This window comes from Streptomyces albiaxialis, assembly GCF_039530985.1.
Classification (GTDB): domain Bacteria; phylum Actinomycetota; class Actinomycetes; order Streptomycetales; family Streptomycetaceae; genus Streptomyces; species Streptomyces albiaxialis.
In genome coordinates, this window is sequence record NZ_BAAAPE010000012.1 from 113,713 (window position 1) to 225,776 (window position 112,064).

Consider the following 112,064-nt stretch of genomic DNA (forward strand, 5'->3'; position numbering starts at 1 on the left):
AGGCGGCGGAGGGCGGGGCCGATCTCGCCGGTGGTGGTGTTGAGGCGGTGTTCGGTGCGGTGTCCGGCCAGGCGTACGGGGTTGGTGCAGCCGCCGAGGCCGGAGAGCTGGCGGAGGATACCGGGCAGGGTGCCGCTGGCGGCGAGGTTCCCGAGTTCGGCGAGCGGTGCCGGGGCTTTGCGGGTGAAGATGGCTGTACTCCTTCTCAGGCTTGTCAGTCGGGAAGGTGGTGGGCTGCCGGGGCGGCGGATACTTGGCGGTGTCGGGCCGCCCCGGGAGCCGTTCAGCGGTTGCGCTGCTGGTTGTTGAAGAGCGAGCGCAGGACGGCGGCCGCGACCGCTACGGAGATCGCCGAGACGGCGACGGCCGCCAGGAGCGCGGTGGCGACGACGCCGCCGACCAGGACGAGAGCCACGGCGCCCGTGCTCACGGACGGCAGCGTTCGGCGGGGAGCCGGGGGCGGCGCCGTGTGCTGGCAGGTGCAGGCCGCCGGTTCGTGGGTTTGTGTCGGTGCGGCCGGGGCGTGCGGGGTGGTGGGCAGTTTCGGTTGGAGCAGCATGGTTCGGTCTCCTCTCAGTCGTGGGTGCCGTTGACGGTCTCGACGCCGTTGCGGGTGCCGTTGTCGATGGCGGGGGCGAGGAAGGTGTCGGCGAGGTAGAAGCCGAAGAGCGCGATCACGACGACGAGCCAGACGCGGACGCCGAGGAACTTCACAGCGCCCCAGACGATCAGGCCCAGGACGACGACCAGGGGCAGGTTCACGGACACGAGCGCGGTCTCCTTCGGGCGGTCAGCGGACGGGGCAGCGGTGGGTGCGGGCGGCCAGCTCGGCGGCGGCGCGTGAGTCGTAGTCGGCGGAGAAGCCGCAGCGCGGGGCCGTACAGGCGGCGGTGTGCTTCTCGCGGCCACGGGCGTCGTAGGCGGTGCCGATCTGGACCGGGCCGATACGGGTCACGGCGCGGAAGCGGCGGTTCGCGGGCATCAGCAGTCCTTCAGTCGCAGGGAGCCGCCGGGGAAGTCGTCCAGGATGCGCGTGGCTTCCTCCGGATCGGTGGTGAGGGCGGCGGCCTCTTCGGCGAGGAGCCGGGCCAGGGTGGGGCGGCCGTTGGCGGCCATCTCGTGGGCCGCGTCGAGGAAGTCGAAGGCGTCGGGGGTACGTCCGGGCATGGCGGGTCCTCCGGTTCGGTCAGGTGAGTTGCGCGGCGATCTGTGCGGCGAGCGGGGCGGGTACACCGAGGCGGGCGCGGAGGGTGTCCGGGTCGATGGGTGAGCCGGTACGGGCGCGGTGCGCGTCGGCGACCTTGCGGGCGTGCTCGACCAGCGCGGCCGGGACAGGAGCGGTGGGCGCGGGCGCGGGAACCTCCGGCGGCTGCTCGGACTGGGCAGGAGCAGAGGCCGGGGCCGGAGCTGCTTCGTCTTCGGTGTGCTCCTCTTCCACCACCGGGGTTGGCTCCCTGGCGGTGTGGGCGAGGAGCGTTCCGCCGAGGAAGGCGAGGGCGGGCCATCCGGCGACGAGGATGCGGAGCCAGTCGGGGACGTCGGCCAGGTCGAGGAGTCCGGCGGTGGCGATGTTGGCGCCGAGCGAGGCGGCGAGGGCGACGAGGAACCAGCACCAGGCCGCCGCCTTGTCCCGCCCCGACCGCAGACGGCGCCAGGCGGCGACCATCAGCAGGTCCACGGATACGGGGTAGGCCCACGCCTTCCAGCCGTCCTGTCCGGCGGCCGAGGCCAGGTCGTGAAGGTGCGCGAAGGACAGCGCGGCGGCGATGACCGCTTGGACGAGCACCGCGTCTACGCGGCCGAGTTGGGCACGCACGGGCGGTCTCCTTCCGGGGTTCGGGCATGACGGGGTAGGGAGCTGGCGCGAGGCGGACGCGCCGGCCGAATCGGGGAAGAGGGGCAGGTCAGTCGGTCACGGGCAGCGGCTTCACGAGCGGCCCCGGACGGTCCACGGGCCGCGCCGGAACAACGGGCCGGAAGGGCGTGAGCGCGGGCAGCTCGGGCACCAGGTGCGCGGCTTCCTGGCAACGGGCGGCGGCATCGGCCAGCGACAGGTACGGCGTACGGATGCGGGACCAGCCGCCGGAGGTATCGCCGACGACGGCGAGGCCGGGACGTTCGGGCGCGATGGTGCAGGCGGCACCGACCGCTTCCGGGGCGATGTCGCCCAGGGCCATCTTCGCGGAGGGCTCATCGTTGACGCGGTGGCAGACGCGGCCGGAGAGCTGGGCGCGCAGCATGGTCGCGCCCTTGCCCAGCTCGGCCCCGAAGCGTTGCCCGCAGACCTCCAGGTAGATCCCGGCGGCCCGCCCGAGCTGGGCGAGGCGGATGAGTTGAGTGACCATCTCGTCGCGCCGTTCCTCGTCCTTCTTCGTGGCCACGAGGAAGAGTTCGGCGACCTCATCCACGACCAGGACCACAGGCACAGGCCGTTCGTCCTCCGGCAGGCCCCACACGTCCGAGGTGATCTCCTCATCCGGCGTCGAGGAGGCGATGCCCTGCCGAGCGCGGATCAGGTCGTACCGCTCCTCCATCTCCCTCACCAGCACCGGCAGCAACTCCGCAGCCTGCCCCGGATCGGTCGCCAGCGCGGAGAGCCGGGCGGCGAAGGGCGCCAGCTCGACGCCCCGCTTGCAGTCGATCCCGACCAGCGCGACCGGCTGTTCGGCGAGCCCGGCGATCAGATGTCGCAGGTACATCGACTTGCCCGACAGCGTGGCGCCGAGGACGAGTTCGTGAGGGACGGCGCGGTAGTCCCGTACGAACGCGGTCGCGTCCTCCCGCAGCGCCACCGGCACCCGCAGCAGCCCGCCCCTGGTCTTGCGCGGCATCCGTACCCGCCGCAGCACATCGAAGCCGACGAGCCGCAGTTCGACCACACCGGGCTTTATGGGCTCGACGTAGGCGGCGTGTACGCCCCAGGCGTGCCGCAGACGTTCCGCCGAGGCGGCGACGTCGGCGGGCTCCTGCCCCGGAGCGAGCCGGAGCCGCACCCGCATACCGGTCGAGGTGGGCCGCAGCAGTCCACGCCGAGGAGGCACGGGCCGTACTTCCTGCCTGGTCGCAGCGTGCACGGCCAGAGCCCGCCAGCGGGACGGCGGGACGGTCAGCCCGCAGGACTCCATGACCGACCTGTACGTGCCCAGCAGCCGCGCGGCGGCCAGCGGGAGCCCGAGGGTGGACCAGTACACCGCCGGATGCCGGGCCCGGAGGTAGGCGGCCCCGCCACCGAACGCGGCGACCGGACCACCCACCTCCATCAGCGTCGTCAGCTCGGACACGGTCAGGCCCCCACGCCCGCCGGAACGGCGCCCGGGGCGACGGCGGCGGCCCGGTAGGCGATGCCGTGCCGCTGCTGCCCGTTGAACACCGACTCCCACGGCCGGGCGACCAGTCCCGGCAGCGAGACGGGAGCTCCCAGCGTCAGCCCTTCCGTGACGCCGCTCTCCGGAACGGTGACGTGGATGAGCGCGGACTCTCCCTCATCGATGTAGACGACGCCGACCTTCATCAGGGACTCGCCGCTCACCGCGTCCTTGGCGATCTCGCCCGTCTGCCGGTCCCGGACCTTGGGCTCCGGTACCTCGGTGAGCAGGACGGTTGCGGCGGAGGTGTCGATACGGATGGTGCGCACAGTCGTTCTCCTCGGGTCGTTCGCCGGGGCCCCATCACAGCTACTCGTCTAGACAAGACGTGCAATGACACCCCGGCGCGCTTCTTTGGGGATGCGGATACTGTGCCACACCTCTTAGCTACTCGTCTATACGAGTAAGGGTGTCGGCGTGTACGAGTCCGCGAGGAACGCCCCGGCACACCGCTGCCAGCCCCACGACCCCTCAGTTGGCAGGCAGTTGGTAGGCGAGCACGTACGCGTCGGCGGCCATCACCGTGTCGCAGACCTCTACCGCACGCCCGTCGGTGTCGTAGGCGGTGCGGATGAGACTGATGACGGGCACGCCGGAGGACAGCCGCAGCATCTTGACCTCAGAAGGGGAAGGCATCCGGGCACGTACCTCTTCATCGAAGTGATCGAGCCGATGACCCAGCTCCTCCAGTCGGGCGTAGATGCCGCCGGGGCCGGGGTTGGGTTCGGCGATCTGCGTACCGCGCGCCAGGTCCAGCGGCAGGTAGGAGACGGCCGCCTCGACCGGGCGCCCGTCCAGCAGATACCGGCGGCGCCGGGCGAGGACCTTGCGGGGCGAGCCGAGCCGAGCGGAGATGTCCGGCGCTGGCTTCTCCTCCCGCACTTCCAGGCTGTCCACCTCGGGCTTGCTCCCCGCGGCTTCCGCCTCGACCGTGAACGCCGACTTCCCCTGTTCGCGGTGACGGCGCGCGAAGCGGTCCGAGGCCAGCCGCCGCACCGGAGGCCGGGGCCGCACGAAGACGCCCTTGCCGTGTTCGGAGGAGACGAGGCCCTCGCTCTGGAGGATGGAGAGCGCGTTGCGGACGGTCATCCGGGAGACCCCGAAGTGCTCGACCAGTTCCGATTCCGACGGGAGCTTGGCGCCCTCCTTGAAGCGGCCCCGGTCGATGGCCTCGCGGATCTGGTCGGCGATCTGCCGGAAGACCGCACGATCACTGGTCGGGTCGAGGTCACCGAGGACGCCGGACGGGAGTGCTGCCATAACGGGTACTCCTTTGGATATCTAGACGAGATGCTGAGTGTCGTTGCTACGGTGGAGAAGCCTAGCCATCTGAGGGGACCCAGGAACGTGAGCACCGTAGAGCGCCCCCATTCCGTGAGCGTCGCTGGCGTCATCGTGGACGACGCGGGCCGCGCGCTGCTCATCCAGCGCCGCGACAACGGCCAGTGGGAACCGCCGGGCGGCGTCGTAGAACCCAGCGAGACCCTCCCGGAGGCCCTCCAGCGCGAGGTGCTGGAAGAGACGGGCATCAAGATCGAACTTCCGGCGACCCTGACCGGTGTCTACAAGAACATGACGGGTCTGATCGTCTCGCTCGTCTTCCGCTGTGAAGCGGTGGACGGTACTCCGACGACCGGGCCCGAGACGTACGCCCTGCGCTGGGCCACCCGCGACGAGGTCGCGGAACTGGCGGACGAGGCGTACGCGATCCGCGTCCTGGACGCCCTCGACGCGGCGGCCCCTCCGGCCATCCGTGCCCACGACGGCGTGAAACTCATCTAGCACTGACCTACTACCCATAGCGGCCACCAGCACAAAGGAACTTGTATGCACGAGTATACGAGCACAGTGCGGATCTGGGAACTCACCTGTCCCGGCCTCCCCGAAGAAGTCGGCCGCGTACGCCGATGGACTCGCGACGTCCTCAGCGGCACCCCGTACGCGGATGACGCCGCCCTGATCGTGAGCGAGCTGGGCTCCAACGCCCTGCTGCACTCGGCCAGCGGCAGCCCGAACGGCAGCTTCCACGTCTCCCTGCACCGCTCATCCGGCGCCCTGGTCCTGGCGGTCACGGACACCGGCGGGGGCGAGACGAAGCCGCACGTCGAGACCCCGGACGGAGACGACACCAACGGCCGCGGCTTGGGCCTGGTGATCGCACTGGCAAGCCGCGTGGAAGTGAGCGGCGACGACTACGGCCGCACGGTCACGGTTGAGATGGCGGGAGAGGCCGACGAGGGAAGGCGGCCGTGATGACCACCCAGCAGCACGCGGCCCGGCTCTACTACTGCGAGTGCTACGTCAACGAACACCGACTCGGCGCCTATGACGCCCACAGCCCTCGCGAGGCCCTGCGCTGGGTCCGCATCAGCCTCATGATGATCGCCATCACCCTGGACGAGGAGCCCTACAGACAGGCCCGCGCCTGGCTCGACGACGGCCAGCCGACAGCGGCCCGCGACCTGGAAGAGGGCAATCCCCACACGCTCACCCTCAAGCAGCGCACCACGGCGGCGACTTGGACGATCAGCCCCATCACCTGACCACGGGCCCACGAGGCGCGTGCGTAACAACTTTCTCTACGACTTCAAGGCGGCCCGCTCACGCGGGCCGCGCGCGGCCCGGCGGGCCCGCGCCGCCGCTCCTGTCTCCGCCCCGCTCCGGCACGCCCCCGCCGCCCCGCGCGACCGCAGGCAGCGGGGACTTGAGGCCAGAGAAGGGGTACGTCGTGGCTGGGGCGGTCGGCTCCACGGCTTTAGGCAGCCACTTTGGCGCGAGCCTCGAAGATCAGGGGGCCGATCGGGCACTACGCGGGCAGGCAGAGGCTGCCCGATCCGCTGGCGAGCGTAAGGCCCCCTGATCTCTCGCGCCAAAGCAGCTCCAGCCCAAAGCCGCTCCACCGACCTCTGGTCCGGAAGCACCTCCACCGGTCAGCACTTCGTCAAACCCGACCTCGGCAGGCTAGGCGCGGAGATTCGCCGTCCCGAGCTCGCTACCAACGCTGCTATGGCCGACCAAGCCCTACAGGAGCACAATGAGCTCATGGAACGCGACATATTCGCCCCCAAAATTCCCGAAGAGAAGATGCATAGCTCCTTTCAGCAAATTAGGTCGGATAAAGAACACACTGCCGCACGTCGACTGATGAACGAAGTTTTTGGGTATTTCCATGACACAGACAAGAATTTCATTCGGGAGTTCCAGTCTAATGGATTCTCGCCGCGCGTATTCGAGCTAGCTCTTTTTGCATACCTTCACGAGCAAGGAATCACCCCTGACAGGGATCACCCAGCACCCGATTTCGTAACTCACGAGGAAAATCCCGTTGCCATTGAGGTCACAACCACTAACCCGCCTCAGGGAATAAAAGAGGAGAACGATCCTGCATGTATCCCAATACTCCCAGAAGATATGCCAGAGGCCAACCGAGCTTTTGTATTCCAACTCGGGAAGGCGTTGAGGCGAAAACTGGAGCACCGTGATGCCTCTGACCGCGCTTATTGGGAGAAGCCTCACGTACAGGGAACTCCTTTTGTGATTGCTGTAGGCGCCTTTCATGACCAGCACGCACAGCTACATAAAATGCACTTGGTGGCCGAGTACTTGTACGGCCATCGGGATATTTTGGGGCACGATGAATCAGGAAATATTACGGTTACCAGGGAAACCATAAAGACACATCTCTGGAGAGATAAGGAAATTCCGAGCGGCTTGTTCAAGCGCCCGGAAGCTGCGAATCTATCCGGCGTTCTATTCAGCAACGCCCACACAGTAGCTATGTTCAACCGCATAGGAACTGAGTTTGGGTACGGGCCTCACGACGTTGCGCTTTGCCGACTAGGTTCCGCATATGATCCGGCCCCGAATGCGTCTGAAGCACAGAAGTTTGGATACGTGGTGGGAGATCGAGCACCAGAAGAAAGGGAGAATTTCTCCGAAGGATTGGTTCTCTTTATCAACCCTTGGGCTGCTACAAAGCTATCGCCTCAAGCATTGCCCGGGATTCCATATTTCGAAATGGGCGATGAAGGTCAAGTTATTTCTATGCTGCCTGCCGGGTTCCTTCCTTTTGACTCGAAGACGATTGCGTTTGAAGGGGAGCATGCTCACGACCTTGCACGCTACTTTCAGCTTGCATACTTGGGTCTTATACCAGACTCCGAGCACTAGTGGAGAGTACCCCAATGGAGATACTTCGGTACCAGGTGTCAGATTCAGAATGGAATTTCGTTCGCAGCTCGGCTAGCCGGTTACACTGCGCCGGGGAGCGGCAATGTGGTAACCACGAAAAGATTCAAAATATCCTCCCTGTCCATGAATAGAATCTGACTTCTCCGGGAAGCGTCCAACTTATTGCCCAGCCAGTTTCGCGCTTGCTTAGTTATTTCTCCTCCTGCCACAATAAATGCATGGTCGACAAGAACCCGCTTCCCGATCTCTGGATCAAAGATTTCATGACCAAGCATCATGAGAACTTGATTGAGGATCTCTGCAACGTTCGCATTTCCACTCTTGCTCATGCCAGATGAATCAAGCTTTCCTTTTTTGGCCTGTATTCCAAAGTACAACACATGTCGCGTCGGCAAGACGTACTTCATCCAGACATCTTTACCATACTCCAAGGATTTATCTTTGTGTCCAGCCGCCGTAATTCGATGGAATCCAAGCTGTCGAAATAGCGGCAACAGAACTTCTTCGATTAGCTCGTCTTCCGTGCATGCCTGAAGATAGACAAGTAGTTGCTCACGTCGTTCCATTTCCGCAGCAGAGAAGGGACGGTGCGGGTTAGGCTGGGATGCCGCAACGGTGTTGGTAGCTACGTGACGGAGATAGCATTTTCTGTCATGCGCATAGAACGCTTCGAAACCTTCCCTGAGTAGGCAAGAATTTAGTTGCGCCAAGGCGCCGGTGCGCGCCTCGTCTTCATTAAGAGCGTCGGCCGGTTCCATGAGCCTATCTATAACGCGGGCGAAAGTTCCTGGAAGAGAACTTGGGGTCGAATCAGGTTCCTCAAGGATCTTCTGCAATGTATCCGCTACCCAGTATTGGCGTGTTGTTCCATCGTGCTCGTAGTTCGTCTCGACATCGGCGAAGAATTCGGTGAGAAATCTACTGCTTCGATAAACAAAAAAGCTTTGCTCGTGTGGGAAATTACCGCAAATTAAGTCTGCAAGCTGCATCAATGTGCGGCGCTTAAAGGACACTGGGATGCCTCTCTAACGAATACCTTCTGGCCGAGTCATGACAGTATGCACCGACGAGCCCGAAGATGGGCGATGCTGTACCAAGTACGGCATCTGACTCAGTCACGACCACAGCGAGGTCGCGGTCAGAGGGTCTGCCCCACGCCAGATCAAGCAGAGAATCACGGGGACGCAGGCGTACGCCGACCCGCCCTGATCCTGAGATTCGCAGTGGCCACACCCGTGCCCGATCCGTGCCCGTAGCCCTGGTGAACCACGGTCAACAGTGGTCCGTCGAGGAGGCCGCTCCGCGAGGCGCGGATGCCTACCGCATGGGCCAACGCCTCAACCGGCTCTACAGCGACTGTGATTCCCAAGCTCAGAGCGCGGGTTCGATTCCCGTCGCCCGCTCAGTGCAGAAGCCTCAGGTCTGAGATCTGGGGCTTCAGTATTGTCCGGACGGCCGGAACGAGGGGGTCACCCTCGGAACTTCCAGAGGTCGGTTGTGCCGTCGCTGTCGCTCGTCATCAGCATGCGGCCGGTCGGGCTGAACGCCACCGATTCGTGCTTCACGTTGCTGTCGGCCTTCGGGGACGGGGGGACCGTGCCGACGTTCTCGCCGTTGGCGACGGAGTACAGCGACATGTCCGAGCCGCTGGAGGAGACGATGGCGACGGTCGTGCCGTCGTGCGACACGGCGACGTTGTCGACGGAGTAGGCCCCGCCGCCGATCGTGCGGATCCGTCGCCGGGTTTTCGTGTTCCAGACGTCCACCGTGGTCGACCCGGTGACCAGGCTCTTGCCGTCGGGGGTGAAGCCGAGTGCGGTGACGTTCTGGTCGTCGGTGGCGTGCAGGGTGGCGATCGGGCGGTGGGTGGACGCGTCCCACAGGCGCGCGGTGCCGTCCTTGCTGCCGGTGGCCACGGTCTTGCCGTCAGGACTGAAGGCGACGGACTGGACCATCTCGGTATGGCCCTTGAGGACGGCGGTGGTACGGCGGCTCGCGAGGTCCCAGAGGCGGGTGGTCTTGTCGTCGGAGGCGGTGGCGAGGGTCTTGCCGTCCGGGCTGAAGGCGATCGCGTTGACGTCCGCGGTGTGTCCGCGGAGGGGGACGGCGGTGGACCGGCCGGTGGTTTCTCTCCACAGATACGCGGTCCCCGAACTGCATCCGGCCGCGAAGGTTTTGCCGTCGGGGCTGAAGGCGACGTCGACGAAGAAGTCGGATCCGCCGATGTTCACGGCGTAGGACCCGGTGCGGCGGCCGATGGCGTGGTCGGTGTCCCACTGCCGGATGCGGTCGAAGGCGGTGACCGCCTTCTTTCCGTCGGGCGCGAAGGCGACCGCGGGGCTGCTGAAATGGTGGCCGCGGGAGGGGCGGAGCTTCTTGACGTGCTCGGCGGTGCCGTAGGTGGGAGCGGCCCTCGGGGTGGCGCTCGGGGCGGCACTCCCCCCGCGCTTTCCGCCGTTGCCCGGGTCGTCGTTCGCCAGCACGGCCGCCGTGGCGCCGCCGCCGACCAGCACCGCGGCGCCCAGGCCGCCGAGGAGGAGGCTGCGGCGGGACGGGGAGGGGCCGGAGGAGGAGGGCGGCGGGCTCGGGTTCGGATTCTGGTTCGGCTGTGCCGCCGGGGGGTTCGGGGGCGGCGACGGCCGTGGGCCCGGCGCGTGAACGGTTCCGGCGGCGTGGAAGCGGAGGCGTGCCGCCGCGTCGTGTGCGTCGTTCGGGCGGTCGGCGGGGTCCTTGTCCAGGAAGGCCAGGACGAGGGCGTCCAGTTCGGCCGGTATGCCGCTGCGGCGCGAACTCGGCGGCGCGGGCGCGTCGTTGAGGTGCTGGTAGAGGATCGCGCCCATACCGGGCTCGCGGTTGACCCACGGGGTACCGGTCAGGAGCTCGTAGAGCACGCAGCCCAGCGCGTACAGGTCGGTGCGGTGGTCGACGGTGCCGCCGTTGATCTGCTCGGGCGCCATGTACAGGGGGGTGCCCGCGAGGGCCCCGGTCGCAGTGATCTTGGTGGCGTCGGCGAGGCGGGCGATGCCGAAGTCGCAGACCTTGATGGTGCCGCCGTCGAGAAGGTAGAGGTTGGCGGGCTTGATGTCCCGGTGTACGACGCCCTGTCGGTGGGCGGCGGCGAGGGCGTCGAGGGTCTGGACCGCCCACGAGGTCACCCGGTCGATCGGCAGGCCCGCGGCGTCCGGCTGCTGTTCGGCGAGAACGGTGGCCAGGTCGCGTCCGTGCATCAACTCCATGACGAGGAAGAGCGACTGCTGCCCGTCGGCCTCGTCCCGGTGCTCCTCGATACCGAACACCGCGGTGATGCCGGGGTGGTCCAGGCTCATGGCGATCTCCGCCTCGCGACGGAAGCGCTTCACCCCGTCGGCCTCCGCGGCGGTCGACATCGGCAAGACCTTGATCGCCACCGGTCGCGAGCCGGGCCCCAGTTCGACGGCCCGCCAGACCTCGCCCATGCCGCCGCGCCCGATCAGCGCCTCCAGCCGGTAGCGCCCGGCCAGCACCGCACCAGCTTGCATGGCCCCTCCCGAGCCCTCCCGACGCAACGGACACAAGCACCCCCCGGAGGTGCGCTGCAGCGCACCCTACCGGGGCGGGTGCTCAAGTCCTCCGCGTGCCCGCACCCTGCCCTCCAGGGCGGTCACCAGGGGCTTGCAGAGGCACGATCCGCCCTCTTCCGGACGCTCCGGTCATTCGCCGACCGTGCCGTCCAGGGATTCGCGGAGAAGGTCGGCGTGGCCGTTGTGGCGGGCGTATTCCTCGATCATGTGGGTGAGGACGAAGCGGAGGGAGATGGTCGCGCCGGCGCAGGTGACGGTGTCGTCGAGGGAGGCGAAGGAGGAGGCGACGGCGCGGGAGCGGGCGCACTCCTCTTGCCAGGCGGCGAAGGCCTCGTCGACGTCGGCGTTCTCGACGTCGAAGTCGGCCTGTGCGCCCCCGGCTTCGCCCGTCCACAGGGTCGGGACGTCCTCGGCGTTCAGGACGAAGCGGAACCAGCTTCGTTCGACGGAGGCCGCGTGGCGGACCAGGCCCAGGAGGGTGAGGGTCGAGGGCGGGACCGCCCTCGACCTCAGTTGGCCGGCGGTCAGGCCTCGGCACTTCAGGGCCAGGGTGGCCCGTTGGCAGTCCAGGAACGAGGTCAGCGACGTACGGTCGTCGGCTTCCATGGAGGGGCGTGTACGCGAGTCGTCGTCCATCATGGCGATGCCAGGCCTCCCAGGGGGTCGGGGCTCGGGCGGGGGTGGGGACGGGAGTGGGAGTGGGAGTGGGAGTGAGAGTGGGTGATGTTGCCTTGGAGTTGCGGGACTTAAGGGATTCCGATGGTTTGGTGTGGGCCGTTGCCTGGTCGGGCGGCACCCTCATGTTCTGGTCCCTCGGCAAAGGTATCGGGGAGCCGATGAGCTGGTACGCGAGCGCTCTGTGCGGTGGGGTCACCGCGCTGTTAGGGGAATTCTCGGAGCGCCGGAAGGGAAACCGGAAGAGGACCCGGAAGAGGAGGAGGGCTTGAGCAGGCGGCGGTATGTGGCTCGGGGCGTGCCGGGCGGTTACCGGATCTGGGACAACCGGGGTCGGCGGTGGTGGGGTGACTTGTACGAGCTGTGCCCCGATGAGCTGCTCGCCGAGTTGAACGGGGACGCCGACAGCGCGCGTATCGCCGTTCTGCTCAAGCGGTACCGGGCGCTGAAGAGGTAGGGCCCGACCGGTCGTCAGGGCGGAATCGCGGGGTACTCCGCGCCGTATGGGCCGGATTCTGGTGGGGACGTGTTCGTGGGCCGATCCGATGCTGGTGCGGAGCGGGTGGTATCCCCCGGGGCGGCGGGGACCCGAGGGTCGGTTGCGGTATTACGCGTCGCGGTTTCCCGTCGTCGAGGTCGATTCCACGTATTACGCGCTGCCGAGGGAGCGGAACAGCCAATTGTGGGTGGAGCGGACGCCGGAGGGGTTCGTCTTCGACGTGAAGGCGTTCTCGTTGCTGACCGGGCATCCGACGCGGTCCGGCGTCATGCCGGACGGGGTGCCGGCCGACGCGGGCGACCCCGGGGTGCTGGACGAGGTGTGGGGACGGTTCGTGGCGGGGATCCGGCCGCTCGCCGCGGGCGGGCGGCTGGGGTGCGTGCTGTTCCAGTTCCCGCCGTGGTTCCGGCCCGGGGCGCGGGCCGAGCGTTTCCTGGAGGGCGTCGCGCGGCGGGGCGAGGGGTGGCCCCTCGCGGTGGAGTTCCGGGATCCGGGGTGGTGGAGGGAGGGGCAGGCGGAGGCGACGCGGGCGCTGCTCGCGGGGTACGGGATGTCGGCCGTCGGCGTCGACATGGCCCGTACGCTGCCGTCCTCCGTGCCGCCCGTCACGTACGTGACCTCGCCGCGGCTGTCCGTCGTACGGTTCCACGGGCGCAGCGCCTCCTGGGGGCGGGGGAGCAAGGAGGAGCGGTTCCGCTACGCGTACGGGGGCGGGGAACTCGCGGAGTGGGTGCCGAGGTTGCGCGCCCTCGGCGAGCGTACGGAGCGGGTGCACGTCCTGTTCAACAACTGTTGCGGCGACGCGGCCGTACGCGCCGCCGAGACCATGGAGCGGCTGCTCGGCGCCTCACGCCCCTGTGTGGGCCAGGGGGTGTGACGACGGGTCCGCGGACGGGGCGGCGGGCTTGCGCCGGGTCCCCGGAAGGGCCAGGAGGGCCAGGACCAGCAGGAGCTGGACGCCCATGATGGAGGCCTGCGTCACCGGTTCCTCGACGCCGAGCAGGACCATGGTCGTGTTCGCGGCGAAGTGGACGGCGATCGAGGCGGCGACGCCCGCGCGTTCGTACGCGTAGCCGGTCAGCATGGCCATCGGGAGGACGCTCGCGGCGAAGAGGGCGCCGCTGAGGGTGTCGATGCCGAGCTTGTTCTGGACGGTGCCGTCGATGAAGAAGAGCGGCAGGTGCCACACCAGCCAGATGGCGCCCAGCACCAGGCCGACGGTGAAGCGGCCCATCGACGCGCGCATCCTCGGGTACGCGGTGCCGCGCCAGCCCGCCTCCTCCGACAGCGGGCCCGTCACCAGCATGCTCACGAAGAACGGTGCCGCGCCGCCCGCCTTCTCGAACAGGCCGTCCGCCTCCGAGAGATCGACGCCCGGGCCGCCCAGCGCGTGCGCCAGGAACGCCGCGCCCACGACGCTCGCCGCCGCCAGCGCCAGCAGGAACGGCGCCCAGAGCAGGGTCGCCGGGCGGAAACGGACGACGTGCTCCGGAAGCGGTTCGCCGCGCCGGCGGCGCCGTATCCGGACGACGAGCGCGCCGATCAGCGGGCCGAACGCGCCGAACACGTACGGGCCGATCGCGGGCGGCTCCGTCGCCGAGCCGTCGAGGTTCATCGCGAGGAACCAGGCGGCCCAGCTCGTCGCGAAGCTGACCGTCATGAAGAGGACGAGGCCGCCGCTGCGGGCGTTCGCTGTAGCCATGTCTTTTGTCTTGTCCTTTGCGTGGTGTGTGTACGGGCGTGCGGGTGCGGGTGCGGGTGCGGGCTTGATGGCAGGGGCATGCCAAGTGCCCGTTACGGGCGTCCCCTCGTCCCCACTCGTCCCCCGTCGCCGTTCGCGCCCCTAGTTGTCGAGCCGGGCTGCCAGCCAGTCCGTGACCCGCGTCAGCACCTCGGGGTCGACCGGCTCGCGCAGCAGGCGGCGGTACGCGGACATCGAGGGGCGCCCGGGGTCGCGGCGCAGTACGTGGGTGAGGTCCGGGATCCGGTGGGCCTCGGCCCCGCCGGGCTCGGGCACCAGGCGGCGGATCGTCTCCAGGTGACCGGGGTCGATCTGGAGATCCTTCTCGCCGGTGAGCGCGAGAACGGGCACGCGCAGCGCGGCCAGGTCCGTACGGGTGTCGTGGCGGAGCATCTCGCGCGTCCAGCGGGCGTTCACCGGGATCCCGGCGACGCGCGAGACGTCCGTCGTACCGGCCGCGAAGCGGCGGAGCTGGCGCCTGCCGAACACGCGGAACGCGGGGCGCAGCAGGCGTACGGGCGCGGGGAGGCTGCCGAGGATCGAACGGGCCTGCCAGCGGAAGGCGTCCTCGCCACGGCACGCGTACCCGGCGAGGAGCACCACGGCGGAGACGTCCGGCCGGGCGCCGAGCGCCATCGCGTGGACCGCGCCCTCACTGTGGCCGACGACGGCGACCGCGTCCGCGCGGATGTCGGGGCGGGCGGCGAGGGAGCGGACGGCGGCGGCGCCGTCGAGCCGGTTGTCGACGAAGCCCGCCGCCCGCCAGTCGCCCGGAGTGCCGCCGACGCCGCGGCGGTCGTAACGGAGCGTGGCGATTCCCTCCGCCGCGAGCGCCTCGGCGAGCGGCGTGGCCAGGCCGACGCGGACCTTCGGGGTGTTGCCCTCGCGGTCCAGCGGGCCGGAGCCGTGCAGCAGGACGACGGCGGGGTGGGGGCCGGAGCCCGGCGGGAGGGTGAGGGTGCCGGCCAGGGGGACGCCGTCGTCCGCGACGACGGTCATGTCGACGTCCCGCACACCGCCACTCCGGCCCCGCCCCTGTGCCTTTCCCTGTGCCTGTGCCTGTGCCTTTTCCTGTCCCTGCGCATGTGCATGCCGCACGGCCGCGCCCCCCTTGCCCATGGCTCATTGGTATCAACTTCGAGAACGTTATCAAGTATGAGATCATAGAGTCATGACGACCGCAAACCTGCTCCTGCATCCGGTGCGATTGCGCATCCTCCAGGCGCTCGTGGGCGCCGGGCCGCTGACCACCGCGCAGCTCCGCGAGCGCCTCCCGGACATCCCGCCCGCGACGATGTACCGGCACGTCGCGGCCCTCGCCAAGGCCGAGGTGCTGGAGGTGGTGGACGAGAGGCGGGTGCGCGGCACGGTCGAGCGCAGTTACCGGATCCGCCAGGACGGGGCCCTCGTCGGCGAGGAGGCCCGTACGTCGATGACGCGCGAGGACCACCGACAGGCGTTCACCGCGTTCTCGGGCGCGCTGATGGGGGACTTCGAGCGCTACCTCTCCCGGGACGACGCGGAACCCGCCGACGACGGCCTCCTCTACCGGCAGGGGTCCGTCTGGCTCACGGACGAGGAGTTCGCGGAGCTGGTCGAGGACCTGGAGAAGGCCGTGACGAGCCGCGCCCGTACGACGCCGGGCGACGGCCGCAAGCGGCACATCGTCAGCCTCGTGGTCGTGCCGGACGGGGAGGGCGGGGCCGACGGGGCCGATAGGGCCGACGGGGCCGATGGAGCCAGCGGGTCCGGCTCAGCCGAGTGAGGCCCGGCACGCTGCCCAGCCAGATGTCCGGTTCCCGCCGGAATCCCGGCGTCCCGCCGCGCACTGTGGTGGGCGTACAGGGGTGAGGGAAGGGGAGTCGTGCACGAGGTCGTGGATCTGAAGGTGCTGTATTTCGGTACGCCGGTCGTACTGCTCGGCACGCGGAACGAGGACGGTTCGCCGAACGTCGCGCCCATGTCGTCCGCCTGGTGGCTGGGCGACTCCTGCATGCTCGGCATGGGGAACAACTCGCAGACGGCGGCGAACCTGCTGCGCGAGCGCGAGTGCGTGCTGAACCTGGCGCCGTCGTCGATGGCCGACGCGGTCGACCGGCTGGCGCTGCTGACGGCGCGGAGCGAGATCCCGGAGTACCGGGTGCGGCAGGGATACCGGTACGAGCGCGACAAGTTCGGGGCCGCCGGGCTGACGGAGCAGGCGGCCGAGCTGGTGGGGGCGCCGCGGGTGGAGGAGTGCCCGGTGCAGTTGGAGTGCGTGGTGACGACGCACCACCCGTTCGGCGACCCGGAGCCGGACGCCACGGCGTTCCAGGCGCGGGTCGTACGGGCCCATGTGGCGAAGGACCTGGTGATTCCGGGCACGCGGTACGTGGATCCGGTGGCGTGGGATCCGCTGATCATGAAGTTCTGCGAGTTCTTCGGGGGCGGCCGCAACGTCCGTCCCTCGCGGCTGGCCGAAGGATGGGGCATGCCCCACGAGTTGGCGGACCGCCGCGGTCAGACGGCCGGCCCGGCCCCTCTGGCCGCCCTCGACTCCTCCCACTCCTCGCCGATCGACCGGAGGAGGGCCGGGTAGACCCCGACGTAGCGGAAGGGCTTGATACCCAGCATGTAGGCGCTGCCCAGGGGGCCGTTCGGCTTGACCAGCACGGTCATCTGGGCACGGTGCACGCCCGTGCCGTCGGGCACCCAGCCGAGGTGCATGGCCCCGTGGACCGTCCGGTTGGCCATCTCGGCCAGCCACTCGTCGTCCGTCTGGAAGACGGACGTGAAGGGCAGCCGGGGGCATTCGGGCCCCCGGGGCCCCTCCCGGAGGTCGTCGGGCAGGCGCTCGCGCAGCGACGCCACGCGCGTACCGACACCGTCGTCGTCCCGGTCCAGGCCGAGCAGGGCGCCGAGCTTCCAGCGGACGGCGAACAGGAACCGGTAGACGGGGTTCCCCGCCTCCGCCGTATCGCCCCCGGCCATCTGCGCGACGAGATCGGGAAACTCCCCGCGCGCCCCCGGCGTCGGCAGCGCCCAGACGTCCTCCACCGTGAAGTCACCGGCAACCTCATGCGCCCGCCACGCACGTGACGTGTAAGCACTACGGGAAAGCCTCACGACCGACCCCTCTCCCTGCCCGACGAGTGCTATACGCCCCCGTATAGAACCAGCGTAACCCCTTCTATACGCCGCCGTACAACCGCATCCGGCACAGCACCGGCGTGGTCCCCTCACCTTTCGAGTACGGCGTCCACGAAGGCGGTTGGAGGGAGGTACGCGTGCGAGGCGACGTAGTGTCCGATCAGTTCGGGAGCCGCGTACGTCACCCCGCGCCCCTCGACCTGGATCTCGGCACTGCCCCGGGGACAGGCCGCCCACGGATCCGCAGAACGGGATCGGCACCAGGGGCAGTGGTGGAAATCGCGCGGACCCTGCCTACCACCAGCGGAATGCGGTCGCTCCACGTCCGTCGGTTTGGTCGGATGGGGGCGAGCGAGGTCAGGTTCGGTCTGGTGTGGAGGAGGACGGTCGTGAGGGTTGTCGTGACGACGCCTACGGGGAATGTGGGGGCCCGGGTCGTGCGGGTGCTGGTGCAGGCCGGGGTGCGGCCTGTGGTGCTGGTGCGGGATCCGGCGCGGCTCGGGGAGGGGGTGCGGGGGTGCGTGGACGCCGTCGTGTGTGATCAGGGGGACGCGGAGGCGGTCGTACGGGCGACCGAGGGGGCCGACGCGTTGTTCTGGGTGGATCCGCCGACGGGGGACGAGGACCCGGCGGCCGGGTATGCGCGGATGGGGGCCAGCGGGGCGCGGGCCGTGCGGGAGAACCGGATCGAGCGGACCGTCTTCCTCAGCAGCGGCGGGGCCGAGTTCCGGTCCGGGGCCGGGGAGATCGACGGGCTCGGGCGGACCGAGGAGCTGCTGGAGGAGGCCGTCGAGGGGCACGGCGGGGCCGTGGTGCATCTGCGGTGCGGGTACTTCTTCTCCAATCTGTTCGGGATGCTCGACGACCTGCGTGCCGGGGTGCTGCGCACCACGCTCCCCCTCGATCACGCAATGCCCTGGGTCGATCCCCGGGACATCGGGGACGTGGCCGCCGCCCGGCTGCTGTCCCGGGAGTGGGAGGGGGTCTCCTCGCAGGGGGTGCACGGGCCCGAGGATCTGTCGTTCGCGGACGCCGCGCGCGTCGTCGGGCGCGCCACCGGGCGCGAGGTGCGGGCCGAGCGGATCTCCGAGGACGCGCTGCGCGAGGCGCTGCGCGGCGCGGGGCTCGGCGACAAGCAGGTCGAGGACGTGGTGGGGATGTCGTCCTGGATGCTGGAGGGGCGGGTGCCCCATGACAGCCGGTCGCTCCTCACCACGACCCCGACCACGCTCGCCGCCTGGGCGTACGGGAATCTGCCGGGCGTGCTCTAGCGGCCCTGCAGGCGCTTCACGTTGTCGCCGAACGTCCAGTTCTTCGAGCCGTCCCAGTTCAGGGACCAGGTCATCAGGCCCTTGAGGGCGCCGTTGTAGTGGTTCCAGGCCTGGGAGACGAGGGAGGGGGGCATGTGGCCGCCGCCCGCGCCGGGCTGGGCGGGGAGGCCGGGGACCTGCTTGTCGTAGGGGACACGGATGGTGGTGCCCTGGACGACGAGGCCCTTGTTCAGGCAGTCGGTCTGGGCGGTGAAGCCCTGGACGGTTCCGGCGGAGTAGGAGTCGCCGCTGCAGCCGTACATGCTGCCGTTGTAGTACTGCATGTTCAGCCACCACAGGCGGCCGTTGTCGGCGTACTTCTTCACGATGGGGAGGTACGCGCCCCAGATCGAGCCGTAGGTCACGCTGCCGCCGGTGACGTACGCGGTCTCGGGGGCCATCGTCAGGCCGAACTCCGGGGGCATCTGGGCGAGGACGCCGTCGATGATGTGAATGAGGTTGGCCTGCGAGGCCGAGAGCTGGCTGATAGTGCCGCTGCCGGTGAGGCCGGTCTCGATGTCGATGTCGATGCCGTCGAAGTTGTACTTCTTCAGGATCGGCACGATGGTCTCGATGAAGCGGTCGGCGACGGCGCGCGAGCCGAGGTCGATGCCCGCCGCCGCGCCGCCGATGGACATCAGCAGGGTCTGCCCCTGGGCCTTGGCCTCGCACATCTCGGCCGGGGTCGCGACCTTGACGGTGTTGTCCATGCCGTCCTCCCACAGGACCGTGCCGTCCGAACGGATCACGGGGAAGGCGGCGTTGAGGACGTTGTAGCCGTGGGCCCTGATGGCGGGGTTGGCGATCGGGGTCCAGCCGAAGGGCGGGTGGACCCCGTTGGCGGCGCCGTCCCAGTTCTCCCAGTAGCCCTGGAGGACCTTGCCGGACGGCTTGCCCTTGAGGGGGCAGGTCTCCGGGGCCTGGGCGGCGCGCCCCGCGTCCGTACGTTCCGCCGCGTTCGGGGCGGCCACGGTGAGGAGTTGGACGACGCACGCCAGTACCACGCCGATCCCCAGGAGGTACCACGGCCGTCGTCGTCTTCGGGTTCCGCTTGCGGTTCCGGTTCGTGTCCGAGTCGTCATGCGGGGAGCGTTCTGCGGTCCAGACCTTCCGTCAATAGGTCTGGACCAAATCACTCCTCGTACGCCCGCAGCACCTCGGCGATCCAGGTCTCGGCGGCGCCCTTGTCCAGCCCGAGGCCCGTCAACGGCCCCGGCACCTCGGCCTCGTGCTCCAGGAGAGCGAGCAGAAGGTGCTCGGTGCCGATGTAGTTGTGCCCGAGGCGGAGGGCCTCGCGGAAGGTGAGTTCGAGGACCTTGCGGGACGCCGCGTCGTACGGGATCACCTCCGGGACCTCGTCGGCGGGCGGGGCCAGCGCCGCCGTGACGGCCTCGCGGACCGCGTCGAGGGTGACGCCCTGCGCGCCGATCGCCTTCGCGGCGAGCGCCTCGGGCTCGTCGAGCAGGCCCAGCGCGAGATGGAGCGGGGCGACTTCGGGGTTACGAGCGGACTGCGCCTCGGTGTGCGCGGCCATCACCACCTTGCGGGTACGGGGCGTGAACCGGTTGAAGCCCTGGCTCGGGTCGGCGGGGTCGAGGGGCGGCAGGTCCTTCGGGACGAACCGCTTCTGGGCGGCCTGCCGGGTGACGCCCATACTCTTCCCGATGTCCGTCCAGGAGGCCCCGGAACGGCGGGCCTGGTCGACGAAGTGGCCGATCAGGTGGTCGGCCACGTCGTCCAGGTGGTCGGCGGCGATGACGGCGTCGGAGAGCTGGTCGAGCGCGTCGGAGTGTGCCTTCTTGATGGCCTCGATGAGGTCGTCGAGGCGGATCTGGGGCTGCCGTGACTGCGTCATACGTCAACCTTAGGTTGACGCATCAGGGAGCGTCAACCCTCGGTTGACACCCCGGGCGAATCGCGGAGGTAGCGGAGCACCGCGAGCACGCGCCGGTGCTCCTGGGCCGTGCGCGGCAGCGCGAACTTGTCGAAGATCGTGGCCACATGCTTCTCCACGGCCCGCTGCGAGATCTCCATCCGCGCGGCGATGGCCGTGTTCGTCAGGCCCGACGCCATCAGCTCCAGCGTCTCCCGCTCGCGCGGCGTGAGCGCGTCCAGGCGCGGGGCCGCGGCACCGGACGCCCGGGCCGCGAAGAGCCGCGCGACCACGTCCGGGTCCAGGGCCGTGCCGCCCGCGACGACGCGGCGCAGCGCGTCCACGAAGTCGTCGACGTCCAGCACGCGGTCCTTGAGCAGATAGCCGATGCCCTCCGCGCCGTCCGCGAGCAGTGTGTCCGCGTAACGGGTCTCGATGTACTGGGAGAAGAGCAGCACGCCCGTGCCCGGGTGGCGGCGCCGGATCTCGGCGGCGGCCCGCAGCCCCTCGTCGCGGTGCGTGGGCGGCATCCGGATGTCGGCGACGACCGCGTCGGGACGGTGCTCGTCGACGGCCGCGAGCAGCGCGTCGGGATCGCCGACGGCGGCCACGACGTCCAGGTCGCGGTCGGTGAGCAGGCCGACGAGCCCCTCGCGTACGACGGCGGCGTCCTCGGCGATCACGATGCGCATCTGTCCTCTTCGGGAACGGGGACGGGTACGGGGACGGGGAGGCGGACGGTGGCGGTGGTCGGGCCGCCGGGCGGGCTGTCGAGGGTCAGCGTGCCGTCGATCGTACGGACGCGTTCCGCGAGACCGGCGAGGCCCGTTCCCCCGGCGGGGGACGCGCCGCCGGTGCCGTCGTCGCGCACGGTGAGGGTGAGCAGGCCGCTGTCCGGGGCGAGTTCGGCGTCGATCTCGACCGTGGCCGCGGAGGCGTGCCGGGCCGCGTTGGTGAGGAGTTCCGCCGCGCAGAAGTACGCAATCGTCTCGACGGCCTCGGGCGGGCGCGGGTGCGGCGGCAGTACGGTGCGCAGCCGCACGCGGGGCGGGGCGTGGACGGAGGCGGCGAGGGAGGCGAGGGCGGCGTCGAGCCCGTTGTCGAGGACGGGCGGGTGGATGCCGCGCACGAGGTCGCGCAGCTCCTCCAGCGCCGTACGGGCGTTCGCGAGGGAGGAGTCGACGAGCGCGCGGGCCTTCTCGGTGTCCGGTCCGTCCGGCTGTCCGGGCGAGAGGGCGGCGCCGGCGCGGGTCAGGCCCATGGCGACGGCCATCAGGCGGGCCTGCGCGCCGTCGTGCAGGTCGCGTTCGATCCGGCGGAGGGTGGCGGCCGCGTCCCGTACGGCCAGGGCGCGGGTCTCCTCCAGGTCGTGGATACGTCCGGCCATCCGCGCGCTCTCGTCGTCCTCGCGGGGACGGCCGAGGAGGGGGCGGGCGGTCACCCGTACGAGCGTGGTCAGGCGCCGTCCCAGCCAGGTCGCCGCCGCGAACAGCGCGGCGCCGCCCGCCGCGACGGCCAGCGCGCGCGGCAGCGTGTCCAGCGGGGCGCCGCCGGGGAGGCCGATGCCGTCGTGCCCGTCCTCGTGGACGGCGCGGAACCAGAGGGGGTAGGCGACGGCGGCCAGCGCGTACAGGCGGACGGGGACCTGGCAGACGAAGAGCAGCACGGTGAGGGGCGCGCTGAGCGCGGCGTACGCGGCCGCGCGCCACGAGGCGCGGTCGGTGACCGTGTCCCGTACGCGCGGGGGTGGGGGCGGCGGTTCGATCCGCTCCCCGAGGAACGTGCGGAGCAGGTGCCGGTGCAGGGCGTACAGGGGCCTTGCCCCTGAGAGGACGAGGGAGAGGAGGGGTGGTCCGACGCGCGTGACGCAAAGGGCGCCGGTGTACGCGAGCAGTGCGGCCAGGGGCAGGCCGAGGAGGGCGGGCACGAGCGCGAGCGGCGCGTAGGCGAGGCGTCTCATCTTCTCCGGCGGCTTTCCGAGTAAGCGACAAGTATCTCGCCCCGCCGCCCCCATTCCCGTACCCGGCATCTGAGCTTGCCCCTCAGGGGCACGACCCTGTGCCCAGCACAACCAAGCGGGGCTTGCCCCTCCAGGGGCGCGGGCTCCCGGGGGGGGAGGGCGAAGCAGGGCGGGCTCTAGGTTCGGTTGGCTCTTCGGAGGAGCAAGGGGGCGGGGGTCAGGGTCGAGGTCAGGATGAGGGCGGTCGTGGCGGCCGTCAGGGCCAGCCACGCTGGGCCGGAGAGCGCCGACAGGGCGAAGGACGTGGCCGTACCCAAGGTGCGGTCCAGCGCGAGAGCGACCAGCGCTCCGGAGCCGAAGCCCGCCACCGTCACCAGTGCCCCCTCCCACAGCAGGGCCCGGAGGATCTGGCCCGGCGACGTTCCCACGGCCCGCAGCAACGCGATCTCGCGGCCCCGTTCAGCCGTCAGCATGACCATCGTGTTGGCGGTGACGAGCGCCGCGAACCCGGCGTAGAGGGCCGTGGCGTAGAGGTCGATCCAGGACGGGTCGCCCGCCTGACCCGCCAGCGCCGCGAACTTGACCAGCGCGAACGCCACCATCAGCGCGACCGGCGCGATCGCCGAGGAGAGGCGGCGGGTGTGGGCACGGGCGTGGGAGACGGCGAGTTCGCCCTCGGCCCGGTCCCCCAGCAACCGCAGCACCAGTCCGCCCGCGCCCGCCGCGAGGCGGCCGAGCGCGGGCCCCGCGAGGCCGACCGCGACGAGGTACGCGAGGAGGACCAGCGGCAGTCGTTCGCCCGCCTCCTCCGCCGGCACCGACGCCGTCGCCGCCGTGAGCGCCGCCGCGCCGCCCAGCGCGAGGACCGCGCCCACCGCCCGTACGGGCCCGAGTCCGGTCCGTCCGCCCGACGCCGCCTCCCCCAGCGCCGCCGACGGCCGGGCGCGGGCCGCGCGGTGGGCCGCGATGACGCCGCCCACCTGCGAGGTCACGACCAGCACCGCCGCCGACACCAGCAGGGGCGGCCAGCCCGCCTCCACCGGGACGCCCCGGGGCAGCAGGCCGTGCCCGGCCATGCCCTCGCACCACACGCCCGCCAGCCCGCGGCCCAGCACGTAGCCGACGGGGAGCGCGGGCAGGGCGGTGAGCAGGGCCTCGACGGCGACCATGCGGCGCAGTTGCCAGGGCAGCGCGCCGACCGCGCGCAACAGGGCGTTCTCGCGCGCCCGTTGGGCCACGGCCAGGCCCATGACCTGGCCGATGACGAAGAACGACAGATAGACGGTGACGATCGTGAAGCCCGCGCCCATGCTCGTCAGCGCCTCGCGCCGCTCCGTGTCCAGCGCGGCGGCCGGTACGGCGGACGCCGTACGCCAGACCGTGACGGACGAGGTGACGACCGTCGAGGAGAGCACGAACACCGCGAAGACCCCGGCGAAGGCGGACGGGCGGGCCCGGACGGACGCGCGGGCGAGGCCGTTCCCCAGCGCGCTCATGCCGCCACCGCCGGGGCCGTCGCGCCGCCCAGGCGGCGCATACGACCGGCGATCTCCTCCACCGCGTCCGCCCCGTGAGGCACCGTCAGTTCGTCCGTGACCAGGCCGTCTTCGAGGAAGAGCACGCGGTCGGCCCATGCCGCGGCCACCGGGTCGTGGGTGACCATCAGCAGCGTCGCGCCCAGCTCCGTGACCGCGCCGCGCAGCAGCGCGAGGACGCCCGCCGCGGTGGCCGGGTCGAGCGCGCCGGTCGGCTCGTCGGCGCACACCACCTCGGGCTCGGTGATCAGCGCGCGGGCGAGCGCCACGCGCTGCTGCTGACCGCCGGAGAGCTGGGAGGGGCGGCTGGCGGCACGGTCGGCGAGGCCGACGCGGTCGAGCGCGGCGTGCGCCCGCGCGCGCAGCTCGCGGCCCCGCCGGGCACCGGCGAGGCGCAGCGGCAGCATGACGTTCTGCTCGGCGGTGAGTGTGGGCAGCAGGTTGAAGGACTGGAAGACGAAGCCGACGCGCGTGCGCCGCAGCCGCGTCAGCCGCCGCTCTCCCATCCGGGCCAGCTCCCGCCCGTCGAGCGCGACACTGCCCGACGTGGGCCGGTCCAGCCCCGCCGCGCACTGGAGCAGGGTGCTCTTGCCCGAGCCCGAGGGGCCCATCACGGCGGTGAACGTGCCGCGCCGCAGCGCCACGTCGATGCCGCGCAGCGCGTGCACGGCGGACGCGCCGCGCCCGTGCTGTCGGGTCACCCGGGTCATCGTGAGGGCCGCGCCGTCCGCGCCCACGCTCTCTGTTCGCATGCCCTCGACGCTACGAACGCGCAGGTCACGCGGCTATGGAGCGACCACCCCTGTCAGGGGTTCGGGTTTTCCGAACCTGGAACCGGGGCCCCGCGTCGCGCGTACGCCCGTACGTTCTCGCTCAGCGCGCCCTCCAGCGCGTCGAGCAGCGCCTCCGTCCGTGCCGCGACCGTCTCCGGGCCGTCGCCCGCCGCCGTACGGGCGCTGATCTCGCGGAGCGTGTGGGCGTGCGCCCAGCCGAGCAGCGAGGCGACGAGGCGCGGGTACGGGTCGTCGGGCGCGGCGTGCGTCTCCTCGGCGAGCCGGACGGCGAGCGCGTCGGTCATCTCGTCGGCCAGCCGCTCCAGCCGGGCGGTGAGGGTGGGCGCGGCGCGGACCATCGCGAGCCAGTTGCCGAAGCCGGGCGTGAGGCCGAGCGCGGGGTCCCTGCGCGCGGTCTCCTCGCGGAGGCGGGCGAAGACGGCGTCGGCGGCCGAGTGCCCGGGGGCGCGGTCGCGCACGATCCCGGCGAGGCGGGCGACGCTCGTCTCATGGGCGGGGAAGCAGAGGTCCTCCTTGGCCGGAAAGTAGTTGTAGACCGTGTTCACGGCGACGTCGGCCTCGCGGGCGACCTCGGCGACGGTCACCTTGTCGAAGCCGCGCTCCATGAAAAGGCGGGTGGCGACGTCCGAGACGTGCCGCCGGGTCTGCCGCTTCTTCCGCTCGCGCCTGCTCTCCTCCTCCACAGCCATGGGTGGAGTGTATCCCGCTCCAAAAATAGAGTGCGTTGCAATATTGCAGTGTGTTCTGCTTTTCTGGAGCGGCACCCGCCCCCACCCCCGTCCGGAGAGGACCCGTCCCCCATGCCCGTGATCAGCACCGTCGGCCTGCGCCGTACGTTCACCACCGCACAGGGCCCCGTCGAGGCCGTGCGCGGCCTCGACCTGACCGTCCGTACGGGCGAGATCCTCGGCTTCCTCGGGCCGAACGGCGCCGGGAAGACGACCACCCTGCGGATGCTCACCACGCTCCTCGCACCCAGCGGCGGGCAGGCCACGGTCGTCGGCCGCGACCTGCTGCGCGACCCCGGGGGCGTCCGGGCGCGGATCGGTTACGTCTCGCAGGCCGGCGGCATGGACCCGGGCTGCTCGGTGCGCGAGGAGCTGGTCACTCAGGGGCGGCTCTACCGGCTGCCGAAGGCCGAGGCGGCCGGGCGCGCCCGCGAGCTGGCCGCCGATCTCGCGCTGACCGAGCTGCTGGACCGGCCGACGGCCGCGCTCTCCGGCGGCCAGCGGCGGCGGCTGGAGATCGCCGCCGGGCTCGTGCACCGGCCCGAGGTGCTGTTCCTGGACGAGCCGACGACCGGGCTCGACCCCGGCAGCCGCGCCGACCTGTGGGACCTGGTGCGGCGCGTACGGGAGGAGCACGGGACGACCGTCTTCCTCACCACGCACTACCTCGACGAGGCCGACGCGCTCGCCGACCGCGTCGTGATCGTCGACCGGGGGGAGGTCGCGGCCGAGGGGACGCCGCGGGAGCTGAAGTCCGCGTACGCGGGCTCGGCGGACGCGAGCCTCCAGGACGCGTTCCTCGCCGTGACCGGGCGCTCCGCGCCCGCTCCGGCCGCGCCCGCCGCCGTCTGACCACCGTCCGGACCTCCAGAAAGCCTTCGCCATGCGTCAGTTCCTCGCCGACACCGCGCTCGTCTTCGGGCGCTGCGCCCGCGCGACCCTCCGCTCGAAGACCAACCTCTTCTTCGGGATGCTCCAGCCCCTGCTCTTCCTGCTCCTCTTCGGCCCGCTGCTGGACGGGCTGCCCACCGCCGAGGGCACCGGCGGCGGCACCTGGGACAGCCTGGTGCCCGGGCTGCTGGTCCAGCTCTCGCTGCTGGGCGGCTCGTACGTGGGCCTCGCGCTGCTCATGGAGCGGCGGCTCGGGGTGCTGGAGCGGCTCCAGGTCACGCCCGTCAGCCGGTTCGCGCTGCTGTTCGGGCGCGTGCTGCGGGACGTCGTCCAGCTCACCGCGCAGTCGGTGCTGCTGGTGCTGCTCGGGCTGGCGTTCGGGCTGCGCGCGCCGCTCGCGGGCGTGCTGCTGGGCCTCGTGTTCGCGGCGCTGCTCTCGGCGGGCCTCTCGGCGCTCTCGTACGGGCTCGGGATGCGGACGGAGAGCATGCCCGCGTTCTCGGCCGTCGCCAACACGACCGTGATGCCCGCGATGCTGCTGTCCGGGGTGCTGCTGCCGATGTCGCTCGCGCCGGGCTGGCTCGACGGGATCTCGCACGCGGTGCCGTTCCGGTACACCGTGGACGCCGTACGGGACGTGTTCGCCGGGCACTACGCGACGGGCGCGGTCGTGGCCGGGGCCGCCGTCTCGCTGGCGCTGGCGGTGCTCGCGCTCGCGGCGGGCACGAGGACCTTCCGGCCGAAGACTTGACTTGAAGTGAAGTTCAAGTACGAGCGTAGGGGACACACGGACGGCGCGGCCCCGGTCGCCCCGTCACCGTCCCATTCTGCCGGGAGGCACCCATGCACGCCGTCGTCCTGCACGCCTTCGGTCCCGCCGAGAACCTCCGTTACGAGACCCTGCCCGACCCCGAGCCCGGCCCCGGCCAGGTGCGGATCGCCGTGCGCGCGGCGGGAGTCCACGCCATCGAGCCGGTGATGCGCGCCGCCGTCGCGGACGCCGAGATGCCGCCGCTCCCCGAGCTGCCCGCCGTCCTCGGCGGCGAGGTCTCCGGCACCGTCGACGCGGTCGGCCCCGGCGTCGATCCCTCGTGGACCGGCCGCGACGTGGTCACCGCGCGCAGCACGCCCGGCGGTTACGCGGAGCTGACCGTCGCCGACGTCGACGGGCTCCACCCGGTGCCGGAAGGGCTGAGCCACGAGGCGGCCGTCGCCATGGTCGTCACCGGGAACACCACGCTCGACGTGCTCGACATCGCCGCGCCCACCGCCGACGACATCGTGCTCGTCAACTCGGCGGCGGGCGGCATCGGCCGCCTCGCCGTGCAGTACGCCACCGCGCTCGGCGCGACCGTGATCGGCGCCGCGGGCGGACCGGAGAAGGCCGCGGCCGTGCGCGGACTGGGCGCCCACCTCGCCGTCGACTACAACGAGCCGGGCTGGGACGGGACCGTCGCCGCGTGGCTGGCGGAGCACGCCGGAGGGCGCAAGGTGACGCTCGTGCTCGACGGCGTGGGCGGCGCGAAGAGCCGCGCGGCGTTCGGGCTGCTGGGCGAGGGCGGGCGGCATGTGACGTACGGCGCCATCTCCCGGGAGAAGTTCGCGCCGGACGAGGAGGAGCAGACGGCGCGCGGCGTGACCTGGACCGACGCCCTGGAGGTCATGTTCTCCCGGCACACCGACGGCACCACGGGCACCGACTTCTCGGCCCTCGCGCTGAAGGAGGCGGCGGCGGGGCGGCTGGTGCCCGCCGTGCAGACGTTCCCGCTGGAGCGGGCCGCCGAGGCGCACGTCGCGCTGGAGCGGCGCGAGACGACGGGCAAGGTCGTACTGGTGCCCCAGGGGTGACTTCGGGCTCCGGCGCCCCGCGCCGTGGTGTCGCGGCGGATTCCCCGGTACGGGCTCCTAGGCTACGGACCGAAGTGGCTTTTCATCGCTTTCGTCCGTTTTCCTGGAAGAAAGGGGGAGACGACAGATGACTGCCGTCTCTTACACCGCCCGCGCCGCCGCCCTCGTCGCGGCCGGTCTGCTGGCCGGCTCCGGCGTCGCCGCCGCCGCGCCCGCCGCGCACTCCGCGGACACCGCCCCGGCCGCCGCCCCCGCGAAGCCGTACGGCGTCGTCACCGCGAGCAGCCTCAACATCCGCCAGTACCCCAGCACGGACTCCTCCGCGAAGGGCGTACTGAAGAAGGGCGCGCAGGTCGGCCTGGACTGCAAGGTCCACGCGCAGTACGTCAGCGGGAACACCTACTGGTACAAGCTGCGCGGCATCGAGCGCTGGGTCTCCGCCCGCTGGGTGGACAACATCGGCTCCGTCCCGCTGTGCAAGGACAAGTTCCCGACCCGCATGAACCACAGCGACGCCTCGCGCAACGCGATGGGCTGACCCCGCCGCCGTCCACGCGCGACAGGGCCCCGGGCACCCCGCCCGGGGCCCTTCCGCGCGCCGGACTCACCCCGCCGGACTCACCCCGCCGGGCTCACCCCGCCGGGGTTCCGGCGATCGGGCTCAGATGGAGCGCGGCGATCTGCCATGCGCCCGTCGCCCGCGTCAGGTACTGGGTCACCCGGAAGTGCCCGTCGACGTCCCGCCCGTCGTACGTGGACTGCTGGCTCTGCACCCCGAGCGCCACCGCCCCGTCCCCGTACCGCCGGAACTCCACGTCCTCCCAGGCGAACGCGTCGTGGACGAGCGCCCCCGAGTCGTAGCGCTCCAGCCACTGCTCCCTGTCGACGAGGAAGCCGCGCGGGCCCACGGCCCGGAAGTCCTCGGCCAGCAGGGCGCCCAGGGCCGCGGTGTCCCGCTCCCGCTCGGCCCTGGCCCACCGCTGTCCGAACTCCACCAGTTCATCCCTTTCGGTGGCCATCTGCGCGCCTCCCCTATGTCGTTGGGCCCCGGCCCGGCCCCCCGGCCCGGCACACCCACTCTCCCGGGAGGCGCTCCCCCGCCGCGTCCGGCGGGAGGAGCACCCGGCGGTACTCCCGGGGGCGCACGCCGCGCCCCGCCTGCTGCGCCGGGCGGAGCTGTGTCGCGTACGCGAGGCCGCGTGGCACACTGACCGCTCAAGTCCGAAGGAGCCCCCACATGCCGTCGGTCCCGGTCGTCCGCAGTCTGCGGCGGGTGGTCCGCGCCCGTGTCCCGCGTCCCGGAGTGGACCTCGCCCACCCCTCCCGTTCCCCCCTCGGCACCTCCGTGGTGCGCTGCGCCGCGTACGAGGACGGGGTGCGCAAACTGGGGGACCGCACGCCGGAGGAGGCCCTGCGGTACGTGCGCGACTCGTCGCACGCCTCCGCCTTCGTCTGGATCGGGCTGCACGAGCCGACGGAGGAGGAGTTCGCGCGGCTCACCGAGCTGTTCGGGCTGCACCCGCTGGCGGTGGAGAACGCGATCGAGGCCCATCAGCGGCCCAAGGTCGAGCGGTTCGAGTCGACGATGTTCGCGGTCTTCAAGACGGTGCGCTACGTCGAGCACGAGGAGCTGACCGCCACCTGCGAGGTCGTGGACACGGGCGAGATCACGGTGTTCGCCGGCACCGACTTCGTGATCACCGTGCGGCACGGCTCCCACGGCTCGCTGGGCCCGCTGCGCGAGACCCTGGAGCGCGACCCCGAGCAGTTGGCGCAGGGCCCGGCGGCGGTGCTGCACGCCATCGCCGACCATGTCGTCGACGACTACCTCGACGTCGTCGACTCCTTCCAGGACGACATCGACCTCCTGGAGAGCGAGGTGTTCTCGCCGAACGAGGAGAACACCCGGATCGGCGAGGTCGATACGGGCCGCATCTACCAGCTCAAGCGGGAACTGCTGGAGCTGAAGCGCGCGGTGGGGCCGCTCGCGCGCCCCCTGGAGGCACTCTCCGCGCAGCCGAACCGGCTGATCGACGCCGAGATCCGCAAGTACTTCCGCGACGTCCACGACCATCTCACCCGCGCCGTCGAGCAGATCGCCGGCTTCGACGCCCTCCTCGACTCCATACTCCAGGCCAACCTCGCCCAGGTGACCGCCGCGCAGAACGACGGGATGCGCAGGGTCAGCGCCTGGGTCGCGATCGTCGCCGTCCCGACGATGGTGTGCGGGGTCTACGGGATGAACTTCGACCACATGCCCGAGCTGCACTGGCCGTTCATGTACCCGGCGGTCCTGGTGACGATCGTGGTGACGTGCGTGCTGATGTACCGCGCGTTCCGCCGCAACGGCTGGCTCTAGGGCTGGCTCTAGGGCTGACCGCCCCTGCCGCTCTGGCCCTCCGCGAGTTCGCGCGCCCGCTCCGGGGTGACGTACGCGTCCGTCGCCTCCATGTCGCGCAGGGTGGCGGGGCGGCGCGAGAGGAAGCCCGTGCGCAGGAAGTCGTCGCCGGTGAGGGCGTTGAGGCCCCAGTTCGCGACCGTACGGAAACGGGCCGTGAACGTGCGCAGGGCCAGCAGGTGGTAGGCCCGGGTCACCGCCTGCGCGGGCAGCCCCGACATCTCGAAGCCCAGCGGGCGCGCCACCGCGTCCGTGCCGCCGAGGTCGACGACGAGCCCGAGGTCCTTGTGCCGGTACGGGGTCGTCGCCATGCCGCGCAGCGCGGCGATCAGGTTCCGCGCGGCGTGCTGGCCCTGCCGGGAGGCGTGCTGCGCGGTGGGCGGGCAGACGGCGCCGTCGCCCTTGGCCAGGTCCGGCACGGCCGCCGCGTCGCCGAGCGCGAGGACGCCCTCGCAACCGGGCACCGTCAGATCGGAGTTGACGATCAGCCGCCCCTTCCACGTCTCCGCGTCGAGCGTGCCGATGAGCGGGCTGGCGGCGACGCCCGCCGTCCAGATGAGTGTGCGGGAGGGCAGCACCCGGTTGTCGGTCAGCGTGATGGTGTCCTCCTCGGCCTTGGCGACCGAGACGCCGAGCGAGACATGCGTGCCCCGCGACTGGAGGATCTTCATCGCGCGCCGCCCGAGCTTGTCGCCCAGCTCCGGCATGAGCTTCGGCGCGACATCGAGCAGATGCCACTTGACCTGCGTCGGGTCGAGGCGCGGATAGCGCTTGGCCGCCGCGTTGGTGAGCCGCTGGAGGCAGGCGACGGTCTCCGTGCCCGCGTAGCCGCCGCCGACGACCACGAACTGGAGCCGTCCCTCGCGCTCCTTCTCGTCGTGGCTGGCGCAGGCGAGGTCGAGCTGGGCGATGACGTGGTCACGGACGTATGCCGCCTCGGCGAGGGTCTTCATGCCGCGCGCGTGCTCGTCGAGCCCCGGGATGTCGAAACTGCGGGTCACGCTGCCGGGGGTGAGGACCAGCTTGTCGTAGCGCCGGTTGACCAGCTCTCCGGAGATCAGCCGGATCACGCAGACCCGGTCGCGGGTGTCGATGCCGACGACCATGCCGGGGACGATGCCGGTTCTGCGCAGCACCCGGCGCAGCGGCGGCGCCACCGACTGCGGCGTGAGGACACCGGCGGCGACCTGGGGGAGCAGCGGCAGATACAGCTCGTAGCTGGCCGGGGTGACCAGCGAGATCTCCGCCTCGTGGGGCTGGAGGCCGCGTTCCAGGCCGCGGGCGCACTCGACGCCCGCGAAGCCGCCGCCCACGATCAGGATCTTGGTCCGTTCCATACGAAAAGGCTCGCACGGGGCATATCACCCCGCCACTGCGCGCTGCGGGCGTCCACGTACGGTGATCCGCTGCTCGCCGCCGCGCGCGACGTGCCGCATCTGGAGCGAGCCGCACCAGCAGCGGGTCCACCGGGTGGCGCCGTCGCCGGTGGGGTGCTCGGAGACGATCTGCGCGGGCTCGTCGTCGGGCCAACCGCAGTACGGGCACGAGGACATGGGGAAGCGCTCCTTCCATCAGAGGGACGGGGGCCGTCCCTGCCAGCGTGGGCGCCGAAACCGTGAATTTCCAGGTTCGCTTTCTGCTCGGAATCGTGCACGATGACTTCATGATTGACCTGCGACGCCTGACCGTGCTCCGGGCCGTCGACCGGTACGGCACCGTGACCGCCGCCGCCGAGGCCGTCCACATGACGCCGTCGGCCGCCTCGCAGCAGGTGCGGCGCCTCTCGGCCGAGCTGGGCGTCGAGCTGCTCGAACCCGTCGGACGGCGCGTCCGCCTCACACCCGCCGCGCGCGGGCTGCTGCGGCACGCCGACCACATCGAGAGCTACTGGCAGCGGGCCGAGGGCGAGCTGCACGCCGCCCAGTCGGCCGCGCCGAGCGGCGTCCTGCGGCTCGCCGGGTTCCCCACGGCGGCCGGCACACTCCTCGCGCCCCTCGCCGCCCGCCTGCACGCCACGTATCCCGAACTCACCGTCGAGATCCGCGAGGCCGAGCCGCCCGACTGCTACGACCTGCTCTTCTCCGGGGACGCGGACCTCGGCGTCGTCGAGTCCACGCCGAGCAACCCCCCGCAGGGCGACGTCCGTTTCGATCACGCGCCGCTCTTCGACGATCCCTACGACGTCCTCACGCACGAGGACCACCCGTGCGCGCACCGGGACACCGTCGCGTTCGGCGACCTCGCCGACGAGGGCTGGATCGTCAGCATGCCGGGCATGTCGGCCCGCCAGCTCGAACTCGCGGCGTGCAGCGCGGCGGGCTTCACGCCGAGGATCGTCCACCAGGCGTGCGACTTCGCCCTCCGCGCCAGCCTCGTCGCCCACGGGCTCGGCATCGCCCTCGTCCCCCGCCTGATCGGCGTCCCCGACAACCTCCCGGTCACCAGAACCCCCCTGGCGGGCACCCCCCGCCCCACCCGCCGCCTCCTCAGCGTCGTCCGCGCGGGCAGCCAGACCCACCCGGCGATCGCCGTGGCCCTGGCGGCCCTGAGCGAGCGGGAGGACCCGACGTGGAGCTGACGGTACGGAGGCGCCGGGGCGTACGGACTGGTACCTCCTGGTCGAGAAGGTGACGGGCACGCTCGCGCGGACCGTCTCGCGCGGCTGAGACCTCTCGCGCGGCTGACACGCGAAACGCGCGCGGTGTCCCGATCCCCACGGCCCCGGCGGATCCGGACGACCACGCGCGTCCCGGCGTACGGGCGCTACGCGCCCACGCGGCCGCCGTCCTTCGGCCAGACCGCGACGACCGACGGGCGCACGTACGTGCCCGGGCCGTCGGGCCAGGTCGAGGCCGGCTTCTCGACGCTCGCGCCGTCGACCTCGCCCGGGTGCTGGACGGCGACCAGCACGCGCCGTTCCTGGACCAGCGGGCCGCAGGTCTCCGCGCCCGTCGGCACCGTCAGGAACTGGCGGACCTGTCCTCGTCGCTTCCCCTCCGTAGCGACGCCGAACAGGCCGTCATGGGAGCCCAGTTCGTTCCCGTCCGTGGAGATCCACAGGTTCCCGTACGGGTCGAAGGTCACATTGTCCGGGCACGAGATCGGGCTGACCTGGTCCTTCGGGAAGCCGCCGAAGTACGTGCCGGGGTCCTCCGGGTCGCCGCAGACCAGGAAGAGCCGCCAGCGGAAGCGCGTCGAACGCCCGTCGTCGCCGTGCTCGGCCAGCTCCAGGACCTGCCCGTGCTTGTTGCCCTTGCGCGGGTTGGCCTCGTCGGGGCCCGCCTTGCCGTCCTTGCCGCGGTCGGTGTTGTTCGTCAGCGCGACGTACACCCGGCCGGTGCGCGGGCTCGGCTCGACGTCCTCGGGGCGGTCCATCTTCGTCGCGCCGACCTTGTCGCCCGCGAGCCGCGTGAAGACGTAGACCTCCTCGGCGGTCATGCCCGGCACGAACGACTTGTCGCCGCTCGCCAGGGGGATCCACTCGCCCCTGCCGTCGAACTCGCCGTCCTCCGGGAGCTTCCCGGTGCCGTCGATCTCGCTCTCGGGGCTGTCGCCGGTCAGCTTCGCGACGTACAGCGTGCCCTCGTCCAGCAGCGACATGTTGTGCTCGCGCGAGGCGGCGCTGTGGCCGCGCATCATCTTTTTCTTCGAGACGAACTTGTAGAAGTAGTCGAAGCGCTCGTCGTCGCCCATGTAGACCACCGCGCGGCCGTCCGGGGTGAGCCGGGCCTGCGCCGCCTCGTGCTTGAAGCGGCCCAGCGCGGTGTGCTTGCGGGGCGTGGAGTGCGGGTCGTACGGGTCGATCTCGACGACCCAGCCGAAGCGGTGCGGCTCGTTCGGCTCCTCGGCCACATCGAAGCGCTCGTCGTACTTCTCCCACTGCCGCTCGCTGGCGCCGCCGGAGAGCCCGTACCGCTTGAGGGTCTTCGCTCGCCCGGGGTCGGTGACCTTCTCGGCGTTGGCGAAGTACTGGTTGAAGTTCTCCTCGCCCGACAGGATCGTGCCCCACGGGGTGGTGCCGCCCGCGCAGTTGTTGAGGGTGCCCAGGACCTTACGGCCGCTCGGGTCCGCCTTCGTGCGCAGCAGCTCACTGCCCGCCACCGGGCCCGTGACGCGGAACGGCGTGGTGGCCGTGATCCGCCGGTTCAGGTGGTGGCGGCGTACGGGCGTGAGCGCGCCCGAGGTCCGCTTCTCCTCGACGGCGACGACCGACAGGCCGTGCGCGGCCCAGGCGATCTCGACCTGCTCGCGGGTCGGCTTCTTCGGGTCGTAGCCCGCGAACATCAGCTCCTCGTTGGTGTACTCGTGATTGGCCACGAGGAGCTGGCGGCCGTGCTCGGAGCGGCCGTGACCGGGGTCGAGCGGCATCAGCATGAGGAAGTCGTTGTTGTAACCGAACTGCCCCGCCTGCGCCTTCGCGCTCTGCTTCGCCGGGTCGAACTCGGGCGCGCCGCGCAGGATGGGCTCGCCCCAGCGGATGACGACGCCCTGCGCGTAGCCCTCGGGCACCGTGACCCTGTCCGTGGTGTTCGGCTCCACGGGCGTGAAGCGGAGGCCCTTCGCGGGCTTCCCGTGCCTGCCGCCGTGCTTCGCGGCCTCCGCCGCGGGCGCGGCGGCGGCGGGCGTCGCGCCGGGGCCGCCGCCGAGCGCGGCGCCCGCGGCCACGGTCGCACCGACGACGGCGCCCGCGCGCAGCACGGAGCGGCGCGAGAGGGCACGGGCGATGACGTCGCCCACGTACTCGTTGTCGCTGGTGTTGGGGACCTCGTGGAAGCACGCGTCACCGCACCGGTAGCGACAGGTCATGGCTGATCTCCCACCGGGGTGCGAGGGCAGCAGGGGCAGCAGTTCAGGCATGGGATGTCCCTCCGGATTCCGAACGTCGGCCGCGAAGCGTGACGCTATGGGCGAAGATCCGCCGCCGGGCGTCGGCGGAGTGAACTACGGGTGAATCCGCGCGCGTGTCACACGCCGACGCGCACCCGGAATGCCCGGAATCGGATATCCCGCGACCATGACCCACCCCTCCCTGCTGCACCTGGCCGCGCCCGGTCTGAAGATCGACTGGACGAAGATGCCCACCTACAACACGCTCATGTCGGTCGCCGCGGGAGCCGGGCTGCTGCTCGTCGTCGCGCTCGGCCGCCAGCTCCTCGCCCGCGAACGCAAGATCGTCCCCGAGAGCTGGGCGCTCGCGTTCGGCGCGCTCGGCTTCACGCTCACCGTCACCGGGCTCCATATGACGCTCACCTGGCCGCTCGCCGGGCAGGGCTTCCCGTTCGACAACATCGTCTTCGGCGAGCCGGCCCTCGCCTTCGGCGTCTTCCTCTCCGCCGCCGCCTTCTTCCTCTGGAAGCGCGGCGACGCCCTCGCCGAGGGCCCCGAACGCCCCGCCCGCGTCGCCCTCCTCGCCGGACCCCTCTCCCTCTTCGTCCTCGGGATGGGCCTCGCCTGCTTCGGCATCGCGGCGGCGGGCTGGAAGTACACGCTGTTCGCCGCGCCGCCGGAGGAGCCGATCTCCGGCGAGTTCGCCGACCACCCCATGCTGGAGGCGAGCTTCATGTCGTCGCTCTACGTGCTCGTAGGGATCGGCGCGCTCCTCTTCCCGCTCGCGCTGCGCAAGCCGAGCAGCCGCCCCCTCGTCCTCACGGTCGGCGTGGCCTGGACCCTCTCCGGCCTCGCCTTCCTCCTCTTCGGCGGCCTCAACTACTTCACGCACATCGGCCTCATCGTCAACACGATGTGAGTCCGCCCTCACCGGCCCCGCGCGCCTCCCCGGCCGCCTCCCGGATGGTGTCCGGCAGCCACTCGGGGGCGAGCGGGGTCGTCGCGTACTCCCGCGCGCACGGCAGGCAGGCGTACGCGCTTCCACCCGGCCCCGATCCCGTCTCGATGATCGCGATCAGCGCCCGCCGCGTCACACGCAGCCCACAACGGCAACACTCTCCCGGGTTCATCAGCAGAAACATTGCCTCACCCCGCTTGCCCGAACGGTCCTCACAAGAGTCCCGGTTGAGCTGCCGCACGCGCTCTCTCAGCGCCTCGTGCTCGTCTTGGGGGCGGGGCTGGTCGTTGTTGTCGCCTTCGCGAACGGAGGTGGCCATCTCTCTCTCCTTCATGGCCAGTTGCTCTGTGCCACCACCGATGCTGGTTGTGTGTCGATACGCTCACTAGGGGTAACCGCTTCAACTTTTGTGATTGACGCCGCCGTTGGAGAGAAGGAGGGCGCGCATGGCCCGTCCCAAGGAACTCGACCCCCGCGCGTCGCTGGCCGCGGCCCTCGGCTCCCAGGTCCGCCGCCTACGGGAGGGCCACGGCTGGACCCAGCAGGACCTCGCGGACCGCCTCTACGTGTCGGCTACGCGCGTCGCCCAGATCGAGCTGGCCACGGACCCGCCGAACGAGGCCCTCACCCAGGATCTCGACCGCGTCCTGGAGGCGGCGGACGAGCTGAACGTCGCCTGGTTCCACATGAATCGGCTCAACCATCCCTCGTGGCTCCGCCCCTATGTCGACCTGGAGCGGTCGGCCTGCCGCATGCGGAAGTACGCGGTGCAGCTCGTCCCCGGGATCCTCCAGACCGCGGAGTACGCGGCGGCGCTCTTCTCCGTGGGGCAGCCCGGCATCACCGACGACGCGCTGAAACGCCTGGTCGAGGCGCGGACCAGCCGACAGAGCCTGTTGACGGGGCCCGACCCGATGCATCTGTGGGCCGTCATCGACGAGACGATTCTGATGCGCCCCTTCGGCGACGACGACTCGATCATGCGCGACCAGCTCAACCACATGCTGATGGCCGCGGCCAAGCCCCATGTCGAGCTTCAGATCCTGCCGCTTGAAGCGGGCCACCACGGCATGATGGACGGCCCCGTGACGCTGCTGGAGTTTCCCGACCGGCCTTCGATCGCCTATCTGGCGGGAACGGCGGGGGGCGAGGTCGTAGAGTCGGCGCACACTGTGAAGAAGTACGCGACGATGTACGACCGCCTGATGGTCGACTCCCTCTCTCCCGAGGAGAGTCGGGACCTGATCAGGTCAACGCTGAAGGAGCGCTACGGATGTCCTCCTCCTCCGCCGTCGAACGACCCCTGACCACATGGCGCAGGTCCAGCTACAGCGACGCGCAGGGGGGCGAGTGTGTCGAGATCGGCACGTCACCGAGCGGTCTCGTCCCCGTGAGGGACAGCAAGGCCCCCGAGAACGGGACGCTCCAGTTCTCGGGGGCCGCGTGGTCCGCGTTTATCAGTAAATGCCGGGGACCGCGTCCTGCGGGTCCAGGTGCCAGTTGGTGACGATGGGCTCGTCGACGGTCTCGGGGCCGACCTGAATGGTCCTCTCGTAGGCCGTGTCGTTGTCGCTGACCTTGATGCGGAACTCGGTGGCTTCCTTGCCGTCGTTGTTGTTGGTCGACTTGGGGCTGACACCGGCGTAGGCCACCGTGTCGCCGCTCAGCTTGATCGCCTTGGGGCCCTCCTGCTCGACGCCCCGGGCGACGATGAAGCCGGAGCCGTCGCTCGGGTTGTAGCGCACGGAGGGCAGCTCGGCGGGGAGCCAGCAGGTGATGCCCTCGTTGGCCTTCACCATGACCTCGCTGTAGCCGCCGGCCTGGGTCTTGGAGCGGACGGTCCACGAGAGATCGTTCGCGCCGCAGGTCTGCTCGACACCCTTCCCGGCGGCACTCTTGGCGCCGACGTTCACGGAGTTGATCTTCTTCTCCTTGCCGCCGGAGGCGTTGTCACCGCCGCTGCTGCCGCAGGCGGTCAGCGAGAAGGCGGCGAACGCGGTGGCGGCGAGTGCGGTGGCGCGGATGAAGCTCTTACGCATGGGATTCTCCCCCCGGAGTGATCGGTTCGTGCTTGCTGGGAAGAAGCCTCCGGTCCCGGCCGTCCGGACCGCAACGATCTGCGGGAGAGACGGGAAGCTGGAACGGCGAAACGCACTCTGACCTGCGGAAAAGCACTGTTCCTGGAACGGGAACCGGGAACGGTGCGGCCGGGTGGGGACCCTCCTGTTCCGGAACGCGGACCCTCCTGTCACAGAGTCGTCTTTAGACTCCCTTTACTCACGTTCCCCCTACGGATAGGTGTCACCGCATGTCGCACGGCAGAAAGACCCTCCTCCGGGCCGTCGTTCCGGCCACGGTCCTGGCGCTCGCCCTCACCGGCTGCGGCTCCGACGACGACTCGTCGGACGGCGGGAAGAAGGGCAAGTCCTCCTCGGCCGACAAGACCGAGCAGGGCTCCCAGGACAAGGAGAAGGAGCAGGAGGACGAGGCCCCGTCCGGGCCCCTCACCGTCGGCCAGACGGCCCCCGGCACGCACGACTTCGACATGAGCTCGGGGAAGGCGAAGCTCCAGATCACCTCGCAGAAGGTGGACAAGGGCACCAACGCGGACCTGCTCGCGGCCGGGCTCAAGAGCAAGGACGTCAAGGGGCAGTACCCGGTCTTCGTCTACTTCAAGTACAACGTGAAGTCGGCGCAGAAGCTCGACCAGCCGGACTTCAACATCAAGGCCCGCGTCCTCGGCGACGACGACAAACCCGGCAAGAAGCTGATCGCCATCGGCGCGTCCGACATCAAGGGCGGCTGCCCGGCCGATGACGACGACAAGACGTGGAAGGCGGGGATGACCGACTCCCTCTGCTCGACGTTCCTGCTGCCGGAGGGCACGGAGCCGAAGCAGGTCGCGTGGGCGGGCGACCTGAGCAACCCGCTGCTGTGGAACGTGAAGTAGCGGCCGTACGAGACGGAGGAAGGGCCCGGAACCGGCACGTGCGCCGGTTCCGGGCCCTTCCTCGTACGGTGCGGGCGCGCGTTACGCCTTCGGCTCCTCCAGGCGCGGGAAGAGCACCGCGCCCTTGGTGACCGTCGAACCGGCCGGGAGCCTGCCCCAGTCGGCCACGTCGGCGACGCGCTGGTCGGCGAGGGCGCCCAGGGACGCCTCGGCGCCGAGGGAGTCCCACAGCTTCTGGGAGGTCGTGGGCATCACGGAGTTGAGCAGCACCGCGCAGGCGCGCAGCGACTCGGCCGCCGTGTAGAGGATCGTCGCCAGACGGGCCTGGGCCTCGTCGGACTTGTCCTTGGCGACCTTCCAGGGCTCCTGCTCGGTCAGATAGCCGTTGACCAGCTTGATGAAGTCGAAGACGGCCGCGATGCCGCCCGCGAAGTCGAGCTGGTCGCCGATCTTCTCGTCGGCGTCCCGGGCCGCCTTGGCGAGGGCGTCCACGAGGACCTGCTCGGCGTCGCCGTGCGCCGCGGAGCCGTCCGGGAGCGTGCCGCCGAAGTACTTGCCGACCATGGCGGCGACGCGCGAGGCGAGGTTCCCGTAGTCGTTGGCCAGCTCGCTGGTGTAGCGCGCGGAGAAGTCCTCCCAGGAGAACGAGCCGTCCTGGCCGAAGGCGATGGCGCGCAGGAAGTACCAGCGGTAGGCGTCGACGCCGAAGTGCTCGGTGAGCTGCTGCGGGGAGATGCCCGTCAGGTTGGACTTGGACATCTTCTCGCCGCCGACCATCAGCCAGCCGTTGGCGACGACGCGCTGGGGCAGCGGGAGTCCGTTCGCCATCAGCATCGCGGGCCAGATGACCGCGTGGAAGCGGAGGATGTCCTTGCCGACGAGGTGGACGTCGGCGGGGAAGGTCTCCTGGAACTTCTGCTCGTCCGCGCCGTAACCGACCGCCGTCGCGTAGTTCAGGAGGGCGTCGATCCACACGTAGATGACGTGCTTGTCGTCCCAGGGGATCTTGACGCCCCAGTCGAAGGTCGAGCGCGAGATGGAGAGGTCCTCCAGGCCCTGGCGCACGAACTGCATGACCTCGTTACGCGCGGACTCGGGCTGGATGAAGTCGGGATTCGCCTCGTAATGCGCGAGGAGCTTCTCGCCGTACTCCGAGAGCTTGAAGAAGTAGTTCTCCTCCTTCAGCATCTCGACCGGCTTCTTGTGGATGGGACAGAGCTTCTGCCCCTCGAAGTCCCCTTCGCCGTCGAGGAGTTCCGCGTAGGTCTTGTACTCCTCGCAGGGCACGCAGTACGGGCCCTCGTACCCGCCCTGGTAGATCTCGCCCCGGTCGTGGAGGTCCTGCACGAATTCCTGGACGCGGTCGGTGTGGCGCTTCTCCGTGGTGCGGATGAAGTCGTCGTTCGCGATGTCCAGGTGCTCCCAGAGGGGCTTCCAGGCCTCCTCCACGAGCTTGTCGCACCACTCCTGCGGGGAGACCCCGTTGGCTTCCGCGGTGCGCATGATCTTCTGACCGTGCTCGTCCGTGCCGGTGAGGTACCACACCTTCTCGCCGCGCTGACGGTGCCAGCGCGTGAGCACGTCGCCCGCGACGGTCGTATAGGCGTGGCCCAGGTGGGGAGCGTCGTTCACGTAATAAATGGGGGTGGAGACGTAGTACGCCTTCTGCCCCTTCTGCTCTGATCCAGTGGCCGCCATGGGCGAAATCCTATCGGCCCCGGCAACCCGGTTTTCCCCCGATCACGGGCGGTGAACGCGGGCCCGTCGCTCAGCCGATGTCGAGCCGCCAGTACACGGTGTCACGGTGGGATGCGGAGTACGGCGTCGTCTCGACGGTCACGGGCTGGGCCCCCTCGCCGTCGCCCTCGATGCGCAGGGGGACGGTGCGGCTCTCGCCCGGGTCGAGTGTGCCGGTGAGGCGGGCGGTGACGCTCTCGGCGTTCAGCCAGGTGACGTCGCGGGCGTCGCCGGGCGCGCAGTCGTCGCGGGGGTCGCCCTCGCAGACGTCGAGCAGGCCGTCGGCCGCGTAGCTGCCGGTGTCGTCGAGGGGGAGGGGCTCGTCGGTGCCGTTCTCGAAGGTGACGGCGAAGGTGTGGACGCCGCCCCGGCCCTTCTCCGCGTCGCCCACGGTGACCTTCAGCCCGTCCTCGTAGCGCGCGGTGGCCCCGGATGTGAAGGGCTCGGTGACGCTGCCGTCCGGGCCGTCGGAGGTCTCGATCTGGCCGGTGCCGTCGAGGCCCTGCTCGAACTCCCTCAGGGCGACGGCCCCGAGTCCGGCCAGAACCGTCAGGATCGTCAGCGCGACGGCGCAGCCGACCGTCCACTTGCCGTCGCCGCCGGTCAGGGCCTTGTCCGCCGTCTCGTCCATGGTCACGTCACCGACGCTACGGAGCGGGCGCGCCGGGGTCCTGAGTCCGCGTACTCAACGGGTCCCTGAGTACGGCGCCCGCGACGAGCGCGCCGGTCAGCGCGCAGCCCGCGGCGGTGAGCATCGTGACGGACTGGGCGGTGACGAACGCGTCCTTCGCGGCGCCGGCGAAGCCGCCCCCGTCCGCCGCGCGCAGGGTCGCGGCGAGCGAGCCGCGCGCCCCGGCGGGCACGGAGGCGGGGAGCGCGGCGCGGTAGACGGCGGCGAGCAGGCTGCCGAGGAGGGCGACGCCGAGGGCGATGCCGAGCTGCTGGTGGGTGTCGTTGAGCGCGGAGCCCATGCCCGCGCGCTCGGACGGCACCGCGCCGAGCACGGTGGCGGTCGTCGCGGGGCTGGAGAAGCCGGTGCCCCAGCCCTGGAGCAGCAGCCCGCCCGCGACCAGCGCGTACGGGCTGGTGGGGGTGAGCGCGGCGAGCAGCAGGAAACCGGCGGCCGTCGCGGTGAAGCCGAGCACGATCGTGGCGCGGGCCCCGAGGCGCGCGGGCGCGCGCCCGCCGAGCGCGGAGCCGAGCACCGTGCCGAGCGCCAGCGGCACGAGCGCGGCCCCGGCCTCCAGCGCGGAGAGCCCGCGGACGAGCTGGAGGTACTGGGCGAGGACGAACAGGGCGCTGCCGGTGCCGAGGGTGAGCAGCGCGGCGGCGGCGCTGCCCCCGGCGAAGCGGCGGTCGCGGTAGAGCGCGAACTCGACGACGGGCGCGGGCGCGCGCCGCTGGCGCCGTACGAACGCGGCGAGCGCGAGGGCGGCCACGAGGAGACCGGCTGCCGGGACGACCGTACCGCCCGCGCCTGTACCGCCCGGGCCCGTACCGCCGTGGCCCGTACCGCCGTGGCCCGCGACGATCACCGCTCCGGTCAGCGCGACCATCCCGGCGGTGACGAGCGCGGCGCCCGCGGGATCGACGGGGCGGACGAGGGGGTCGCGGGACTCGGGGACGAGGCGGGCGACGGCGAGCGCGGCGGCGAGGACCACGGGGACGTTGAGGAGGAAGACCCCGGCCCAGCTCCAGGCCGCCACCAGCGCGCCGCCGAGCACGGGCCCGGCGGCCATCGCGACGGCGGCGACGGCGGCCCAGACGGCGAAGGCGCGGGGGCGTTCGCGCGCGGGGAAGACCCGCACGAGGATCGCGAGGGTGGCGGGCATGACGAGCGCGGCGCCGGCGCCCATCGCGGCGCGCATGGCGATCAGCCACCACGCGGACGTCGCGAGCGCGGCGGCGGCCGAGGCGAGGCCGAGCACGGCGAGCCCGGTGAGCAGGGCGCGGCGGCGGCCGTAGCGGTCGGAGGCGGCTCCGGCGGCGATGAGCAGCCCGGCGAAGACGACCGCGTAGGCGTCGATGACGGCCTGGAGCGTGCCCGTGGAGGCGTCGAAGTCCTCGGCGAGGTCGGGCAGCGCGACGTTGAGGACGGTGTTGTCCAGCACGATCACGAGGAGCGCGGCGCAGAGCGCGGCGAGGATCGCCCGGCGCCGGGGGTGGCCTTCGGGGTCGGTCATCGGTTCCCCCTACAGTGTTGGGTGAGTGACCGACACTGTAGGACCAGGGCAACGGCGTAGGTCAAGTGCGTAGGATCGGGCGCCATGAGCCCCAAGCGCCCCCGGTCCGGGACCGATGCCGCCCTGCCCGGTGCCGTCTGGCTGCGCGAGCCGCGCCGGGCGTCCCGCACCGGACCCGCGCTCTCGCGCGAACGGATCGTCGAGGCGGCCGTCGCCGCGCTGGACGGCGGCGGCGTCGCCGCGCTGAGCATGCGCAAGCTCGCCGACGCGCTGAACGTCCACGCCACGAGCCTCTACTGGCACGTGCCGCACCGCGACGACCTGCTCGACCTCGCCCTCGACGCGGTGTTCGGCGAGGTCACGCTGCCGCCCGCCGGGGAGGCGCACACCGAGAAAGCGCACGCCGGGGAGTCGCACGCCGGGGACCCGCACCCCGGGAAGGCGCACGCCGGGGAGTCGCACGGCGGGAAGGCACCCGCCGGGGAGGCGCATGCCACGTGGCGCGCGGACGTCGCGCTGTTCATGCGGGAGCTGCGCGCCGCGCTGCTGCGCCACCCCTGGGCCGCCGGGCTCGCCGTCACCCGCCCTCTGATGGGCCCGAACGCGCTGGCCCGCGCGGAGTTCGTGCACGCGGCGCTCGTCCGCGCGGGCTTCGACGGCACCGCGCTGGCCTCCGCCGCCGCCCTGGTCACCCAGCAGGTGACCGGCTCCGTCGCCACCCAGACCGCGTGGCCGGACGGCGCCGAGGACGGCCGGGCGCGCGGCGCGTTCGCCGAACGGCTGCGCGAGGCCGCCGACCGCTACCCGACGCTCGCCGCCCACGCCACGCCCGCCCGCAGCGACTGGGACACCCACTTCGAGGCGGGCCTCGCCCTGCTCCTCGACGGCTTCGCCGCGCACGCCGCCCGGACCCAGCCCCCTCCCGGGGTGTAGCCAGCACCACCCCCGCAGACGCCACTTGGGGCCCTGGGGCCGCGACCCGCCGCTGCCTAACGTCGTAGACAGCGGAAAACGGCAGCACACAGCGGCAGCACACAGGCGCACAACGACCCGGCGGGAGCGGCGAGATGACCGTACAGCTCAAGGACGTGCGGAAGACCTACGGCAAGGGCGACGCCACCGTCATCGCGCTGGACGGTGTCTCCACCGACTTCGCGCCGGGCAGCTTCACCGCCGTGATGGGCCCCTCGGGCTCCGGCAAGTCCACGTTCCTCCAGTGCGCCGCCGGGCTCGACCGGCCGACCTCCGGGACGGTCACCGTCGAGGGCCACGACCTGGGCTCCATGAACGTGACGGAGCTGACGAAGCTGCGCCGCGAGCGCGTCGGCTTCGTCTTCCAGTCCTTCAACCTGTTGCCCGCGCTGACCGTCGAGCAGAACGTCGCGCTGCCGCTGCGCTTCGCGGGCAAGCGCCCCGACCGGCGCCACCTGGCCGCCGTCATCGACCGCGTCGGCCTCACCGACCGCGCCAAGCACCGGCCCGCGCAGCTCTCCGGCGGCCAGCAGCAGCGCGTGGCCATCGCCCGCGCCCTCGCCACCCGGCCCGCCGTCCTCTTCGCCGACGAGCCGACCGGCGCCCTCGACACGCACACCGCGACCGAGGTCCTGGGGCTGATGCGGCAGGCCGTGCGGGAGACGGGCCAGACCGTCGTCATGGTCACGCACGACCCGGTCGCCGCCTCGTACGCGGATCGTGTGCTCTTCCTCGCCGACGGCCGTATCGCCGACGCGATGGACGCGCCGACCGCCGAGCGGGTCGCCGAGCGCATGACCCGCCCGTGGCACACCCCGATGGGGGCGGCGGCCTGATGTTCGTCCTCGCCTGGCGCACCCTGCGGTTCCGCAGAGGCGGCTTCGTCGCCACCTTCCTCGCGCTCTTCTTCGGCACGGTCCTGGTGATGGCCTGCGGCGGCCTCCTGGAGACCGGCGTACGCAACAACGCCCCGCCGCAGCGCCTCGCGGGCGCCGACCTGGTCGTCACCGGCGACCGCTCGTACGAGCTGACCGGGCGGAGCGCCGACGACAGCGAGTCCGCCGTCCTCACCGAGCGGGTGCCCGTACGCGACGGACTGGTGCGGGAGGTGCGGAGCACCACGGGGGTGCGTTCCGCGGTTCCCGAGCCGGTGTTCGACGCGGCGGTGCTGGGCGGGCGGGGCACGGACGGCGGCCGTACGGACGTCGAGGGCCACGGCTGGAGCTCGGCCGCGCTCACCCCCTACCGGACGAGCGCGGGCCGGGCCCCCGCCGCCGATGACCAGGTGGTCCTCGACGCCCGTACGGCACGCGCCGCGGGCGCGGAGCCCGGCGACCGGATCCGCCTCGCCGTGCCCGGCGGCACCCGTACGTACGAGGTCAGCGGCATCGCGGCGCCCCGGGGCGGACGGCAGGCCGGAAAGGCCGTCGTCTTCTTCACCGACGCGCGGGCCCGCGCGCTGGCGGGCGGCGAGATCGCCGACATCGCGGTCGTCGCCGCGCCGGGCCAGGACGTGGGCGCGCTCAAGTCGCGGCTCGCGGAGCGCGTGGCGGAGTCCGGCGCCCGCGCGAAGGTCGTCTCCGGGGACGACCGGGGCGCCGTCGAGTACCCGGACGTCGAGCGGGACCGCGAGTCGCTCATCGTCATCGCCTCGGTCTTCGGCGGACTGGCCGCGATGGTCGCGGTGTTCGTCGTCGTCTCGACCGTCTCCCTGTCCGTGCGGCAGCGACACCGCGAGTTCGCCCTGATGCGAGCCACGGGCGCCACGCCGCGCCAGCTCCGCCGGATGCTGCTCGCCGAGACGCTGCTGGTCGCGCTGCTCGCAGCCGCCGGGGGCGCGCTCGCGGGCCCGTACGCCGGGGAGCAGCTCTTCACGCGGTTGGTGGACGCCGGTCTCGTCGAGGGCGCCGTCGTCCACAGCCAGGGCTGGATCCCCGCCGTCGCCGCGGGCGGCGCGCTGCTGCTGACCGCGCTCGTCGGCGGCACGGTCGGCGCCCGCCGCGCCGTGCGCACCCACCCCGGCCGGGCCCTGACCGAGGCCGCCACGGGCGAGCGCTGGCTGCACCCCGTGCGCCTCGTCCTCGCCGTCCTCTTCCTCGGCGGCGCGACCGCCCTCGCCACGCTCACGGTGCTGCTCTTCGACGGGCCCATCGCCGCGAGCACGGCCGGGCCCACGGTGATCTGCGCGGCGGCGGGGCTGGCGCTGCTCGGCCCCGGCCTCACCAAGCTCGTCACGTTCCTCGTCTCGCCCCTCGTCCGGCTGCTGACCGGCCGCGGGCCCAGCGGCGAGCTGGCGCTCCTCAACTCCCGCGCCCGCACGGTCCGTATGGCCTCCGTCGTCACGCCCGTCCTGCTCGCCACGGGCATGGCCGTCGGCAACCTGTACCTGCAGACCACGCAGGTGCGGGCCGCCGAGGACGCCTTCCGCGAGAACCTGCGCGCCGACGCCGTGCTGACCGCGCCCGTCGGCGGCGTGGACCCCGCGCTGACCGACCGCGTCCGGAAGCTCGACGGCGTCGCCGCCGCGAGCGCGTACGTCACCACCACCGGCCACGTCGAACGCCCGCACGACGGCGCGGACGACGGCGACGGGCTGCCCCTGCAGGGCGTCACCGGCCGCGACGCCACCCGCACCACCGCCGTACGCCCCACCGAGGGAAGCCTCTCCGCGCTCACCGGCCGCACGGTCGCGCTGCCCGAGAGCCGCGCGGACGAGCTGGGCAAGGGCGTCGGCGACACGCTGCGGCTGCGCCTGGGCGACGGCGCCGCCACCGACGTCCATATCGTCGCCCTGTTCGAGGGCCGCGCCGGATACGAGACGGCGCTCGCCCCCGCGAGCCTCCTCGCCCCGCACACCACCACGGGCCTGCCCCGGCAGATCATGGTGCGGGCCGAACCGGGCACGGACGGGGCCGAACTGATGGCGGCCCTGCACCGGTTCACGGAGGGCCACCCGGGCCTCCAGGCCGCCGACCGCGACGCTCTGCTCGCCGCGAACGCGGAGGACGTCCAGCTCCAGGCGTGGATCAACTACCTGCTCGTCGGCATGATCGTCGCCTATACGGCCATCGCCGTCGTCAACTCCCAGGTGCTGTCGGTCACCAACCGGAAGCGCGAGTTCGGCCTCATGCGCCTCGGCGGCGCCACCCGCGCCCAGGTGCTGCGCACCGTCTCGGTCGAGGCCCTGCTCGTCACGGCCGTCGGCCTCCTCCTGGGCACCCTGGCGGCGGCCACGTCCCTGATCCCCTTCGCGGTCGCGGCGGCGGACACCTGGCTCCCGAGCGGCCCCCTCTCCATCTACGCCGCGGTCGCCGGCACGGCCACGGCCCTCACCCTGGGCGCCGCCCTCGCGGCGACCTGGTCGGTGACCCGGGGCCGCGAGGCGGACGCGGCGGTGGCGGCGGAATGAGGGAGCGCGCGGACCTCAGTCCGCCCATTCCTTGAGCGGCTCGGTGTCCAGCTCGATACCGACGGGGTCGGGCAGCGTGACGGTCTTGCCGAACGGCACGGTCGTCACCTGCTCGTACCGCTCCCCGTCGGGCTGGGAGTGGACCTTGACCTCGCCGGTGATGCGGTCGATGAGCAGAAAGACGGGCAGTTCGGCCTCGGCGTAGGCGCGAGGCTTGTCGACGCGGTCGCGCTGGTTGGTGTCACGGTCCCGGGAGGTGACTTCCACGACCATCAGGACGCCCTCGGTGTCGGCCCACTCGCCCTGGCCGACGAAGGTACCGCTCTCGGCGAAGGTGCCGTCCGGGCGGGCGTTGCCATTGCGGTACGTCTCGACGCGGAGCCCCTGATCGGGATAGAGCCAGAAGTCCTGCTTCGACTGCATGCAGATCCGCTGCAGCCACTCGATGATCCGCCCGTGATTACCGTCCGGCACTGCCTTGATTCCCATCTTCCCGGCGACGAACTCCAGGCGGAGTGCGTCGCTGACCCTGTCGGCGGCGCTCGACAGTTCCTCGAACTGGTCCTGGGTCAGGACGCTGGACCGCTCCTCCGCGCTGCTCACAACGGCCTCCTCCGGGATGGGTGGTGCCTTCCACGGTACGGGCCTCCGGCACGCGCGGCCGGATTTCACTGACGTCTCTGCCATGACGGGGAACCTAGTCATACGAAAGGCCCGGGATCCGAAGATCCCGGGCCTTTCCCTCGTGCGGGTGGACGACTGCTCGCCGCCCTCTTCTCGCCTACTTCACCTGCGGCTTCCGCACCGACAGGTGCAGCTCCTTCAGCCGCTTCTCGTCGACCTCGCTGGGGGCGCCCATCATCAGGTCCAGGGCGTTGTTGTTGAGCGGGAAGGCGATCGTCTCGCGGATGTTCGGCTCGTCGGCCAGCAGCATGACGATGCGGTCGATGCCGGGGGCGATGCCGCCGTGCGGCGGGGCGCCGTACTCGAACGCGCGGAGCATGCCGCCGAAGTCGCGGCGGACGTCCTCCGGTGAGTAGCCCGCGATGCCGAAGGCCTCGAACATGATCTCCGGCTCGTGGTTCCGGATCGCGCCGGACGACAGCTCCGTACCGTTGCAGACGATGTCGTACTGCCAGGCCAGGATGTCCAGCGGGTCCTTGGTGCGGAGCGCCTCCAGGCCGCCCTGCGGCATGGAGAACGGGTTGTGCGAGAACTCGATCTCGCCGGTGTCCTCGTCCTTCTCGAACATCGGGAAGTCGACGATCCAGCAGAACCGGAAGACGTTCTCCTCGAAGTGCCCGGCACGGCGGGCCGCCTCCACGCGGACCGCGCCCATGATCTTCGAGACCTCGTCGAACTCGCCGGCGCCGAAGAAGACCGCGTAACCCGGCTTGAGCGACAGCGCGTCCGTCAGCGCCTGGACGTCGTCCTCCGTCAGGAACTTCGCGATCGGGCCCGCCAGCGCGCCGTCGTCCCCGACCCGCACCCACGCCAGGCCCTTCGCGCCCTGCTCGACGGCGAAGTCGCCCATCTGGTCGAAGAACTTGCGGGGCTGCTCCGCGGTGTCCGGCACGGCCAGCGCGCGCACGTGCTTGTCGGCGAACGCCTTGAAGCCGGAGCCCTTGAACACGTCCGACACATCGGTGAGTTCGAGGCGAGCGCGCAGGTCCGGCTTGTCCGAGCCGTACTTCACCATCGCCTCGCGGAACGGGATCCGCGGGAACGGGGAGGTGACCTCGCGGCCCTCGCCCAGCTCCTGGAACAGCTCGGTCATCACCTTCTCGATGACCTCGAAGACGTCCTCCTGCTCGACGAAGCTCATCTCCATGTCGAGCTGGTAGAACTCACCGGGCGAGCGGTCCGCGCGCGCGTCCTCGTCGCGGAAGCAGGGCGCGATCTGGAAGTACCGGTCGAAGCCCGCGATCATCAGGAGCTGCTTGAACTGCTGCGGGGCCTGCGGCAGCGCGTAGAACTTGCCCGCGTGCAGCCGCGAGGGGACGAGGAAGTCCCGGGCGCCCTCGGGGGAGGTGGCGGACAGGATCGGCGTCGCCATCTCGTTGAACCCCTGCGCCGTCATCTTCTCGCGGATCGAGGAGATGACCTTGCTGCGCAGCATGATGTTGCGGTGCATGCGCTCGCGGCGCAGGTCCAGGAAGCGGTACTCCAGGCGCCGCTCCTCGTTGACCCCGTCCTCCGCGTTGATCGTGAAGGGGATCTGGTCCGCGCCGCCCAGCACCTCGACGTCGGCGACCTCGACCTCGATCTCGCCCGTCGGCAACTCCGGGTTCACGTTCTCCGTGCCGCGCGCGGTGACCTTGCCGTCGACGCGGAGCACCGTCTCCTTGGAGAGCGAGCTCAGCTTCTCGTTGATCTCGCCGGCCTCGTCGCGGACGACGAGCTGGACGATGCCATAGTGGTCACGGAGATCGATGAAGAGGATGCCGCCCAGGTTCCGGCGATTGTGCAGCCAGCCGCTCAGCCGGACGTCAGCGCCGACGTCCGAGGCGCGAAGCTCGCCGCAGGTGTGGGACCGGTACCGATGCATCATTCATCCAAGTCGTTCGGCTCAGGAGTCACAGAGAATGCTTCTCAGACTACCGCCCAGCGGAAGCCCCCCTCGCCCCCGTTTCCGAAACCCGCACGGGTCCGAATAAAGTAGTGCAATGCGCACCGAGGAAGCCCTCACCGCCACCGGCGCTGGGCTCTGGACCTGGGACATCGCCACAGGTCTCGTGACGCTCGACGCGCACGGCGCGCACCTCCTCGGCGTCACCCCCGATCCCACCACGCGCACCGGCGACCTCACCCTCCAGGGCAACGCGGTCCGCTCGCACCTGCACGCGGTGGACTACGTGACGTTCCAGGGCATCGTCACCCTCGCCCTCACCGAGCACACGCCCGCCGAGGCCACGATGCGGGTCGTGGACCGCGACGGCAAGGTCATACGGACGGTGCGCACCCTCGTCAGGCCGCTGCGCGCCACCCACGCCGAGATCTCCGGGCCCGGCTCCCCCGAGTCCACCACCCGCATCGTCGGCCTGCTCTACGAGGTGCCCGAGCCCGTCGGCGCCGCGCTCGACGAGGAGGCCGCGAGCGGCCCTCCGGCCCCCGCCCACGCCGCCGCCTCGCCCTCCGCGCCGTCCGACTGGGACTGGCGCCGCAACCGCGAGGCGTTCCTCCTGGACGCGGGCCGCGCCCTGTCCGAGGCGTACACCACCGCCGACGTGCTGCGCGTCGCCTCCTCCCTCGCCATGCCGGGCTTCGCGCCCGACGCGCTCACGCTCTACGCGCTGGACGGCGACCGCCTCCCCGCCCTGAGCCCCGCCGGTCCCGCCGGGCCCGCGGGCCCGGCCGGGCCCGCGGGCGCCGACACGGACGGTGCGGGGGCGCGGGGGCTGCGTACCGACCACGACCACCCCGCCGCGGAGGCCGCGCGCACGAGCCGCGCGATCTACCTCCTCGAACCCGACGAGTACGCCCGCCGCTACCCCGAGCGGGCCCCCGCCCCGGGCGACCCGGCCGCCGGGCACCAGTCCCGGGCGTATCTGCCGCTGATCGTCGCGGGCCGCGCCATCGGCGTCTGGGCCGTCGCCTTCGGGCGGCCCATCGCCTTCACGCCCGACGAGCGCGCCGTCCTCACCACCGTCGCGCGGATGCTCGCGCAGGCCCTCTCCCGCGCCACCCTCAACGAGTCCGAGCGCGAGCTGACCGCGGGCCTCCAGCGCACCATGCGCCCCGCCCGCAAGCCCGTCATCCCCGGCATGGAGCTGGCCGCGCGCTACATCCCGACCGGCGGCGGTCTCCAGGTCGGCGGCGACTGGTACGACGTGATCCCGCTGCCCTCCGGCCGTACGGCCCTGGTCATCGGCGACGTCCAGGGCCACGACGTGCGGGCCGCGGGCATCATGGGCCAGCTCCGCATCGCCCTGCGCGCCTACGCCTCCGAGGGCCACCACCCCGACGCGGTCCTCGCCCGTGCCTCCCGCTTCCTGTACGGGATGAGCGGCGCCTCCTCCCTCGGCGAGCTGCGGCCCCGTACGGGCGCCGGGGAGGAGTCGGGGGCGCCCCCCGGCGCGACCACCGCCGTGACCGGGCCCGAGTCCCCCGGCGACGCGGAGGCCGAGGCCGACCACCCGCGCTTCGCCACCTGCCTCTACATCGAGGTGGACCCCTCCACCGGCACCCTCGACATCGCCCGCGCGGGCCATCCCGACCCGGCCGTGCAGATGCCGGGCGGGCCCATGCTCGTACGGCCCACCGCCGGCGGCCTGCCGCTCGGCATCGACCCCGACTCCGACTACCCGACGACCCGCCTCGTCCTGGAGCCCGGCGAGCGGCTGCTGATGTGCACCGACGGCCTCATCGAGACCGGCGGCCACGACCTGGAGACGGGCTGGACCCGGATCCGCGAGGTCGTCGAGGAGCACGCGCGCGGCGAGGGCCCGGGCGACCCGGGCGACCTGGAGGCGCTGGCGGACGCCCTGGTGGAGGGCGTTCTCGGGCCGCGCGGCGCCCGCGTCCCCGGTCCGCTGGGCGGCCGGCACGCCGCCGCGCACGCCGACGACATCGCCCTGCTGCTGCTCGCCCCCGGCCCCTTCCCCACGGGCACGGCCCCGGACGGCAGCTCTGTCTCGTCCCGCCGCAGCGTGCTGACGATCGCGCAGGCCGAGCCGGACCGTATCGCCGAGGCCCGCCACCAGCTCCGCGACCTGCTGCACGACTGGGCCGACGAGGACCAGGTCGACGGGGCCGTGCTGATGCTCTCCGAGATGCTCACGAACGTCCTCGTGCACACGGACGGCGACGCCCTCCTCGTCGCCGAGATCACCGGCCTCACCGAGGTCGCGGGCTCCGACTCGGCCACCGGCGCCGACTCCGGCACCGGCACCGGCACCGGCTCTCATGAGGCGCGGACGCTGCGCGTGCAGGTCCTGGACCACAGCGACGAGCTGCCGCACCGCCGCAGCCCCGGCGAGATGGCCTCGTCGGGGCGCGGGCTGGTGCTGCTGGAGATGCTCGCCGACCGCTGGGGCGTGGACCCGCGCGGCGAGGGCAAGTGCATCTGGTTCGAGATCCGCGAACGCCGTACGGGCGCGGATGCGGGCACCCTGTCCGGCGAGGACCTGGCCTCAGAGCTCTTCGGCATCGACCTTCCGGGCGGGGACCTTCCGGGCGGGGATCCGTCCTAGCCGCCCGGCCTGGAAGTCCTCGAAGGCCTGGGCGAGTTCGGCGTGGCTGTTCATCACGAACGGCCCGTAGTGCGCCATCGGCTCCCTGATCGGACGCCCGCCCAGCAGCACGACCTCCAGGTCCGGGGTGTGCGCGTCCTGCCGCTCGTCGGCCCGCACCGTCAGCGAGCCGCCCTCGCCGAACACGGCCGCCTGCCCGGTATGGACGGGGCGCCGGTCCGTACCGACCGTGCCGCGCCCGGCCAGGACGTAGGCGAGTCCGTTGAAGTCCGTCCGCCAGGGCAGCGTGACCTCGGCGCCCGGCGAGACCGTCGCGTGGATCATCGTGATCGGGGTGTGCGTGACGCCCGGCCCCTCGTGCCCGTCGAGGTCGCCCGCGATGAGGCGGAGCAGGGCGCCGCCGTCGGGCGTGGTGAGGAGCTTCACGCTGCCGCCGCCGATGTCCTGGTAGCGGGGCGCCTTCATCTTGTCGGCCTTCGGGAGGTTCACCCAGAGCTGGAGGCCGTGGAAGAGCCCGCCGCTCATGACCAGGGACTCCGGCGGCGCCTCGATGTGCAGCAGGCCGCTCCCGGCGGTCATCCACTGGGTGTCCCCGTCGTTGATGACCCCGCCGCCGCCCTCGGAGTCCTGGTGCACGAACGTTCCGTCGAGCAGGTACGTCACGGTCTCGAAGCCCCGGTGCGGGTGCCAGGGGGTGCCCTTGGATGCTATCAGTTGGGGGGGTACTCACGGCATGGTGTCTGACCTGGGAAGACGACGCCACTGCGCCGTGCAAGGCGGTCACATGCCGACGCGCGTGGTGCGTACCGATGAGACCAGTCACCTCTACATCTAGGCGGGTCTACGCTGGCCCCATGGCTGAGCACATCGGACTGCGCCTCAGGCAACTACGTAAGAGCGCCGGTCTCACTCAGGAACAGCTAGCCGAACGAGCCGACGTGTCCGTTGATGTGATTGCGCGGCTCGAACAACGACGCAAGCACTCAGCTCGTCTTCCCACCCTCCATGCGCTTGCTCACGGCATCGGCGTGGAAGTCACCGCTCTCATGGGAGACCCACCCGGTATTCAGGCGAACGGGTCGGCTGATCCGCCTCAACTCGTGGCTGTGCGACGTGCGATCATGCCCCCGCTCATCGGCATGCCGCCTGAGCCTGCCGACGCCGGAAACCTGTCCCTGGCATCTGTACGGGAAGAACTGGGGGAGGGCTGGACTCTCTACCATTCCGCTGCGTTTGAAGACCTAATGACAGTGCTTCCCGGGACGATTACGAACGCTCGGCTCCTGGCATCCGTCGGGACTGCTGACCAACGTGCGGCGGGGCAGGCTGCGTTGGGTAAGGCGTTGCAGCTCGGCGGGCATCTCGCTATCCGCTTGGGAAAATCTGACCTGGCTCTCACGAGTCTGGAACGGGCCTACACCGCAGCGGGCGAGTCTTCTGATCCACTGCTGGCACCGATGATCTCCAACTCTGTGGCATGGGCATACCAGCGACAGAATCGCCTCGACGACGCCACGGGACTAGCCGTGTACGCGGCTGATGGGGTCGAACGAGATCGGATAGAAAGCACGGAACAGCTTCGGGTCTGGGGCGGTCTGATCATGTCGGCCGCAACGAGTGCTGCCCGCAGCGGTGACTACACCCAAGCCGACACCATGATGACGACCGCCGAAAAGGCGACGGAGAACCTGGCGAAGCTCCCGCCTCCTGAGGACGGCCGCATGGTGAGCGTCTTCAACAGGTCGTCCGTCCGTATCGAAAGGGTGCGTCTGGCCGTTCAGCACGGGCGGCCGGAAGAGGCGATCGGTCTTGCCAAGGGAATGCGGCTGTCACAGGACACACCGCCTTCCTGGCGGACGTGGCTCCTGCTGGACGTGGCGCGGGCGTACACCGACGTAGGCAACGCGGAGAGCGCCGTCAAGACGCTGGAATCCTTGCGCCGAATGGCTCCGGGTTGGATGAGGCACCACACGCTAGCCGTGGCGATCGTGACCGACTTGTGGAACAGGCCGAACCACCCCCCCGGCTTGCGGTCGCTCGCACGATTTCTGGGTGTCGCCGAATAGCGTTGCAAAACTAGGCCGTTGCGTCCCTGGGACGGTCCGTTGAGCCCCCCTACGTTCGATCCTGTCCAGCTCACCCAACGTGCGGGGACAGTCACCATGACGAACGCAAGGACCGGCGACGACGGTAGCCGTATGACGATGCGCCTGGGGCAGGTGCGAGCGGACCGGGTTACGGATGACGGCAACTCGGTAGTTGCGTGGGGCCCTTCCCGGGAGGTCAGTTCGGACCGTACTCCGGGCGCGATGTGGTCAATGCGATACCCGGAGTGCAAGTGTCCGGCGCCGGACTGCCCCGATCGTGCGGGCGGCTCCGCACCGATTTCCGTGCCTGGCGCGTCGTCGTCCCGCAGCGTGCGCAACGCGGCGGGGGTGTCGGCGTGAGTTCGGCTGGTGGGCGCGGCTGTGCAGTGTGCCGTATCGGGAACCCTGTGTCGGCCTACCCGTTGCCTGCGTGGGTGAAGGGCGAACAGATCTTGCTGTGTACCGCCCACGGTGAGTTGTTCACCCCGGCGCAGCGGCGGGCCATGACGGAGGGGGAGACGATTCCCGAGGCCATTGCGGCGTTGTGCACCCTGCATTCCGAGGCGGCGCACGCGCGGGCGTACCGGGAGGACGCCTGCGAACTGGCACCGACTCTCGGTCACGGGTGGTGCGTGGGGTGCCATGCGTTCGTGCCGGAAGCGATGACCATTGCGCTCGTCGAGAGCGGGTCGGGCCCCGGCGGGACCGTGCTGGCGTGCGTGCCGCACGCTCAGGAGTTCTCCACGCTGACGATCGCTCCTGACTGGCTGCGGGCTGATCTGGCCCGCCTCGATGAGGAACGCGCGTCCCGTCTGGGCAGCGCGAGCTAGCGCCGTCTCCCCTCCCCTCCTCGGGCCCGGCAATTCTTCGATTCTTCCTACGAAAGGGCTGTGTCGTAGTGACGTCTGCCGTGCAATCCGCGTACGAAAGCCTGCCGCCTACTTCGGCCCGCCTGTACCGGCTGGTGGGGGTGGAGGCGCCGCCGCTGCTGGATCCGGCGGCTGCCGCCGTGCTGGGTGAGCTGAGCCAGGATGCAGCGTCCGGTCACCTGCGGGTGCTGGCCGATGCCGGGCTGCTGGCCGAACGCCATGACCAGCCCTGGCTGGGGCCCTGCTACCGGATGACGCACCCTGTGCTGCGTCACGCGCGGCGGTGTGCCGCCGAGGCGGAGAGCGACGATGCCGTGCGCGACGCCATGGGGCGCTGGGTGCGGTGGCTGCTGGCGACCTTCACCCGTGCCGAACGTCTCATCACCCCCGATCACCGGGAGCTGGACCGGGACGTGGCCGGTGCCCCCGGCTGGCCGGATTTCCGGGATGAGGCCGGGGCGCTGGAATGGCTCACGGCCCGGCAAGACGACCTGAGGACGGCCGTGTACGTGGCGGCTGAGTACGGGTGGGATGAGTTGGTGTGGCAGCTCGTTCATGCGGCCTGGCCGCTGTTCCAGCGCATCCGCCCCCTGGCTTTATGGGTGGAGCTGCTGGAACAGGGCTTGGCCGCTGCGCGGCGGACGGGGGACCGGCTGGCGCAGCGCGAGATGCTGACCGCCTCCGTGGGCGTTCTGCGGGGCCTGCACCGTTACGGCGGGGCCGCTGTGCGTGCCAGCGAAGCGCTCACGCTGGCGCGGGAGGATTCAGACTCCCTCGCGGAAGCTCAGGCCCTGCACGGGCTGGGAGCCTGCCACCACGCACGGGGAGAAGAGCCGGTGGCGCTGGCTGTGCTGGGTGAGGCCATGGAGATCCGCCGGGGCCTGGGCTACACGCGCGGGGTAGGTCTCTCCCGCCTCGTTGTGGGGCTGGTTCACCTGGAAGCGGAACGGCCCATGGACGCCATGGCACAACTGGCCGTCGCGCGGGAGGAGTTGGAAGAGGCAGAAGACCGGTTCAACGCGGCTCGTGCGCTCGCCTGGCTCGGCCGCGCGCACTCCCGGGCCGGGCGCCCGGATGCCGCCTTCCGGCTCGGGAGCGAGGCTCTCGGGGAGTTCCGGGCCACTGGTTCACCCCCCTGGCAGGCTCGTGCCCTGTATCTGCTCGGCCAGAGCACCGAGGATCATCACGACTCGGAACGCGCAGTCCACCTGTACGCGCGGGCCGTCGCCTTAGCGGCTACCGCCAGTCCTTCCGACGTGGATCACTACACCGAGGCTCTCAACCGCGTCGCTGGAGGCGACGGGACATCTGCGGCTTCGGCTGAATCGGCGCCCGGGGACGGGCCGCCGTCATAGACCGGGGGCGGGGTTGACTGTGCACGCGGCCCCGCCCCCTCCGATCTCCCCACGGCCACGATCTGAGATTTCTTTCCTTCGGCTCGGATCGGCGCCGCCGAGTGGCACGAGGATTTCCGGTGTGATCCGCGTGTTGGGGAGAAGTGCCCCCGCCCCGGCTGCTGTTACCGAATCCGCTCGGGGCGGGGGCCGCTGGCCGGACAGCCACCCGGAAACGGGTCGCTGTCCTAGACCGGGGGCGGAGTTGCTGGCGTCGCATCCCCGTGAGACACACACCCAAGAGCCGGAACCCGGATCTGCCCGACCCCAACGGCAACCGGGCCGCCCGACGCGCCGCAGAGCGTGAAGCGAAGAAGAGAGACAAAAAGTAGCGCTCCTCGACGACGAAAACCCGGCATCCAAGGCCCATGGACCCCGCCTCTAAGAGGCGGGGTTCTTGCTCGTTCGCCGTTCGCCCCCGTCGGTCACGGTCTGGCGCTCGTCGTCGGCTGGCGGCGAGCCGACTCTACTCATCCGGATAAGTGGTTGACCGGATACATGGGTGGGTTGGAAGCTGTGCGGGTCCTGACGGGCGGCCCCCTCACGGGGGCACCGCCCGCTTCCATCGAACTGATGAGGAGTCAGTTTTGAACGCACGTAAGGGAATTCGGGCTCTGGTCGTTGCTGGCGTCGCGGTGCTGGGTCTGGGGACGGCGGGGGCGGCTACGGCTTCTGCCGCCTCGGCTGCGGCGGCTCCGGATGGCGGGGCGTCGTGGTCCTCGCCGGGGATCGCCTCGGTGACGGTGGATGGTCTGCGGGTGCGGACCGGTCCGGGCACCGCGTCCGGGGTGACGGGGCTGATCTATCAGGGGGACGAAGTTCAGGTCCTCGACTGGACGAACGACCGCACCGGCCAGCGCTGGAACCAGGTGATGCTCACCCGGGACTCCGGCGGCGGGCTGCCGGGCGGATACGTGGGCTGGGTGACCGACTCCTACCTGTACCGGTCGTGACGGCCGCGAGTGATCCGAGGGGGCGTCAGGTCGGCTGGCGCCTGTGTCTGAATCTGAGGAGAAACGATCATGGTCAGTGGTGCTGGACGGACGCGGGCGCGTCGGCTGGGCGGTGTGGCGGTGTGTGCGTCGGCGGCTGCGGTCGGAATGATCGCGGTCCCTTCGTCGGCGTCCGCGATGGAGGTTCCTTTGCCTCCGGGGGTCCCTGGGGTGATCACCCCGGCCCCCTACACCTCGACGGTGATGGATGACGGCCTGCGGGTGCGCACCGGGCCCGGTCGCGATCACGTCGCCCGGGGCCAGCTCTACGAGATGGACCGGGTCAAGATCACCCATTGCCGGGGCAAGTGGGCCCGGGTGCGGCTGACGGGCAAGAGTGCCGGAGGGCTGCCCCAGGGGACGCGGGGGTGGACGGCGGCGGAGTACCTGCTGCCGCGTCCGATTCCCGAGGCGACTCTGACGTTGCCGCCGGGCTGCTCGGACGCCCGCTGACGTCCCAATCCTTGGGAGATCTTTGAAAGATCCTTGCGGCCCCCTCCCAACCCATGGGAGGGGGCTGCATGTTGCTTGACTGCTCTTGAGCGGTCGGGTGTAGTTGTGCGCGTTGTTGCTGTAAGTGAACACTTGGTGACCGCTTCTCGGGGCATGCGGGGGATTCTTGCGCTGCCGACCTGGCACGACGGGGGTTGGCGCGCCTGTGCGCCGTGCGGTCGGAACCTGTAGGAGGTCGTTAGCTGATGCCGTCGCGCGGACTGTCCGGGGGCCCTGAACCGGAAGACGCGATGTGGGTGCGGGAGATCGATTACGTGGGCGCCTGGCAGGAGGCCAGCTCGGCGGCTGACCTGCTCAACGGTGCTTCCGGCGGTGCTGCTCGGGCGACTCCGCACGCGGGTCCGCGCGGAGAGGCCGTGGTCTGGCTGCGGCCCGACGATGCCCGCCGGATCGCCTCGACGCTGGCACGCATCGAGCTGCTGCGGGACTGCCCCATCCTGAGATCCGGCGACGCTCCGACCGAACACGAGGGCGGCACGGAGGAAGCGGCATGAGGCGGCGGCCCTTCCGGCCCGGCCACACCTGGCAGACCCGCCGAGGCTCGGCGGTGTGGGTCGAGAGCGACGCACGCGGAGAGGTGATCGTGTGTGACGGCTGCCCCCGCCCGATCATGGTCACCGGCGCCGGTCCCGCACGATTCGCCGCTGAAGATCACGCCCGCCGCTGCCGGAACTGACCAACTCCGGCTGCCTGAGGCACAGGCCCCGCCTTCCCCCCACGGAGCGCGGGGCCTTCGTCGTCTGCGCCCGATCGCCCGACCACACGGGGCTCGCCGGCTTGACATATGTGCACTTTTGTCCGATTCGCGGATCTGTTGCCGACAGGGCCACGGTCCGCACCTGGGGATACGAGCGTGGTGTTCTCACGCGCGCACGGCGGCCAGCCGAGACGATGCCCGCATTCGCGCGTGAGGACGCCACGCCTGGGCGGGGTCCAGGGGCGCGCTGTAGCGCCCCTGGTACCACCGGCCGGATGTGAAGGTCGTGACCGGCTGGAGAGAGCACGTGCGGGGCGCTGACGGCCTCGCGGGCCTCGCTGCCGGGCAAGGACGGGGCGCGGGTCCTGCTGTGGGCGCGCACGGCCTGGGGGCGAATCCGCGGGAGGGCGCCGGAACGCACAAGCCCCCGCTCGTGGCGGGGGTTTCTGGCTGCTGAGGGCCGGGTTGGCTGAGGCGGGCGGCCTGCCGACCGGGCAGGACCGGCCGTCAGGCCGCAGCCTGCCCGGGGCGGCAGGGGCCGCCCGGCGCGCGCCGTAGGCGCGCGCCCTTGAGCAAGTGAAGAAGAGTTACACCGATCATCGTCGCGGGCGGCTGGCGCGGCTCGGCCGGACCGGGAACACGAGGCGGTTGTGCGCTGCCGGGGCGCGCAGTTCCTCACACAGCAACGGCCTCTCGTCGGTGCCGTGCGTGATCCGGTACGTGATCAGGAGCGGGGAGGCGTCGGCGAGCGCGAGGGCCGTGCGCTCGTCCGGGTAGGGCGTGCGGGCCGTGACGTGCTCGGTCCAGGACAGAAGCTCACCGGCGGCGCTGAGCTGTCCATAGATCTCCTCGACCGGCGCGGCGGGCTCCTTCCCGAGAGCGGGCGCAAGGGCTGCCGTCGCCAGGGGAATGAGCATCCGGTGCGCGACGCGGGCGCCGGTGTCCGGGTCATAGAGCAGACGGTCAACGCTGAACGCGTCCTGGTCCTGACGGTCCATCAATTCACCGGGAAGACCGTCGAACGTCGTCCGGGACACGGCGGGATCCCCGGCTTCACCGAGGTCGCCGTGAACTTTCCACTTCTTGCCGCTGCGACTGATCGCCCGACTGATCTCGTGCGTCGGCCCTGGCCGTCCGCGCACGATGCTCCCCTTGCCTTGCCGCACATCGATCAGCCCCATACTGCGCAGTTCCCCGATGGCGGAACGCACCGTGTGCTTCCCGACGCCGTACCGGCGCACCATCTCCGCCTCGGACGGCAGAAGATCACCCGGCACGTACTTGCCCGCCTTGATCTCGTCGGCCACGCGTCGCGCGACCTGCATGTATCGCGGGGTCGGGGCCTCAAGGGGCTCGAAAGGCTCGGTTGCGGTATCGGGCACGTCTCCTCCTCGTCAGAGATCACTCGCACCGGCGGCTAGTCACTCACCAAGTTGCGTCCCCAGCCTCTCACTCCTCCACCCATCCGAATAAGCGGTTGACCTGATCCTGTCGCCACGGACTACTCTCCCCACCACTCATCCGGATAAGTGGATGACCGACAGGAGAGGTGAATATGCAGACCAAACCGATCGATGTCGCCCGGCTGGGCACCATCCGGTGCACCCTGGCGCCGGAGCCGCGCACGACCCCGGAGGGACTGCCGCGCACCGACCGCGACGGCAACGCCCAGTGGGTCACCGGCCTGGTGATCCGTGAGACGGAGCGGCGGCGTACGCACGCCATCGACGTCGTGACGATCGTGGAGCCGCGCGGCATCAGCGAGGGCGCGGAGGTCACCGTGACGGGCCTGACCGCTATCGACTGGGCGCAGGAGGGGCGCTCGGGCACGGCCTGGCGGGCCGAGACGATCACTCCGGCCGGTCCGGCTCCGGCGCCCGCTGCGGCTCCGGCCTCCGGCCCGGCTTCGGCTCCGGGTCGCAAGGGGGGTGACTCCTGATGGAGGAGACGCCCGGACTCTGGCGGCTCTCGGATGCTCAGGCGGACGGCTGCGCCTGCGTGGTGTGCGGCGTCGACTTCCTGCGGGTCGAGATCCTGCACAAGGAGGTCGGCGTAACCGAGCGGGGCCCCGTGTACGCCTGCCGGGGCGCGTGCAAGGACTACGTTGACGAAGCTCTCAAGCAGCTTCAGGAGGGCGGCACGACTCCGGCCCCCGACAGCGAGCAGGACGGGGACGGCGGCGACGCGATCGGCGCCCGCGCCGTGGTGCTCGGCGGTGACAACGAGTTCTGGCGGCTGCTGCGTGATCTTCGCGCGATGGCCGGAACCGAGGCGCTGCTGACCGTCACGGACGACGTGCCCACGATCAAATACCTGTTGAAACTGACGGCCCGTCATGCCAGCGATGCGGCCGACCGTGCCCGCCGGGTGCTGGCCGTGACCGGCGAGACGGACGCAGAGGGCCGGGACGCGGGCGAGGGTGAGCAGTGATGCCCGCCTCCCTTCTCGTCTGGAGCCTGACGGCGGTCATCCTCCTCGCCGTGCTGACTCAGCGCTGGTGGGAACCGAAGCTGGCCGCGCGCGGGGTCAACGTGCACGTCTACCCCTGGCGGTGGTGGCTGATCGGCTACCCCCGGGTGGCCTTCCGGATGTGGTGGACCTGGCGGCGGGTGTGCCACATCAACGGCCTGTCCGTCAGTTTCTCGCCGACTCAGCGGGTGATCGGCCGGAACCTCGTAGTGCAGGGCACGCCGCTGAAGCCCAAGACCCCGCTCATGGGTCTGCCCATGCCGACGCGCACGGGGCTGCGGGTCCGTGTCCGGCTCCACCCGGGCCAGACCCCGGCCCCGTACCTGGCGGCGGCGCACGCGATGGAACACGCCTGGGAGGTGCACACCGTCCGCGTCTCCTCGCCGGTGCGGGGAGAGGTGCTGATCTCGGTCATCCCTATGGATCCCCTCGGCCGTGAGGCGCTGCCCCCGGCCGAGGGGCCCGGGACGCTGGCCGTGCTCGTCGGACGCGTCGAGGATGACGCGCCCTGGGTGCTGGATCTGCGGCACACCCCGCATTGGCTGGTGACCGGGGCCACGCAGTCCGGGAAATCCACGCTCTTGTCCGCGCTGGTGCACGGGCTGGCCCGGCGGCGGGTCGCCCTCGTCGGCATCGACTGCAAAGGCGGGGTCGAACTCGGGCTGTACGCCCCCCGCCTCTCCGCGCTGGCGACCGACCGCACCGAGGCCATCCGCGTGCTGGGCTCCCTGGTCGAGCTGGTCCGCGACCGCATGCGGCTATGCCGGGCGGCCAGCGTGCGCAGCGTGTGGGACCTGCGAGTGGAAGACCAGCCCGTGCCCGTCGTGGTCCTGGTGGACGAGATAGCAGAGCTGTACCTGACGGACGGCACCAAGAAGGACCGAGAGGAAGCGGAACTGTGTGGCACGCTGCTGCTCCGCCTCGCCCAGCTCGGCGCCGCTCTCGGGGTGCATCTCGTGCTCGCCGGTCAGCGCGTCGGCTCCGACCTCGGGCCGAAAGTCACGGCGCTCCGCTCGCAGTTGGGCGGACGGGTCGCCCATCGTTCGCACGATTCCGCCTCGGCGGAAATGACCCTCGGGGACGTGAGCCCGGATGCGGTGGTCGTCGCGCAGTCCATTTCCGAGCACGAAAAGGGCGTCGCCGTGGTCACCACCACGGGCGGCCAGTGGATGCGCGCCCGGTCCAACCCGGTTCCCGCAAAGGACGCGGCGGCGGAAGCCGAACGCAATTCCAGCCTGACGCCCCCACTCCCTGGAATCGAACGCAAAACCCGTGTGATGGCAGGAGGTGAAACCGCCGGATGAACCAGTCATCCGTCATCGTCGTGGATCTGTTCCTGTGGCTGTTCGCATTCATGGTCGCCCGAAGTCGCGAAGTTCGCATATACCAGGTGATCTTCATCGCTCTAGCCGGATTCCTGCTCGGGCTGACCCCCTTCGGATACCCGGTCATGGCATTCGTGAAGACCACGTTCGTCGCCTTCGGGCTCTGACACCCCCTGTCCCAGCCGACGGGGATGCAAATTTCGGATCCTCGAATCCTGATATTGCGCCCGCGGGGCGATTCCAAAAGCATTCTCGCGTTCTCGTTCTCGAATTCACCGGAGACGTTCCATGACTGAAGCCAATCGGACCGCGATCCCCAGAGAAAGGGGGCCCCCGCAAGTGAACGGAAAGGCAGCGCGGCGCTCAGCCCTTGCTACGGCTGAGCGCCTGCGCTCCCTCTCCCTCACGGAGAGGGACATTCTCCGAGTAGTCCAAGACCCCTCATTCCCGCGCTGGCGGGAACAGATCAGATCCATCGGCGGATGCGAAAGCCCGGTCTACCTCACCGGCCACACCACCGTCCGCGACCGCGCTACCGGCGAAGTCCTCCGCCACTACGACACCTTCGGGGAACCCGGCGGACGCCTCGCCGTACGGTGCAAGAACCGCAGAGCCACCCGCTGCGCTCCCTGCTCCCGTCTCCACGCGGGCGACACATTCCAGCTCATCCGCTCCGGCCTGACCGGCGGGAAGGGCGTCCGGCCCCAAGTCGCTGACCACCCCCGGCTCTTCTTCACCCTCACCGCGCCCAGCTTCGGCGCCGTCCATCGCGCCGCGTCCGGGAAGCCCTGCCGCCCCCGGCGCGACGGCGGCCGGTGCGAGCACGGGCGGCCCGTCGGCTGCGGCCAGCGCCACCCGGACGATGACGCCCTTGTCGGCAAGCCGCTGTGCCGTGCCTGCTACGACTACACCGCTCACGTGCTGTGGCACGCCTATGCCGGGCGGCTGTGGAACCGCGTCTGCGACGGCGTGCGGCGCCGTCTCGCAACAGCAGTCGGTATCACTCAGTCACGACTGCGCCGTCACGCGCGGCTCTCCTTCGCCAAGGTCGCCGAGTACCAGCGGCGCGGCGCCGTCCACTTCCATGCCGTCGTCCGTCTCGACGGCCCTGACGGACCCCAGACGCCTCCCCCGGCCTGGGGCACGCACGAGCTGCTGACGGCCGCCGTACGGGCCGCTGCGGCCTCCGTGAGCGTCACGACGGCCTACTCACCTGCCACCGGCGAACACGTCATCCGATGGGGCAACCAACTCGACGTCCATCCCATCCGGTCCCACACCGCATTCACGCACAAGGACGTCACAGATGACGCCGTTGCCGCGTACGTCGCCAAATACATATCCAAGTCCGTGGCCGACTCTGCGGGCGGCATCGATTACCGCATTACCGAATACACCAGCATCCAACTCGCCCCCGTAGACGGCCACATACGCGCCCTCATGGCCACCTGCTGGCGCCTCGGCGGACTCCCCGAATTCTCCCCCCTTCACCTACGCACATGGACTCACACCCTCGGATATCGAGGACACGCACTTACCAAATCCCGCCACTACTCGACAACCTACGAAGCACTTCGCACCGAACGGATTATTCACTCCGGGGGCGTTTCTACCGACACGAACACTCCAAATAGCTCGATCGAATCAGCCTGGCGCTTTGCTGGATCCGGCTACACCATGGCGGAAGCAGAAATTGCAGCCGGAGTTCTAGAAGAAGTCACGCTCTCACGTAAAATCGCTCAGGAGTATGGGCGATGATTCGGCACAGCTCCAACATCTCGGGAATCTTCCGGTTCGGGCGTTGCGTGGCTAGTCGGCTCGATATTAAAGACAAGTGGCGAATTGAAGTTGACTCCGCTGCGAGAGCGCTTAAAACAATTAGAGCTATTGGCGGGACTCAAGAAAGTAGCGACAACCCCATCTCAGTAGCCTTGAATACCAGCTCGGTTCTTGTACTCATCGAGCCGGAATGGATTTCATTCGACATGACACTCTGGGGGCCAAAAGGGCTGCGGCATCATTGCGACGGAACGTCGATCATTTCCCCTAAGGGGAAACAGGGTAATCCCTGCGGGTGCCCCTCTACGTTCACTGAACGAAAGAAGAGAGCGAAACTTGGAACCGGGCCGCAAGTAAATACTGTGATCCTGTTTAACCTAGCCGCAGCTCCGGAGATTGGGCTCTTCAGATTCCAATCACCCTCTTGGAGATTTGCCGAATCGATTCCGGGATTCCGGAGTGAATTACCCGAAACGCAAGGCTCAACCTTCTGCGAACTATCCATTCAGCCGATCGAATTCACGAGTAGCCAGGACAGGAAAGTCACGTACCTCGCGCCCGAAATAAGAATAGTCGGCCGAGATAAAGAATGAATGCGCGCCCCCGGATGAAGTGATACCGGGGGCGCGCATTCTTGGGTTCGCTCAGTTGAACTCGGCGCCTTATTCTTCGTCTTCCCCTGGGCGGGCAAATTCAATAGTTGCCCGCGTCTCTGCCGGGCTTCCTCTTCCCTTTTCCGGAGACTTTCTAACCACTACGTCGTCAATGAAGATATCTACGAGTTCACGCCGTTCTGCCACCGATGCTGATTCCCACCACGATCCTTCCCCGATCGGGTCTACTTCCGGGGCATCTGGCGCTAGCCACAGATGAATAGGAAGACGAGGGGTGGCGCTCTCCTCAAGCGCCGCTATTCGCCCCTCAAGGCTTTCCATGGATTCGACTAGCCGCGCTTTCCTCTTCAGGAATCGGCGACGCCCGACCGGGTCGTCATAATCTCCGGCTTCCTCTCGGTCGTACAGGAACTCAAGCGTCTGTTTGGCGTCGGCTCGTTCTGCGAGCAGGCTTCTCCGTTCGCCTAGAAGTTCAGGACGCTCATTCTGTACCGCGTATCTTCTTGCAGCTTCCGCCAGAATATCTGCCGTGTCGGGGTCGTCTTCAGCAGTCGCGATCACGGCGAATATTCGTCGGGCGACAAATTCGTCTAGCCCTTTCTGGCTGATAGTGCATTCGCCCTCGTGCTGCCCCGGGAGAATCTTCCTCCGGCGACACCGATAGGAAGCCTTGTGAGGGTTCTCCGTGCGACTGGAAGTCATGACGGCTCCACAGTCACAATGGAGTTTATCCATGGCACTGAGAAGCGCTTGACCTCGCGACAAACCCTTTCCCTGCCCTCGCCCGTCAAGCCATTCTTGAAGCTCATACCATTCTGCTGGCGGAATCGCTGCCTTGTACTTCTCGATCGGCTCCATCGTTTCGGGGTCGCGATCAATTCGGTAACCCTCGATCTGGCTTGTGAGGCGACCCCCTTCATCGCGCTTATAGATTGGCGTTGCCGAGAATCCCGCAATACGGGGGTCCCGGAGAACCCTCATGACAGTCTTAGGATCCCAAGCGCTGTCCTTGGTCTCCTTTCCTGTGGTCTGCCCGCGCGTAGGAACGCCAGTAGCATTCATCGTCTTGCAAATTCCGGTGAGTGACCCAGGGTGCTTACGGCTTGGCCCCGGAATATAGGGCGTGTCCTTATGCCTCTTGATTGTCCGCCAGATATCGGCGATTACCCCGAATTCAAAGTCATCAGGCTCCAAGAGCTGAATGACAATAGGCTTCCCATCGTCGCCCGTGACTGTCAGTTCCTTAAAGCGGAATCCGTAGGGAGGCTTCCCGCCCACGTAGCCACCCAATGCGCGGGCCTTATTCTTGGCGTTGCTTACAGCATTGCTCTTGTTCTTACTTTCACCGAAAGCCTGGTCAAGGCGCATGATCAGATGGATTAGATCCATCAGGTTGCCTCGGCGGAACTCTCCCTCTGTGACGCTCACGATCGTGACACCGAGATTCAACAGCTCCGTGACGATCGGGATTGCGTCAAGCGTATCCATACGCGACAGCCGACTGATGTAGTAGACGATGATCAGATTGATTCGGCCTTCGCGGCAGTCTTTCAGGAGTCGATCGAAATCCGGCCGTTCATCGCCAGTAAAGGCAGAAATGCCGAGGTCTTCGTACTGCGTAATGCTGTCGGCATTCCTCTTTTCTGCTTCTTCCGTGCCTGCTTCCCGTTGGGTGACGGTACTGATCTCAGACTTGTTGCCTCTGGCGGACGACTGCCGCGCGTACACCCCAGCGTGTACAGCCATGCCCCGGACCACTCCTGACCTGCTCATACAGCGAACCTCTCGGGTCGATCATGGGGGAACTCCCCCAACTGACGGAACCCTTGGGCTCGCCCGGCGCGTACTCCACCTCACCCATCTGGTCCATCATGATGAACGGGTCGAGGTGCCGGTAGTGGATCCCCGCGAACGCGCGGCGCACGGGGAAACCTTCCCCCTCGAAGCCGCTCGGCGCGGTCGAGACGGCGAGCACGGGGCGCGGCGCCACGGCCTCGGGCCCGTCCGCCCGGGGGACGGGTACGCGCGGCAGCGCGAGCGGGTTCTCAACGGTGATCGCGGGCATGGTGGCCTCCTGTGACCGGGTTCCCCGTAATTTTAGTTGAACGCTTAACAACTACGGCCCACGGGGGCATTCCCGAAGGGCGGGGCGAGGGCGGGAAGGGCGGGAAGCAGGCGGCGGGAAGGGGGCGGCGAGAGGCGGGCAAGAAGAAGCGGCCCGGGGGTGTCCGTACGTTCCGCTTCGATCCGTTCCGTACACCCGTCCCGAGCCGCGCTCCAGGAGGATCCGAGTCCTCAGCCGTACATACGGCGCATGGCGAAGTCGACCATCTCCTCGACCGCCTTCGCGTCGAAGACCACGCGGTGCTCGCCCTCCATGTCGAGCACGAATCCGTATCCGGACGGGAGGAGGTCGAGAACCTCGGCGCCCGTGATCACGAAATACTTCGACTCCTTGCCCGCGTAGGCGCGCAGCTCCTTGAGCGTGCTGAACATCGGGATCACCGGCTGCTGGGTGTTGTGCAGTGCGAGGAACCCGGGATTGTCGCCACGCGGGCAGTAGACCTTGGAGGTGGAGAAGACGCCCTGGAAGTCCTCGGGGGACATCGCGCCCGTGGTGAAGGCGCGGACCGCCTCCTGGAGGGAGGGCGGGGACGGCTCGGGGTAGAGCGGCTGCTGCTGGGCGCCGGGGTCCGGCTGACCGTACGGGGGCGGCGCACCCTGTGGCGCCCCGTGGGCACCATGAGCACCATGGGCGCCGTACGGCGGGGGCTGCTGATAGCCGTGCGCGCCATGCTGGCCGTGCTGGCCGTGCTGCCCCTGCCCCTGCCCGGAGGCGGCGGTCTGGTCGTAGCCGTACATGCGGAAAGCGTAACCAGTCACAGATGGGCGGTGAGGGGTTGCACCTTATTACCGACGGGTAGCATCATCAGTACGACTACTGACAAGTACGAGCGAGCCTTACGGAGCCGTCGCCATGGGGCACTACAAGTCGAATCTCCGCGACATCGAGTTCAACCTCTTCGAGGTCCTCGGCCGCGACACGGTGTACGGCACCGGACCGTTCGCCGAGATGGACGTCGAGACCGCCAAGAGCGTGCTGAGCGAGATCGCGCGCCTTTCGGAGAACGAGCTGGCCGCGTCCTACGAGGACGCCGACCGCAACCCGCCGGTCTTCGACCCGGAGACCCACACCGCGCCGGTCCCCGCCTCCTTCAAGAAGAGCTACCAGGCCTACATGGACGCCGAGTGGTGGCGCCTGGGCATCCCGGAGGAGATCGGCGGCACCACCGCGCCGCGCTCGCTGCTGTGGGGCTTCGCCGAGACGATCCTCGGCTCCAACCCGGCCATCTGGATGTACGCCTCCGGGCCGGCCTTCGCCGGCGTCCTCTACGAAGAGGGCACCGAGGAGCAGCACAAGATCGCGCAGCTCATGGCCGAGAAGCAGTGGGGCTCCACCATGGTGCTGACCGAGCCCGACGCGGGCTCGGACGTCGGCGCGGGCCGCACCAAGGCCACCCAGCAGGACGACGGCTCCTGGCACATCGAGGGCGTGAAGCGCTTCATCACCTCCGGTGAGCACGACATGTCCGAGAACATCGTGCACTTCGTCCTCGCCCGCCCCGAGGGCCACGGCCCCGGCACCAAGGGCCTCTCGCTCTTCATCGTTCCCAAGTACGACTTCGACTGGGAGACCGGCGAGCTGGGCGAGCGCAACGGCGCCTACGCGACGAACGTCGAGCACAAGATGGGCCTCAAGGCCTCCAACACCTGCGAGATGACCTTCGGCGCCGTCGACGGCAAGCCCGCCAAGGGCTGGCTGCTCGGCGAGAAGCACGACGGCATCCGCCAGATGTTCAAGATCATCGAGTTCGCGCGGATGATGGTCGGCACGAAGGCCATCGCGACGCTGTCCACGGGCTACCTCAACGCCCTGGAGTACGCCAAGGAGCGCGTCCAGGGCGCCGACCTCGCCCAGTTCACGGACAAGACCGCGCCGCGCGTCACCATCACCCACCACCCCGACGTGCGCCGCGCGCTGCTCACGCAGAAGGCGTACGCCGAGGGCATGCGCGCCCTCGTCCTCTACACCGCCACCGTCCAGGACGAGATCCTCGTCAAGGAGCACAACGGCGAGGACGCCTCCGCCGCGACCCGCCTGAACGACCTGCTCCTGCCCATCGTCAAGGGCTACGGCTCCGAGAAGTCCTACGAGCAGCTCGCCCAGTCCCTCCAGACCCTGGGCGGCTCGGGCTACCTCCAGGAGTACCCGGTCGAGCAGTACATCCGCGACTCCAAGATCGACACCCTCTACGAGGGCACCACCGCGATCCAGGGCCAGGACTTCTTCTTCCGCAAGGTCGTCCGCGACCAGGGCCAGGCGCTCACCGCCCTGTCGGAGGAGATCAAGAAGTTCCTCGCCGAGGCGAGCGGCGGCGAGGAGCTGGCGGGCGCCCGCGACCAGCTCGCCAAGTCCGCCGCCGACCTGGAGGCCATCGTCGGCACCATGCTGACGGACCTCGCGGCCACCGAGAAGGACGTCAAGTCCATCTACAAGGTCGGGCTCAACACCACCCGCTTCCTGATGGCCTCGGGCGACGTCGTCATCGGCTACCTGCTGCTGCGCGGCGCCGCCGTCGCCGCCGAGAAGCTGGCCACGGCCTCGCCGAAGGACGTGCCGTTCTACCAGGGCAAGATCGCCGCCGCGAAGTTCTTCGCCGCGAACGTCCTCCCGGGCGTCGCGGTCCAGCGCGAACTGGCCGACGACGTCGACCTCTCGGTGATGGAGCTGGACGAAGCGGCGTTCTGACACGCGCCGCGCACGGACCCGGTCGGGGACGGACCGAGGGCCGAGAGCTCCCGCAAGGGGCACTCGGCCCTCGGTCGTGTGTGCGGAACCGCCACTTGAGCGCGGGCGGACGCCTTGCGGGAGGGGAGTGCGGGAGCGGCTTGTGGGAGGCGAGTGCGGGAGCGGCTTGTGGGAGCGGCTTGTGTAGAGCGGATAACGGATCGGGGCACCCCGTCCGCGCTGTCTACGCCGCGCCGCGCCGCCGGTCTATCCTCAACGGCGGAACAACGAGGGCACGGCGGGGAATTCGGGAATTCGGGGGTCGGTCGGGTGTCGGAGCCGAGCACGGGACCGGAATCAGGACCAGGTTCGGAATCGGGGTCGGGGTCGGGGCCGGGATCAGGACCAGGGGACGGACCGGGTACGGGCGGACCGGGTACGGGCGCGAGTACAGGCGTGAGCGCGGGTGCGGGCACTGGATCAAGTGGTTCAAGTGGATCCAGCGGATCAAGTGCCGGAACGGGCCTGGAACCGCTGCGCGACAGCGACCCGGCGTGGATCGGCGCGTACCGCCTCCTCGGACGCCTCGGCACCGGCGGCATGGGCCGGGTCTACCTCGCGCGCAGCGAACGCGGCCGTACGGTCGCCGTCAAGCTCGTCCAGCGCGAGCTGGCCGAACAGGAAGAGTTCCGCAGCCGCTTCCGCCAGGAAGTCAACGCCGCACGCAGGGTCGGCGGCGAGTGGACGGCCCCCGTACTCGACGCCGACACCGAGGCCGAGATCCCCTGGGTCGCCACCGGCTACATCGCGGGCCCCACGCTCCGCCAGGTCGTCGGCCACGAGCACGGGCCGCTGCCCGAACGCTCGCTGCGCCACCTGGCCACCGCCCTCGCCGAGGCGCTCCGCGCGATCCACGGCGCCGGGCTCATCCACCGCGACCTGAAGCCGTCCAACGTCCTGGTGACGCTCGACGGGCCCCGCGTCATCGACTTCGGCATCGCCCGCGCCCTGGAGGCCTCAGCGGCAGGCGGCCTCACCCGCACGGGCTCCAGCGTGGGCTCGCCGGGCTTCATGTCCCCCGAGCAGGTACGCGGCGACCGCGTGACGGCCGCCAGCGACATCTTCTGCCTCGGCTCGGTACTGGCCTACGCCGCCACGGGCCGCTCCCCCTTCGGCAGCGGCGACAGCGGTGTCCACGTACTCCTCTACCGGATCACGCAGGAAGAGCCCGACCTGGACGGCGTCCCCGACGACCTCCGCCCCCTCATCGCCGCCTGCCTCGAAAAGGACCCCGCCGCCCGTCCCTCCCTCGACGCCATCCTGAACCTCGCCGACGAGAACACCGGCCAGGACGAGGAGAGCAGCACGGACGGCACGGGCGGCACGGGCGGCACGAACGGCACGAACGGCACGGACGGCACGGACGGCACGGACGGCACCGCTGGGGGTAAGCACAAGGGCACGGGTGCGGCAACGGACGGACGGTCCTGGCTCCCCGAGGCCCTGGTCGTCCAACTCGGCCGCCACGCCGTCCGCCTGCTCGACACCGAGAGCCCGGACGACGTCCCCCGCACCCCCAACCCGGCCCCGGCGTCGGCTCCGGCACCCGGCTCCTCTGAAGCGGTCACCGAAGCCGGCGCCGCTGGCACTCCCGCTGTCTCCGGCGCCGGAGACGCCGCCGGAGACGTGGAGAAGACCGCCGAACGCACCACCGTGGACGGCGCTGCGACCGGAACACCGGCCCAGCCGGGAACGGGCCAGCCGGGAACGAGCGGCGGAGGCAGCGCGGGTGGCGGGGCCGGCGGGGGCGACGGAGTCCACGGCATGCCCACGATGGTGGGGGCCCCCTCCCCCCAGCCCCCTCCCGCCCCCTACGGCTACGGATACGGATATCCGCACGCCCAGCCCCCCGCCCCCGAGCCCCCGCGCCGCAACGGCGTGCCCGTCTCCGTCATCCTCGTCACCCTCGTGGCACTGCTCGCCGGGGCGGGCACCGCACTGCTCGTCGTCCGCGGCCAGGACGACGGTGGCGACGACGGCGGCAACAAGGCCCAGGACAAGAAGGCCCGCAGCAGCCAGAACTCCGCACCCGACGAGTCCTCCGGCACCCCCTCCTCACCCTCGCCCTCCGGGCCCTCCGACGGCGACATCCAGGACCGCTTCCTCGGCTCCTGGCGGAGCGCCCTCCCGGGCAAGCCCGACCACACCCGACGCATGGTCGTCCGCCAGGCGAGCCCAGGGGAGACGGCCATGACCCTCTCCGCCGACGGCCCCGACTACCACTGCGAGTTCGAGGCCAAGCTCACCTCCGCCGGCGACACGGTCAAGCTCGCCGCCACCGTGGTGACCGTGGGCGCGGGGTCCGAGTCCTGCTCCCCCGGCCAGCCCACGACCCTGGTCCCCGTCGGCTCCGACCAGCTCCGCCGCGACAACTCCGACGGCACAGCGCCCCTGACCTACACCCGCGACTGACCCCGCCGCCCCGCAGCGCCCTCACCGACGCACTCCAGCAGGTGAGCCACCAGGGGGCTGCTCTCGCCTCGCCGCCAGGCAACGGCGATCCGCGTACGGGCGACCCCACGATCACCCGCCCGGCGAGGCCCCTCGGAGCCGAACTCCGGACCGGACTCGGACCCGAGCTCCGAACCGGACTCGGAGCCGATCTCCGGGCCAGGATCCGGGATGACCCCCGAACCAGGCCCTGGGCCGAACTCCGGGCGGGGCGCAGGAGCCGGCTCGGGCCCGATCGCCCGGAAGGCCACGCCCCTGAGACGGATCCGGCGAATGGACGCCGGTGCCAGGGAGACCCCCAGCCCCGCCCCCACCAGGCCGCACACGGTCTGCCACTCCACGGCCTGCTGGACGACCCGAGGGGCGAAGCCCGCCGCCACGCACAGCTCGGTGATCCGGTCGTGCAGCCCCGGCCCCACCTCACGCGGCAACAGCACGAACGGCGAGTCCCGCAACTGCCCCACGGCTACCCTCCGCTGAGCGGCCAACGGATGCTCCACCGGCAGCACAGCCACGAACGGCTCGGTCAGCACTGTCCTGAACTCCACCTCCTTCCCGTCCTCGACAGAGGGTTCACGCACCAGGCCGACATCTATCGCCTTCTCACGCAACGCCGCGATCTGCGGCGCAGTCGTCATCTCCCGTATGTCCAACCGCACCTCGGGGAACCGCTCCCGGAACTCCCGCAGCACCCCCGGCAGTACGGTCAGCGCCAGCGACGCGGCGAACCCGATCCGCAACGTCCCCGCTCGCCCGCTCCCCACGGCCCGCGCTGCGGCCAGGCCGTCGGCCAGGTCGGCGAGGGCCCGTCGGGCAACGGGCAGCAGCTCACGTCCCGCCGGGGTGAGGGCCACACGGCCGGGCTCCCTGCTGAACAGCGGGTGTCCGACCTTCTCCTCCAGGCGGCGTATCTGCTGGCTCAGCGGCGGCTGAGCGATGCCCAGTCGGGCGGCGGCGTGGCCGAAGTGGAGTTCCTCGGCGAGCACGACGAACGCGTGCAGTTGCGGAAGGGGCAGCTCTGGCCTGTCCATACGCCTAGGGATATCAGGCCATGGCTACCGCTGTATTAGACGTATCACCGCAGTTCTCCTAGCTTTCGGTCCATGACTGAGCGACGTGCGATTCTCAGCGGTTCATCCTTCGAGGAACAGATCGGTTACGCCCGCGCCGTGGTCGACGGCGACTGGGTCCATGTGTCCGGCACGACGGGCTTCGACTACACCTCCATGACCATCTCCGACGACGTGGTGAAACAGGCCGAGCAGTGCCTCCGGAACATCGAGGCCGCCCTGACCGAGGCCGGTTGCACCTTCGCGGACGTCGTACGTGTCCGCTATCTGCTCCCCGACCGTGCCGACTTCGAGCCCTGCTGGCCGGCCCTCCGCCGCTGCTTCGGCGAGGTCCGCCCCGCAGCGACGATGCTCATGTGCGGACTCGCCGACCCCCGCATGAAGATCGAGATCGAGGTGTACGCCCGCCGTCCCCACGGGTGACGTCCCTTCCAGGACAGTCCGGGACGGTCTGCTCCAGGACAGTCCGATCCAGGACGGTCCGGTCCGCGACCGTCTCCGATCCGTTCTGAGGCTGCGCGGAGCGCGGCCCCGCGCCGTCAGTCCGAGACGCAGAACTCGTTGCCCTCCGGGTCCCGCAGCGTCGTCCACGTCGGTCCCCAGACCGAGTACTCGCCCACCACAGTCGCCCCCAGCCCCACCAGCCGATCCACCTCCTCTGTGCGGTCGGCGGCGGCGAAGTCCACGTGCACGCGGTTCTTCACACGCTTCTCCTCCGGTACGCGCTGGAACCCCAGCACCAGCGGCTCCGCCGCCACCATGACGAACTCTCCGAAGTCCTCACCCACCTCCACCCCCAGCGCGGTCGCCCACCACTCGGCCAGGGCTCGGGGCCGCGCGCAGTCAATCGTGATCATCTGTGCTTGTAGTGACATAGGGAACATTCTGTTAGCGCCCGGTCATAGCTGCCATAGAACTCCCAGGACACCGGAGCCCCACCTGCGCCCCCGCACGATCCGTGTGCGGGCAATGGACGCTGTGTCACTGGATATGGTGACTGCATGAACGATGCCGCCCGCCCTGACCTCGCGCACGCCGAGGACCTGATGGCCTTCCTCGCCGCGTCCCCCTCCCCGTACCACGCGGTGGCCAACGCCGCCGCGCGGCTGGAGAAGGCCGGTTTCCGGCAGCTCGCCGAGACGGACGCCTGGGACTCCGGGACCGGCGGCCGATATGTGCTCCGTGGCGGCGCACTCATCGCCTGGTACGTCCCCGAAGGGGCGACGGCGGCGACGCCGTTCCGCATCACGGGAGCCCACACCGACTCCCCGAACCTGCGCGTGAAGCCCAACCCCGACACCGGCTCCCAGGGCTGGCGCCAGGTCGCCGTCGAGATCTATGGCGGCACCCTGCTCAACACCTGGCTCGACCGGGACCTCGGCATCAGCGGGCGGCTGTCCCTCAAGGACGGCACCACGCGGCTGGTGAAGGTCGACCGCGCGCTGCTGCGTGTGCCGCAGCTCGCGGTCCACCTGGACAGGCAGGCCAACGAAGGGCTGAAGCTGGACCGCCAGCGCCACATGACGCCCATCTGGGGTCTCGGCGATGTCCACGAGGGGGACCTGATCCGGTTCCTCGGTGAGGAGGCCGACATTCCCGCCGGGGACATCATCGGCTGGGACCTGATGGCTCACAGCGTGGAGGCTCCCTCCTTCCTGGGTCGCGACCGCGAGTTCATCGCAGGGCCGCGGATGGACAATCTGCTGTCGGTGCACGCGGGCACTACCGCCCTCACCGCGATCGCGGAGGGCTCCGACGAGCCGCCGTTCATTCCCGTGCTCGCGGCCTTCGACCACGAGGAGAACGGCAGCCAGTCGGACACCGGCGCCCAAGGTCCGCTGCTCGGCTCGGTGCTGGAGCGGTCGGTCTTCGCACGCGGAGGCTCCTACGAGGACCGGGCCCGCGCATACGCCGGGACGGTCTGCTTCTCCTCCGACACCGGGCACGCCGTGCACCCGAACTACGCCGAGCGGCACGAGCCCGGACACCACCCCCTTCCCAACGGCGGGCCGATCCTCAAGGTCAACGTCAACCAGCGCTACTCCACGGACGGCAGGGGCCGGGCGCTCTTCGCCGCCGCGTGCGAGCGGGCCGGCGTGCCGTGGCAGAGCTTCGTGTCGAACAACGACGTGCCGTGCGGGACGACCATCGGGCCCATCACGGCGGCCCGGCACGGCATCACGACGGTGGACATCGGCGTCGCGATCCTGTCGATGCACTCGGCTCGCGAGCTGTGCGGTGTCAACGACCCCGCGCTGCTGGCCGACTGCCTCAGCGCCTTCATGGGCGGCTGAGCTCTCTTCCTCTTCTGTCCAGCTCGCTCTGCTTCTTTCTCAGCTCCTGTCGTCTCCTTCTTCGAACTGCCCTGGTGCGTCGGCCCCGCCTTCGCGTCAGGGCAGTTCGGCGTAGGGGCGGATCTGGCGCTCGCCGTTGAGGCTGATGGCGTTCTCGCCGGAGGGCGAGGGAAGGTCGATGGCCTTGTCGAGGACGGGACCGAACGGGCCGCAGCCCGAGGTGCGGGGCACCGTGAACGAGCTGTCCACGGCCTCGGGCATCTCGCCCGGCTCCGGCTCCCCGACGGCCTTGAGTATCAGGTGCACCGCATCCTGGCTGCCTCCGCCTATGGAGCAACGGCGCGGCAGCCCGGGGGCCGAGAGGCCGAACGTGAGGTCCAGCTCGCCCATGCGCTGGTCGTTGGTGTGGAAGTCGAAATACCCGCCGTAGCGCAGCGAGAGGGAGAGCGGTGTGCGGGGCACGCGGATCGGAGCAGCTTTGAGGCCGCCGAAGACCTGGTGGAACTCCCCGTCTATCCGCCCCTCCGCGTGTGTGACGGTGACCGGCTTCTTCAGCGGGATGCTGATGCGGCCGAGCTTGAGGCTGCCCGTCGCCGACATGACCTCGCAGCGCCACTTCTCCGGATCGGCCCCCTCGGGCAGCTCGGCACGGCTGGGACAGTCGGCGAACGTGGAGTCCCCGCCGCGGGGTTCGGCCGCGGGTGCGGCCGTGGCGGCCCCCGCCGGCGTGGCCATCGTGGCGGTCGCGGCCAGGGCGAGGCCCGCGAGGGCAAGGAGTCCTCGTCGAGGCGCGCGGATGTGCGCGTGCGTGCGTCGAGACGTGCGCGACCTACGGGTGGTGAACACAGCTTTCCCCCTGGGCAGTTGAGACCCCCGTGCCCCCGCTCGGGCACGTGCGTGGTCTGTCGAGAGCGTCCGGCGCTCTCGCACTCTTCGAGCATTGCAGACTTTCCTCTGCATAGGAAGGCCTGCAGAAAAAACTATGCAGAGAAAACTCTGTGGAGTAGAGTGGCGGACATGACCCAGGACCACGGCGACGAGCACGACGAGCGCGACGAGCAGAGCCGCACCATCAGCGACCCCGAATCGTTGAAAGCGCTCGCACACCCACTCCGGCTCAAGATCCTGCGGCAGCTCGGCACTTCGGGGTCGGCCACCGCGACCACGCTCGCCACCGCGCTGGGAGAGAACACCGGCACGCTCAGCTATCACCTGCGCCAGCTCGAACGTGGCGGCTTCATCGAGGACGACCCGGCTCACACCGGCGGCCGGGAGCGCTGGTGGCGCGCCGTCCGAGGGCTCGACGTACGCATGCCGGCGGACGAAGGGCTGACGCCCGCCGAGAAGGCCGTGCTGGGCGAGCTGGACCGCATGCGCGCGGAGGAGGACCTGGCCCTCGCCCGGCGCTTCGCGGTCGAAGGACGGTCCGCCGAGGGCTGGATGCGAGGCTCACGCAGCCTCAGTCATCTCACGAGAGAGGAGCTGGACGCGTTCCACGACGCCTATCTGGAGTTGGTACGAAGATTCTCCCGAGGCCCCGAGGAAGCCCGCCCCGACACACGGCCTGTGGCGCTCCGTTGGTTCGGCATACCCGTGGACGAGCCGGGAGGAGATGGCGGGAGGAGAGGAGAGGAGGAGTCAGGAGGCTAGGGCAAGTTCCCGGGCCCGCGGTGCGTTCCGCGGGCGGTGGCTCACTGAATGCGCATGTCCAGGACGGGTACTCGCGGTCGGAGCGCTCCAGTCAGCGCTCATGCCCAACTCATCTTGGAGGCATCATTCATGGGCATCATCGTCTGCATTGGCATGATGGCCGTGGGCGCGATCCTCACTCTGGCCGTCGATCTCAACTTCAGCGGCGTCAATCTCGACATCATGGGGCTGATCCTGCTGCTCGTCGGGACGATCGGCCTGTGCGCCTACGTCAGCATCCTCAAGCGCCGCCGTGTGCAGCCGCCGAGCCCGGCAGCGCCTGTGATCGAGGAATCGCACCGGCACACCGTGGACGACCGGTTCCGGTAACGGACCTCGCCGCGGCCCGCGACGGACAGCGGGTCGGGCCGGGTCGGTGCAGGTGGCGGGCCATACGGCTCGCCACCACGTCTCCGCCCCGCCGCACCACGGCTCCGCCCCACCGCCTCGTCCGGGCCCGCCGCCTGTCAGAGACCGCCGTCTCGTCAGGACCGGGGCCGGGCCCGGGGGCAGGCCTGACCCGGGGAGGGCAGCAGTTCCGACAGTGGGGTCAGTGCGCTGACTCCTCGTCCATGCCCGCGAGCACGAGGGGAAGACGGGAGGTGCCAGAGGGGGTGACGCGGACCGGGACGCCCCAGTCCTGCTGGTGGACATGGCAGGCGGGGAACTCGTTCTCGTCCGCCTCGTCGCAGGAGGCCGCCATGGCGGAGACGTGGAGGACGCCTTCCTCGACGCCGTTGTCCGTCGCGATGTGGACGTCCCTGGTGAGGTCGGTGCCCTGGCCGGCGCCGTTCGTGAGGAGTTCGGGAGGGGTGGCGCTGACGACGAGACGAGTGGAGGGGCCGTAACGGTCGTCGAGCTTCTGGCCGGGCGGCGGCTGGAAGACGACGTCGAGGCGGAGGGCGCCCGGTGCGACATCGGTCGCCGCGCGCTGAGTGCGGTGTGCGACGGCGTCGACGCGTACGGCCTCCTCCGGCAGGCGCAGCCGCGTCAGCCGGTGCCGGGCCGATTCCACGACGACGATGTCGCCGCTGTCGGGGGCGAGTACGGCGGCGGAGGGCTCGCGCAGGTCCGTGGCGAGCGTGGTGACTTCGCCGGTGGCCGGGTCGTAACGGCGCAGCGCGTGGTTGTACGTGTCCGAGATGGCCACGGAGCCGTCAGGGAGTGCCGTGACGCCCAGAGGGTGCTGGAGGAGGGCCTGGTCGGCGGGGCCGTCGCGGTGGCCGAAGTCGAAGAGGCCGGTGCCGATGGCGGTGTGGACGGTGAAGCCCCCGGCGTCGATGGCGGTGCCGTCCGGGGCCGCCGCAGCAACCATGTCGGCCTCCGAGGTGCCGCTTCGGGTGCCGTCCGCGTTGCCGTTCGGGGTCGCAGCGGCAACGTCGTCGCCCGAGGTGCCGCTTCGAGGGCCGTGCGCGTTGCCGTTCGGGGCTCCGGCCGTGTCGGTGTTCGAGGTGCCGCTTCGGGTGCCGTGCGCGTTGCCGTTCGGGGCTCCGGCCGTGTCGGTGTTCGAGGTGCCGCTTCGAAGGTTGTCCGCGTTGCCGTTCTGCGCTGCGGTCGTGTCGGCGTTGGAGGTGTCGTTCTCGGAGTCGGTTGTGGGGGTGTTCGGGTGGGTGAGCCAGCGTAGGGCGCTGGTTTCGGAGTCCGCGATCCAGAGGCGGGTTCCGTCGCGGGAGACCGCGAGGCCCGAGGGCTGGGCGAACCAGGCTTCGGGGGCGGGGCCGTCGACGAGGCCCTCGTTGGTGGTTCCGGCCGCCGCTCGTACGGTGTCCGACTCCGGGTCGTAGGTCCACAACTGGTGGATGCCGGCCATCGCGATCCAGACCCGGTCCGCGTACCAGGCCACGTCCCAGGGGGAGGAGAGTGCGATCTCGCGGGCGGGGCCCTCGTTCGGGGCGCCCTGCCACCACTGCGTGCCGGTGCCCGCGACGGTCACCACATCGCCCGTGGCCAGGTCGACGCGGCGCAGGGCGTGGTTGACCGTGTCGGCGACGAGGGCGTACCGGTCGCCGGGGAGGAGGGTGAGGCCCTGGGGTTCGTTGAACTGGGCGGTGTCGGCGCCGCCGTCGGTGAGGCCGCGTTCGCCGGTGCCGATGCGGCGGAGCGGGGTCTCGCCGTCCGGGGAGAGCTCCACGAGCTGGTGCCGGGTGGTGTCCGAGACGAGGTAGCCGCCGTCGGGGAGGGCGAGCACCTTGCCGGGGAAGCGGAGGTCGGTGGCGGCGGGCTCCGGCGGGACGTAGGGGCTGTCGCCGCGGCGCAGGGTGCCCTTGGCCTCGTGTTCGGCCTCCAGCTCGGTGATCAGCTTCTCGATCGCGTGCACATGGCCCTCGCCCGCGTGCTGTGCCACGACATAGCCCTCGGGGTCGATCACGACGAGGGTGGGCCAGGCCCGTACCGCGTACTGCTTCCAGGTCGCCAGGTCCGGGTCGTCCAGCACCGGGTGCTCCACGCCGTACCGTTCGACGGCGTCCACGACCGCCGTGTGCTCGGCCTCGTGCACGAACTTCGGGGAGTGGACGCCCACGACGACGGTGGTGTCCTGGTGCCGTTCCTCCAGTTCGCGGAGTTCGTCCAGGACGTGGAGGCAGTTCACGCAGCAGAATGTCCAGAAATCGACGATCACGCACTTGCCGCGCAGCGCGGTGAGCGTGAGCGGCTCACCGCCCGTGTTCAGCCAGCCACCGGCGCCGGTCAGCTCCGGCGCGCGGACGCGGGCACGGCGGGGCGCGGACGAGGAAGCAGGAGAGGAAGAGGGCGCGGAGGGGGGTGCGGGGGCGCGGTCGTTCATGTGTCCAGAGTGCCACTCCGGGACGCGAGTGCCGTTCCGTCCCCCCGCGTCAGCCCCTCATCCCTCACGCCTCCATCAGTCCCTCACGCCTCCGGCACCCCCAGTTCCCGTACCCGGTCCTTCAGTACCGGGAAGGACTCGCGGGTCTTGTCCACCTGGGCGGGGTCCAGGTCGGCGTCGAGGACCGTCTCCTCGGCGTCCGGGGCCTCCGCGAGGATTTCGCCCCAGGGGTCGATGATCGCGCTGCGGCCCGCCTGGGGGACGCCCGCGTGGGTTCCGGCGGTGCCGCAGGCGAGGACGTACGCCTGGTTCTCGACGGCGCGCGCCCGCGCGAGGAGCGACCAGTGCGCCGCGCGCTTCGCGGGCCACCCCGCCGGGACGACGAAGACGCGGGCGCCCTCGGGCTCGGCGTCGACGAGCGCGCGGAAGAGTTCCGGGAAGCGGAGGTCGTAGCAGGTCGCCAGGCCGAGGGTGGCCTTGGGGTGCGGGACGGTGACCGGTTCCGTGCCGCGGCCGAGGAGAACCGCTTCGCCGCGGTCGAAGCCGAAGCGGTGGATCTTGCGGTAGGTGGTGGCGAGCTCGCCGTCCGGCTGGAAGACGAGGGAGGTGTTGTAGAGGGTGCCGGAGACGGGGTCGCGTTCGACGATCGAGCCCGCGTGGAGCCATACGCCCGCATCGCGGGCCGCCGCGTGCATAGCCTCGTACGTGGGCCCGCGCAGCGGTTCCGCCTCCGTCTCGAAGGAGTCGAAGGCGAAGGCGCCCACGGGCCACAGTTCGGGGAGGACCACCAGATCGGCGCCGGCCTGGTCGCGTACGAGGGAGGCCGCGCGCTCGCGGCGCGAATCGGGTGACTCGTCCGGATCCACCCGTATTTGGAGAAGGGAAGCGCGCACCGTACCACCGTCCATGCGATCGAGGGGGTCGATTGGGCCTAGCATCGTCCCAAAAGCACTGCCGGGGTGCCCGTGCGCAGCGTAACTTGAGAGCACCCAGCCCGCGAACGATCCGTACCGCCGAGGGGTCCCGTGACCGACCACCCAAGCCTTCAGCCCTATGTTGACGCCTGGACCCAGTCCATGGAAGCGATATCCGAGCTGGTGACGCCGCTCGCCGAAGGGGAGTGGAACCGGCCCACCGAATGCCCGGGGTGGTCTGTCCGTGACGTGGTCTCCCACATCATCGGGATCGAGTGCGAGTTGCTCGGCGACCCGCGCCCCATCCACACGCTCCCGCGCGACATCTACCACGTGACGGACGAGATCAGCCGTCACATGGAGATCCAGGTCGACGTGCGCAGGCACCACACGGGCCCGGAGATGACGAGCGAGTTGGAGTACACGATCATCCGCCGGGCGCGGCACTTGCGGAACGAGAAGCGGGGGCCGGAGGACGAGGTGCCGAGCGCGCTGCCGTTCGGGCCGAAGAAGGTCCCGCTGGAACAGGCGCTGCGGACGCGGGCCTTCGATGTATGGGTGCACGAGCAGGATCTGCGCCGGGCGCTGGGCAAGCCGGGCAACCTCGACTCGGCGGGCGCGCAGGTCGCGCGGGACCTGCTGGTCGAGGCGCTGCCGAAGGTCGTCGCCAAGCAGGCGTCGGCACCCGTGAATTCGGCCGTGGTGATCGACGTCGGCGGTCCGCTGGAGTTCATGCGGACGGTGCGGGTCGACCAGGACGGGCGGGGCACGGTGGACGGCAGCCCGTCGCTCGGCCCGGCCGCGACGCTGTCGCTGGACTGGGAGACGTATCTGCGGCTGGCGTGCGGGCGGGTGCGCCCCGAGGCGGTCGCCGAGCGCGTCAAGGTCGAGGGCGACGCGGACCTCGGCGCCGCGATCCTCCAGCACTTCGCCGTGACCCCGTAAGAATCCCCGAGCCTGGAACGGCCGCCTGCCCCTGACCTGTTCTCCGTTCGGCAAGAACAGGAGCAGGGGCAGGGGCGGTTCTACGCCGGTACGTGGACCGCCTCGACGCGGCTGGCGACGACGCGTTCGCGTTCGCGTTTGGCGGCCTTGCCGCGCAGGCGGACGATCTGGGTGAGGCCCAGGGCCTGGAGGACGAAGACCGTCGCGAAGGCGATGCTGTAGTCGTCGTGGGTGAGGTCCAACAGGACGCCGACGGCGAGCAGGGTCGTCATCGAGGCCGTGAAACCGCCCATATTGACGATTCCCGACGCCGTCCCCTGCCGCTCCGGCGGGTTCGCCGGGCGGGAGAAGTCGAAGCCGATCATCGACGCCGGGCCGCACGCGCCCAGCACCACGCAGAGCACCACCAGCATGCCCATCGGGGTGTGGTCGCCGGGCCAGAAGATGGCCGCCGCCCAGGCCGTCGCCGTGGCCAGGACCGTGCCCAGCACCAGGGGCGTACGGGCCGCGTGGTGGCGGGCGATGACCTGGCCGTAGACGAGGCCGCAGAGCATGTTCGAGACGACGACCAGGGTGAGCAGTTCGCCCGCCGTGCCGCGGTCGATGCCCTGGGCCTCGACGAGGAACGGCATGCCCCACAGCAGCAGGAAGACCATGCCGGGGAACTGGCTGGTGAAGTGCACCCACATGCCCAGCCGGGTGCCCGGCTCGCGCCAGGCGTCGGTGATCTGGCGGCGTACGTAGCCGCTGCCCGAGTGGGAGACCGGCGGAGGCTCGTGGCCCTCGGGGTGGTCGCGGAGGAAGAAGATCACCAGCAGCAGGATCACGAGACCGCCCGCCGCGCTGCCCGCGAACGTCGGCGTCCAGCCGAAGGAGTCGAGGACGCGGGCGAGGACGAGGGTCGTGACCAGGTTGCCGGCCATCCCCATCAGCGCGGCGACCTGCGCGATCATCGGGCCGCGGCGGGCCGGGAACCAGCGCGTGCCCAGGCGCAGCACCGCGATGAACGTCATCGCGTCGCCGCAGCCCAGCAGCGCGCGGGAGGCCAGCGCCATGGCGTACGAACCGGAGAGCGCGAAGCCGAACTGGCCCGCGGTGAACAGCACGACGCCCAGCAGCAGGATCCGCTTGGTCCCCCACCGGTCGACCAGCAGGCCGACCGGTATCTGCATGCCCGCGTAGACGAGGAGCTGGAGGATCGAGAAGGTCGAGAGCGCCGAGGCGTTGATGTCGAAGCGGTGCGTGGCGTCGAGGCCCGCTACGCCGAGGCTCGTGCGGTAGGTGACGGCGACGAAGTAGACGGCGACGCCGATGCCCCACACCCACATCGCGCGGGCACCGCCCGGCGGGTCTCCGGGCAGGCCCCGTATTCCGGACGAGGAGGAGGAAGAGGAGGACGACGAGGACGAGGACGACGAGGAGGAAGAGCCAGAGCTCACCGTTCACCGTCCCGCGATTCGTGGGCTTCCACGTACGCGTCGAGGGCGTCCTCGCCGCGCACCAGGTGGCTGACGCGGCCGACGTGCCGGCGTACGGCGTCCGCCGCGGCCTCCGCGTCGCCCTCGCGCAGGGCCCGCAGGATGCCCGCGTGCTCGGCGATGTTCTTCGCGATGCGCTCGGGGTGGGCGTGCATGACGGCGACGCCCATCCGGAGCTGCCGGTCGCGGAGCTGGTCGTAGAGGCGGGAGAGGATCTCGTTGCCGGTGTGCTTGACGATCGCGGCGTGGAAGCAGCGGTCGGCGGCGGCGACGGCGGCCAGGTCGCCCGACTCGGCGTGCGCGCGCTGCTCGGCGAGCAGCTCCTCCAACCTCGTGACCAGCGCGGACGAGACGGGTACGGAGCGGCGCACCGCGTGCTGCTCCACGAGCAGCCGGGTCTCCACGACGTCCGCGATCTCCTGCGCGGAGACGGGCAGGACCAGGGCGCCCTTCTTCGGGTAGAGCCGGATCAGGCCCTCGACCTCCAGCCGGAGCAGTCCCTCTCGTACGGGCGTACGGGAGACGCCGACGGCCTCCGCCAGCTCGCCCTCGGTGAGCAGCATGCCGCCCTCGTAGCGGCGCTCCAGGACTGCTTGCTTGACGTGCGCGTACACGCGTTCGGCAGCGGGTGGCTGTTTGGCGGGAGTCGCGGGGGACGCGGGCGCGGCGGGAGCGGGGGACGCGGACGGCATGTGCACACCATAGATACAACAGGGAATGCGAAGAAGGCGCCGTCCACGATGCGGACGGCGCCTTCTCAGTTCACCGGGACCCTACAGCCGGTTCAGCCCCAGGTCATCAGCCGCTTCGGCTTCTCCAGCACCGCGGCGATGTCGCCGAGCACCTTCGAGCCCAGCTCGCCGTCGACCAGGCGGTGGTCGAACGAGAGCGCGAGCGTGGTGACGTGACGGGCCTTGATCTTGCCCTTGTGTACCCAGGGCTGTTCCCGGATCTGCCCGAAGGCGAGGATCGCGGACTCCCCGGGGTTGAGGATCGGGGTGCCGGTGTCGATGCCGAAGACGCCGATGTTGGTGATCGTCACCGTGCCGCCGCTCATCGCCGCCGGGCTCGTCTTCCCCTCACGGGCCGTGGTCACCAGCTCACCGAGGGCGGACGCCAGTTCGGGCAGGGTCTTGTCCTGGGCGTCCTTGATGTTCGGGACGATCAGTCCGCGTGGGGTGGCCGCGGCGATGCCGAGGTTCACGTAGTGCTTGCGGACGATCTCCTGGTTCTCCTCGTCCCAGGACGCGTTGACCTCCGGGTTGCGCCGGATGGCCAGCAGGAACGCCTTCGCCACGAGCAGCAGCGGATTGATCCGCACGCCCTCCATGTCCGGGTCCTGCTTCAGCTCGCGGACGAGCTTCATCGTGCGCGTGACGTCGACGGTCACGAACTCGGTCACGTGCGGCGCGGTGAACGCGCTGTTCACCATCGCCTGCGCGGTCGCCTTGCGGACACCCTTGACGGGGATACGGGTCTCGCGCGCGTACGCCGACGGCTCCGTCTCCGCCCCCGGCACGGTCGCGGCGGCCGGAGCCTGCGGTTCCGCCGCCGAGGTGGCCGGGGCCGCCGGGGCCGCGGGAGCCGCGGCCGGTGCCGCCGCCGCATGGACGTCCTCGCGGGTCACGACGCCGTCGGGCCCGGTCGGGGTGACCGTCGCCAGATCGACGCCGAGGTCCTTGGCGAGCTTGCGGACCGGCGGCTTGGCCAGCGGACGGGCCTCCGGCGCGGGCGCGCCGACGCCGTGCCCGTTCAGCTCGGCCGAGATCGCCTGGGCCGCCTCCGGGGGCGGGCCCTGGGCGGCGGACTGCTTGCGCGGGCGGCGCTTGGTGGAGCTGGTCGAGACCCCGTAGCCGACGAGGACCGGCTGACGGCCCTCCGGCTCGGGCTCCGCCGCCGCCTCCGGCTCCGGCTCCGACTCGGACGCGGGGGCACCGGCGGCAGGCTGCCCGGCCGGAGCGGTCTCCTCAGCCGGAGCCGCCGGAGCCGCCGGAGCCGGGGCAGACGCCGGAGCTGAAGGAGTCGTCCCGCCCAGCGGGCCCGCCGACGGGTCGGTGTCCACGGAGATGATCGCCGTTCCGACGTCGACCGTCGTGCCCTCCTCGAAGCGCAGCTCGTGCACCGCGCCGTCGAAGGGGATGGGCAGCTCGACGGCGGCCTTCGCCGTCTCGACCTCGCAGACGACCTGGCCGTCCGTGACCGTGTCGCCCGGCTGGACGTACCACTTGAGGATCTCCGCCTCCGTCAGCCCCTCGCCCACGTCGGGCATCTTGAACTCACGAATACGGGTGGCGCTCTCTGTCATCGTCACGGCTCTCCTCAGTACGCCAGCGCGCGGTCGACGGCATCGAGCACCCTGTCCAGGTTGGGCAGGTACTCGTCCTCCAGCCGTGCCGGAGGATACGGCGCGTGGAAACCGCCGACGCGCAGGACCGGTGCTTCCAGATGGTAGAAGCAGCGTTCCGTGATGCGAGCGGCGATCTCCGAACCGGAGCCGAGGAAGACCGGCGCCTCGTGCACGACCACCAGCCTGCCGGTCTTCTCGACCGACCGCTGGAGGGTGTCGAAGTCGATCGGGGAGATCGAACGGATGTCCACGACCTCCAGCGAGTTCCCCTCCTCCGCCGCCGCGGCGGCCGCCTCCTGGCAGACCTTCACCATCGGCCCGTAGGCCGCCAGGGTGAGGTCCGTGCCCTGCCGGGCGACGCGCGCGGTGTGCAGGGGCGCGGGGATGGCGCCGGTGTCGACCTCGCCCTTCTCCCAGTAGCGCCGCTTGGGCTCGAAGAAGATGACCGGGTCGTCGCTCTCGATGGCCTGCTGAAGCATCCAGTAGGCGTCCGAGGCATTGGACGGGGAGACGCACTTGAGGCCCGCGACGTGCGCGAAGAGCGCCTCGGGGGACTCGCTGTGGTGTTCGACCGCGCCGATGCCGCCCGCGTACGGGATACGGATGACGACCGGCAGCTTGATCTTGCCGAGCGCACGGGCGTGCATCTTGGCGAGCTGCGTGACGATCTGGTCGTACGCGGGGAAGACGAAGCCGTCGAACTGGATCTCCGCCACGGGCCGGTAGCCGCGCAGGGCCAGGCCGATGGCGGTGCCGATGATGCCGGACTCGGCGAGCGGGGTGTCGATGACCCGCTCCTCGCCGAAGTCCTTCTGCAGGCCGTCGGTGACGCGGAAGACGCCGCCGAGCTTGCCGACGTCCTCCCCCATGACGAGGACCTTCGGGTCGTTCTCCATGGCGCGGCGCATCGACTCGTTGATCGCCTTGGCGATCGGGAGCTTCTTCGTGCCCCGCGCGGGCGCGGGCGTGGTGGACGACATCAGCGGGCCTCCTCGGCCGAGTCGGCGAACGACGCGAGGTAGTCGGCGAACTGCGCGCGCTCCTCGTCGACGAGGGCGTGCCCGTCGGCGTAGATGTTCTCGAAGATCGCCATGGTGTCGGGGTCGGGCATGGTGCGGATGGCCTCGCGGACGTGCTTGCCCATCTCGTCGCTCTCGCTCTCGACCGCCTCGAAGAACGCGGCGTCGGCCAGGCCGTCCTTCTCCAGATAGGTGCGCAGCCGCTGGATGGGGTCCTTGGCCTCCCACGCCTCGCGCTCCTCGTCGCGCCGGTAGCGCGTCGGGTCGTCGGAGGTGGTGTGGGCGCCCATGCGGTACGTGAACGCCTCGACCAGCATCGGGCCCTCGCCGGAGCGGGTGCGCTCGACGGCGGCGCGGGTCACGGCGAGGCACGCCAGCACGTCGTTGCCGTCCACGCGGACGCCGGGGAAGCCGAAGCCCTGGGCGCGCTGGTAGATCGGGACGCGGGTCTGGCGATCGGTGGGCTCGGAGATGGCCCACTGGTTGTTCTGGCAGAAGAAGACGACCGGCGCGTTGTAGACGGCGGCGAACGTGAAGGCCTCCGCGACGTCGCCCTGGCTGGAGGCGCCGTCACCGAAATAGGCGATGACGGCCGAGTCCGCGCCGTCCTTCTGCACGCCCATCGCGTACCCGGTCGCGTGCAGGACCTGGGAGCCGATGACGATCGTGTAGAGGTGGAAGTTGTTGCTGTTCGGGTCCCAGCCCCCGTTGTTCACCCCGCGGAACATGCCGAGCAGCAGCGTCGGGTCCACGTCGCGGGTCCACGCGACGCCGTGCTCGCGATAGGTGGGGAACGCGTAGTCGTCCGCGCGCAGCGCGCGGCCCGAACCGATCTGCGCCGCCTCCTGGCCGAGCAGCGAGGGCCACAGGCCCAGCTCGCCCTGGCGCTGGAGGGTGACGGCCTCCGCGTCGAAGCGCCGGGTCAGCACCATGTCGCGGTAGAGGCCGCGCAGCTCCTCGGCGGTCAGATCGACGTCGTAGTCCGGGTGGGAGACGCGCTCGCCCTCGGGGGTGAGGAGCTGGACCAGCTCGGTCTGCTGCTCCTGCTGCTGCTCCTGTGCCTGGGGCAGCGCCTGTGCCCGCGTCTGTGCCTGCTGCGGCGCGTTCTTCCCGGACCGGGTGGTCTTCGCCGTCCCCGCGGTCTTGCGTGTGGCCGTCTTCTTCGCGGCGGTCTTCTTCGCGGGGGTCTTGCTCTTCGCGGGAGTTTTCGCGGGGGTCTTGCCCTTCGCGTCCCCGGCCGTCTTCTTCGCTGCCGTCTTGCTCGCGGTGCTGCCCTTGGCGGGCGCCGCCGTCTTGGTGGCGCTCTTTCCTCCGGTGCCGCTGCGGCGCGCGGTCGCGGTGCTGCTTCGCGCGGCAGTGCTCTCCACGGTCACGTGTGCTCCTCCGTCTGTCCGGCCCCCGGGGTTGCCGGTGACCTGGGGCTCCCCCACCCACTGGCGGGGGGAGGCTCGCCCGGTCCGGTGCGGCGCACGGGGTGGGAGCGTCGCGGACGGCGCCGGGCGGTGACTGCTGTCCCGGTCGCGGCCCGCGCTCCCCGGCTCCGAGTCGTTCGCCCGGAGCGGTCAGGAGCGCCCCAAGCCATGGCCAGTATCTCCATAGACGCACGAGGCATCCCTGACCTGCAACTTTGCTCGGATATCCAACAAAAAAGCTGGAAATCCAAGCACCGTGCGGAAATCGGGGACATCACTGGTCACGGCCTCGCGAGCCGCGGACACTCGCACGTTATCCCGGGGGGCCAAAGCCCGGGAAGAGTGAAGAGAGGATCAGTATGTGAGACTGACCTTGTGCCTGAAAACGGAAGAATCCGCGTATTCCTGGTCGATGACCACGAGGTGGTCCGCCGGGGCGTGCACGACATGCTCTCGGTCGAGTCGGACATCGAGGTCGTAGGAGAGGCGGGCACCGCGTCCGAGGCGCTGGCCCGGATCCCCGCCACCCGTCCGGACGTCGCCGTGCTGGACGTACGGCTTCCGGACGGCAGCGGCGTCGAGGTCTGCCGCGAGATCCGCTCCCGCGACGAGTCCATCCGCTGCCTGATGCTGACCTCGTACTCCGACGACGAGGCCCTCTTCGACTCGATCATGGCCGGCGCCTCCGGGTACGTCCTCAAGGCCATCCGCGGCACCGAGCTGCTCACGGCCGTACGGGACGTCGCCGCGGGCAAGTCGCTGCTCGACCCGACGGCGACCCAGCGGGTGCTGGAGCGACTGCGGGACGGCGGCGGCTCCGGCGGCAAGCAGGACGAGCGGCTCAAGTCGCTCACCGATCAGGAACGGAAGATCCTCGACCTGATCGGCGACGGCCTGACCAACCGCGCGATCGGCGAGCAGCTCCACCTCGCCGAGAAGACGATCAAGAACTATGTGTCGAGCCTGCTCTCCAAGCTCGGCATGGAGCGCCGCTCGCAGGCCGCGGCGTACGTCGCACGGCTCCAGGCCGAGAGCGACAAGTAGCGGCAAGCAGAGACAAGAGGCGACAAGCGGCAGCACGCGAGGACGCGGCCCCGCGGGCGCAAGGGACTTTCGGCCCTCTCCCGGGGGTCCGATCTCCCTGGCGGCGCCGCGGGCCGCGCGGGCACGGTGGAGGAATGTCCTCCCAGACCGCGGAGCGCGCCGAGGCGCTGAGCATGCTGCCGGGCATCCGGTACGGCCGGGTCGCCATGAGCAGGCACGCCCTGCCGTTCGTGACCATCGCCCGCCACATCGTCGACGGCGGCGACGTCCTCATCCGCATCCACCGCGGCTTCGGCTACCACACCGCGCTCGACGGCGCCGTGGTCGCCTACGAGGCGGGCAACCTGGAGACCGGCGCCGTGGACGTCTGGTCCGTGCAGTTCGTGGGCGAGGCCCGGGTGATCGAGCCGACCGCGGCCCAGCTCGCCCGCTTCGGCCCCTGCACGGTCCACACCAACGGCGAGCCCTTCGAGCCGGTCTACCTCCGCATCGAACCCGAGTTCGTCTCCGTCCACTGGTTCCGGGGCGTCCCCCACACATAGCGCTCAGCCGCAGAACGCGCCGCGTACCGCCTCGTACCGGCTGCTCCACCAGACCACCAGCGCCGCCTGCGCCGGGAACTGAGGGTCGGCGCGCACATCGCGCAACTGGTAGCGCCAGCGCAGCATCCAGAAGTCGTTCAGCCGTTCCCACCACACCCGGTGCACGGCCGCGCCCAGCTCCTCCGGGGAGGCGCCCGCGCTGCGCCGGTACGCCCGCGCGTACGCCCGTACCTTGCGCAGGTCCAGCGCGCCGCTGGGGCGCAGGAAGAAGATCGCCGCCGCGCGCACCGCCTCCTCCGCGCGCGGCTGCACCCCCAGCCGGTCCCAGTCGAGGATCGCCACGGGCGCCTCGTCGCTCCCCGCCGCCGGATAGAGCAGGTTCAGCGGGTGGAAGTCCCCGTGCACCCACCCCGTGAAGCTCTCCCGTACAGCGGGCGGGCGGCACCCGGCGTAGCGCCGCAGCAGCCCGCGGCGCTCCAGCAGCCGGTGCTCGGCCAGCTCGTCGAAGCAGTCCCGCCGCCTCCGCCCCCGTACGCGCGTGAGCAGCTCCCCGATCAGCTCGTACGTCGCGGCCGGGTCCGCGCCTTCGTACGCGGCGCTCCCGGGCGAGCCCGGAGGCACGGTCCCAGGCTCGATGCCGGGCGACGCGGCCGGTATGACCTGCGCGAGCCGCGTGTGGATCTGGCCGAGGAGGGTGCCCAGGCTGCAGGACTGCGCCGTCGACAGCTCGGCCCCGTGCCGGTGCCTGCCCTCGATCCAGGGGTGCAGCGCGTAACACCGCCCGTCGTCCACCACGACCGTGCGCCCGCCCGGCGCGGACACGGCGGGGACGACGGGGAGACCCAGCGCGCCCAGCCGGTCGGTCGCGCGGTGCTGGCGCTCGATACGGGCGGGGCCCGCCGGGTCGGCACGGTCGGCGACGGCGTCCAGGTGGTGCTTGAGGAAGTAGCGGCCCCGGGTGGTCGCGAGCCGGTAGCCCCGGTTGAGCAGGCCCTGGGAGACCGGTTCGCACGACAGCGGTTCCCCCGCGTCGTACTGCCGCAGCACGGAGTGGAGCGTGCCCCCGTCGAGCGAGGTGAGGGCTGGTGGGGCGGACGATGACGGCTGCACGAGCCGCATCGTAGAGGCTGCCCGGGATCTTGCGTGCCGGACTGGACTGGGCCCCCGAACCGGGGTAAAGGCCCCCCGGCCCCGGAGTGCCCCGGACCCTGGCCCGGGAGTGCCCCGGACCCCTGCAAAGGAGCGGCGCGCGGGCCGGAAGCCCGCGCGCCGTAGCTCTCGTACGAGGTGTCCGCCCTCGCGGACGTCAGGGGACGTCAGGGGACGTCAGCGGGTGTCAGCGGGCGTCAGCCGCCGTCGGCACCGCCGTCGACCAGGCCGCCCGCGTCGGCGCCGCCGTCATCGGCACCGCCCTGGCCGCCCTCGGTCGTGCCGCCCTTCTGGCCCTCCGTCGTGCCGCCCTTGCCGCCCTCGGTGGTGCCGCCCTTGCCGCCCTCCGTGGTGCCGCTGTCGCCGCCCTCGGTGGTGCCGCTCTGACCGCCCTCGGTCGTACCGCCCGAGGCGGTGCCGGTCGGGGTGTCGGACGGCTGCTCCGAGGGCGACTCCTCGCTCTCGGTGGGCCTGGACTGCGTCGGGGGCTGCGTCGGCGTGTAGTCGTCGCCGGTGTCGCCCGTGGTGGTGCCGGGCTGCTCCTGCTCGGTCTCCGTCGGCGTGCTCGACGGCTCCTTGGACTTGCTCTTCTTCTCCTTGGGCTCCTGCGTCGACTCGGTCGGCTTGGGGCCCTTGTCCTTGGTGTCGTCGCTGCCGCTGAGCGCGTAGAAGATGCCGCCCGCGATGGCGATCACGGCGAGGAACGCGATCAGCGCGTACTTGACGCCGCTGCCGCCCCTGCCGCCGCCGCGCGGGCCGCCGTCGAAACCGCCGTCGTCGTCACGCGGGCCGCCCAGCATGGGCGCGGCGCCCATCTGGGAGGTCTCGCTGTGCGGCGGGTGCTGGCGCGCGTCGGCACCGGGGACGCCCATGGCGGGGGTGGAGCCGCCGCCGTGCGCCGTCGGGCCGGTGTTCCACACGCCGCCCGTGTGGCCGCCGTGCTCGTGCAGCATCTGCAGCGCGTACTGCGTGAGGCCGCGCATCTCCTCGGCCGTCTGGAAGCGGTCGTCCGGCTCCTTGGCCAGCGACCGCATCACCAGACCGTCCAGCTCCGGCGGAACGACCTCGGAGATCTCGGACGGCAGCAGCGGGTCGTCCTGAACGTGCTGGTAGACCACCGAGAGCGGGGTCTCGCCGGTGAACGGCGGGCGCAGCGTGAGGAGTTCGTAGAGCAGGCAGCCCGTGGCGTACAGGTCGGAACGGGTGTCCACCGTCTTGCCGAGGGCCTGCTCGGGGGAGAGGTACTGCGGCGTGCCCATGACCATGCCGGTCTGCGTCATGGTGTTGGACGCGCCGTGCAGCGCGCGGGCGATACCGAAGTCCATCACCTTGACCGCGCCCTGGTTGGTGATGATGACGTTCGCCGGCTTGATGTCGCGGTGCACGATGCCGTGCTGGTGGCTGTAGGCCAGCGCCTCCAGCACGCCCGAGACGATGATCAACGCCTGGTCGGCGGGCGGGGCTTCGGCGGTGAGCAGCAGATCACGGATGGTGCGGCCCTCGACCAGCTCCATCACGATGTACGGCGTGATGTTGCCGGCGATCACTTCCTCGCCGGAGTCGTAGACCGCGACGACGGCGTGGTGGTTGAGGCCCGCGACGGACTGTGCCTCGCGGGTGAAACGGGCCTTGGAGACCGGGTCCTCCGCCAGGTCGGAGCGGAGCAGCTTGACCGCGACCGTACGGCCGAGGCGCAGGTCCTCGGCCCCGAAGACCTCGGCCATGCCGCCGCGTCCGAGGCGGTGGGTCAGGCGGTATCGTCCGTCACCGACCAGGCCGTTGTTCCCCCACAACTCCGGCGATTCGGGCATGGAGCCGCCGCCCGTCGCGTCGGGGTCGGAGGGGCCCCCGCCGGCTTGCGTCTGTGCCATCAGTCCTCGCCGTCGAATTCGGATTCGCGACCCCGGTGAGGAGGGGGCGCGGTGCGTACTCCCCCATGGAGGCTACAGGCACGCGGAGGGGTACATGGATGGGGACGGAAGGGGCCATCCAACAAGCTGCGGCACCCGGCTGGCAAGTTCGCTGACAGCGACGGTACGTATACGCTGGCGCGCGCGGCCGCGCGGTGGAGCGGCTCCACAGCCCTCGCCGGGCCGCAGTCCGGCACCGAGTCCGGCTCGGTCCGGTGCCGGGTCCGACCCCGGCCCGGTCCCGAGTCCGGCCCCTGTCCGGTTCCCGCCGCGAGCCCCGCACGCTCCCGGCCTGCGACAGTCCCGTGCGCATCCGGTCACGGAACGGGCAACGAGCTTGACGTGTCGCGGGCCTCGGGCAAACTTGGGCCAGTATCGGGTCCATTGGATCACCCAGTGGACAGCACAGAGTCACTTAACGTATCTGCACCAGCCAGCAAACGCACCTGCGCGGGCGGCGCCGCCGAGGGGGAAGCAGTCAGATGAGCGAGGACGGCGCACAGGCGGCCGGTCATTACATCGGCCGCATGGTCGGCGGGGGGCGTTTCCAGCTCCAGTCCCTGCTGGGCGCGGGCGGGATGGCCTCGGTCTATCTCGCGTACGACTCGGTGCTCGACCGGCAGGTCGCCGTCAAGACCCTGCACACCGAGCTGGGCCGTGAGCAGTCCTTCCGCGAGCGCTTCCGCCGCGAGGCCCAGTCCGTCGCGAAGCTGACGCACACCAACATCGTCTCCGTCTTCGACTCCGGCGAGGACGACATCGACGGCGCGATGGTGCCGTACATCGTCATGGAGTACGTCGAGGGCAAGCCGCTGCGCTCCGTGCTCGACGAGGACATCGCCCAGTTCGGCGCCATGCCCGCCGACAAGGCGCTGAAGATCACCGGCGATGTGCTGGCGGCCCTCGAGGTCAGCCACGAGATGGGCCTCGTGCACCGGGACATCAAGCCCGGGAACGTGATGCTCACCAAGCGCGGTGTGGTGAAGGTCATGGACTTCGGCATCGCGCGGGCCATGCAGTCCGGTGTGACATCCATGACACAGACCGGCATGGTCGTCGGCACCCCGCAGTACCTCTCGCCGGAGCAGGCGCTGGGACGCGGCGTCGACGCGCGCTCGGACCTCTACTCCGTCGGCATCATGCTCTTCGAGCTGCTGACGGGACGGCTGCCCTTCGACGCGGACTCGCCGCTGGCCATCGCCTACGCGCACGTCCAGGAAGAGCCCGTCGCGCCCTCGACCATCAACCAGTCGATCCCCCCGGCGGTCGACGCGCTCGTCGCGCGGACCCTGCGGAAGAACCCCAACGAGCGGTTCCCGTCAGCCGAGTCCATGCACGACGAGTGCTCCCGCATCGGCGGCTCCGGCGTCGCCTCCGGCACCTCGCCGATCATCATCAGCGGCGGCCCGCCCGCCAACAGCGGCGCGGGCGTGGGCCAGGCCGTCTTCCCGCCCGTCAACGACGCGGGGGCACAGGCGCAGGGGAACGTGCAGCAGCCTTACCAGGGGCAGCAGTACGGAAACGGGGGCTTCGGGCCCTCCACCCCTCCCCCCACCCCCGCCCCCAACCAGCCCGCCGCCATGGGTCAGCAGCCCTACGGCACGCCGCCCGCGCCCTACAACGCGCAGAGCGGCCACGGCACCCCTCCGCCGTACAACATCGCGCCCCCGTCGACCGGCACCGGCGGCCAGGGTGGCAAGAGCAACGGCGCGCTCATCGCCTACCTCGTGACCGGCGTGGCCGTCGTCGTCGGCCTCGTCTTCCTCGTGATCGCCCTCACCGGTGACGAGGACAAGGAGCCGGAGGCGAAGCCGAAGGAGAAGCAGTCCCAGAAGCAGGAGCCTGCGGCCTCCTCGGGCGGCGACGGCGGCAGCACCAACGGCGGTCCGACGGAGGACTCGACCGGGAAGTTCAAGGGCCCGGACAAGTCCCGCACCATCGACGCCTCCAAGTGCACCGACGCCACGGAGAGCTACGACGACAAGAGCAAGGTCATGCTCCCCGAGTTCACCTACAAGGACCTCACCTCCGTCAAGGCGTGCATGCGCGCGGCCAACTGGATGGTCGGCGAAGTCACCAAGGAGGACGAGAACGTGTGGGGCAAGAACACCGTGCTGGAGCAGAGCCCCTCGAACCTCGACGACTTCGACCCGAAGAAGGACAAGATCGACCTGACGATCTCCACCGGCAAGCCGCCGGAGTGACCGGCCGCCGGTGAACCGGCCCGGCAGGGCCGACCGACCCACCGGTGACTGTGCTGGCCCACCGGTGACTGTGCTGGCCCACCGGTGACTGTGCTGGCCCACCGGGGACTGTCCGGCCCACCAGTGACCGTTCCGGCATTCGGCTTCCGGCTTCGGCTTCCGGAGGGGGCGGATCTCGTCCAGAACCCGTTCCGGAGCCGTCCGGGGTGACCTCGGCATCGCGGGGCGTCGCGTGAGCGCGGCGCCCCGCTGTCGTGCCGCTGTCGCCGTCGTGCCGGGGCCGTCGCCGGGGCCGCCGTCATCCGTACACGGGAGTCGGCTCGTGTCGGGCCGGGCCCGTGTCGCGCCGTCCCGTACCGGGGCCGTCGCCGGGCGGGGCTGTCGGCCGTCAGGCCATGCGCCTCACCTCCACCGTGCGGAAGCGGCTCGCCACGAACGCCCCGTCGCACAGCGCGGAGTTGGCCGCCGGGTTGCCGCCCGAGCCGTGGAAGTCGGAGAAGGCCGCGGTCTGGTTCACATACACCCCGCCCGTGAGGTTCAGCGAGAGCTGCGCGGGCTCGTCGAAGCAGGCCTCCACGACCTGGCGCTCGACCTCGGGCGACGTCGTGTACGCCGCCACCGTCATGGCGCCCTTCTCCCGGATCGTGCGGCGCAGCAGGGCCAGGCCGTCCTCGGGGGAGGCGACGGCGACCGCGAAGGAGACGGGGCCGAAGCACTCGGACAGATACCCGGCCTCGGCCTCGGGCTTGGCCGCGTCCAGCTTGACGATCACGGGGGTGCGCACGGTCGCGCCGGGGAAGTCGGGGTTGGTCACCTCGCGGGTGGGGAGGGCGACTTCGCCGAGGGAGGGCGCGGCCTCGATGCGCTCGCGCACCGCGTCGTTGACGATCGCTCCCAGCAGTCCGTTCGCCCTCGCGTCGTCGCCCAGGAGCTTGCCCACGGCCTGGCCGAGGTCCTCGACCACCTCGTCGTAGGCCTTGTGGCCCGCGTCGGTGTCGATCCCGTCGCGGGGGATCAGCAGGTTCTGCGGGGTGGTGCACATCTGGCCGCTGTAGAGCGAGAGGGAGAAGGCCAGGTTGCCCAGCAAGCCCTTGTAGTCATCGGTGGAGTGGATCAGGACCGAGTTGACCCCCGACTTCTCGGTGAAGACGCGGGCCTGGAGGGCGTGGCTCTCCAGCCACTCGCCGAAGGCGGCCGAGCCCGTGTAGTCCACGATGCGGATCTCGGGGCGGACGGCGAGGTCCTTCGCGATGCCGTCGCCCTCGGCCTCGGCGGCGAGCGCCACCAGGTTCGGCTCGAAGCCCGACTCGGCGAGGACCTCGCGGGCGATTCGGACGGTGAGGGCGAGGGGCAGCACGGCGCGGGGGTGCGGCTTGACCAGGACCGGGTTGCCCGTGGCGAGGGAGGCGAAGAGGCCCGGATACCCGTTCCAGGTCGGGAAGGTGTTGCAGCCGATGAGAAGGGCGATGCCCTGGCCGACGGCGGTGAACTCCTTGCGCATGCGCAGCGGGTCGCGCTTGCCCTGGGGCTTCTCCCAGTCGGCGGCGGCGGGGACGCGGGTCTGCTCCTCGAACGCGTACGCCACCGCTTCCATGCCGCGGTCCTGGGCGTGCGGCCCGCCGGCCTGGAAAGCCATCATGAACGCCTGGCCGCTGGTGTGCATCACGGCGAGCCCGAACTCGTGGGTCCTGGCGCTGATGCGGGCCAGGATCTCCAGGCAGACGGCGGCGCGGACCTCCGGCCCGGCGTCCCGCCAGGCGGGCATCCCGGCGCGGAGCGCGGGCAGCAGTGCGTCGATCGCGGCGGCGTCCGTGCGGGGATACTCGATGCCCATCTCCAGCCCATAGGGCGAGGTCTCGGTGGCGGTCCAGCCGCCGGAGCCGGGCTGGCCCGGCAGCTCGAAGCGGGAGCCGCGCAGCGCGTCGAAGGCGGCCTTGGCGTCCTCGGCGGCCCCTTCTCCATAGGCCTTCGGGTGCTCGGGGTGCGGGGACCAGAACTCCCGGGAGCGGATGGCTTCCAGGGCGCGGTCCAGGGTGGGGCGGTGCTTCTCGACGAGCGCGGCTGCGGCGGATCCGGTGCCGGAGGTCACTAGGACCAACTCCTCTGTGAACGGTGGTGACGCCAGTGAGCTGGAATGAAGGCCGTGAGCTGGGACGACGGCCGGGGCTGGCGGCCGGGCCGTACCAGGTAGATACTGCAACCGAACGATCGGTCGGTGCAAGGGGGTACGGCAGCCTGTGGATAACTCGGGTTCGGCGCGGGATTCTGGGCGCGATCACGCCCCGGCTAGCATCAGGCGCATGTCCACGGCAAAGCGCGACACGTACACCCCCGACACCCTGCTCTCCGTCGCCGTGCGGGTGTTCAACGAGCGGGGTTACGACGGCACGTCGATGGAGCACCTCTCGCAGGCCGCGGGGATCTCCAAGTCGTCGATCTACCACCATGTGCGCGGCAAGGAGGAGCTGCTGCGCCGGGGGATAAGCCGGGCCCTGGACGGGCTGTTCGGGGTGCTCGACGAGGAGGGGGCGTGCGAGGGCCGGGCGGTGGACCGGCTGGAGCACGTCACGCGGCGCACGGTCGAGGTGCTGATGGCGGAGCTGCCCTATGTCACGCTGCTGCTGCGGGTGCGGGGCAACACGGACACGGAGATCTGGGCGATGGACCGCCGCCGCGAGTTCGACCAGCGGGTGGCGGAGCTGGTGAAGCGGGCCGCGGCCGACGGGGACCTGCGGGCCGACGTGGACGCGCGGCTGGCGACGCGGCTGCTCTTCGGGATGATCAACTCGATCGCGGAGTGGTACCGCCCTGAGCGCGCGAGCAGCAACGGGAAGGGGCCTTCGGCCACCAGCGCCGAGGTCTCCGAGGCCGTGGTCCGCACCGCCTTCGCGGGCCTGCGCACGACCACGACCTGAGGACGTACGGGCCCTCAGGGCTCCGGGTCGAGGTCCGTCTCCTCGAAGACCAGGAGCGTCCGCGTGCTCAGCACCTCCGGTATCGACTGGATACGGGTGAGGACCAGGTCGCGCAGCGCCCGGTTGTCCGAGGTGTGGACGAGGAGCAGGACGTCGAAATCGCCGCTGACCAGCGCCATGTGCGAGACACCGGGCAGCTCCCGCAGCCGTTCGCGCACGCTGCGCCACGAGTCCTGGACGATCTTGAGGGTGATGTAGGCGGAGGCGCCGTGCCCCGCCCGTTCCTGGTCGACGCGAGCACTGAAGCCCCGTATGACGCCGTCGTCGATGAGCCTGTTGATGCGCGCGTACGCGTTGGCCCGTGACACATGGACACGTTCGGCGACGGACCGTATCGAGGCGCGGCCGTCCGAACGGAGCAGTCGCAGGATGTCCCGGTCGATGGCGTCGAGGGGCCTGGCGGGGGGACGCGGATCGTCCGGCTGATCCGGCTGAGCCTGGTGGACGTCGCGGGACGGATCGTTGGCCATCTGTTCATCCGGCACCGCCTGCGGCCTCCCCTCCATGGACGTCCTGCGGTCATCGAACGGTCCCGCCAGCCATTTGTCCACAGGCTGAGGCCACCCGTAGCCAAAATGTGCCAGCGACCGAACAATCGGTAGGGGAGGGATCACCCGGCCCTCCCCCGCGCAGCCCGCCCCACGAGGGCCCCACGATGAGAGGTGCTCGTCATGACGGTCCTAGAGCAGCACGGCGCCTACACCCCCGCGCCTCCCCCGTCCTGGCGCCCCCGCACGGCGCCCGAGCCCCTCCTGCCGGACGCCGAGCCGTACCGGGTCCTGGGAGCCGAGCGGCCCGAGGGCACCGAGGCTCCCGACGCCGAGCTGCTGCGGCGGCTGTACGCGGCGGTGGTGGACGGCCGGAGGTACAACGAGCAGGCCACGGCGCTCACGAAGCAGGGACGGCTCGCCGTCTACCCCTCCTCCACCGGGCAGGAGGCCTGCCAGGTCGCCGCGGCGCTCGCGCTGCGGGAGCGCGACTGGCTCTTTCCCAGTTACCGGGACACGCTCGCGGCCGTCGCCCGCGGCCTGGACCCGGTGGAGGTCCTCTCGCTGCTCCGCGGCGACTGGCACCACGGGTACGACACACGGGCCGCCCGCGTCGCGCCCCTGTGCACGCCGCTGGCGACGCAGCTCCCCCACGCGGTGGGCCTCGCGCACGCGGCCCGCATCAAGGGGGACGACGTGGCGGCGCTCGCCCTGGTCGGCGACGGCGGCACCAGCGAGGGCGACTTCCACGAGGCGCTGAATTTCGCGGCCGTATGGCAGGCGCCCGTGGTCTTCCTCGTGCAGAACAACGGCTTCGCGATCTCCGTCCCGCTCGCCAAGCAGACCGCGGCGCCCTCCCTCGCCCACAAGGCGGTGGGTTACGGAATGCGCGGCAGGCTGGTGGACGGGAACGACGCGGTGGCGGTGCACGAGGTGCTGACCGAGGCACTCGACCGCGCCCGCCAGGGCGGCGGCCCCACGCTGGTGGAGGCCGTCACGTACCGGCTGGAGGCGCACACGAACGCCGACGACGCGACGCGTTACCGGACGGACGACGAGGTCAGCGCCTGGCGCGCGCACGACCCCGTGACGCTCCTGGAGAGCGAGCTGCGCGGGCGCGGTCTGCTGGACGAAGCGGACGTCCGTGAGGCGGCGGAGGCCGCCGAGCGGCGCGCGGCGGACATGCGCGAGCGGATGAACCGGGATCCGGAGCTGGACCCGATGGACCTGTTCGCGCACGTGTTCGCGGAGCAGACGGCGCAACTGCGCGCCCAGGCCGACCAGTTGCGCGCCGAGCTGGCCGCGGCGGAGGAGCACCCGGCGGACGGCACCGCCGGAGGCAGCGGGAACGGACGCGGGGAGGCCCGGCGATGAGCACGGCGGTCCAGCCACCACAGGCGGCGGGCGGCCAGCGCCCCGCGCGCAAGCCCGTCAGCATGGGCCAGGCCCTCAACCGCGCCCTGCGCGACGCGCTGGCCGACGACCCGGACGTGCACGTCTTCGGCGAGGACGTGGGCACCCTGGGCGGCGTCTTCCGCGTCACCGACGGGCTGGCCGGGGAGTTCGGGGACGAGCGCTGCGCCGACACCCCGCTCGCCGAGGCGGGCATCCTGGGCACAGCGGCCGGTATGGCCATGTACGGGCTGCGGCCCGTGGTGGAGATGCAGTTCGACCACTTCGCGTTCCCCGCGTTCGAACAGCTCGTCTCGCACATCTCCCGGATGCGCAACCGCACACGGGGCGCGGTGCCGATGCCGGTCACCATCCGCGTGCCCTACGGCGGCGGGATAGGCGGCGTCGAGCACCACAGCGACTCCTCCGAGGCGTACTACATGGCGACGCCCGGCCTGCACGTCGTCACCCCCGCGACCGTGGCCGACGCCTACGGGCTGCTGCGGGCCTCGATCGCCTCCGACGACCCGGTGGTCTTCCTCGAACCCAAGAGGCTGTACTGGTCGAAAGCCGACTGGGACCCCGACTCCCCCGAGTCCGTGCCCGGCATCGGCCGCGCGGTCGTGCGCCGACCCGGCACGTCGGCGACGCTCGTCACGTACGGGCCGTCCCTCCCGGTCTGCCTGGAGGCCGCCGAGGCCGCCAAGGAGGACGGCTGGGACCTCGAAGTGGTCGACCTGCGCTCGCTCGTCCCGTTCGACGAGGAGACGGTCGCCGCTTCCGTACGGCGCACGGGGCGTGCCGTCGTCGTCCATGAGTCGGCCGGTTTCGCGGGCCCGGGCGGCGAGTTGGCGGCCCGGATCACGGAGCGCTGCTTCCACTACCTGGAGGCGCCGGTGCTGCGCGTCGCCGGGTTCGACATCCCGTATCCGCCGCCCATGCTGGAGCGGCACCACCTCCCGGGCGTCGACCGTGTGCTCGACACGGTCGCGCGGCTCCAGTGGGAGAGCGCGTGGACGCCCGGCGGCGGGGGACCAGAAGGGGGCGCGCGCTGATGGGCGAGGTCCGCGAGTTCGTCCTCCCCGACCTGGGGGAGGGGCTGACGGAGGCCACGATCGTCCGCTGGCTCGTCGCGGTGGGCGACACGGTGAAGATCGACGAGCCCGTCGTCGAGGTCGAGACGGCCAAGGCGATGGTTGATGTGCCCTGCCCGTACGGGGGAGTGGTGACCGCGCACATGGCGGAGGAGGGCGCCGAGATCCCGGTCGGCGCCCCTCTGGTCACGGTGGCCACGGTGGCCACGGCAGACGCCCCGGCGCGGCCGGAGAGCGGCGGCACGCCGGAACCAGAGCTGGAGCACGTCGGCGGTTCCGGCAACGTGCTGGTCGGTTACGGCACGCAGGAGCCCACGCGCCGCACGCGCCGGACCGTACGCCCCGGACCCGGCGCCGGGACAGGGGCCGGAGCCGGAGCCGGACCCGGGCATCGGTCCGAGCCCGCCCCCGAGCGCCCCCGGAACGGGACCGCGCCCGCGCCCGCCGACACCGCGTCCGCCGACACCGCGCGCACCGTCCCCGTCATCTCCCCCCTCGTGCGCCGCCTCGCCCGCGAACACGGTCTCGATCTGCGCGAGTTGGCGGGCAGCGGGCCCGAAGGGCTGATCCTGCGGGCCGACGTGGAGCGCGCGCTCCGGGACAGGACGGCACCGGAGCCCGCACCAGCGCCCGCACCGGCACCCGCCACGGCGGCCCGCGGCTCCTCCGCCGCGCCCTCGGGCGAGCGGATCCCCCTGCGCGGCATCCGCGGCACAGCGGCCGAGCGGCTCAGCCGCAGCCGCCGGGAGATACCCGACGCGAGCTGCTGGGTGGACGCCGACGCGACGGAACTCCTCGCGGCCCGCCGGGCGATGAACGAGGGACAGCAGGAGAGCCCCGTCTCCCTGCTGGCGCTCCTCGGGCGGGTGTGCACGGCGGCGCTGGCCCGTTTCCCCGCGCTCAACTCGACCGTGGACACCGAGGCACGCGAGATCGTCGTGCTGCCCGAGGTCCATCTGGGCTTCGCCGCGCAGACGGACAGAGGGCTGGTCGTCCCGGTCGTACGGGACGCGCACCTGCTCAGCGCGGAGGGCCTCGGCGCGGAGATGTCGCGCCTCACCGAGGCGGCCCGCGCGGGGACGCTGACGCCGGCGGAGCTGACGGGCGGCACGTTCACCCTGAACAACTACGGGGTGTTCGGCGTCGACGGCTCGACCCCGATCATCAACCACCCGGAGGCGGCGATGCTCGGCGTCGGCCGTATCGCCCGCAAGCCGTGGGTGGTCGGTGACGAGCTGGCCGTGCGGGACGTGGTGCAGCTCTCGCTCACCTTCGACCACCGGGTGTGCGACGGGGGCACGGCGGGCGGCTTCCTGCGCCATGTCGCGGACTGCGTGGAACGCCCGGCGGTGCTGCTCCGTACGCTCTGAGGCGTGACACACCACGCTCCAGAGCCTTGGGCGGCCGGACGCCCGCCGTCCGCGCCGTCCGCGCCGTTCGACGCGCTCGTCCTCGCGGGCGACGGCTCCCGCCGCCTCGGCGGCGCCGACAAGCCCTCGGTGACGGTCGGCGGCCGTACGCTGCTCGACCGCGTCCTCGCGGCCTGCGCGGACGCGGCGTCGACGACGGTGGTGGGCCCGCGCCGCCCGACGTACCGCCCGGTGACCTGGGCGCGCGAGGACCCGCCGGGCGGCGGCCCGATGGCCGCCCTGGAGGCGGGCCTGCGCGGCGTGCGGCACGGGACCGTGCTGCTGCTCTCCTCCGACGTGCCGTTCCTCGCCGCGGAGACCGTCCGCGAACTGCTCGACGTGCGCGGGGGGGACGAGGGCACCGTCCTGCACGACGGGCGCGACCAGCCGCTCCTCGCGGCGTACCGTACGGAGGCGCTGCGGCGCGAACTCGCCCTGCTGCACGCCGAGTACGGCACCCTGCGCGGCATTCCGCTGCGGCTCCTGCTGGACGGTCTGTCCCTGCGCCGCGCCCCCGCGCCGCCCGGGAACGGGTCGCTCGACTGCGACACCTGGGGCGACATTGCCACGGCGAGGGCCCGGATCAGGGACCATGGCACCGTGCTGGATGAATGGATCGCCGCGGTCAAGGCCGAACTCGGCATCGAACTCGACGTGGAAACCGGCCCGCTCCTGGACCTGGCGCGGGACGCGGCACACGGTGTCGCGCGGCCGGCCGCGCCGTTGACCACCTTCCTGGTGGGATTCGCGGCGGCACGCGCGGGCGGCACGCCCGAGGACGTCGCGGACGCCGCCCGCAAGGCGGCGGCCCTCGCCCGCCGCTGGTCGGAGGAGGACACGACGGACGGGACCCCGAACGGGAACGCGGACGGGAACAGCGGACGATGAGCGGAGCCGACGAACTCGACGAGGCCATCGCCCTCGCCAACAGCGGCAGGACGCGCCCCGCCGCCCCGCCCGTGCCCCGTCTCAAGCGCATCCGGCGCATCCAGTGGAGCGAGACCGACGTGGACGCCGGGCAGCCGGAGGAGGAGGCGTCCGTGCGGCGTGACCACGCGGACGGCATGACGGACGGCATGACGGACGGCACGGCGGAGGGCACGGCGGACGGCGCGGGCGCCCTCGGCGGCGGGACCGGAGGCGGCTCCGCGGGCGGGCCCGCCTCCGGCCGGGACGCCCGGAAGCCCGGTGTCGCCGCCCGTACGCGCAGGCCCGAGCGGCCCTCGTGGGCGGAAGCGCGGGCGCTCGCCGCGGGCTCGCCCGGCGCGCTCCCCCGCGTCACGCTCCCCCTGGACCGCGCCCTGGGCCACACCCTCGCGGGCCCGCTGGAGGCGCTGACGGACCTGCCGTCGTTCGACACCTCGGCCATGGACGGATGGGCGGTGTCGGGCCCGGGGCCGTGGGAGCTGGTGACGGAACCGATCGGTACCGAATCGAAGGGCATCCTCGCGGGCGACCGGGCGGAGCCCGCGCCGCTGCCGGACGGGCACGCGATCCGTATCGCCACCGGGGCGCGTATCCCGCCCAACACCAGCGCGGTGCTGCGTTCCGAGCACGGCGCGACGTCCGGTGCGACCCGGCTGCGCACCGCCAGGGCGCCGCAGCCCGGCACGGACATCAGGCCGCGCGGCCAGGAGTGCAGGACGGGCGACACGCTCCTCCCGGAGGGCACCCACGTCACGCCCGCCGTGCTGGGGCTCGCGGCAGCCGCCGGATACGACGAGCTGGAGGTCGTACGCCGTCCGCGCGCCGAAGTCCTCGTGCTCGGCGACGAGCTGATGCACCGGGGCCTCCCGCACGACGGCCGTATCCGGGACGCGCTGGGCCCGATGGTGGGCCCGTGGCTGACGACGCTGGGCGCCGACGTGATCGTGACCCGGCGCCTCGGCGACGACGCGGAGGCGCTGTACGAGACGCTGGCGACCACGACGGCCGATGTCGTCGTCACCACGGGCGGCACGGCCGCCGGACCCGTCGACCACCTCCAGCCGACGCTCCGCCGCCTCGGCGCCGAACTGCTCGTCCACGGCGTACGGGTCCGCCCCGGCCACCCGATGCTGCTCGCGGCGCTGAAGAAGCGAGAAGCCGGGGGCGAAGGGGACGGCGAGGACGGGAGGGGCGCCCGGGACGGCGAAGGCGGCGAGGGCGGCGGCGGGACGTTCCTCGTCGGCCTGCCCGGCAACCCGCTGGCGGCACTCTCCGGGCTCGTCACGCTCGCGGCGCCGCTGCTGCGCACCCTGGGCGGCAGGCCGGGCCCCGGGCACGAGCAGCAGGGGACCCTCGCCGAGGAGGTGCACGGCCATCCGCGCGACACCCGGCTGGTGCCCGTGGCGCACGAGGGCGCGGGCGTACGCGCCCGGGTGCGCCCCCTGCGTTACGCGGGCCCGTCGATGCTGCGCGGCATCGCGACGGCCGACGCGCTCGCCGTGATCCCGCCGGGCGGGGCCGCGCCGGGCACGGACGTACGGCTGCTGGAGCTGCCGAGGTGAAGGGCAGACTCCGCAGCAGCAAAGAGGACAGCGAGGAGGAGCGGCACGGCTCCGTGCTGCTCCCCCGGCCGGACGTCAGCCCGTTCCGGCAGGTCGCGCGGCGCATCCTGACGGCCTTCCTCGTGCTGTGCGCGACGGTGTTCCTCGTCTGGCTCGACCGCGACGGGTACAACGACAACGCCGACGGGCACATGTCGTTCCTCGACTGCGTCTACTACACGACGGTCACGCTCTCCACGACCGGATACGGGGACATCGCCCCCGCCTCCGACTCCGCGCGGCTCGTCAACACCCTGCTCATCACGCCGCTGCGCGTGCTGTTCCTGATCATCCTCATCGGCACCACGCTGGAAGCGCTGACGGACCGCACCCGTCAGCAGTGGCGCCTGTCCCGCTGGAGGTCCGCCTTGCGCGACCACACCGTCGTCGTCGGCTTCGGCACGAAGGGCCGCTCGGCGACGCAGACCCTGCTCTCCACCGGCCTCGGCCGCAACCAGATCGTGGTCATCGACCCGCACCAGCAGGTGGTCAAGGCCGCCAACTCGGAGGGCTTCGCCGGCATCGAGGGCGACGGCACCCGCAGCGAGGTCCTGGTGCGGGCCGAGGTGCAGCGCGCCAAGCAGATCGTCATCGCCCCGCAGCGCGACGACACCTCCGTGCTGGTCACGCTGACGGCGCGGCAGCTCAACCCCCGCATCAAGATCGTCGCGGCGGTGCGGGAGGAGGAGAACGCGCCCCTGCTGCGCCAGTCGGGCGCCGACTCGGTGATCACGAGCGCGAGCGCGGCGGGCAGACTGCTGGGCCTGGCCATGCTCAGCCCGTACGCGAGCACCGTCATGGAGGACCTGATCCAGCAGGGCACGGGCCTCGACCTGAAGGAACGCCCGGTCACCAAGGCCGAGGCGGGACGCTCCCCGCGCGACTGCGACGACCTGGTCGTGTCCGTCATCCGCGGCCACCGCATACTCGCCTACGACGCCCCCGACGCGGCGACCCTGCAGCTCATGGACCGGCTCGTCGTCATCCGCCGCTCCACGCCCGCCCCGCTGACCGACGGGAACGAGCGGCCGGGCGCCCCCCTGAGAAGCCCGCGCGGCGAGTAGCGTCGGGCCCATGCATGCGATCACGATTCCCGAACCAGGCGGCCCCGAGGCACTGGAGTGGGCCGAGGTGCCCGACCCCGAACCCGGCGAGGGCGAGGTCCTCGTCGAGGTGACGGCCAGCGGCGTCAACCGCGCCGACGTGATGCAGCGCCGGGGCTTCTACCCCCCGCCGCCCGGCGCCAGCCCGTATCCCGGCCTGGAGTGCTCCGGGCGGATCGCCGCGCTGGGCCCGGGAGTGTCGGGCTGGGCGGTCGGCGACGAGGTGTGCGCGCTGCTGGCGGGCGGGGGCTACGCGGAGAAGGTCGCCGTCCCCGCGGGCCAGCTCCTGCCCGTCCCGCGCGGCATGGACCTGACGACGGCGGCGGGCCTCCCCGAGGTCACCTGCACCGTCTGGTCGAACGTCTTCATGGTCGCCCATCTGCGCCCCGGCGAGACGCTGCTCGTGCACGGGGGTTCGAGCGGCATCGGCACCATGGCCATCCAGTTGGCGAAGGCCGTCGGCGCGCGCGTCGCGGTCACGGCGGGCAGCAAGGAGAAGCTCGACCGCTGCGCCGAACTGGGCGCCGACATCCTCGTCAACTACCGCGAGCAGGACTTCGTCGAGGAGCTGCGCGCCGCGACGGACGGGCACGGCGCCGACGTGATCCTGGACATCATGGGCGCCAAGTACCTGGAGCGGAACGTCGAGGCCCTCGCCGTCAACGGCCGCCTGGCCGTCATCGGCCTCCAGGGCGGCGCGAAGGGGGAGCTGAACCTGGGCGCGATGCTCACCAAACGCGCGGCCGTGACGGCGACTTCGCTGCGGGCCCGCCCGGCGTCCGAGAAGGCGGCGATCGTGGCGGCCGTACGGGAGCACGTGTGGCCGCTGCTGGAGGAGCGCGACGGCGACGCGAAGGGCGGGACCGACGGGAACGCCGGGAACGGGGAGCCGCGGGTGCGGGCGGTGGTGGACCGGCTGCTGCCGCTGCGCGACGCGTCCGAGGCGCACGTGGCGCTGGAGGAGAGCGGGCACGTCGGAAAGATCCTGCTGACGGCGTAGCACACCGGGCGCACCGACGCCCCGCCGCGCCCGTCGTACGCATAGCGCATCGCGGACCCGAAATGCCGGATTCATCCCCACATGTGACGCTGGTTACCTCTCTGGTCACGCCAGCTCGGGAGGGTCTCGGTGGGTCACGCACAGCGAAGGCGCGTCGGTATCGCGCTGCTGACCTGTGCCGTCCTGGCGCTGCCGGGGCCACTCGCCCTCGCGCGCGCGGCGCCGGGCGAGCCCTCGGCACCGTCGGCGACCAGGGACCCGGCAGAGGGCACCGAGAGGATGGAGCCCAGCCGCTCAGGGGCCTCCGGGGCTTCCGGGGCCTCCGGGGCCTCCGGCAGGGCTTCGGGACAGCCCCGCACGGAATGGACGCCGTCCGCGCGCGGCGCCGAGCCGCCCGGACACGGCCGGCGGAGCGACGAGGCGCCCTACACGACGCCCAGGACCGAGCGCGAGGCCCCCGCGGGCGACCCCGGGAGAGCGGGCGAGGCGGGCGAGGCCGGACGGCTCGCGGGCAACCCCGCCGGGGTCGGACGGCGCCCCGGACGCACGCACCCCAGCACCGACCCGCACGGTCCGGCCGTACCGCCCGGAATGGACCCGCGTCCGACGGCCCCGGGCGAGGGCGACGGGGACGGAGACGGGGACACGCACGGCAACGGTGACGGGCACGGGGACGGAGACGGCGAACGCCCCTCCTCCCCCGGCCAGGGGCACCGGCCGGGGGACGGCGACGGGGACGGGCGCGGGGACGCGGGCGACGACGCCGACGGCCCCGGCCACCAGGGACGCGAGGGACGCGACGGGCCCGCCACGTCGCGCCCCTCGCACCGTCCGGACGGCGGACGGAAGGAACCGTCCGCACACGACGGACGGAAGGAACGGGACGGACGGCACCCGGGGAAGCCGCGCCGCGAGACCGGCGCCGCGGCGCCCCTCACCTCCGTCCCGCCCTCAGCGGGACGGCCCGCGCCCCGCTCCTCCGACCAGGCCATCGGCAAGCACAACCTGTACGAGCCCGACCTCCCCCTCCCCTCCCGGGAGGCCGGGGGCTTCCCCCGGCAGGGTGTGGCCTCCGAGCCCTCCGGTGAGGTCCTCCCCGTACTGCCCCTGGGCGCGGGAATGGCGCTGATCGGCCTGGGACTCGCCTTCCTGGCCCTCCGGTTGCGGCGCGGATGAACCGTACGGCCACCGTGCGGCCCGCGCGAGGGGTGGGCCAGCGTGCAGAATGGGGGTATGACACAGCCGAGCAACGAACAGTCGCAGGAGAGCCCCCAGGTCCTGGTCGTGGGCCCGGACGGAATGGCCCTGGGCAGTACCGCGGCCAAGGGCGGCGACGGTGACGGCGATGAGCAGGCTGAGGTCCCCGTGACGGAGATGGTCGAACAGCCCGCGAAGGTCATGCGGATCGGCAGCATGATCAAGCAACTTCTGGAGGAAGTGAAGGCGGCGCCGCTCGACGAGGCGAGCCGGCAGCGCCTCAAGGAGATCCACACCAGCTCCATCAAGGAGCTGGAGGACGGCCTCGCCCCCGAGCTGATCGAGGAGCTGGAGCGCCTCTCCCTGCCGTTCACCGAGGAGTCAGTCCCGACCGACGCGGAACTGCGCATCGCGCAGGCCCAGTTGGTGGGCTGGCTGGAGGGCCTCTTCCACGGCATCCAGACCGCGCTCTTCGCCCAGCAGATGGCCGCACGGGCGCAGTTGGAGCAGATGCGCAGGGCACTGCCGCCCGGCGCGCTCCCCGACGAAGCGGCGGGCCCGCACAGCGACGAGGCCCAGGCCCGGCAGGCCCGCACGGGCGGCCCGTACCTCTGATACGTCCTTACGCCGGAAAGTGCGCCCCTCTTTAAGAGGGGCGCACTTTCACTGTGTACGGGCGCCCGCCATCCAGTGGTAGAGCGCCATGGCCGCGCTGGTGGCGAGGTTGAAGCTGGAGACCTGGGGGCGCATAGGGAGGGCGACCAGACGGTCGGCCCGTTCACGCATCGCGTCCGTAAGGCCGTGCCGTTCAGAGCCGAAGGCGAGCATCGCGTCCGGCGGGAGCGTGAGGCCGCGCAGATCCTCGCCGTCCGGGTCGAACGCGTAGAGCGGCCCCTCCGGCAGCTCCGGGACCTCCCGGTGCGCGACGGCCGTCGCGAAGTGCAGCCCGGCGCTCGCACGGACACACGAGGGGTGCCAGGGATCGACGGTGCCGGTCGTGAGCACCCCGGCGGCGCCGCAGCCCGCCGCGAGGCGGACGACGGCGCCCACGTTGCCGAGGTTGCGGGGGTTGTCGAGCACGACGAGGGGCGCCTCGCGGTCCCGCAGCGCCCGCTCCGTACGGCCGGGCGCGGGCAGCGCGAGCGCGGCGACGCCCGTGGGGTGCGGGCGGGGGACGAGCGTGCCCAGCGTCCTGTCGGGCACTTCGCGCAGCAGCCCTTCGAGCGTGCCGGTCAGGTCGGGGGCCAGGTCGCGCGCGAGGGCGAGCGCGGCCTCCCGGTCGCGGGCGACGGCGACGGGGACACGGGCGCCGAAGCGCAGCGCGTGCTTCAGCGCGTGGAAGCCGTCCAGCAGCACGCCCTCACCGGCGTACGTCCGCCACTCCGCGATCTCCTCGTCCACCCCGCCAGCCTACGGTCACGGGCCGGGGGCACCGCTCAGCCGGTCGGCGGATCGGCGGGACTGGCGGCTCGGCCGCTCAGTGGCGGGCGGCCGGGACCGTGGAGGCGGCGCCCTCCGCGGGCTCGGGGGCCGGGGCGCCCTCGCCCGCGGCGCCCTCGGGCGCTCCCCGCCCGCCGGGGCGCCGGGGGACGGCCCCGCGGGCCACCGCTGCGGCCCTGCGCCCGGCCCACACCAGGAAGACCGTCGGCAGGAACACCGCGTCGGCGGCGATCATCGCCATCGAGAAGAACGGCAGGCCCAGGAGCACGGCGATGCTGAGATGCTCGATGATCATCAGGGCGAGCAGCACGTTCTTGGCCCGCCGGTTGAAGAGCGTGAAGGGGAAGGCGACCTGCACGAAGACCGTGCCGTAGGTGATCAGGAAGATCATGACGCCGCTGCCCGCGAGGACCTCGTTCAGCTCCGGCCAGGGGGCGAAGTAGTCCAGGTGCATCGGGTAGTAGACGGCGGTGCCGTCCTGCCAGCGGGAGCCCTGGATCTTGAACCATCCGGCCGTCGAGTAGATCAGGCAGACCTCGACCATGATGACCAGCAGGGCGCCGTTGTGCGCGAGGTTGGCGAACATGTCCAGGACGGTCCGCGTCTCGCGCAGCCCCCTCCCCGCGCCCTCGCCCGCCGCGGCGCGCTCCACGGCGCCCCACAGGCCGTAGGCGATCCACAGGCCCCAGAAGAACAGGCCCCAGCCCAGGCTGAACCCGGCCGTGAGCGTGCAGGTGGCCAGGGTGACGCCGAGGACGATCCACAGGACGGTCCCCGCCGTCGAGGACTTCCCCGGCGCCCGTGCGGCGCGGCGCGCGTCCAGGGACCACACCTGGCCGCACCGGGTGAGCACCAGGTAGAGCGCCATCAGATGGATGACGTTGTCGCCGCCGTCGCCCATGAACACGCTGCGGTTCTGGAGCGAGAGCACGCCCACCATGAACAGCACGGAGGCGGTCCGGGTGTGCCAGCCGAGCAGCAGCGCCAGGGACGAGGCGAGCGCCAGGAGATAGACGAACTGGAACCAGCCCTCGCCGTCCGACCACATCAGCACGGTGAACGCGTGATTGCTGTCGATCAGCCGGTCCGCCAGCCCCCAGCTCCAGGGCCCGTCGGGCCCGTACAGCTCGCTCCGGTGCGTCCATTCGCGCAGCAGGAAGAAGAGCCAGGTGGCGGAGAAGCCGATACGGACGATCGCCGTCTGGTACGGGCCGAGGGCGCGGGTGGTCACCTGGGTGAGGGCCCGCGAGAGGGTGCGCTCGCCCCGGACGCGCCAGGAGGCGAGGGCGCCGACGGCGGAGGGCGTCCCCGGATCGAGGCGGGGCCAGGGGCCGGGCTCGGGGCGCGGTCCGGACCCGGACCCGGACTCGGGGCGCGGTCCCGTCCCCGGGCCGGATTCCGGCTCGGGGCGTGGTTCGGGGCGGGGGGCCGTCTCGTGGTCCGTCACTTGCCGCCTCCCGGGAGGTCCGCGCTGGTGACCTGCCACCACGGCATCGTGCGGTAGGTGGTCTTGGTGTTGATGCGTTCCTCGCTCCAGGAGGGGGCCTTGACGGGGGTGGTCGCCGAGCGGACCTGGATGCGCTCGACGCTGCCGCCGTTCAGCTCGGGCCCGAAGCGGTTCATCACGATCCGCTTGAGGTACCGCTCGGACAGGTCCCCGCGCATGCCGATCGGACTGCCCTTGCTGTCGTGGTAGTTGAGGAAGAACTCCCAGCCGCGCCGCAGCTCGTTCTGCTGGGTGTGGCTCGGGGCGGGGTTGCCGCGGATGGCCCGGCCGTCCATCGCCGTGAGGTTGACCCAGCCGGTGGTCTCGGTGCCGCCGTCCTTGGCGACCTTCGCGCGGGCGTGGACGGCGATGTTCTGCTGGAGGGG

108 protein-coding genes and 3 pseudogenes (2 of these 111 only partly in view) are annotated in these 112,064 nt (G+C 71.0%); 55 read left to right on the top strand and 56 right to left on the bottom strand.

The features are described from left to right. The 9 genes from ABD343_RS22770 to ABD343_RS22810 form a co-directional block, all read right to left on the bottom strand. On the bottom strand, positions 1-128 hold the 5' portion of the coding sequence (locus tag ABD343_RS22770; RefSeq protein WP_344531313.1) for a replication initiator. It extends 1,174 nt beyond the left edge of the window; the window shows 128 of its 1,302 coding nt (coding positions 1-128); the start codon lies at positions 126-128; the stop codon falls past the left edge of the window. Positions 129-283: 155 nt separating this feature from the next. Beyond that, a complete protein-coding gene (locus ABD343_RS22775) occupies positions 284-556 on the bottom strand; it encodes a SpdD protein (protein WP_425578252.1) in 273 nt (90 codons plus the stop codon). Positions 557-573: 17 nt separating this feature from the next. Next, positions 574-768, bottom strand: a complete 195-nt coding sequence (locus tag ABD343_RS22780; RefSeq protein WP_030885715.1) for a hypothetical protein — start codon at positions 766-768, stop codon at positions 574-576. 22 nt (positions 769-790) lie between these two features. Beyond that, positions 791-982, bottom strand: coding sequence for a mobile element transfer protein (locus ABD343_RS22785; protein ID WP_344531126.1), 192 nt, complete (start codon positions 980-982; stop codon positions 791-793). Next, positions 982-1,167: a hypothetical protein gene (locus ABD343_RS22790; protein ID WP_344531128.1), complete on the bottom strand. Its 186-nt coding sequence runs from the start codon at positions 1,165-1,167 to the stop codon at positions 982-984. The genes ABD343_RS22785 and ABD343_RS22790 overlap by 1 nt, the downstream gene beginning before the upstream one ends. Before the next feature lie 19 nt (positions 1,168-1,186). Further along, a complete protein-coding gene (locus ABD343_RS22795; protein WP_344531130.1) occupies positions 1,187-1,816 on the bottom strand; it encodes a DUF2637 domain-containing protein in 630 nt (209 codons plus the stop codon). Between the two features lie 88 nt (positions 1,817-1,904). Continuing rightward, the gene (locus ABD343_RS22800; RefSeq protein WP_344531132.1) at positions 1,905-3,281 is read right to left on the bottom strand and encodes an FtsK/SpoIIIE domain-containing protein; all 1,377 of its coding nucleotides are present in this window, start codon (positions 3,279-3,281) and stop codon (positions 1,905-1,907) included. Positions 3,282-3,283: 2 nt separating this feature from the next. After that, on the bottom strand, positions 3,284-3,634 hold the full coding sequence (locus tag ABD343_RS22805; RefSeq protein WP_344531134.1) for an SCO3933 family regulatory protein: 351 nt from the start codon (positions 3,632-3,634) through the stop codon (positions 3,284-3,286). 202 nt (positions 3,635-3,836) lie between these two features. Beyond that, entirely contained in the window at positions 3,837-4,625 is a 789-nt protein-coding gene (locus tag ABD343_RS22810) for a GntR family transcriptional regulator (protein ID WP_344531135.1), read from the bottom strand. Between the two features lie 114 nt (positions 4,626-4,739). Between ABD343_RS22810 and ABD343_RS22815 the strand changes: the two genes are divergently transcribed. The 4 genes from ABD343_RS22815 (at position 4,740) to ABD343_RS22830 (ending at position 7,535) form a co-directional block, all read left to right on the top strand. Beyond that, positions 4,740-5,147 carry an NUDIX hydrolase gene (locus ABD343_RS22815; protein WP_344531137.1) on the top strand — a complete coding sequence of 136 codons (408 nt, stop codon included), beginning with the start codon at positions 4,740-4,742 and terminating at the stop codon, positions 5,145-5,147. 45 nt (positions 5,148-5,192) lie between these two features. Further along, complete coding sequence (locus ABD343_RS22820) at positions 5,193-5,618, top strand: ATP-binding protein (RefSeq protein WP_344531139.1); 426 nt, start codon at positions 5,193-5,195, stop codon at positions 5,616-5,618. Further along, positions 5,618-5,908: a hypothetical protein gene (locus ABD343_RS22825; protein ID WP_344531141.1), complete on the top strand. Its 291-nt coding sequence runs from the start codon at positions 5,618-5,620 to the stop codon at positions 5,906-5,908. The genes ABD343_RS22820 and ABD343_RS22825 overlap by 1 nt, the downstream gene beginning before the upstream one ends. 499 nt (positions 5,909-6,407) lie before the next feature. Continuing rightward, positions 6,408-7,535 (top strand): hypothetical protein, encoded by a 1,128-nt coding sequence (locus ABD343_RS22830; RefSeq protein ID WP_344531143.1) that lies wholly within the window; start codon positions 6,408-6,410, stop codon positions 7,533-7,535. Between the two features lie 80 nt (positions 7,536-7,615). On the opposite strand, the gene ABD343_RS22835 is transcribed toward ABD343_RS22830, so the two are convergent. The 3 genes from ABD343_RS22835 to ABD343_RS22845 form a co-directional block, all read right to left on the bottom strand. Then, positions 7,616-8,569, bottom strand: coding sequence for a hypothetical protein (locus ABD343_RS22835; RefSeq protein WP_344531144.1), 954 nt, complete (start codon positions 8,567-8,569; stop codon positions 7,616-7,618). 456 nt (positions 8,570-9,025) lie between these two features. Then, positions 9,026-11,074: a WD40 repeat domain-containing serine/threonine protein kinase gene (locus ABD343_RS22840; RefSeq protein WP_344531146.1), complete on the bottom strand. Its 2,049-nt coding sequence runs from the start codon at positions 11,072-11,074 to the stop codon at positions 9,026-9,028. A 171-nt stretch (positions 11,075-11,245) separates the two neighbouring features. Next, entirely contained in the window at positions 11,246-11,722 is a 477-nt protein-coding gene (locus ABD343_RS22845) for a DinB family protein (protein ID WP_344531148.1), read from the bottom strand. Positions 11,723-12,059: 337 nt separating this feature from the next. Between ABD343_RS22845 and ABD343_RS22850 the strand changes: the two genes are divergently transcribed. Together ABD343_RS22850 and ABD343_RS22855 are read left to right on the top strand one after the other, a co-directional pair. Continuing rightward, positions 12,060-12,248, top strand: a complete 189-nt coding sequence (locus ABD343_RS22850; protein WP_344531150.1) for a hypothetical protein — start codon at positions 12,060-12,062, stop codon at positions 12,246-12,248. 46 nt (positions 12,249-12,294) lie between these two features. After that, positions 12,295-13,167 (top strand): DUF72 domain-containing protein, encoded by an 873-nt coding sequence (locus ABD343_RS22855; RefSeq protein WP_344531152.1) that lies wholly within the window; start codon positions 12,295-12,297, stop codon positions 13,165-13,167. Here the strand turns inward: ABD343_RS22855 and ABD343_RS22860 are convergent. Both ABD343_RS22860 and ABD343_RS22865 read right to left on the bottom strand, forming a co-directional pair. After that, positions 13,138-13,992, bottom strand: a complete 855-nt coding sequence (locus tag ABD343_RS22860) for a CPBP family intramembrane glutamic endopeptidase (protein ID WP_344531154.1) — start codon at positions 13,990-13,992, stop codon at positions 13,138-13,140. The genes ABD343_RS22855 and ABD343_RS22860 overlap by 30 nt on opposite strands. Positions 13,993-14,133: 141 nt before the next feature. Continuing rightward, the gene (locus tag ABD343_RS22865; RefSeq protein ID WP_344531156.1) at positions 14,134-15,045 is read right to left on the bottom strand and encodes an alpha/beta hydrolase family protein; all 912 of its coding nucleotides are present in this window, start codon (positions 15,043-15,045) and stop codon (positions 14,134-14,136) included. Positions 15,046-15,202: 157 nt separating this feature from the next. On the opposite strand from ABD343_RS22865, the gene ABD343_RS22870 reads away from it, so the two are divergent. Continuing rightward, positions 15,203-15,796, top strand: coding sequence for a helix-turn-helix domain-containing protein (locus tag ABD343_RS22870; protein ID WP_344531158.1), 594 nt, complete (start codon positions 15,203-15,205; stop codon positions 15,794-15,796). Positions 15,797-15,895: 99 nt separating this feature from the next. Next, entirely contained in the window at positions 15,896-16,609 is a 714-nt protein-coding gene (locus tag ABD343_RS22875) for a flavin reductase family protein (protein WP_344531159.1), read from the top strand. Here ABD343_RS22875 and ABD343_RS22880 read toward each other — a convergent pair. Continuing rightward, complete coding sequence (locus tag ABD343_RS22880; RefSeq protein ID WP_344531160.1) at positions 16,531-17,136, bottom strand: DUF2867 domain-containing protein; 606 nt, start codon at positions 17,134-17,136, stop codon at positions 16,531-16,533. The genes ABD343_RS22875 and ABD343_RS22880 overlap by 79 nt on opposite strands. A 113-nt stretch (positions 17,137-17,249) precedes the next feature. Next, positions 17,250-17,483 carry a DUF7919 family protein gene (locus ABD343_RS41115; RefSeq protein ID WP_486387851.1) on the bottom strand — a complete coding sequence of 78 codons (234 nt, stop codon included), beginning with the start codon at positions 17,481-17,483 and terminating at the stop codon, positions 17,250-17,252. Positions 17,484-17,549: 66 nt separating this feature from the next. On the opposite strand from ABD343_RS41115, the gene ABD343_RS22885 reads away from it, so the two are divergent. Then, on the top strand, positions 17,550-18,431 hold the full coding sequence (locus ABD343_RS22885; RefSeq protein ID WP_344531162.1) for an NmrA family NAD(P)-binding protein: 882 nt from the start codon (positions 17,550-17,552) through the stop codon (positions 18,429-18,431). Here the strand turns inward: ABD343_RS22885 and ABD343_RS22890 are convergent. From ABD343_RS22890 to ABD343_RS22920, 7 genes are all read right to left on the bottom strand, one after another. After that, a complete protein-coding gene (locus tag ABD343_RS22890) occupies positions 18,428-19,474 on the bottom strand; it encodes a chitinase (protein WP_344531164.1) in 1,047 nt (348 codons plus the stop codon). The genes ABD343_RS22885 and ABD343_RS22890 overlap by 4 nt on opposite strands. A gap of 128 nt (positions 19,475-19,602) precedes the next feature. After that, entirely contained in the window at positions 19,603-20,325 is a 723-nt protein-coding gene (locus tag ABD343_RS22895; RefSeq protein ID WP_344531166.1) for a Clp protease N-terminal domain-containing protein, read from the bottom strand. A 32-nt stretch (positions 20,326-20,357) separates the two neighbouring features. Then, the gene (locus tag ABD343_RS22900) at positions 20,358-21,035 is read right to left on the bottom strand and encodes a response regulator transcription factor (RefSeq protein ID WP_344531168.1); all 678 of its coding nucleotides are present in this window, start codon (positions 21,033-21,035) and stop codon (positions 20,358-20,360) included. Continuing rightward, positions 21,023-22,303: a sensor histidine kinase gene (locus ABD343_RS22905; RefSeq protein ID WP_344531170.1), complete on the bottom strand. Its 1,281-nt coding sequence runs from the start codon at positions 22,301-22,303 to the stop codon at positions 21,023-21,025. The genes ABD343_RS22900 and ABD343_RS22905 overlap by 13 nt, the downstream gene beginning before the upstream one ends. Before the next feature lie 176 nt (positions 22,304-22,479). Next, positions 22,480-23,799, bottom strand: a complete 1,320-nt coding sequence (locus tag ABD343_RS22910) for an FtsX-like permease family protein (protein ID WP_344531172.1) — start codon at positions 23,797-23,799, stop codon at positions 22,480-22,482. Beyond that, the gene (locus tag ABD343_RS22915; protein WP_344531174.1) at positions 23,796-24,590 is read right to left on the bottom strand and encodes an ABC transporter ATP-binding protein; all 795 of its coding nucleotides are present in this window, start codon (positions 24,588-24,590) and stop codon (positions 23,796-23,798) included. Before ABD343_RS22915 ends, ABD343_RS22910 begins: the two co-directional genes overlap by 4 nt. A gap of 53 nt (positions 24,591-24,643) precedes the next feature. Further along, positions 24,644-25,321 carry a TetR/AcrR family transcriptional regulator gene (locus ABD343_RS22920; protein WP_344531176.1) on the bottom strand — a complete coding sequence of 226 codons (678 nt, stop codon included), beginning with the start codon at positions 25,319-25,321 and terminating at the stop codon, positions 24,644-24,646. 111 nt (positions 25,322-25,432) lie between these two features. Between ABD343_RS22920 and ABD343_RS22925 the strand changes: the two genes are divergently transcribed. From ABD343_RS22925 to ABD343_RS22940, 4 genes are all read left to right on the top strand, one after another. Continuing rightward, complete coding sequence (locus ABD343_RS22925; protein ID WP_344531178.1) at positions 25,433-26,212, top strand: ABC transporter ATP-binding protein; 780 nt, start codon at positions 25,433-25,435, stop codon at positions 26,210-26,212. 31 nt (positions 26,213-26,243) lie between these two features. After that, positions 26,244-27,002 carry an ABC transporter permease gene (locus tag ABD343_RS22930; protein ID WP_344531180.1) on the top strand — a complete coding sequence of 253 codons (759 nt, stop codon included), beginning with the start codon at positions 26,244-26,246 and terminating at the stop codon, positions 27,000-27,002. Between the two features lie 92 nt (positions 27,003-27,094). After that, entirely contained in the window at positions 27,095-28,099 is a 1,005-nt protein-coding gene (locus ABD343_RS22935; protein WP_344531181.1) for a zinc-binding dehydrogenase, read from the top strand. A gap of 127 nt (positions 28,100-28,226) precedes the next feature. Continuing rightward, positions 28,227-28,637, top strand: coding sequence for an SH3 domain-containing protein (locus tag ABD343_RS22940; RefSeq protein ID WP_344531182.1), 411 nt, complete (start codon positions 28,227-28,229; stop codon positions 28,635-28,637). Between the two features lie 94 nt (positions 28,638-28,731). Here the strand turns inward: ABD343_RS22940 and ABD343_RS22945 are convergent, their stop codons facing one another. Further along, complete coding sequence (locus ABD343_RS22945; RefSeq protein WP_344531183.1) at positions 28,732-29,118, bottom strand: nuclear transport factor 2 family protein; 387 nt, start codon at positions 29,116-29,118, stop codon at positions 28,732-28,734. A gap of 218 nt (positions 29,119-29,336) precedes the next feature. On the opposite strand from ABD343_RS22945, the gene ABD343_RS22950 reads away from it, so the two are divergent. Further along, positions 29,337-30,458: a magnesium and cobalt transport protein CorA gene (locus ABD343_RS22950; RefSeq protein ID WP_344531184.1), complete on the top strand. Its 1,122-nt coding sequence runs from the start codon at positions 29,337-29,339 to the stop codon at positions 30,456-30,458. Between the two features lie 8 nt (positions 30,459-30,466). Here the strand turns inward: ABD343_RS22950 and ABD343_RS22955 are convergent, their stop codons facing one another. After that, complete coding sequence (locus ABD343_RS22955) at positions 30,467-31,834, bottom strand: NAD(P)/FAD-dependent oxidoreductase (protein ID WP_344531185.1); 1,368 nt, start codon at positions 31,832-31,834, stop codon at positions 30,467-30,469. A 24-nt stretch (positions 31,835-31,858) separates the two neighbouring features. Then, entirely contained in the window at positions 31,859-32,050 is a 192-nt protein-coding gene (locus tag ABD343_RS22960) for a hypothetical protein (protein WP_344531186.1), read from the bottom strand. A 110-nt stretch (positions 32,051-32,160) separates the two neighbouring features. Between ABD343_RS22960 and ABD343_RS22965 the strand changes: the two genes are divergently transcribed. Continuing rightward, positions 32,161-33,075, top strand: a complete 915-nt coding sequence (locus ABD343_RS22965; protein WP_344531187.1) for a LysR family transcriptional regulator — start codon at positions 32,161-32,163, stop codon at positions 33,073-33,075. Between the two features lie 185 nt (positions 33,076-33,260). Here ABD343_RS22965 and ABD343_RS22970 read toward each other — a convergent pair whose 3' ends face one another. Then, the gene (locus tag ABD343_RS22970) at positions 33,261-35,354 is read right to left on the bottom strand and encodes a PhoX family protein (RefSeq protein WP_344531188.1); all 2,094 of its coding nucleotides are present in this window, start codon (positions 35,352-35,354) and stop codon (positions 33,261-33,263) included. A gap of 157 nt (positions 35,355-35,511) precedes the next feature. On the opposite strand from ABD343_RS22970, the gene ABD343_RS22975 reads away from it, so the two are divergent. Further along, positions 35,512-36,243: a DUF981 domain-containing protein gene (locus ABD343_RS22975; RefSeq protein ID WP_344531189.1), complete on the top strand. Its 732-nt coding sequence runs from the start codon at positions 35,512-35,514 to the stop codon at positions 36,241-36,243. Here ABD343_RS22975 and ABD343_RS22980 read toward each other — a convergent pair. Beyond that, positions 36,230-36,601, bottom strand: a complete 372-nt coding sequence (locus ABD343_RS22980) for a hypothetical protein (RefSeq protein WP_344531190.1) — start codon at positions 36,599-36,601, stop codon at positions 36,230-36,232. The genes ABD343_RS22975 and ABD343_RS22980 overlap by 14 nt on opposite strands. A gap of 127 nt (positions 36,602-36,728) precedes the next feature. Between ABD343_RS22980 and ABD343_RS22985 the strand changes: the two genes are divergently transcribed. Both ABD343_RS22985 and ABD343_RS22990 read left to right on the top strand, forming a co-directional pair. Next, complete coding sequence (locus ABD343_RS22985; protein ID WP_344531191.1) at positions 36,729-37,589, top strand: helix-turn-helix domain-containing protein; 861 nt, start codon at positions 36,729-36,731, stop codon at positions 37,587-37,589. Continuing rightward, positions 37,556-37,789, top strand: coding sequence for a DUF397 domain-containing protein (locus ABD343_RS22990; protein ID WP_344531192.1), 234 nt, complete (start codon positions 37,556-37,558; stop codon positions 37,787-37,789). The genes ABD343_RS22985 and ABD343_RS22990 overlap by 34 nt, the downstream gene beginning before the upstream one ends. On the opposite strand, the gene ABD343_RS22995 is transcribed toward ABD343_RS22990, so the two are convergent. Beyond that, positions 37,740-38,321 carry a DUF4232 domain-containing protein gene (locus ABD343_RS22995; protein ID WP_344531193.1) on the bottom strand — a complete coding sequence of 194 codons (582 nt, stop codon included), beginning with the start codon at positions 38,319-38,321 and terminating at the stop codon, positions 37,740-37,742. The two genes, ABD343_RS22990 and ABD343_RS22995, sit on opposite strands and share 50 nt — an antisense overlap. Before the next feature lie 269 nt (positions 38,322-38,590). Here ABD343_RS22995 and ABD343_RS23000 point away from each other — a divergent pair, with 269 nt between their 5' ends. Continuing rightward, on the top strand, positions 38,591-39,232 hold the full coding sequence (locus tag ABD343_RS23000; RefSeq protein ID WP_344531194.1) for a hypothetical protein: 642 nt from the start codon (positions 38,591-38,593) through the stop codon (positions 39,230-39,232). Positions 39,233-39,313: 81 nt separating this feature from the next. Here the strand turns inward: ABD343_RS23000 and metG are convergent, their stop codons facing one another. From metG to ABD343_RS23015, 3 genes are all read right to left on the bottom strand, one after another. Next, complete coding sequence (gene metG, locus ABD343_RS23005; protein ID WP_344531195.1) at positions 39,314-40,930, bottom strand: methionine--tRNA ligase; 1,617 nt, start codon at positions 40,928-40,930, stop codon at positions 39,314-39,316. A gap of 70 nt (positions 40,931-41,000) precedes the next feature. Next, entirely contained in the window at positions 41,001-41,606 is a 606-nt protein-coding gene (locus ABD343_RS23010) for a hypothetical protein (protein WP_425578245.1), read from the bottom strand. A 10-nt stretch (positions 41,607-41,616) separates the two neighbouring features. Beyond that, positions 41,617-43,152: an MFS transporter gene (locus tag ABD343_RS23015; protein WP_344531196.1), complete on the bottom strand. Its 1,536-nt coding sequence runs from the start codon at positions 43,150-43,152 to the stop codon at positions 41,617-41,619. An 84-nt stretch (positions 43,153-43,236) separates the two neighbouring features. On the opposite strand from ABD343_RS23015, the gene ABD343_RS23020 reads away from it, so the two are divergent. From ABD343_RS23020 to ABD343_RS23030, 3 genes are all read left to right on the top strand, one after another. Further along, positions 43,237-44,085: a TetR/AcrR family transcriptional regulator C-terminal domain-containing protein gene (locus tag ABD343_RS23020; protein WP_344531197.1), complete on the top strand. Its 849-nt coding sequence runs from the start codon at positions 43,237-43,239 to the stop codon at positions 44,083-44,085. Positions 44,086-44,219: 134 nt separating this feature from the next. After that, positions 44,220-44,960, top strand: coding sequence for an ABC transporter ATP-binding protein (locus tag ABD343_RS23025; RefSeq protein WP_344531198.1), 741 nt, complete (start codon positions 44,220-44,222; stop codon positions 44,958-44,960). Next, positions 44,930-47,533, top strand: coding sequence for an ABC transporter permease (locus tag ABD343_RS23030; RefSeq protein ID WP_344531199.1), 2,604 nt, complete (start codon positions 44,930-44,932; stop codon positions 47,531-47,533). The genes ABD343_RS23025 and ABD343_RS23030 overlap by 31 nt, the downstream gene beginning before the upstream one ends. Positions 47,534-47,548: 15 nt before the next feature. Here the strand turns inward: ABD343_RS23030 and ABD343_RS23035 are convergent, their stop codons facing one another. Continuing rightward, complete coding sequence (locus tag ABD343_RS23035; RefSeq protein WP_344531200.1) at positions 47,549-48,136, bottom strand: Uma2 family endonuclease; 588 nt, start codon at positions 48,134-48,136, stop codon at positions 47,549-47,551. A 178-nt stretch (positions 48,137-48,314) separates the two neighbouring features. Next, positions 48,315-50,081, bottom strand: a complete 1,767-nt coding sequence (aspS, locus tag ABD343_RS23040) for an aspartate--tRNA ligase (protein WP_344531315.1) — start codon at positions 50,079-50,081, stop codon at positions 48,315-48,317. Positions 50,082-50,199: 118 nt separating this feature from the next. Between aspS and ABD343_RS23045 the strand changes: the two genes are divergently transcribed. Continuing rightward, the gene (locus ABD343_RS23045) at positions 50,200-52,725 is read left to right on the top strand and encodes an ATP-binding SpoIIE family protein phosphatase (RefSeq protein ID WP_344531201.1); all 2,526 of its coding nucleotides are present in this window, start codon (positions 50,200-50,202) and stop codon (positions 52,723-52,725) included. Here ABD343_RS23045 and ABD343_RS23050 read toward each other — a convergent pair. Further along, positions 52,666-53,427, bottom strand: a pseudogene (locus ABD343_RS23050) (pirin family protein); the annotation flags it as partial. The gene ABD343_RS23045 and the pseudogene ABD343_RS23050 overlap by 60 nt on opposite strands. 152 nt (positions 53,428-53,579) lie before the next feature. Between ABD343_RS23050 and ABD343_RS23055 the strand changes: the two are divergent. The 6 genes from ABD343_RS23055 (at position 53,580) to ABD343_RS23080 (ending at position 59,074) form a co-directional block, all read left to right on the top strand. Continuing rightward, the gene (locus ABD343_RS23055; protein ID WP_344531202.1) at positions 53,580-54,791 is read left to right on the top strand and encodes a helix-turn-helix domain-containing protein; all 1,212 of its coding nucleotides are present in this window, start codon (positions 53,580-53,582) and stop codon (positions 54,789-54,791) included. A 455-nt stretch (positions 54,792-55,246) separates the two neighbouring features. After that, complete coding sequence (locus tag ABD343_RS23060) at positions 55,247-55,642, top strand: hypothetical protein (protein ID WP_344531203.1); 396 nt, start codon at positions 55,247-55,249, stop codon at positions 55,640-55,642. Between the two features lie 68 nt (positions 55,643-55,710). After that, on the top strand, positions 55,711-57,036 hold the full coding sequence (locus ABD343_RS23065) for a hypothetical protein (protein ID WP_344531204.1): 1,326 nt from the start codon (positions 55,711-55,713) through the stop codon (positions 57,034-57,036). A gap of 776 nt (positions 57,037-57,812) precedes the next feature. Beyond that, positions 57,813-58,028, top strand: coding sequence for an SH3 domain-containing protein (locus tag ABD343_RS23070; protein ID WP_344531205.1), 216 nt, complete (start codon positions 57,813-57,815; stop codon positions 58,026-58,028). Positions 58,029-58,238: 210 nt separating this feature from the next. Continuing rightward, complete coding sequence (locus tag ABD343_RS23075) at positions 58,239-58,520, top strand: SH3 domain-containing protein (protein WP_344531206.1); 282 nt, start codon at positions 58,239-58,241, stop codon at positions 58,518-58,520. Between the two features lie 245 nt (positions 58,521-58,765). Continuing rightward, on the top strand, positions 58,766-59,074 hold the full coding sequence (locus ABD343_RS23080; protein ID WP_344531207.1) for a hypothetical protein: 309 nt from the start codon (positions 58,766-58,768) through the stop codon (positions 59,072-59,074). A 799-nt stretch (positions 59,075-59,873) separates the two neighbouring features. On the opposite strand, the gene ABD343_RS23085 is transcribed toward ABD343_RS23080, so the two are convergent. Then, on the bottom strand, positions 59,874-60,659 hold the full coding sequence (locus tag ABD343_RS23085; RefSeq protein ID WP_344531208.1) for a GntR family transcriptional regulator: 786 nt from the start codon (positions 60,657-60,659) through the stop codon (positions 59,874-59,876). Between the two features lie 173 nt (positions 60,660-60,832). Here ABD343_RS23085 and ABD343_RS23090 point away from each other — a divergent pair, with 173 nt between their 5' ends. The 6 genes from ABD343_RS23090 to ABD343_RS41025 all read left to right on the top strand — a co-directional run bounded on the left by ABD343_RS23090 (position 60,833) and on the right by ABD343_RS41025 (position 65,443). After that, on the top strand, positions 60,833-61,216 hold the full coding sequence (locus ABD343_RS23090) for a hypothetical protein (protein ID WP_344531209.1): 384 nt from the start codon (positions 60,833-60,835) through the stop codon (positions 61,214-61,216). Beyond that, positions 61,216-61,707: a hypothetical protein gene (locus ABD343_RS23095; RefSeq protein WP_344531210.1), complete on the top strand. Its 492-nt coding sequence runs from the start codon at positions 61,216-61,218 to the stop codon at positions 61,705-61,707. The genes ABD343_RS23090 and ABD343_RS23095 overlap by 1 nt, the downstream gene beginning before the upstream one ends. Next, positions 61,707-63,050: an FtsK/SpoIIIE domain-containing protein gene (locus tag ABD343_RS23100; RefSeq protein WP_344531316.1), complete on the top strand. Its 1,344-nt coding sequence runs from the start codon at positions 61,707-61,709 to the stop codon at positions 63,048-63,050. The genes ABD343_RS23095 and ABD343_RS23100 overlap by 1 nt, the downstream gene beginning before the upstream one ends. Continuing rightward, the gene (locus tag ABD343_RS23105) at positions 63,047-63,238 is read left to right on the top strand and encodes a hypothetical protein (protein WP_344531211.1); all 192 of its coding nucleotides are present in this window, start codon (positions 63,047-63,049) and stop codon (positions 63,236-63,238) included. The genes ABD343_RS23100 and ABD343_RS23105 overlap by 4 nt, the downstream gene beginning before the upstream one ends. A gap of 121 nt (positions 63,239-63,359) precedes the next feature. Continuing rightward, a complete protein-coding gene (locus ABD343_RS23110) occupies positions 63,360-64,829 on the top strand; it encodes a replication initiator (protein WP_344531212.1) in 1,470 nt (489 codons plus the stop codon). Continuing rightward, the gene (locus ABD343_RS41025; protein ID WP_425578246.1) at positions 64,826-65,443 is read left to right on the top strand and encodes a recombination directionality factor; all 618 of its coding nucleotides are present in this window, start codon (positions 64,826-64,828) and stop codon (positions 65,441-65,443) included. The genes ABD343_RS23110 and ABD343_RS41025 overlap by 4 nt, the downstream gene beginning before the upstream one ends. A gap of 69 nt (positions 65,444-65,512) precedes the next feature. On the opposite strand, the gene ABD343_RS23115 is transcribed toward ABD343_RS41025, so the two are convergent. The 3 genes and pseudogenes from ABD343_RS23115 to ABD343_RS23125 form a co-directional block, all read right to left on the bottom strand. Beyond that, positions 65,513-67,210, bottom strand: coding sequence for a recombinase family protein (locus ABD343_RS23115; RefSeq protein ID WP_344531213.1), 1,698 nt, complete (start codon positions 67,208-67,210; stop codon positions 65,513-65,515). A gap of 73 nt (positions 67,211-67,283) precedes the next feature. Continuing rightward, positions 67,284-67,529 (bottom strand): annotated as a pseudogene (locus tag ABD343_RS23120) (pirin family protein); the annotation flags it as partial. 230 nt (positions 67,530-67,759) lie between these two features. Beyond that, on the bottom strand, positions 67,760-68,326 hold the full coding sequence (locus ABD343_RS23125; RefSeq protein WP_344531214.1) for an SseB family protein: 567 nt from the start codon (positions 68,324-68,326) through the stop codon (positions 67,760-67,762). A 115-nt stretch (positions 68,327-68,441) separates the two neighbouring features. Here ABD343_RS23125 and ABD343_RS23130 point away from each other — a divergent pair, with 115 nt between their 5' ends. After that, positions 68,442-70,274: an acyl-CoA dehydrogenase gene (locus tag ABD343_RS23130; RefSeq protein WP_344531215.1), complete on the top strand. Its 1,833-nt coding sequence runs from the start codon at positions 68,442-68,444 to the stop codon at positions 70,272-70,274. Between the two features lie 504 nt (positions 70,275-70,778). Then, positions 70,779-72,725 (top strand): serine/threonine-protein kinase, encoded by a 1,947-nt coding sequence (locus tag ABD343_RS23135; protein WP_344531317.1) that lies wholly within the window; start codon positions 70,779-70,781, stop codon positions 72,723-72,725. 266 nt (positions 72,726-72,991) lie between these two features. On the opposite strand, the pseudogene ABD343_RS23140 reads toward ABD343_RS23135, so the two are convergent. Then, a pseudogene (locus tag ABD343_RS23140) lies at positions 72,992-73,795 on the bottom strand (LysR family transcriptional regulator); the annotation flags it as partial. 72 nt (positions 73,796-73,867) lie between these two features. Here ABD343_RS23140 and ABD343_RS23145 point away from each other — a divergent pair. Beyond that, on the top strand, positions 73,868-74,257 hold the full coding sequence (locus ABD343_RS23145) for a RidA family protein (protein WP_344531216.1): 390 nt from the start codon (positions 73,868-73,870) through the stop codon (positions 74,255-74,257). 116 nt (positions 74,258-74,373) lie between these two features. On the opposite strand, the gene ABD343_RS23150 is transcribed toward ABD343_RS23145, so the two are convergent. Then, entirely contained in the window at positions 74,374-74,709 is a 336-nt protein-coding gene (locus ABD343_RS23150; RefSeq protein WP_344531217.1) for a VOC family protein, read from the bottom strand. Positions 74,710-74,835: 126 nt separating this feature from the next. Here ABD343_RS23150 and ABD343_RS23155 point away from each other — a divergent pair, with 126 nt between their 5' ends. Further along, complete coding sequence (locus ABD343_RS23155; RefSeq protein ID WP_344531218.1) at positions 74,836-76,128, top strand: M18 family aminopeptidase; 1,293 nt, start codon at positions 74,836-74,838, stop codon at positions 76,126-76,128. A gap of 96 nt (positions 76,129-76,224) precedes the next feature. Here ABD343_RS23155 and ABD343_RS23160 read toward each other — a convergent pair whose 3' ends face one another. Continuing rightward, positions 76,225-76,974 carry a hypothetical protein gene (locus tag ABD343_RS23160; RefSeq protein ID WP_344531219.1) on the bottom strand — a complete coding sequence of 250 codons (750 nt, stop codon included), beginning with the start codon at positions 76,972-76,974 and terminating at the stop codon, positions 76,225-76,227. 171 nt (positions 76,975-77,145) lie between these two features. Here ABD343_RS23160 and ABD343_RS23165 point away from each other — a divergent pair, with 171 nt between their 5' ends. Beyond that, positions 77,146-77,778 (top strand): helix-turn-helix domain-containing protein, encoded by a 633-nt coding sequence (locus ABD343_RS23165; RefSeq protein ID WP_344531220.1) that lies wholly within the window; start codon positions 77,146-77,148, stop codon positions 77,776-77,778. A 129-nt stretch (positions 77,779-77,907) separates the two neighbouring features. Beyond that, the gene (locus ABD343_RS23170) at positions 77,908-78,147 is read left to right on the top strand and encodes a DUF6458 family protein (RefSeq protein ID WP_344531221.1); all 240 of its coding nucleotides are present in this window, start codon (positions 77,908-77,910) and stop codon (positions 78,145-78,147) included. A gap of 220 nt (positions 78,148-78,367) precedes the next feature. Here the strand turns inward: ABD343_RS23170 and ABD343_RS23175 are convergent, their stop codons facing one another. Further along, positions 78,368-80,602: an NHL domain-containing thioredoxin family protein gene (locus ABD343_RS23175; protein WP_344531222.1), complete on the bottom strand. Its 2,235-nt coding sequence runs from the start codon at positions 80,600-80,602 to the stop codon at positions 78,368-78,370. Between the two features lie 83 nt (positions 80,603-80,685). Next, a complete protein-coding gene (locus tag ABD343_RS23180) occupies positions 80,686-81,495 on the bottom strand; it encodes a carbon-nitrogen family hydrolase (RefSeq protein ID WP_344531318.1) in 810 nt (269 codons plus the stop codon). A gap of 132 nt (positions 81,496-81,627) precedes the next feature. Here ABD343_RS23180 and ABD343_RS23185 point away from each other — a divergent pair, with 132 nt between their 5' ends. Beyond that, complete coding sequence (locus ABD343_RS23185) at positions 81,628-82,461, top strand: maleylpyruvate isomerase family mycothiol-dependent enzyme (RefSeq protein ID WP_344531223.1); 834 nt, start codon at positions 81,628-81,630, stop codon at positions 82,459-82,461. 80 nt (positions 82,462-82,541) lie between these two features. Here the strand turns inward: ABD343_RS23185 and ABD343_RS23190 are convergent, their stop codons facing one another. The 5 genes from ABD343_RS23190 to pdhA (ABD343_RS23210) form a co-directional block, all read right to left on the bottom strand. After that, complete coding sequence (locus ABD343_RS23190; protein WP_344531319.1) at positions 82,542-83,789, bottom strand: MFS transporter; 1,248 nt, start codon at positions 83,787-83,789, stop codon at positions 82,542-82,544. Between the two features lie 107 nt (positions 83,790-83,896). Further along, positions 83,897-84,631, bottom strand: a complete 735-nt coding sequence (locus tag ABD343_RS23195) for a GntR family transcriptional regulator (protein ID WP_344531224.1) — start codon at positions 84,629-84,631, stop codon at positions 83,897-83,899. Positions 84,632-84,723: 92 nt separating this feature from the next. Next, entirely contained in the window at positions 84,724-86,244 is a 1,521-nt protein-coding gene (locus ABD343_RS23200; RefSeq protein ID WP_344531320.1) for a dihydrolipoamide acetyltransferase family protein, read from the bottom strand. Positions 86,245-86,258: 14 nt separating this feature from the next. Beyond that, positions 86,259-87,266, bottom strand: coding sequence for an alpha-ketoacid dehydrogenase subunit beta (locus ABD343_RS23205; protein ID WP_344531225.1), 1,008 nt, complete (start codon positions 87,264-87,266; stop codon positions 86,259-86,261). Further along, complete coding sequence (gene pdhA, locus ABD343_RS23210) at positions 87,266-88,678, bottom strand: pyruvate dehydrogenase (acetyl-transferring) E1 component subunit alpha (RefSeq protein ID WP_344531226.1); 1,413 nt, start codon at positions 88,676-88,678, stop codon at positions 87,266-87,268. Before pdhA (ABD343_RS23210) ends, ABD343_RS23205 begins: the two co-directional genes overlap by 1 nt. 414 nt (positions 88,679-89,092) lie before the next feature. Here pdhA (ABD343_RS23210) and ABD343_RS23215 point away from each other — a divergent pair, with 414 nt between their 5' ends. Then, the gene (locus ABD343_RS23215; RefSeq protein WP_344531227.1) at positions 89,093-89,761 is read left to right on the top strand and encodes a response regulator; all 669 of its coding nucleotides are present in this window, start codon (positions 89,093-89,095) and stop codon (positions 89,759-89,761) included. A gap of 134 nt (positions 89,762-89,895) precedes the next feature. Next, positions 89,896-90,303 (top strand): pyridoxamine 5'-phosphate oxidase family protein, encoded by a 408-nt coding sequence (locus ABD343_RS23220; RefSeq protein ID WP_344531228.1) that lies wholly within the window; start codon positions 89,896-89,898, stop codon positions 90,301-90,303. Between the two features lie 3 nt (positions 90,304-90,306). Here the strand turns inward: ABD343_RS23220 and ABD343_RS23225 are convergent, their stop codons facing one another. Together ABD343_RS23225 and ABD343_RS23230 are read right to left on the bottom strand one after the other, a co-directional pair. Then, on the bottom strand, positions 90,307-91,422 hold the full coding sequence (locus ABD343_RS23225; protein ID WP_344531229.1) for a phosphotransferase: 1,116 nt from the start codon (positions 91,420-91,422) through the stop codon (positions 90,307-90,309). Between the two features lie 227 nt (positions 91,423-91,649). After that, positions 91,650-93,323, bottom strand: a complete 1,674-nt coding sequence (locus tag ABD343_RS23230) for a protein kinase domain-containing protein (RefSeq protein ID WP_344531230.1) — start codon at positions 93,321-93,323, stop codon at positions 91,650-91,652. A gap of 521 nt (positions 93,324-93,844) precedes the next feature. On the opposite strand from ABD343_RS23230, the gene ABD343_RS23235 reads away from it, so the two are divergent. Then, a complete protein-coding gene (locus ABD343_RS23235; protein WP_344531231.1) occupies positions 93,845-95,566 on the top strand; it encodes a protein kinase domain-containing protein in 1,722 nt (573 codons plus the stop codon). Between the two features lie 388 nt (positions 95,567-95,954). On the opposite strand, the gene paaN is transcribed toward ABD343_RS23235, so the two are convergent. Next, the gene (gene paaN / locus ABD343_RS23240; protein WP_344531232.1) at positions 95,955-97,655 is read right to left on the bottom strand and encodes a phenylacetic acid degradation protein PaaN; all 1,701 of its coding nucleotides are present in this window, start codon (positions 97,653-97,655) and stop codon (positions 95,955-95,957) included. 211 nt (positions 97,656-97,866) lie between these two features. Between paaN and ABD343_RS23245 the strand changes: the two genes are divergently transcribed. Continuing rightward, positions 97,867-98,481: a TetR/AcrR family transcriptional regulator gene (locus ABD343_RS23245; protein ID WP_344531233.1), complete on the top strand. Its 615-nt coding sequence runs from the start codon at positions 97,867-97,869 to the stop codon at positions 98,479-98,481. 14 nt (positions 98,482-98,495) lie between these two features. On the opposite strand, the gene ABD343_RS23250 is transcribed toward ABD343_RS23245, so the two are convergent. Continuing rightward, entirely contained in the window at positions 98,496-99,011 is a 516-nt protein-coding gene (locus ABD343_RS23250) for an Lrp/AsnC family transcriptional regulator (RefSeq protein ID WP_344531321.1), read from the bottom strand. A gap of 201 nt (positions 99,012-99,212) precedes the next feature. Here ABD343_RS23250 and pdhA (ABD343_RS23255) point away from each other — a divergent pair, with 201 nt between their 5' ends. From pdhA (ABD343_RS23255) to ABD343_RS23295, 9 genes are all read left to right on the top strand, one after another. Further along, on the top strand, positions 99,213-100,403 hold the full coding sequence (gene pdhA / locus ABD343_RS23255) for a pyruvate dehydrogenase (acetyl-transferring) E1 component subunit alpha (protein ID WP_344531234.1): 1,191 nt from the start codon (positions 99,213-99,215) through the stop codon (positions 100,401-100,403). After that, positions 100,400-101,476 carry an alpha-ketoacid dehydrogenase subunit beta gene (locus ABD343_RS23260; protein ID WP_344531235.1) on the top strand — a complete coding sequence of 359 codons (1,077 nt, stop codon included), beginning with the start codon at positions 100,400-100,402 and terminating at the stop codon, positions 101,474-101,476. Before pdhA (ABD343_RS23255) ends, ABD343_RS23260 begins: the two co-directional genes overlap by 4 nt. Next, a complete protein-coding gene (locus ABD343_RS23265; RefSeq protein WP_344531236.1) occupies positions 101,476-102,885 on the top strand; it encodes a dihydrolipoamide acetyltransferase family protein in 1,410 nt (469 codons plus the stop codon). The genes ABD343_RS23260 and ABD343_RS23265 overlap by 1 nt, the downstream gene beginning before the upstream one ends. Before the next feature lie 3 nt (positions 102,886-102,888). Further along, positions 102,889-103,812 carry a DUF6457 domain-containing protein gene (locus ABD343_RS23270; RefSeq protein ID WP_344531237.1) on the top strand — a complete coding sequence of 308 codons (924 nt, stop codon included), beginning with the start codon at positions 102,889-102,891 and terminating at the stop codon, positions 103,810-103,812. Then, complete coding sequence (locus ABD343_RS23275; protein WP_344531238.1) at positions 103,809-105,413, top strand: molybdopterin molybdotransferase MoeA; 1,605 nt, start codon at positions 103,809-103,811, stop codon at positions 105,411-105,413. The genes ABD343_RS23270 and ABD343_RS23275 overlap by 4 nt, the downstream gene beginning before the upstream one ends. After that, positions 105,410-106,516, top strand: a complete 1,107-nt coding sequence (locus ABD343_RS23280) for a potassium channel family protein (RefSeq protein WP_344531239.1) — start codon at positions 105,410-105,412, stop codon at positions 106,514-106,516. Before ABD343_RS23275 ends, ABD343_RS23280 begins: the two co-directional genes overlap by 4 nt. A gap of 10 nt (positions 106,517-106,526) precedes the next feature. After that, positions 106,527-107,555, top strand: a complete 1,029-nt coding sequence (locus ABD343_RS23285) for an NAD(P)H-quinone oxidoreductase (RefSeq protein ID WP_344531240.1) — start codon at positions 106,527-106,529, stop codon at positions 107,553-107,555. Between the two features lie 129 nt (positions 107,556-107,684). Beyond that, complete coding sequence (locus ABD343_RS23290; RefSeq protein ID WP_344531241.1) at positions 107,685-108,731, top strand: hypothetical protein; 1,047 nt, start codon at positions 107,685-107,687, stop codon at positions 108,729-108,731. Between the two features lie 57 nt (positions 108,732-108,788). Beyond that, on the top strand, positions 108,789-109,367 hold the full coding sequence (locus tag ABD343_RS23295; RefSeq protein WP_344531242.1) for a bacterial proteasome activator family protein: 579 nt from the start codon (positions 108,789-108,791) through the stop codon (positions 109,365-109,367). 48 nt (positions 109,368-109,415) lie between these two features. Here the strand turns inward: ABD343_RS23295 and ABD343_RS23300 are convergent, their stop codons facing one another. The 3 genes from ABD343_RS23300 to ABD343_RS23310 form a co-directional block, all read right to left on the bottom strand. Then, entirely contained in the window at positions 109,416-110,153 is a 738-nt protein-coding gene (locus ABD343_RS23300) for a TrmH family RNA methyltransferase (RefSeq protein WP_344531243.1), read from the bottom strand. A gap of 76 nt (positions 110,154-110,229) precedes the next feature. Next, the gene (locus tag ABD343_RS23305; RefSeq protein ID WP_425578247.1) at positions 110,230-111,639 is read right to left on the bottom strand and encodes an HTTM domain-containing protein; all 1,410 of its coding nucleotides are present in this window, start codon (positions 111,637-111,639) and stop codon (positions 110,230-110,232) included. Beyond that, positions 111,636-112,064: the 3' portion of a DUF5819 family protein gene (locus ABD343_RS23310; RefSeq protein WP_344531244.1), read on the bottom strand. The gene runs 255 nt beyond the window's last position; only the last 429 of its 684 coding nucleotides appear in the window; the start codon falls outside the window, past its right edge; it ends in the stop codon at positions 111,636-111,638. The genes ABD343_RS23305 and ABD343_RS23310 overlap by 4 nt, the downstream gene beginning before the upstream one ends.

Bases quoted from the DNA above. Each gene is read 5' to 3' on its own strand.
- ABD343_RS22785 (WP_344531126.1), bottom strand. From the start codon at position 982: ATGCCCGCGAACCGCCGCTTCCGCGCCGTGACCCGTATCGGCCCGGTC.
- ABD343_RS22790 (WP_344531128.1), bottom strand. From the start codon at position 1,167: ATGCCCGGACGTACCCCCGACGCCTTCGACTTCCTCGACGCGGCCCAC.
- ABD343_RS22810 (WP_344531135.1), bottom strand. From the start codon at position 4,625: ATGGCAGCACTCCCGTCCGGCGTCCTCGGTGACCTCGACCCGACCAGT.
- ABD343_RS22820 (WP_344531139.1), top strand. From the start codon at position 5,193: ATGCACGAGTATACGAGCACAGTGCGGATCTGGGAACTCACCTGTCCC.
- ABD343_RS22825 (WP_344531141.1), top strand. From the start codon at position 5,618: ATGACCACCCAGCAGCACGCGGCCCGGCTCTACTACTGCGAGTGCTAC.
- ABD343_RS22830 (WP_344531143.1), top strand. From the start codon at position 6,408: ATGGAACGCGACATATTCGCCCCCAAAATTCCCGAAGAGAAGATGCAT.
- ABD343_RS22840 (WP_344531146.1), bottom strand. From the start codon at position 11,074: ATGCAAGCTGGTGCGGTGCTGGCCGGGCGCTACCGGCTGGAGGCGCTG.
- ABD343_RS22845 (WP_344531148.1), bottom strand. From the start codon at position 11,722: ATGGAAGCCGACGACCGTACGTCGCTGACCTCGTTCCTGGACTGCCAA.
- ABD343_RS22855 (WP_344531152.1), top strand. From the start codon at position 12,295: ATGGGCCGGATTCTGGTGGGGACGTGTTCGTGGGCCGATCCGATGCTG.
- ABD343_RS22860 (WP_344531154.1), bottom strand. From the start codon at position 13,992: ATGGCTACAGCGAACGCCCGCAGCGGCGGCCTCGTCCTCTTCATGACG.
- ABD343_RS22870 (WP_344531158.1), top strand. From the start codon at position 15,203: ATGACGACCGCAAACCTGCTCCTGCATCCGGTGCGATTGCGCATCCTC.
- ABD343_RS22895 (WP_344531166.1), bottom strand. From the start codon at position 20,325: ATGACGCAGTCACGGCAGCCCCAGATCCGCCTCGACGACCTCATCGAG.
- ABD343_RS22900 (WP_344531168.1), bottom strand. From the start codon at position 21,035: ATGCGCATCGTGATCGCCGAGGACGCCGCCGTCGTACGCGAGGGGCTC.
- ABD343_RS22905 (WP_344531170.1), bottom strand. From the start codon at position 22,303: ATGAGACGCCTCGCCTACGCGCCGCTCGCGCTCGTGCCCGCCCTCCTC.
- ABD343_RS22910 (WP_344531172.1), bottom strand. From the start codon at position 23,799: ATGAGCGCGCTGGGGAACGGCCTCGCCCGCGCGTCCGTCCGGGCCCGC.
- ABD343_RS22915 (WP_344531174.1), bottom strand. From the start codon at position 24,590: ATGCGAACAGAGAGCGTGGGCGCGGACGGCGCGGCCCTCACGATGACC.
- ABD343_RS22920 (WP_344531176.1), bottom strand. From the start codon at position 25,321: ATGGCTGTGGAGGAGGAGAGCAGGCGCGAGCGGAAGAAGCGGCAGACC.
- ABD343_RS22925 (WP_344531178.1), top strand. From the start codon at position 25,433: ATGCCCGTGATCAGCACCGTCGGCCTGCGCCGTACGTTCACCACCGCA.
- ABD343_RS22930 (WP_344531180.1), top strand. From the start codon at position 26,244: ATGCGTCAGTTCCTCGCCGACACCGCGCTCGTCTTCGGGCGCTGCGCC.
- ABD343_RS22935 (WP_344531181.1), top strand. From the start codon at position 27,095: ATGCACGCCGTCGTCCTGCACGCCTTCGGTCCCGCCGAGAACCTCCGT.
- ABD343_RS22940 (WP_344531182.1), top strand. From the start codon at position 28,227: ATGACTGCCGTCTCTTACACCGCCCGCGCCGCCGCCCTCGTCGCGGCC.
- ABD343_RS22945 (WP_344531183.1), bottom strand. From the start codon at position 29,118: ATGGCCACCGAAAGGGATGAACTGGTGGAGTTCGGACAGCGGTGGGCC.
- ABD343_RS22950 (WP_344531184.1), top strand. From the start codon at position 29,337: ATGCCGTCGGTCCCGGTCGTCCGCAGTCTGCGGCGGGTGGTCCGCGCC.
- ABD343_RS22955 (WP_344531185.1), bottom strand. From the start codon at position 31,834: ATGGAACGGACCAAGATCCTGATCGTGGGCGGCGGCTTCGCGGGCGTC.
- ABD343_RS22960 (WP_344531186.1), bottom strand. From the start codon at position 32,050: ATGTCCTCGTGCCCGTACTGCGGTTGGCCCGACGACGAGCCCGCGCAG.
- ABD343_RS22965 (WP_344531187.1), top strand. From the start codon at position 32,161: ATGATTGACCTGCGACGCCTGACCGTGCTCCGGGCCGTCGACCGGTAC.
- ABD343_RS22970 (WP_344531188.1), bottom strand. From the start codon at position 35,354: ATGCCTGAACTGCTGCCCCTGCTGCCCTCGCACCCCGGTGGGAGATCA.
- ABD343_RS22975 (WP_344531189.1), top strand. From the start codon at position 35,512: ATGACCCACCCCTCCCTGCTGCACCTGGCCGCGCCCGGTCTGAAGATC.
- ABD343_RS22980 (WP_344531190.1), bottom strand. From the start codon at position 36,601: ATGGCCACCTCCGTTCGCGAAGGCGACAACAACGACCAGCCCCGCCCC.
- ABD343_RS22985 (WP_344531191.1), top strand. From the start codon at position 36,729: ATGGCCCGTCCCAAGGAACTCGACCCCCGCGCGTCGCTGGCCGCGGCC.
- ABD343_RS22990 (WP_344531192.1), top strand. From the start codon at position 37,556: ATGTCCTCCTCCTCCGCCGTCGAACGACCCCTGACCACATGGCGCAGG.
- ABD343_RS22995 (WP_344531193.1), bottom strand. From the start codon at position 38,321: ATGCGTAAGAGCTTCATCCGCGCCACCGCACTCGCCGCCACCGCGTTC.
- ABD343_RS23000 (WP_344531194.1), top strand. From the start codon at position 38,591: ATGTCGCACGGCAGAAAGACCCTCCTCCGGGCCGTCGTTCCGGCCACG.
- metG (WP_344531195.1), bottom strand. From the start codon at position 40,930: ATGGCGGCCACTGGATCAGAGCAGAAGGGGCAGAAGGCGTACTACGTC.
- ABD343_RS23015 (WP_344531196.1), bottom strand. From the start codon at position 43,152: ATGACCGACCCCGAAGGCCACCCCCGGCGCCGGGCGATCCTCGCCGCG.
- ABD343_RS23020 (WP_344531197.1), top strand. From the start codon at position 43,237: ATGAGCCCCAAGCGCCCCCGGTCCGGGACCGATGCCGCCCTGCCCGGT.
- ABD343_RS23025 (WP_344531198.1), top strand. From the start codon at position 44,220: ATGACCGTACAGCTCAAGGACGTGCGGAAGACCTACGGCAAGGGCGAC.
- aspS (WP_344531315.1), bottom strand. From the start codon at position 50,081: ATGCATCGGTACCGGTCCCACACCTGCGGCGAGCTTCGCGCCTCGGAC.
- ABD343_RS23045 (WP_344531201.1), top strand. From the start codon at position 50,200: ATGCGCACCGAGGAAGCCCTCACCGCCACCGGCGCTGGGCTCTGGACC.
- ABD343_RS23055 (WP_344531202.1), top strand. From the start codon at position 53,580: ATGGCTGAGCACATCGGACTGCGCCTCAGGCAACTACGTAAGAGCGCC.
- ABD343_RS23080 (WP_344531207.1), top strand. From the start codon at position 58,766: ATGCCGTCGCGCGGACTGTCCGGGGGCCCTGAACCGGAAGACGCGATG.
- ABD343_RS23090 (WP_344531209.1), top strand. From the start codon at position 60,833: ATGCAGACCAAACCGATCGATGTCGCCCGGCTGGGCACCATCCGGTGC.
- ABD343_RS23095 (WP_344531210.1), top strand. From the start codon at position 61,216: ATGGAGGAGACGCCCGGACTCTGGCGGCTCTCGGATGCTCAGGCGGAC.
- ABD343_RS23100 (WP_344531316.1), top strand. From the start codon at position 61,707: ATGCCCGCCTCCCTTCTCGTCTGGAGCCTGACGGCGGTCATCCTCCTC.
- ABD343_RS23105 (WP_344531211.1), top strand. From the start codon at position 63,047: ATGAACCAGTCATCCGTCATCGTCGTGGATCTGTTCCTGTGGCTGTTC.
- ABD343_RS23110 (WP_344531212.1), top strand. From the start codon at position 63,360: ATGACTGAAGCCAATCGGACCGCGATCCCCAGAGAAAGGGGGCCCCCG.
- ABD343_RS41025 (WP_425578246.1), top strand. From the start codon at position 64,826: ATGATTCGGCACAGCTCCAACATCTCGGGAATCTTCCGGTTCGGGCGT.
- ABD343_RS23115 (WP_344531213.1), bottom strand. From the start codon at position 67,210: ATGGCTGTACACGCTGGGGTGTACGCGCGGCAGTCGTCCGCCAGAGGC.
- ABD343_RS23125 (WP_344531214.1), bottom strand. From the start codon at position 68,326: ATGTACGGCTACGACCAGACCGCCGCCTCCGGGCAGGGGCAGGGGCAG.
- ABD343_RS23130 (WP_344531215.1), top strand. From the start codon at position 68,442: ATGGGGCACTACAAGTCGAATCTCCGCGACATCGAGTTCAACCTCTTC.
- ABD343_RS23145 (WP_344531216.1), top strand. From the start codon at position 73,868: ATGACTGAGCGACGTGCGATTCTCAGCGGTTCATCCTTCGAGGAACAG.
- ABD343_RS23150 (WP_344531217.1), bottom strand. From the start codon at position 74,709: ATGTCACTACAAGCACAGATGATCACGATTGACTGCGCGCGGCCCCGA.
- ABD343_RS23155 (WP_344531218.1), top strand. From the start codon at position 74,836: ATGAACGATGCCGCCCGCCCTGACCTCGCGCACGCCGAGGACCTGATG.
- ABD343_RS23165 (WP_344531220.1), top strand. From the start codon at position 77,146: ATGACCCAGGACCACGGCGACGAGCACGACGAGCGCGACGAGCAGAGC.
- ABD343_RS23170 (WP_344531221.1), top strand. From the start codon at position 77,908: ATGGGCATCATCGTCTGCATTGGCATGATGGCCGTGGGCGCGATCCTC.
- ABD343_RS23175 (WP_344531222.1), bottom strand. From the start codon at position 80,602: ATGAACGACCGCGCCCCCGCACCCCCCTCCGCGCCCTCTTCCTCTCCT.
- ABD343_RS23190 (WP_344531319.1), bottom strand. From the start codon at position 83,789: ATGTGGGTGTGGGGCATCGGCGTCGCCGTCTACTTCGTCGCCGTCACC.
- ABD343_RS23195 (WP_344531224.1), bottom strand. From the start codon at position 84,631: ATGCCGTCCGCGTCCCCCGCTCCCGCCGCGCCCGCGTCCCCCGCGACT.
- ABD343_RS23200 (WP_344531320.1), bottom strand. From the start codon at position 86,244: ATGACAGAGAGCGCCACCCGTATTCGTGAGTTCAAGATGCCCGACGTG.
- ABD343_RS23205 (WP_344531225.1), bottom strand. From the start codon at position 87,266: ATGTCGTCCACCACGCCCGCGCCCGCGCGGGGCACGAAGAAGCTCCCG.
- ABD343_RS23220 (WP_344531228.1), top strand. From the start codon at position 89,896: ATGTCCTCCCAGACCGCGGAGCGCGCCGAGGCGCTGAGCATGCTGCCG.
- ABD343_RS23225 (WP_344531229.1), bottom strand. From the start codon at position 91,422: ATGCGGCTCGTGCAGCCGTCATCGTCCGCCCCACCAGCCCTCACCTCG.
- ABD343_RS23230 (WP_344531230.1), bottom strand. From the start codon at position 93,323: ATGGCACAGACGCAAGCCGGCGGGGGCCCCTCCGACCCCGACGCGACG.
- ABD343_RS23235 (WP_344531231.1), top strand. From the start codon at position 93,845: ATGAGCGAGGACGGCGCACAGGCGGCCGGTCATTACATCGGCCGCATG.
- ABD343_RS23245 (WP_344531233.1), top strand. From the start codon at position 97,867: ATGTCCACGGCAAAGCGCGACACGTACACCCCCGACACCCTGCTCTCC.
- ABD343_RS23250 (WP_344531321.1), bottom strand. From the start codon at position 99,011: ATGGCCAACGATCCGTCCCGCGACGTCCACCAGGCTCAGCCGGATCAG.
- pdhA (WP_344531234.1), top strand. From the start codon at position 99,213: ATGACGGTCCTAGAGCAGCACGGCGCCTACACCCCCGCGCCTCCCCCG.
- ABD343_RS23260 (WP_344531235.1), top strand. From the start codon at position 100,400: ATGAGCACGGCGGTCCAGCCACCACAGGCGGCGGGCGGCCAGCGCCCC.
- ABD343_RS23265 (WP_344531236.1), top strand. From the start codon at position 101,476: ATGGGCGAGGTCCGCGAGTTCGTCCTCCCCGACCTGGGGGAGGGGCTG.
- ABD343_RS23275 (WP_344531238.1), top strand. From the start codon at position 103,809: ATGAGCGGAGCCGACGAACTCGACGAGGCCATCGCCCTCGCCAACAGC.
- ABD343_RS23285 (WP_344531240.1), top strand. From the start codon at position 106,527: ATGCATGCGATCACGATTCCCGAACCAGGCGGCCCCGAGGCACTGGAG.
- ABD343_RS23295 (WP_344531242.1), top strand. From the start codon at position 108,789: ATGACACAGCCGAGCAACGAACAGTCGCAGGAGAGCCCCCAGGTCCTG.